General features: G+C 73.0%; 79 protein-coding genes and 1 pseudogene. 31 read left to right on the forward strand and 49 right to left on the reverse strand.

What is annotated here, in order from left to right:
- Nucleotides 1–398: 398 nt before the first annotated feature.
- From ACGFZF_RS05500 to ACGFZF_RS05520, 5 genes are all read left to right on the forward strand, one after another.
- Nucleotides 399–1,700 (forward strand): PucR family transcriptional regulator, encoded by a 1,302-nt coding sequence (locus tag ACGFZF_RS05500; RefSeq protein ID WP_393551210.1) that lies wholly within the window; start codon nt 399–401, stop codon nt 1,698–1,700.
- 319 nt (nt 1,701–2,019) lie between these two features.
- Entirely contained in the window at nt 2,020–2,346 is a 327-nt protein-coding gene (locus ACGFZF_RS05505) for a hypothetical protein (RefSeq protein WP_393551211.1), read from the forward strand.
- A complete protein-coding gene (locus ACGFZF_RS05510) occupies nt 2,346–4,040 on the forward strand; it encodes a cation acetate symporter (protein WP_393551212.1) in 1,695 nt (564 codons plus the stop codon). Before ACGFZF_RS05505 ends, ACGFZF_RS05510 begins: the two co-directional genes overlap by 1 nt.
- 77 nt (nt 4,041–4,117) lie before the next feature.
- Nucleotides 4,118–4,291: a hypothetical protein gene (locus ACGFZF_RS05515; protein WP_393551213.1), complete on the forward strand. Its 174-nt coding sequence runs from the start codon at nt 4,118–4,120 to the stop codon at nt 4,289–4,291.
- A gap of 150 nt (nt 4,292–4,441) precedes the next feature.
- Entirely contained in the window at nt 4,442–4,867 is a 426-nt protein-coding gene (locus tag ACGFZF_RS05520) for an SsgA family sporulation/cell division regulator (RefSeq protein ID WP_393551214.1), read from the forward strand.
- A 202-nt stretch (nt 4,868–5,069) separates the two neighbouring features.
- Here the strand turns inward: ACGFZF_RS05520 and ACGFZF_RS05525 are convergent, their stop codons facing one another.
- A complete protein-coding gene (locus tag ACGFZF_RS05525; protein WP_393551215.1) occupies nt 5,070–5,615 on the reverse strand; it encodes an SRPBCC family protein in 546 nt (181 codons plus the stop codon).
- Nucleotides 5,616–5,788: 173 nt separating this feature from the next.
- Here ACGFZF_RS05525 and ACGFZF_RS05530 point away from each other — a divergent pair, with 173 nt between their 5' ends.
- The 3 genes from ACGFZF_RS05530 (at nt 5,789) to ACGFZF_RS05540 (ending at nt 8,025) form a co-directional block, all read left to right on the forward strand.
- The gene (locus tag ACGFZF_RS05530) at nt 5,789–6,235 is read left to right on the forward strand and encodes a pyridoxamine 5'-phosphate oxidase family protein (RefSeq protein WP_393551216.1); all 447 of its coding nucleotides are present in this window, start codon (nt 5,789–5,791) and stop codon (nt 6,233–6,235) included.
- A gap of 144 nt (nt 6,236–6,379) precedes the next feature.
- Nucleotides 6,380–6,691, forward strand: coding sequence for a hypothetical protein (locus tag ACGFZF_RS05535; protein WP_393551217.1), 312 nt, complete (start codon nt 6,380–6,382; stop codon nt 6,689–6,691).
- A gap of 116 nt (nt 6,692–6,807) precedes the next feature.
- Complete coding sequence (locus ACGFZF_RS05540) at nt 6,808–8,025, forward strand: phosphatidylserine/phosphatidylglycerophosphate/cardiolipin synthase family protein (RefSeq protein ID WP_393551218.1); 1,218 nt, start codon at nt 6,808–6,810, stop codon at nt 8,023–8,025.
- A gap of 148 nt (nt 8,026–8,173) precedes the next feature.
- Here the strand turns inward: ACGFZF_RS05540 and ACGFZF_RS05545 are convergent, their stop codons facing one another.
- The 3 genes from ACGFZF_RS05545 to ACGFZF_RS05555 all read right to left on the reverse strand — a co-directional run bounded on the left by ACGFZF_RS05545 (nt 8,174) and on the right by ACGFZF_RS05555 (nt 9,890).
- The gene (locus ACGFZF_RS05545) at nt 8,174–8,680 is read right to left on the reverse strand and encodes a hypothetical protein (protein WP_393551219.1); all 507 of its coding nucleotides are present in this window, start codon (nt 8,678–8,680) and stop codon (nt 8,174–8,176) included.
- Between the two features lie 89 nt (nt 8,681–8,769).
- The gene (locus ACGFZF_RS05550) at nt 8,770–9,069 is read right to left on the reverse strand and encodes a hypothetical protein (RefSeq protein ID WP_393551220.1); all 300 of its coding nucleotides are present in this window, start codon (nt 9,067–9,069) and stop codon (nt 8,770–8,772) included.
- A gap of 170 nt (nt 9,070–9,239) precedes the next feature.
- Nucleotides 9,240–9,890, reverse strand: coding sequence for a DUF4360 domain-containing protein (locus ACGFZF_RS05555; RefSeq protein WP_356776997.1), 651 nt, complete (start codon nt 9,888–9,890; stop codon nt 9,240–9,242).
- A gap of 477 nt (nt 9,891–10,367) precedes the next feature.
- Between ACGFZF_RS05555 and ACGFZF_RS05560 the strand changes: the two genes are divergently transcribed.
- Nucleotides 10,368–10,652 carry a DUF3253 domain-containing protein gene (locus ACGFZF_RS05560; protein ID WP_393551221.1) on the forward strand — a complete coding sequence of 95 codons (285 nt, stop codon included), beginning with the start codon at nt 10,368–10,370 and terminating at the stop codon, nt 10,650–10,652.
- 108 nt (nt 10,653–10,760) lie between these two features.
- Here the strand turns inward: ACGFZF_RS05560 and ACGFZF_RS05565 are convergent, their stop codons facing one another.
- From ACGFZF_RS05565 to ACGFZF_RS05585, 5 genes are all read right to left on the reverse strand, one after another.
- Nucleotides 10,761–11,606, reverse strand: a complete 846-nt coding sequence (locus ACGFZF_RS05565) for a histidine kinase (protein ID WP_393551222.1) — start codon at nt 11,604–11,606, stop codon at nt 10,761–10,763.
- A 151-nt stretch (nt 11,607–11,757) separates the two neighbouring features.
- On the reverse strand, nt 11,758–12,366 hold the full coding sequence (locus ACGFZF_RS05570; protein ID WP_393551223.1) for a hypothetical protein: 609 nt from the start codon (nt 12,364–12,366) through the stop codon (nt 11,758–11,760).
- Between the two features lie 109 nt (nt 12,367–12,475).
- Nucleotides 12,476–13,933: a hypothetical protein gene (locus ACGFZF_RS05575; protein WP_393551224.1), complete on the reverse strand. Its 1,458-nt coding sequence runs from the start codon at nt 13,931–13,933 to the stop codon at nt 12,476–12,478.
- A gap of 11 nt (nt 13,934–13,944) precedes the next feature.
- Complete coding sequence (locus ACGFZF_RS05580; protein ID WP_393551225.1) at nt 13,945–14,415, reverse strand: hypothetical protein; 471 nt, start codon at nt 14,413–14,415, stop codon at nt 13,945–13,947.
- A gap of 196 nt (nt 14,416–14,611) precedes the next feature.
- Complete coding sequence (locus tag ACGFZF_RS05585) at nt 14,612–15,328, reverse strand: TetR/AcrR family transcriptional regulator (RefSeq protein ID WP_393551226.1); 717 nt, start codon at nt 15,326–15,328, stop codon at nt 14,612–14,614.
- A gap of 116 nt (nt 15,329–15,444) precedes the next feature.
- Between ACGFZF_RS05585 and ACGFZF_RS05590 the strand changes: the two genes are divergently transcribed.
- Nucleotides 15,445–16,644: an FAD-dependent monooxygenase gene (locus ACGFZF_RS05590; protein WP_393551227.1), complete on the forward strand. Its 1,200-nt coding sequence runs from the start codon at nt 15,445–15,447 to the stop codon at nt 16,642–16,644.
- 83 nt (nt 16,645–16,727) lie between these two features.
- Here the strand turns inward: ACGFZF_RS05590 and ACGFZF_RS05595 are convergent, their stop codons facing one another.
- Nucleotides 16,728–17,471 (reverse strand): class I SAM-dependent methyltransferase, encoded by a 744-nt coding sequence (locus ACGFZF_RS05595; RefSeq protein ID WP_393551228.1) that lies wholly within the window; start codon nt 17,469–17,471, stop codon nt 16,728–16,730.
- A 469-nt stretch (nt 17,472–17,940) separates the two neighbouring features.
- Between ACGFZF_RS05595 and ACGFZF_RS05600 the strand changes: the two genes are divergently transcribed.
- Nucleotides 17,941–18,165 (forward strand): hypothetical protein, encoded by a 225-nt coding sequence (locus ACGFZF_RS05600; protein ID WP_393551229.1) that lies wholly within the window; start codon nt 17,941–17,943, stop codon nt 18,163–18,165.
- Nucleotides 18,166–18,333: 168 nt separating this feature from the next.
- Here the strand turns inward: ACGFZF_RS05600 and ACGFZF_RS05605 are convergent, their stop codons facing one another.
- Nucleotides 18,334–19,119: a TioE family transcriptional regulator gene (locus ACGFZF_RS05605; RefSeq protein ID WP_393551230.1), complete on the reverse strand. Its 786-nt coding sequence runs from the start codon at nt 19,117–19,119 to the stop codon at nt 18,334–18,336.
- 58 nt (nt 19,120–19,177) lie between these two features.
- Between ACGFZF_RS05605 and ACGFZF_RS05610 the strand changes: the two genes are divergently transcribed.
- Nucleotides 19,178–20,380, forward strand: a complete 1,203-nt coding sequence (locus ACGFZF_RS05610) for an erythromycin esterase family protein (protein WP_393551231.1) — start codon at nt 19,178–19,180, stop codon at nt 20,378–20,380.
- 94 nt (nt 20,381–20,474) lie between these two features.
- Here ACGFZF_RS05610 and puuE read toward each other — a convergent pair whose 3' ends face one another.
- From puuE to ACGFZF_RS05625, 3 genes are all read right to left on the reverse strand, one after another.
- Nucleotides 20,475–21,383, reverse strand: a complete 909-nt coding sequence (gene puuE / locus ACGFZF_RS05615; RefSeq protein ID WP_393551232.1) for an allantoinase PuuE — start codon at nt 21,381–21,383, stop codon at nt 20,475–20,477.
- Between the two features lie 136 nt (nt 21,384–21,519).
- Nucleotides 21,520–22,077: a DinB family protein gene (locus ACGFZF_RS05620; RefSeq protein ID WP_393551233.1), complete on the reverse strand. Its 558-nt coding sequence runs from the start codon at nt 22,075–22,077 to the stop codon at nt 21,520–21,522.
- Between the two features lie 139 nt (nt 22,078–22,216).
- Nucleotides 22,217–23,113 carry an NAD-dependent protein deacetylase gene (locus tag ACGFZF_RS05625; RefSeq protein ID WP_393551234.1) on the reverse strand — a complete coding sequence of 299 codons (897 nt, stop codon included), beginning with the start codon at nt 23,111–23,113 and terminating at the stop codon, nt 22,217–22,219.
- Nucleotides 23,114–23,361: 248 nt separating this feature from the next.
- Here ACGFZF_RS05625 and ACGFZF_RS05630 point away from each other — a divergent pair, with 248 nt between their 5' ends.
- Both ACGFZF_RS05630 and ACGFZF_RS05635 read left to right on the forward strand, forming a co-directional pair.
- Nucleotides 23,362–23,721, forward strand: a complete 360-nt coding sequence (locus tag ACGFZF_RS05630; RefSeq protein WP_393551235.1) for a hypothetical protein — start codon at nt 23,362–23,364, stop codon at nt 23,719–23,721.
- A gap of 98 nt (nt 23,722–23,819) precedes the next feature.
- Complete coding sequence (locus tag ACGFZF_RS05635; protein ID WP_393551236.1) at nt 23,820–24,254, forward strand: ester cyclase; 435 nt, start codon at nt 23,820–23,822, stop codon at nt 24,252–24,254.
- A gap of 217 nt (nt 24,255–24,471) precedes the next feature.
- Here the strand turns inward: ACGFZF_RS05635 and ACGFZF_RS05640 are convergent, their stop codons facing one another.
- Nucleotides 24,472–25,029 carry a hypothetical protein gene (locus ACGFZF_RS05640; protein WP_393551237.1) on the reverse strand — a complete coding sequence of 186 codons (558 nt, stop codon included), beginning with the start codon at nt 25,027–25,029 and terminating at the stop codon, nt 24,472–24,474.
- 285 nt (nt 25,030–25,314) lie between these two features.
- Between ACGFZF_RS05640 and ACGFZF_RS05645 the strand changes: the two genes are divergently transcribed.
- The 3 genes from ACGFZF_RS05645 (at nt 25,315) to ACGFZF_RS05655 (ending at nt 26,759) form a co-directional block, all read left to right on the forward strand.
- Nucleotides 25,315–25,560 (forward strand): helix-turn-helix transcriptional regulator, encoded by a 246-nt coding sequence (locus tag ACGFZF_RS05645; RefSeq protein ID WP_147981539.1) that lies wholly within the window; start codon nt 25,315–25,317, stop codon nt 25,558–25,560.
- On the forward strand, nt 25,560–26,084 hold the full coding sequence (locus ACGFZF_RS05650; RefSeq protein ID WP_393551238.1) for a hypothetical protein: 525 nt from the start codon (nt 25,560–25,562) through the stop codon (nt 26,082–26,084). The genes ACGFZF_RS05645 and ACGFZF_RS05650 overlap by 1 nt, the downstream gene beginning before the upstream one ends.
- A 126-nt stretch (nt 26,085–26,210) precedes the next feature.
- Nucleotides 26,211–26,759 carry a hypothetical protein gene (locus ACGFZF_RS05655; RefSeq protein ID WP_393551239.1) on the forward strand — a complete coding sequence of 183 codons (549 nt, stop codon included), beginning with the start codon at nt 26,211–26,213 and terminating at the stop codon, nt 26,757–26,759.
- A 10-nt stretch (nt 26,760–26,769) separates the two neighbouring features.
- Here the strand turns inward: ACGFZF_RS05655 and ACGFZF_RS05660 are convergent, their stop codons facing one another.
- From ACGFZF_RS05660 to ACGFZF_RS05670, 3 genes are read right to left on the reverse strand one after another with little or no spacing between them, the layout of a single operon-like run.
- Complete coding sequence (locus tag ACGFZF_RS05660; RefSeq protein WP_393551240.1) at nt 26,770–27,798, reverse strand: NAD(P)/FAD-dependent oxidoreductase; 1,029 nt, start codon at nt 27,796–27,798, stop codon at nt 26,770–26,772.
- Nucleotides 27,795–28,331 carry an isoprenylcysteine carboxyl methyltransferase family protein gene (locus ACGFZF_RS05665; protein ID WP_393551241.1) on the reverse strand — a complete coding sequence of 179 codons (537 nt, stop codon included), beginning with the start codon at nt 28,329–28,331 and terminating at the stop codon, nt 27,795–27,797. The genes ACGFZF_RS05660 and ACGFZF_RS05665 overlap by 4 nt, the downstream gene beginning before the upstream one ends.
- A gap of 7 nt (nt 28,332–28,338) precedes the next feature.
- A complete protein-coding gene (locus ACGFZF_RS05670) occupies nt 28,339–29,472 on the reverse strand; it encodes a type III polyketide synthase (RefSeq protein ID WP_393551242.1) in 1,134 nt (377 codons plus the stop codon).
- A gap of 281 nt (nt 29,473–29,753) precedes the next feature.
- Between ACGFZF_RS05670 and ACGFZF_RS05675 the strand changes: the two genes are divergently transcribed.
- Nucleotides 29,754–30,668 carry a UbiA family prenyltransferase gene (locus ACGFZF_RS05675; RefSeq protein ID WP_393551243.1) on the forward strand — a complete coding sequence of 305 codons (915 nt, stop codon included), beginning with the start codon at nt 29,754–29,756 and terminating at the stop codon, nt 30,666–30,668.
- An 88-nt stretch (nt 30,669–30,756) separates the two neighbouring features.
- Here ACGFZF_RS05675 and ACGFZF_RS05680 read toward each other — a convergent pair whose 3' ends face one another.
- From ACGFZF_RS05680 to ACGFZF_RS05700, 5 genes are all read right to left on the reverse strand, one after another.
- Nucleotides 30,757–31,383, reverse strand: a complete 627-nt coding sequence (locus tag ACGFZF_RS05680; protein ID WP_393551244.1) for a hypothetical protein — start codon at nt 31,381–31,383, stop codon at nt 30,757–30,759.
- Between the two features lie 87 nt (nt 31,384–31,470).
- Nucleotides 31,471–33,084, reverse strand: coding sequence for a TROVE domain-containing protein (locus ACGFZF_RS05685; RefSeq protein ID WP_393551245.1), 1,614 nt, complete (start codon nt 33,082–33,084; stop codon nt 31,471–31,473).
- Nucleotides 33,085–33,462: 378 nt separating this feature from the next.
- Complete coding sequence (locus tag ACGFZF_RS05690; protein ID WP_393551246.1) at nt 33,463–33,777, reverse strand: hypothetical protein; 315 nt, start codon at nt 33,775–33,777, stop codon at nt 33,463–33,465.
- Between the two features lie 194 nt (nt 33,778–33,971).
- Entirely contained in the window at nt 33,972–34,310 is a 339-nt protein-coding gene (locus ACGFZF_RS05695) for a hypothetical protein (protein WP_393551247.1), read from the reverse strand.
- Between the two features lie 201 nt (nt 34,311–34,511).
- Nucleotides 34,512–36,878 (reverse strand): SpoIIE family protein phosphatase, encoded by a 2,367-nt coding sequence (locus ACGFZF_RS05700; protein ID WP_393551248.1) that lies wholly within the window; start codon nt 36,876–36,878, stop codon nt 34,512–34,514.
- 269 nt (nt 36,879–37,147) lie between these two features.
- On the opposite strand from ACGFZF_RS05700, the gene ACGFZF_RS05705 reads away from it, so the two are divergent.
- On the forward strand, nt 37,148–37,717 hold the full coding sequence (locus ACGFZF_RS05705) for a hypothetical protein (RefSeq protein ID WP_393551249.1): 570 nt from the start codon (nt 37,148–37,150) through the stop codon (nt 37,715–37,717).
- An 87-nt stretch (nt 37,718–37,804) separates the two neighbouring features.
- On the opposite strand, the gene ACGFZF_RS05710 is transcribed toward ACGFZF_RS05705, so the two are convergent.
- The 6 genes from ACGFZF_RS05710 to ACGFZF_RS05735 all read right to left on the reverse strand — a co-directional run bounded on the left by ACGFZF_RS05710 (nt 37,805) and on the right by ACGFZF_RS05735 (nt 43,071).
- On the reverse strand, nt 37,805–39,193 hold the full coding sequence (locus ACGFZF_RS05710; protein ID WP_393551250.1) for an ATP-binding protein: 1,389 nt from the start codon (nt 39,191–39,193) through the stop codon (nt 37,805–37,807).
- A 198-nt stretch (nt 39,194–39,391) separates the two neighbouring features.
- A complete protein-coding gene (locus tag ACGFZF_RS05715) occupies nt 39,392–40,000 on the reverse strand; it encodes a hypothetical protein (RefSeq protein ID WP_393551251.1) in 609 nt (202 codons plus the stop codon).
- 76 nt (nt 40,001–40,076) lie between these two features.
- Complete coding sequence (locus ACGFZF_RS05720) at nt 40,077–40,859, reverse strand: cytochrome c biogenesis CcdA family protein (RefSeq protein WP_393551252.1); 783 nt, start codon at nt 40,857–40,859, stop codon at nt 40,077–40,079.
- The gene (locus tag ACGFZF_RS05725) at nt 40,856–41,467 is read right to left on the reverse strand and encodes a TlpA family protein disulfide reductase (protein WP_393551253.1); all 612 of its coding nucleotides are present in this window, start codon (nt 41,465–41,467) and stop codon (nt 40,856–40,858) included. Before ACGFZF_RS05725 ends, ACGFZF_RS05720 begins: the two co-directional genes overlap by 4 nt.
- Complete coding sequence (locus ACGFZF_RS05730) at nt 41,467–42,240, reverse strand: thioredoxin family protein (protein ID WP_393551254.1); 774 nt, start codon at nt 42,238–42,240, stop codon at nt 41,467–41,469. Before ACGFZF_RS05730 ends, ACGFZF_RS05725 begins: the two co-directional genes overlap by 1 nt.
- Before the next feature lie 279 nt (nt 42,241–42,519).
- Nucleotides 42,520–43,071, reverse strand: coding sequence for a hypothetical protein (locus ACGFZF_RS05735; RefSeq protein ID WP_393551255.1), 552 nt, complete (start codon nt 43,069–43,071; stop codon nt 42,520–42,522).
- A 398-nt stretch (nt 43,072–43,469) separates the two neighbouring features.
- On the opposite strand from ACGFZF_RS05735, the gene ACGFZF_RS05740 reads away from it, so the two are divergent.
- Nucleotides 43,470–44,258, forward strand: a complete 789-nt coding sequence (locus ACGFZF_RS05740) for a CAP domain-containing protein (RefSeq protein WP_393551256.1) — start codon at nt 43,470–43,472, stop codon at nt 44,256–44,258.
- A 79-nt stretch (nt 44,259–44,337) separates the two neighbouring features.
- Here ACGFZF_RS05740 and ACGFZF_RS05745 read toward each other — a convergent pair whose 3' ends face one another.
- Nucleotides 44,338–45,045, reverse strand: a complete 708-nt coding sequence (locus ACGFZF_RS05745) for a response regulator transcription factor (RefSeq protein WP_393551257.1) — start codon at nt 45,043–45,045, stop codon at nt 44,338–44,340.
- 214 nt (nt 45,046–45,259) lie between these two features.
- A complete protein-coding gene (locus ACGFZF_RS05750; protein WP_393551258.1) occupies nt 45,260–45,640 on the reverse strand; it encodes a hypothetical protein in 381 nt (126 codons plus the stop codon).
- Nucleotides 45,641–46,360: 720 nt separating this feature from the next.
- Here ACGFZF_RS05750 and ACGFZF_RS05755 point away from each other — a divergent pair.
- The 3 genes from ACGFZF_RS05755 (at nt 46,361) to ACGFZF_RS05765 (ending at nt 48,270) form a co-directional block, all read left to right on the forward strand.
- Nucleotides 46,361–46,627 carry a hypothetical protein gene (locus ACGFZF_RS05755; protein ID WP_393551259.1) on the forward strand — a complete coding sequence of 89 codons (267 nt, stop codon included), beginning with the start codon at nt 46,361–46,363 and terminating at the stop codon, nt 46,625–46,627.
- Nucleotides 46,628–46,719: 92 nt separating this feature from the next.
- On the forward strand, nt 46,720–47,196 hold the full coding sequence (locus ACGFZF_RS05760; RefSeq protein ID WP_393551260.1) for a hypothetical protein: 477 nt from the start codon (nt 46,720–46,722) through the stop codon (nt 47,194–47,196).
- A gap of 201 nt (nt 47,197–47,397) precedes the next feature.
- Entirely contained in the window at nt 47,398–48,270 is an 873-nt protein-coding gene (locus ACGFZF_RS05765; RefSeq protein ID WP_393551261.1) for a serine protease, read from the forward strand.
- A gap of 126 nt (nt 48,271–48,396) precedes the next feature.
- Here ACGFZF_RS05765 and ACGFZF_RS05770 read toward each other — a convergent pair whose 3' ends face one another.
- The gene (locus ACGFZF_RS05770; RefSeq protein WP_393551262.1) at nt 48,397–49,134 is read right to left on the reverse strand and encodes a class I SAM-dependent DNA methyltransferase; all 738 of its coding nucleotides are present in this window, start codon (nt 49,132–49,134) and stop codon (nt 48,397–48,399) included.
- A 152-nt stretch (nt 49,135–49,286) separates the two neighbouring features.
- On the opposite strand from ACGFZF_RS05770, the gene ACGFZF_RS05775 reads away from it, so the two are divergent.
- Nucleotides 49,287–49,949, forward strand: coding sequence for a hypothetical protein (locus ACGFZF_RS05775; protein WP_393551263.1), 663 nt, complete (start codon nt 49,287–49,289; stop codon nt 49,947–49,949).
- On the opposite strand, the gene ACGFZF_RS05780 is transcribed toward ACGFZF_RS05775, so the two are convergent.
- The 3 genes and pseudogenes from ACGFZF_RS05780 to ACGFZF_RS05790 form a co-directional block, all read right to left on the reverse strand.
- Nucleotides 49,937–50,095, reverse strand: a complete 159-nt coding sequence (locus tag ACGFZF_RS05780; protein WP_393551264.1) for a hypothetical protein — start codon at nt 50,093–50,095, stop codon at nt 49,937–49,939. The genes ACGFZF_RS05775 and ACGFZF_RS05780 overlap by 13 nt on opposite strands.
- Nucleotides 50,096–50,257: 162 nt before the next feature.
- A complete protein-coding gene (locus ACGFZF_RS05785) occupies nt 50,258–50,605 on the reverse strand; it encodes a MerR family transcriptional regulator (RefSeq protein WP_393551265.1) in 348 nt (115 codons plus the stop codon).
- A gap of 25 nt (nt 50,606–50,630) precedes the next feature.
- Nucleotides 50,631–50,858 (reverse strand): annotated as a pseudogene (locus tag ACGFZF_RS05790) (aldo/keto reductase); the annotation flags it as partial.
- 266 nt (nt 50,859–51,124) lie between these two features.
- On the opposite strand from ACGFZF_RS05790, the gene ACGFZF_RS05795 reads away from it, so the two are divergent.
- The gene (locus ACGFZF_RS05795) at nt 51,125–51,658 is read left to right on the forward strand and encodes a hypothetical protein (protein WP_393551266.1); all 534 of its coding nucleotides are present in this window, start codon (nt 51,125–51,127) and stop codon (nt 51,656–51,658) included.
- A 130-nt stretch (nt 51,659–51,788) separates the two neighbouring features.
- On the opposite strand, the gene ACGFZF_RS05800 is transcribed toward ACGFZF_RS05795, so the two are convergent.
- From ACGFZF_RS05800 to ACGFZF_RS05820, 5 genes are all read right to left on the reverse strand, one after another.
- Nucleotides 51,789–55,304, reverse strand: coding sequence for a hypothetical protein (locus ACGFZF_RS05800; RefSeq protein WP_393551267.1), 3,516 nt, complete (start codon nt 55,302–55,304; stop codon nt 51,789–51,791).
- A 122-nt stretch (nt 55,305–55,426) separates the two neighbouring features.
- A complete protein-coding gene (locus ACGFZF_RS05805; RefSeq protein ID WP_393551268.1) occupies nt 55,427–56,626 on the reverse strand; it encodes an FAD-dependent monooxygenase in 1,200 nt (399 codons plus the stop codon).
- Between the two features lie 104 nt (nt 56,627–56,730).
- Nucleotides 56,731–57,636: a glycosyltransferase family 2 protein gene (locus ACGFZF_RS05810; RefSeq protein ID WP_393551269.1), complete on the reverse strand. Its 906-nt coding sequence runs from the start codon at nt 57,634–57,636 to the stop codon at nt 56,731–56,733.
- Nucleotides 57,637–57,678: 42 nt separating this feature from the next.
- Entirely contained in the window at nt 57,679–58,416 is a 738-nt protein-coding gene (locus ACGFZF_RS05815; protein WP_393551270.1) for a hypothetical protein, read from the reverse strand.
- Entirely contained in the window at nt 58,413–59,039 is a 627-nt protein-coding gene (locus ACGFZF_RS05820; protein ID WP_393551271.1) for a 2OG-Fe(II) oxygenase, read from the reverse strand. The genes ACGFZF_RS05815 and ACGFZF_RS05820 overlap by 4 nt, the downstream gene beginning before the upstream one ends.
- Nucleotides 59,040–59,318: 279 nt before the next feature.
- Here ACGFZF_RS05820 and ACGFZF_RS05825 point away from each other — a divergent pair, with 279 nt between their 5' ends.
- Together ACGFZF_RS05825 and ACGFZF_RS05830 are read left to right on the forward strand one after the other, a co-directional pair.
- Nucleotides 59,319–61,808 carry an ABC transporter substrate-binding protein gene (locus ACGFZF_RS05825; RefSeq protein WP_393551272.1) on the forward strand — a complete coding sequence of 830 codons (2,490 nt, stop codon included), beginning with the start codon at nt 59,319–59,321 and terminating at the stop codon, nt 61,806–61,808.
- A 354-nt stretch (nt 61,809–62,162) separates the two neighbouring features.
- A complete protein-coding gene (locus tag ACGFZF_RS05830) occupies nt 62,163–63,254 on the forward strand; it encodes a PP2C family protein-serine/threonine phosphatase (protein ID WP_393551273.1) in 1,092 nt (363 codons plus the stop codon).
- A gap of 63 nt (nt 63,255–63,317) precedes the next feature.
- Here ACGFZF_RS05830 and ACGFZF_RS05835 read toward each other — a convergent pair whose 3' ends face one another.
- Both ACGFZF_RS05835 and ACGFZF_RS05840 read right to left on the reverse strand, forming a co-directional pair.
- Nucleotides 63,318–64,865 (reverse strand): PQQ-binding-like beta-propeller repeat protein, encoded by a 1,548-nt coding sequence (locus ACGFZF_RS05835; RefSeq protein ID WP_393551274.1) that lies wholly within the window; start codon nt 64,863–64,865, stop codon nt 63,318–63,320.
- Between the two features lie 2 nt (nt 64,866–64,867).
- On the reverse strand, nt 64,868–65,416 hold the full coding sequence (locus tag ACGFZF_RS05840; RefSeq protein WP_393551275.1) for a hypothetical protein: 549 nt from the start codon (nt 65,414–65,416) through the stop codon (nt 64,868–64,870).
- Between the two features lie 215 nt (nt 65,417–65,631).
- Between ACGFZF_RS05840 and ACGFZF_RS05845 the strand changes: the two genes are divergently transcribed.
- A complete protein-coding gene (locus tag ACGFZF_RS05845; protein WP_393551276.1) occupies nt 65,632–68,682 on the forward strand; it encodes a BTAD domain-containing putative transcriptional regulator in 3,051 nt (1,016 codons plus the stop codon).
- 166 nt (nt 68,683–68,848) lie between these two features.
- On the opposite strand, the gene ACGFZF_RS05850 is transcribed toward ACGFZF_RS05845, so the two are convergent.
- The 4 genes from ACGFZF_RS05850 to ACGFZF_RS05865 all read right to left on the reverse strand — a co-directional run bounded on the left by ACGFZF_RS05850 (nt 68,849) and on the right by ACGFZF_RS05865 (nt 73,509).
- On the reverse strand, nt 68,849–69,034 hold the full coding sequence (locus tag ACGFZF_RS05850; protein ID WP_393551277.1) for a hypothetical protein: 186 nt from the start codon (nt 69,032–69,034) through the stop codon (nt 68,849–68,851).
- 196 nt (nt 69,035–69,230) lie between these two features.
- The gene (locus ACGFZF_RS05855) at nt 69,231–71,660 is read right to left on the reverse strand and encodes a SpoIIE family protein phosphatase (RefSeq protein WP_393551278.1); all 2,430 of its coding nucleotides are present in this window, start codon (nt 71,658–71,660) and stop codon (nt 69,231–69,233) included.
- A 203-nt stretch (nt 71,661–71,863) separates the two neighbouring features.
- A complete protein-coding gene (locus ACGFZF_RS05860) occupies nt 71,864–72,904 on the reverse strand; it encodes a DMT family transporter (RefSeq protein ID WP_393551279.1) in 1,041 nt (346 codons plus the stop codon).
- A complete protein-coding gene (locus ACGFZF_RS05865) occupies nt 72,901–73,509 on the reverse strand; it encodes a TetR/AcrR family transcriptional regulator (protein ID WP_393551280.1) in 609 nt (202 codons plus the stop codon). Before ACGFZF_RS05865 ends, ACGFZF_RS05860 begins: the two co-directional genes overlap by 4 nt.
- Nucleotides 73,510–74,108: 599 nt before the next feature.
- On the opposite strand from ACGFZF_RS05865, the gene rph reads away from it, so the two are divergent.
- Nucleotides 74,109–76,706 carry a rifamycin-inactivating phosphotransferase gene (gene rph / locus ACGFZF_RS05870; RefSeq protein WP_393551790.1) on the forward strand — a complete coding sequence of 866 codons (2,598 nt, stop codon included), beginning with the start codon at nt 74,109–74,111 and terminating at the stop codon, nt 76,704–76,706.
- A gap of 42 nt (nt 76,707–76,748) precedes the next feature.
- On the opposite strand, the gene ACGFZF_RS05875 is transcribed toward rph, so the two are convergent.
- The 3 genes from ACGFZF_RS05875 to ACGFZF_RS05885 form a co-directional block, all read right to left on the reverse strand.
- Complete coding sequence (locus ACGFZF_RS05875) at nt 76,749–80,222, reverse strand: NB-ARC domain-containing protein (RefSeq protein ID WP_393551281.1); 3,474 nt, start codon at nt 80,220–80,222, stop codon at nt 76,749–76,751.
- A 258-nt stretch (nt 80,223–80,480) separates the two neighbouring features.
- The gene (locus tag ACGFZF_RS05880; protein ID WP_393551282.1) at nt 80,481–81,362 is read right to left on the reverse strand and encodes an SDR family oxidoreductase; all 882 of its coding nucleotides are present in this window, start codon (nt 81,360–81,362) and stop codon (nt 80,481–80,483) included.
- Nucleotides 81,363–81,631: 269 nt separating this feature from the next.
- A complete protein-coding gene (locus ACGFZF_RS05885) occupies nt 81,632–82,159 on the reverse strand; it encodes an ATP-binding protein (protein WP_393551283.1) in 528 nt (175 codons plus the stop codon).
- 115 nt (nt 82,160–82,274) lie between these two features.
- Here ACGFZF_RS05885 and ACGFZF_RS05890 point away from each other — a divergent pair, with 115 nt between their 5' ends.
- Both ACGFZF_RS05890 and ACGFZF_RS05895 read left to right on the forward strand, forming a co-directional pair.
- Nucleotides 82,275–84,977 (forward strand): LuxR C-terminal-related transcriptional regulator, encoded by a 2,703-nt coding sequence (locus tag ACGFZF_RS05890; protein WP_393551284.1) that lies wholly within the window; start codon nt 82,275–82,277, stop codon nt 84,975–84,977.
- Nucleotides 84,978–85,615: 638 nt separating this feature from the next.
- Nucleotides 85,616–86,088, forward strand: a 473-nt coding sequence (locus tag ACGFZF_RS05895) for a hypothetical protein (RefSeq protein ID WP_393551285.1), incomplete at its 3' end; no start/stop codon positions are given.

Consider the following 86,088-nt stretch of genomic DNA (forward strand, 5'->3'; position numbering starts at 1 on the left):
GCGAGGAGGGCCGACGGCGTCCGGGTCGGGACACCGTCCGCGCGCGTCTCGGCCACCCGCACAGACGAAAGCACCCGCCCTCGCGGCCGCGCGGACCGGCACGCGCGACGGAGCGCGTTTCGGTCCGCCGCGTCACCCGGTCGGACCACGTTTTCCGCCCTTCCCCCGGCGACCGGCGGCACCACGGATCCGGCCCCCGCCCGGGCTCCGGGCCGGGACATCACGATTCGGCCGAGCCCTCGCCTCGGCCTGACCGACCGCTTAGCATGGCGACCCCGGGAGCGGTGCGGGCGCACGTCCGTGCCCGTGATCGCCCCGCTGGAAGCACGCGCCACGACCGGCGCCGCCATGACGGCACCGTGCGCGGCGCACCTGCCCGCCGTCCACCTGGAGCGTCCATGCACAACGGTTCCGCCGCCGGCAGCATCCGCCCCCGGGGCTTCCCCGCGGACTTCGGCGCCCCGTCGGCCGACAGCGCCGCGGACCCCTCGGCCCTGCTCCTCTTCGACCGCGCGTGCAGGAGCCTGCTCGCCTACGGCACCGACTTCACCGACGGCGTCGTGGCGAGGATCCGCACCGAAGTCCCCTACTACGCCGACCCGGTACTGGCCCCCTCCGACGTGCGCTCCACGGTCCGCACCGGCATCCGCCACGGGCTGGAGACCGGTCTCGACCCGAGCAGGATCGTGGACGTCGAGCGCTACACCCGGGAGCTCGGCATACGCCGCGCGGAACAGGGCCGCCCCCTCGACGAGGTGCTGCACGCCTTCCGCGTCGCCGGATCCGGCGTCTGGAACGGGCTCGTCGGCGTCGTCGAACGGGACGGCCTCGGCGAAGCGCGCGGACTCGTGCACGTCGCCGAGATGGTGTGGAAGAGCAACGACCGGGACGCCGTCATGGTCGCCGACGCCTACCGGCAGGCGGTCGAAGGCGTCGCGGGCCGGCACGCCGAACGCGTCCGCCTGATCCTCGCCGCCTTGCTGGAGGCCCGAGGGGAACCCGCGTTCACCCGGAGCGCCGCCGACGTGCTCGACCTGCCGCTCGACGGACGTTTCGCGGTGGCGGTCGTCGAGGCTTCACCGCCGTACGGTCGCCTGCCCGGCGGCGCCCCGGAGATCGCCGGGGTCCGCGTCCTGCACCAGGCATGGGGACACCGCGCCGTGCTCGTCGCCCACCTCGCGGACGGTCCCCTGGACACGTTCGTGACCGGCCTCGCGGCCGGTCCGGGCCTGCGCATCGGGATCAGCCCCGTCGTCCCCGGGCTGGAAAGCCTGGCCAGGGCGCGTGACATGGCCGGGCTCGCCCTGCGCACCTGCCGGAGCGACGGGGAGATCGCCCGGCTCGACGGCCGGTTGCCCGAGGGACTCCTGGTCTCGCGACCGGACCTGTCCGCCGCGCTCACCCAGCGCGTCCTCCGGCCGCTGTACGACCTCGACCCCGTCGACCGGGAGATGCTGCTCGACACCGTGGACGTCTGGATCGAGAGCGGCGGCTCCACCGCCCAGGCCGCGCGCCGCATGTTCTGCCATCGCAACACCGTCCTGAACCGGCTGCGCCGCTTCGAGCAGATCACGGGCCTCGCCCTGGCCCGGCCACGCGATCTCGTACACCTCACCCTCGCGTTGGACGCCCACCGGCTGCTCGGACCGGCGGCGGCACTGGGCACTGCCGAACCCGAGCCGGACGGCCAGCGGATCTGACCCGAATCGGACGGTCAGCGGATCCGACCCGGGCCGGACGGTCAGCGGATCCGACCCGAGCCGCGTGCCGGCCGATCCACCGACAGGACCCGCGCCGGCCGGACCCGCACCGCCCGCCGGCCGACGTGATCCGCGTGCCGTTCCCCGCTCCCGCGGCGGCCGGCCCGTCCCACTGGGCGCCGGCACAACCGCACCCACCCGGGACTGGGAGCGGGCAGCGGGGCCGGGCCGGCGTATGGAGGTCCGCGGACGCGACTGCTGTGGTGGGCGTCGTTCAGGGGCGACGCAGCCGCGCCCCCGCCCGCCAGGAGAGACCGCGATGCCCCACCCGCTCACATCCCCACCTCCCCAGCCCTCCCCGCACCGCCGCCCCGGCCTCGCCTTCGCGGTGATCAACGGATCGACCTTCGCCGTTCACGTCCTGCTCGTCTGCACCACCGACGTCATGGCCGCTCCCCACCGTGGCGGGGCCGGATTCGGCGTGACCGCGCTCCTTTTCCAGACGGTGCTGCTGGTCGTCACGGCGGCGCGCTTCGACCGGCGTACGGACGTACCGGCCGCCCAGAGGGACACCCCGGCGGAGTCCCGCCCCGCGACTCCCGACCCGGGCGGACACTTCACGGCCCGTACGAGGGGAGGGTGGTGATGGCACCGGACGTCCTGCTCGCCGCACCGGGCCCGCTCGACCTCGGCAACCGGACACTGATCTTCGGGTGCTTCGTGACCTTCATCGTGCCCGTCCTGTTCCTCTGCGTCCTCAGCGGCCCTCCGAGGGACCGCGTCAACGACTTCTACACGGCGGGCCGCACCCTGCGTCCCCTGCGCGGCGCCCTCGTCCTCTCCGGCGTCTACCTCTCCTCCGCCACCGTCCTCGGCACCACGGGCAGCGTCGCGGTCTACGGCTACGACGGCCTCTTCATCGCCCTGTGCACCGTCCTCTCGCTCGGGGTGCTCCTGCTGCTCGCCCGCCCCCTGCGCCGGCATGCGGGCTACACCCTGGGCGACACGTTCGCCCTGCACGCTCCCGGGCGGGCGACGCGGATCGCCGTCGCCGTGGTCACCCTGAGTACGTGCGTCCCCTACCTCGTCGTGCAGCTCTCCGGGGCCGGTGTGACCACCGCCGCGCTGCTCGGACTGTCCGGCCCCGGGGTCGAGAAGACCGCCGTCGTGATGATCGGCACCCTCGTCGTCTGCACCACGGCGTTCGGCGGGATGCGCGGCACCGTCACCATCCAGGTGATCAAGACGGTGGTCCTGCTCTGCATGGCCCTGGCCGTCACCGTCGTCCTGCTCCACCGCTTCCACTGGAGCACCGACGCGCTCATCGACGCCGCCCGCCAGGGAAGCGGCCGGCCCGCCGCCTACCTGAGCCCGGGACTGCGCTTCGCCGGCAGCGCCGAACCGACCCTCGACTTCGTCGGCCTCGTCCTCACCATCGTGCTCGGGGTGGCCTGCCTGCCCCATGTCGCCACCCAGCTCGGCACGGCGCCCGACGAGGCCGACGCCCGCCGCACGGTGCGTCACACCCTCACGATCGTCGGCGCGTTCTGCTGCGCCACGGTGCTCATGGGGTTCGCGGCCGCGGCCCTGATCGGCACGCCGGCGATCCTGACCGCCGATCCCGGAGCCAACGGCGCGCTGGTGATGGCCGCCGGCGAACTCGCCGGCGGCGCGTCCACCGACGCCGGCGGTGCCCTGCTCATCGTCCTGGTCGCCTCCGGGGTCTTCCTCACCACGCTGGCGGTCGTCGCGAGCGTCACCCTGGCCGCGGCGGGCACCATCGCGCACGACCTCTACACGCACGCCTTGCGGCAAGGGCGGACGACCGAGGGCCGCGAAGTGGCCGCCGCGCGCGTGGGGTCCGCCGTCGTCGGACTGCTGAGCATCACGCTGGCGGTCTGGTTCCAGGGATGGAACATCCAGTTCCTCACCGCCCTCTCCCTGGCGGTGGCGGCGTCCACCCTGCTCCCGGCGCTCGTGTACGCGTTCCGCTGGAGGCGCTACAACCGGCGCGGACTGCTCTGGACCCTGTACGGCGGACTGGGCTGCGCCGTCGGGCTCTTCGCGTCCGGCCCCGTCACGTCCGGCAACCCCCTCGCGCTGTTCCCCGACCGGCACTTCGACTGGTTCCCGCTCCAGACGGTCGTCCTGGTGTCGATACCCGCCGCCTTCGTCCTGGGCTGGATCGGCAGCATCGCCGGCGCCGGCACCGGCGGCCGTGGCACGGAGCGCACGGAGCGCACGGAGCTTGCGGAGCGTACGGAACGGACCGAGGAGATGTCGGCCGGGTGGATGGCGCAGGCGCCGGAACGAGAGGCTCCGGGCCACGGCCGGACGTGAAACGGGTCGACTCGCGGCAGGCGTTTCCCCTCCGGACCAGCGGGAAGGCGAAGGGCAGCTTCTGCGAAAGGGTGGACATGAGCACGCGAGAGAAGGCGAAGGCCCAACTGGAGCAGGTCGTCGGGAAGGTCATGCGCAAGACGGCGCACCTGACGGGCAGGAGGACCACCGGCGCCAAGGGCGCGGCCCTGCAGGCCCGCGGCAAGGCCCGGCAACTGAAGGAGAAGGGCAAGGACCGCATCGGATTCTGATGCGGCGCCGGGTCGCGCACCACGTGGTCGACCGCCCTCACGAAATCCCGACGCGGCCCTCACCGTCACTTCACGATCGCGTGGAGTGACGGAGGCCGCCCGGGTGAGAAGCGCAGGGACGCACGCCCCCGCCCGAAGCCGGAGAACACCGTGCCCCAGCCCGCCTCCGCCGGCCTTCCGCCCGCGCAGACGCTCACCCGGACGACGACGACCGAACTCCTCACCGTTCTGCGGCCGGTGAGGATCGACACCACGCTCAGCTACTGCTCCCGAGCCCCGTTCACCGTGGGCATCGCCTTCCACATCCTGGGCGGGGACGTCACAGTCTGGCGTGTCGACCGCGACATGATCACCGCGGGTGCCCACACCCCCACCGGAAGGGGCGACCTCCACCTCCGGCCCACCGGCGGCGGCAAGGTCCTGCTGCGTCTGGGCCCGCCCGGTGACACCGCGACCGTTCTGGCGGACCGCGACCACCTGGTGGAGATGGTGCGCCAGACCTACGTGCTGGTCCCGCCGGGCAGCGAGAGCGCGCACATCGACTGGCAGCCGTTTCTCGACCACCTCGACGGCTGACGGCGTTCCGCCGCCGGCCGGCACCGTCCCCCGGAACGTCCCCCCGGGACACTCGACGCAGGCGGGTCGACGGAAGGACACCCCGGCCACGTACCCGTCCCGCGGCGCCATGCCGAACGCCCCCGCGTGCGCGAAGCACCCGGGGGCGTCCACTCCGGGCTCTCGAGAGAGCCCGGAGAACCGCTACGAGAAATCGGGAAGGTCAGCCATGTCGCATGTCGTCGGGGTCGATCGGGAGCGATCCCGGCGTCGCCTGCGGTCCGCCCATCTGCGGCCGGCCCGCGTCGGTCCCGCCCGGGGAGATCCGGCCGCGCCACCCGCCGCTCTCGCGGCCGCGCTCCTCGATGAAGCCCTTGAACCGCTTCAGATCGCCCTTGACCCGCCGGTCGAGCACCCCGAGCGCGTCACCGGTCTTCTCCGCCATCCCCTCGGGCTGGAAGTCCATGGCCAGACTCACCCGCGTGTGCGCGGGGTCGAGCTGCTGGAAGGTGACGACACCCTTCTGCCGCACATCACCGTCGACCGTGCGCCACGAGATGCGCTCGTCCGGCAGCTGGTCGACGATCTCGGTGTCGAACTCCCGCCTGACCCCGGCGATCTTCGTCCTCCAGTGGCAGTGCTCGTCGTCGAGTTGCCGGACGTCCTCGACGCCTTCCATGAAACTCGGGAAGTCCTCGAACTGCGTCCACTGGTTGTAGACGTGGCGCAGGGGGACGTCGACGTCGATGGTTTCCTTCACCATGCTCATGAGTTCTCCTCCTTCGCGGCTCCGCCGCTCATTCGGTCTCACTGCGCCGCGTACCCGGACCGGAGTGACTCATTCACACATCATGCTCGCGGTCGCCGGGCACGCCGGCCGGCCTGCCCGCTCGGGAGGTGCCCCCGCGCCGCGTCGTCAAGACACCCCCTAGCATCTCCCTCGTGACGGAGTTCCTCGACAATCCCCTGGACCGCGACGCGGTGGTGGCGTTCGTCCGTGAGCACGGGGACGGCGTGCTCTCCACGCTCGGGCCCCGGGGTGCTCCGCAGTCGGCGTACCTCACACTGGCGATCACCGACGGCGGCGAACTCGTGCTGGACGCCCGGGAGGTCTCACGCAAGGTGGCCAACGTGCGCCGGGACGGCCGCGTGGCGGTGGTCGTCGGTGGCCGGGAGGGGGTGACGCTCCAGCTGGAGGGGCTGGCCGACATCCCGTCCGGTGAAGAGCGGGAGCGGTGCGCCGGTGCCTACGAGGCCGCCTTCCCCCAGTTCGCGTCCTCCCTCCATGACCCCGAGATCGTCGTCGTGCGCGTGAGGATCGCGTGGGCGCGGCTCGGTGACTTCCGTACTCCTGCCGCGGTCATGCGGGAGACGTCCGGGCCGTGGTGAGGGGTCCGGCCCGCACGCATCCGTGAGCCCTCCTCGGGTGTACAGGCCGCCGCCCGGGTCGGGCCCGGGCACCTGGCGCTCTCGTCCGAGCCGCACGCCGACCCGGCAGGATTGGCCGCCACGCGGAGCGGGCAACCGCACTCGGTGACAAGGAACTCCCCGACGGCCGTCACCCCCGACGGCCACTACGCCGTCGTCGACGTCCGGCGTCGGCGTGCCACCGCCCCCTCGGTGCCCGACGACGCCCAGGACCGGCCGCGGGGCCACCTCATCGCGGCTCGCAGGGCGGTCGCCCACGCCCGGCGCGCTCACGACCCGGAAGCCGAGGGCGCGGCGCGGAAGCGCGTACGGCAGGCGAAAGCCGCCCTCGGCGAGCGCGGCACGCCGTGGTGGAAGAAGGGCCCAGCCGAGCGGGTGGCGGGCCGGCGCGACGGTCCGGCCGCGCCGGACGACTGACGCCACCCGGCCGGCGCCCCGCCGACCCAGACCACACCGTCCGAGCTCGCCGGAGCGGCCCGCGCCGCGGCCCGACTCGGACGGACACCCCATCCTCAGCCGCTGAAAGGCACCGCATGAGCATCCTGGAGAACGCGGAACCCACCGATGACATCGGTCAGGAGCCCCGTGACGATGTGCAGGCTCGCAAGCAGCGCCTTCGCCGGCGGCTGGAGCGCCTGATCGGCATAGCGGCCACCGAAGGCAACGAACTCCTGCCGCTGCGCAACGGCGATGCGATCTTCCCCGCGATGCTCGGTGCGATACGCGGCGCCGAGCACACCATCGACATGATGACCTTCGTGTACTGGCGCGGCCAGATCGCCCGCGACTTCGCCGACGCGCTCGCCGACCGGGCCCGGGACGGAGTACGGGTGCGCCTGCTGCTCGACGGCTTCGGCGCCAAGGAGATCGAACCGAGCCTGCTCGACGCCATGGGCAGCGCCGGGGTCCAGGTCGCCTGGTTCCGCAGACCGATGTGGCTGTCGCCGCTCAAGCAGAACCACCGCTGCCACCGCAAGGCCCTGATCGTCGACGAGAACACGGCCTTCACCGGAGGCGTGGGCATCGCGGAGGAATGGTGCGGTGACGCCCGCGGCCCCGGCGAGTGGCGAGACACCCACGTGCAGGTCCGCGGCCCGGCCGTGGACGGGATCGCCGCCGCCTTCGCGCAGAACTGGGCCGAGTGTCACGACGAACTCTTCGACGACCGCGACCGGTTCACCGAACACGCCCAGGTCGGGACCTCGACCGTGCAGGTCGTGCGCGGCTCGGCCAGTTTCGGCTGGCAGGACATGCAGACCCTGATCCGCGTGATGCTGACCTCGGCCGAACGGCGCTTCCGCCTGGCCACGGCCTACTTCGCCCCGGACACCTACTTCATCGACCTGCTGTGCGCCACCGCCCGTCGCGGCGTCACGGTGGAGATCCTGCTGCCCGGCCCCCACACCGACCAGCGCGCGTGCCAGCTCGCCGGGCAGCACCATTACTCCCGCCTCCTGGAGGCGGGCGTGTCCATCCGGCAGTACCAGCCCACGATGATGCACGCCAAGATCATCACCGTGGACGGCGTGGCGTCACTGATCGGTTCCACCAACTTCAACCGCCGCTCCATGGACCACGACGAGGAGGTGATGCTCGCCGTCCTGGACGAGGACTTCACCGCCACCCTCGATCAGGACTACGACGCGGACCTCGAACGCAGCGTGACGATCGACCTGCATCGCTGGAGGCGGCGGGCGGCCGCGCAGCGGCTGCGGGAGGCGGTGGTCGTTCCCGTCAGACGCTTCCTCTAGACCGCGCACACGGATGCGGCCCGGCGCCCCAGGGGGGAGGGGAACGCCGGACCTGCACAGCGACTGCCCCGGTTCTGCCGGTCCACACCCCGATCGGACCGAAAGGATGCGGTCGAGGGGCGGACTCGTCCCGTCGTGTGCGTGGGCATCACCCGGCGGACCAGGATTCGCCCTCGTGCGGCCCCGGCTCATGGGCGCAGGTCACGGCAGAGGCGGTGGTCGTGCGGATGCGCATGCGGCGCAGGAGGTCACGCGTGGTGCGTGCGTGCGATGTGCTGCGCCAGGTGATCCCCGGGTGGCGGGAGCGCAGGTGCGAGAGCGCCCGGGTGCCCAGGCCGGTGCTGTGGAAGCGCTCCTCGATGTCGACGGCGGTGATGACGCCCTCGGCGCAGTCGGCACAGATCCGGTAGTGGACCTGGCCGACGACCTGCCGGATGTGGACGAGCAGCAGGCGTTCCTCGCCGGGCCCGGACGCTCCCGGGAGGTGTGTGGACAGGAAGTCGATCGCCCGGTAGGCCAGGATCCGGCGCCGGAGCCGTCCACGGAGCCGGCCCGGACGTGAGTGCCTGGGGCCGCTGTGGCCAGGTGCCGATGTGCCGCCCGTGGAGGCGGGCCCGAACAGGGTGCTCGTGGGACGTGCGTGTTGTCCGCGCATGAGACCCGTGTGCCCCGACCACGGATCCGTACCCGTACCCGTCCGCGTTCCGCGCCGGTCTCGTGCCGCCGTGCGCCGCCGTGGGCGGTTCAGCGGCTGATCTCCATGGCGGCCAGCCCCTTCGCCAGGTCCTCGCCGTTCATCACCGGGGTGTACGAGATCTTCGCGCCCAGCTCCAGGAAGAAGGGCTCCGCGGTCTTCGGCATGTCGGCGGACTCGGCCAGGTCGAAGAAGATGTACGCCGTTCGGTTGCCGTTCTCGGTGGTGAAGTACGCGGCCTCGGGGCGTATCGCCTCCATCGCCTTCTCCACCGTCTTCTGGAGCGTGCCCCGCTTGATGGCCTCGTTGGACATCTGCGTGTCCATGTGGACCTTCAACAACATACGCATGATGGCGGCCTTTCTCGGCCCGGGCAGGCGCTGCCAGAGGCGCGCGGTTCACACCCGGAGGCCCGTACCTCCAGCGTCTCTCCATCCCGTCGCGGGGACCAGTCGGCGACCCGGGCGGGGGAGGAGGAGCCCCGGCCGGGAAGGGGGAACCCGGCCGGGGCTGCGCGGCGTCAGCGTCCGGGGCACTCCTTCCATGCGAGGTGGTAGACGGTGCTGATGTCGCCGTCGGTGGAGTCCATGGTCATGTAGCTGGTGGTGGCCGGGTTCGACGTGCCGGCGTTCACCCGGAGTTCGGTGTTGATGTTGAAGTTCCGCTGCACGCCGCACGGCGCCCACACGAGCTGCGCCCAGTCGGTGTCGTCGGTGGCCTGCCAGTTGTCCTCGTACGGGCCCCGGAAGGTGTGCGTCCGGGACGCGGTGTTCGGCGAGCCCTGGAAGTAGTACGACGCCTTCTCGGTGCTGCTCGCACCGGGGCGGAGCGACGCGTAGCCGCGGTAGTCGGCGCTGGCGATCGCGTAGGTGAAGCCCTGGGGCACGTGCACCAGGAGGTTGAGCTGGCAGTTCCTGCGGGCCGCCGTCGGGGAGGAGTTGCCGCCCACCTGGGCCAGGTACTCGCTGTACGTGACGGTGAAGGCCGTGTTGTCCTCGGACACGGCGATGGCCGCGGTGCCGAGGGGGCAGCCGGACCCGTTCACGGTGGCGATGTCGATGACGATCCTGTCCGGAGGCGGGTCGACGATCGACGACGGGCCTGCTTGCGCGGGCAGGGCCGAGGCGAACAGAGCGGCGATCGCTCCGCTGACCAGCAGGGGGACTCTCATGGTTCTCCCATCCAGTGCTTCGGTGCCGGGCGAGCGCGGGCGCACGGGTGCGCCCGGTCGCGGGGCGGGGGGTGCGGCGCGCCAACGGGGCGGCCGTCACGGACCTGGTGCGATGGATCGAGGACATCGAGGGTGCGAAGGGGTAGTGCAGCCGACAACGGTTGAAGCATCATGCACATGTCAGGCACTGTCCCCGGGCGCCCCACCGGTGCGGGCGGGGGTGGTCGAATGCTAGAAGCCCTGACGCGGCAGGACAGGTGGTCGCCCGGCCAACTATGGCCTGGTGAAAGGGCTTTCCCTTGGCTCGGAACAGCGGGTGACGCCCCTGGCGCCTCACACGTACCGGGCGCCCCATGTGCCCCTCGACGGATCAGCCGGCGCGGCGCCGTGAGCCCGGAGACATCGACGGGACGCTCCTGGGGAGCACGGGTGGTCGCCCGTCCCCGTGCCCCGCATCGGCGGGGGGACACTGGTGGAGTGACGGACGGCGAACGGCAGACCGAACGGCAGACCGAGCGGCGCTTGGAGCGGGCCATCCTGGAGCTGCTGGACCGTCGTGCCCCGAGCGCGACGATCTGTCCCTCCGACGCCGCGCGGGCGGTGTACACGGGAGACGGGGACGGCTGGCGCGATCTGATGGAACCGGCCCGCCGAGCGGCCCGGCGGCTGGTCGAGGCCGGCGAGGTGGAGATCACCCAGAACGGCCGCCCGGTCGAGCCGGCGAAGGCCCGCGGCCCGATCCGTATCCGCCTGACCGGCTGACACCCCACCAGCGGGCTCCCGGTGCGGCCGGCCTCCGCGGCCCGCCGTCCCCTCCACGGCCCCGCCGACCCGCGCCCGCACCTGCCCGCGCCCGGTGGCCGGGCGTGGTCAGGCCTGCGGCGGGGCGGGCTCGCGGACGAGTTCCGCGCCGTCCGGGAGCAGCGAGGTCAGCTCCTGCCAGATCCGCTTCGGGGCGACGCGCCGCAGCCGGAACGGGCTGCCCGCGCCGGCCCCGCCCTCCGTCACCGGCTCGGCGGGCAGCTCCCGCAGCCACGAGCCGAGCGGACCGCAGTCCCAGGCGGCGACCGTGCGGGCCGCCACACCCCGTACACCGCCCTCCAGGCCCTGCCAGGCGGCGGTCATACGCCAGTTGGAGCGCAGCTCCACGATCAGCTCCGCGAGCCGGGCGGAGACGGCGTCCGTCGCCCCCGCCGCGCCGAGTGCCGCGGAGACCGCGGTCCGCTCCTCCGCGCCGGGTGTGCCCGCGGCCTTCTCCAGGGCCGCGAGCCCCGCCTCCAGAGCGCCCACGGTCGTCTCCACGACCTCCTCCTCGTCGGGCTCCGCGAGTCCCGACCGCTGTAGACCGACGAGGTCGGCGAGCGTCCACACGGCCGTCCTCGGCTCCACGAGCCGGTACTCCGCCTCCTCCTGGCCGGGCCAGGTCTCGTGGCGGACGACGTGGTCGTCGCCGATCAACAGGCCGTGGTGGAGGATGCCCTGCCGGCCTCCCGCCTCCAGGGAGACGATCACCGACGGCTGGACGACGGTCCGCATGAGGGGCAGCAGGAGCGCGGACAGCTCCCCGGCGTCGTTCGTGAGACCGCAGTCCCGCAGCCGCGCCGCGGCGGGCGCCAGGGACTCCGGGACCGGCCGGCCGGTCGCGAGCTGGGCGAGGACGAGGACGTCGTCGTCGGACAGCCGGAAACGGGATCGGGTCACGTCGAAGGAAGGCATCAGTCGCTCACTCGGTAGGGCGGTCAAGGCGGTCAGCGCGGTCAGGGCGGGAAGCGGGGGCGGCGGGGTGGAACCGGTGGACGGAGAAAGGGGCGGGGTGTGCGGGGCGGGCGGTACGGAACTCGGATCGCGGCGGAGGGCCGGTACCGGGTCAGTACTGCGATTCGGCCCAGAAGTGGGTGACGCGCGAGAGGCCCGCCTTCACCGCACCGACCCGCGTCAGCGTCGAGCGGTCGACGCCGGCGAAGATCAGCCCGAGCGCCAGGTCTCCGCCCTCGGCGCGTCCCGCGACCCGGACGGAGAGCCGGCGGCGGCTCCCGCGCCCCGACTCGCGGACGGTGACGGTGACGCCGGGGTCCTCCGCGTCGGGTCGGCGGGTCAGCACGTAGCCGCGCTTGTCGAGGGCCGCGAGCCGGTAGTGGTCGCCGGCGTACCGCATGGTCAGGGCGCGCTGTTCGAGGGTGGCGCCGAAACGGTTCCGGTTCACGTACACGACGCGGTCGCCGACCCGGAGTGTGGACCGGTTCAGGGTCGGCAGCCTGATCCCCTCCACGTGCATCCCGCGCGCCTCGAAGGACGCGGTCGGGAGCAGGCCGCCGCGCACCTCCGAGACGATCGACTCGGGCGCGGTGCGGGGGAGCGGGCAGGTCAGCGTGATCTCGCCGAACTCCGGCGAGACCCCCTTCCAGCCCGCGCGGTGGTCGTGACGGTTCCCTTCCTTCCACGCGTGAAGGTCGAACGGTGTCACATCGGTGTGCATGCGGGCTTCCCAGGATGTCTGCTTGGTCGGACGGGTCGGACGGAGGGTTCGGTCGGACGGGTCGGGCGGTTCGGTCGGAGGGGTCGGCCGGCGCGCTCGGTCGAACGGCTCAGTCGAACGGGTTGAGCGCACCGCCCAGTCTCCTCGCGCCGTCCGCGATCCCGGAGCCGACGTCGGAGGCGGTGTCGCCGATCCAGTCCCCGGCCTCCTCCAGACCTTTGCCGATGGCTTCGTGGTTGTCCCAGATCAGTGCTCCGGCGTAGACGACACCCGTACCGACGGCGAGCCCGAGGGTGACCGGGTTCGGGGCCACCGTCAGCGCCGTCATCGACGCGCTGAAGGCTGTCCCGCTGAGGTCCGAGGCGAACTTCGCCGGATCGGCCTTGATCATGTCCGTGTCGTACGTGGCGAGGTTGGCCACTCCGTACGCGGTGGCGGCCACGCCGCCGACGACGCCGGCACCGCGCAGCCAGCCGGCCGCCTTCGCCGCGTTGGCGAGGCCGCCGTTCTGCGCCACCTTCACGAGGTCGGCCTCGGCCGCGGTCGGCATGAAGAAGGCGCCGTTGCGCAGGAAACCGCCGAACATGGCGGCCTCGTCGGAGCCGGTCAGGGCGGTGGCGAGGCCCGGCGGCACCTTGCTGAGCATGCTGCCCGGAGCCGCCCCGGCCAGGCGCATGTTGAACTGCCGGGACAGGAAGGTGCCGGGCGCGGTCGGGTGGACGAACGGCGGCCGGAGCGCCTTGGACAGCTTGTACGAGTACAGGCCGGCCGCGGTCAGGGCGCTCGCGAACGCGCCGGCCGTGATCGTGCCCTTGGTGAACTTGGCGACCAGATCGGCCAGTTGCTCGTTTCCGGTGAGTCTCGCGAGGCCGTCGCGCTGCAGCCGCCGGACGTAGTCGTCGAGCGTCTCGTCATCACGCATCCTGAGCCAGGCGAGGTTCGTCCGGTCGTCCTCGGCCTTGTCGTCGGCCGTGGCGACCCGGCCCGCGTCGCCGTTGAATCCGGTGCCGAGCGTCCCGTCGCCCTTGTTGCCGTACCCGTCCCGGACCACGGCCTCCAGGTCCTTCTTCAGGTCCTGGTCCGCGACGTCGAAGGCCTTGACGGAGGCCTCCAGGTGTTCCGCCCACGACGCCTCGGCGTCCCGGACGCTCTGGGCGCCGTCCGGATCATGGTGCAGGGCGCTGCGTTCCTGCGGCGTGAGGCGGCCGTGGTCGTACGCGACCCTGCCCTGTTCGGAGACCTTCATGCCGGCCGCGACGGCGTCGGCGCGTGCGTTCTCCAACTGCTTCCTGAGCTGCGAGAACTGCTCGTGTGCGTTGCGCAGAAGGGTCGAGGTGGCCTTGGCCTGCGTCTGCGCCGCCTGGTATTCGTAGCGCGTGGCGGCGAAGAGGGCGTGGGCGGCGGTCGCGCTCTCGCCCAGCCAGGCCGGGGCCGTCGGCAGCGACTGGACGCTGTCGCGGTAGCGCTCCTCGACCTTGTGCAGTTCACCCGCCATCTCGTCCCACTTGTCGGCGGCGTCGGCGAGCTTGTCCAGGTCGGTGGCCATGATCTCGGCGTACGTCGGCACGGTCCGCCCCCTCAGTACCGTTCGATGCGCGAGGCCGGCCCGACGCCCGCGATACGGGTACGGGTGTCCAGCTCCTGGCGGCCGAAGGCGACCGCTGTGCCGCGCAGGGCGTCCCTCTCGGTGGCGAGCCGGGCGAGGAGCGTCTTGACCTGCTTGTCCCAGGTGGCCTCGACGGTCTTCAGGCCGCCCGCGGTCGCCCAGCCGTCGAAAGCGGCGACGGCCTCGGCGGTGGCGGCGTCGGCGCACCGGGCGGCCTTGCCGGTGCGGGGCTCCAGCTCGGTCTCGATCGTGTGGGCCGCGGCCTTCTTCTTCGCCGGTGCGGTGGCGAGATCGGGTGCTCCGCCCGCCGGTCCGGTGGCGTCGCGCGGATCGGTCCCGGCCGGCCGCATGCCGTCGTGGGTTCGCGCCGGTGCGCCGGACCGGATGCCGTCCCAGTCCTCGTCAAAACCCATACCGCTGTGCCCCCATGACAGAATGATCATCGATTTGCAGGTGCATCGTATGGTTCCGGGGTGGTGGCCGGGACGCAAGGTCACGCGGTGATCCTCCGCAGGAGCCACCCATTCCGGCAGCGGGGGCGGTTGACCGCGTCCGGGGGCGGTCGGCCAGGTCGCAGCCGCCACCACCGCGCGTTCCGTATCCGCCGCGCCCGACGCCCCCGCCGCGCCCGCCCCGTGGTCAGGGGGTGCGTCGGTCGACGAGGACGGCCAGGCCGTCCAGGATGCGCTGCAGTCCGAACTCCCACGCCTGGTCCTGTCCGCCGGTCTGCGCCGCCGAGGCGAAGGCCTCGGTGAGGGCGGGGAACCGCTCGCCGTGGACCCGCATCAACTCAGCCAGCACGGTGCCGAGTTGAGCCTCCGGGTTGCTCGACGGGCCGGCCGCGCGGGCTTGCTGGGTGATGCCGCGCACATGACCGACGAGCAGCACGGCCGCGTCCATCCGCTCCGCCCCGCTCAGTCCCGTGCCGTCCAGCGCGGAGATGGCGCGCTCCATCCAGGAGAGTTCCCCGGGGCCGGGGATCCGCACTCCGACGGTGGCGTCGAGCGACCACGGGTGCCGGTGGAAGGCGGCGAACAGGCGCCGCGCCCAGTCTTCGAGCTGCTCCCGCCAGTCGCCCTGCGGCGTCGCCTCCACCGGAAAGGCACCGATCGCGCCTTCCACCATCAGCGCGACCAGTTCGGCCTTTCCCGGCACGTACCGGTACAGGGCCATCTTGGTGACGCCGAGTCGCTCCGCGACCCGCTGCATGGAGACGTCGGCCAGGCCCTCCGCGTCGGCGATCTCGATCCCGGCCCGCGCGATCCGGTCCAGATCGAGCGCCGGCCTGGGGCCCCGCTTCGGCTGCGGGCGCGGCCCCCACAGCAGTCGCACCACATCGGCGTGCTGGTCGCCCACGCTTCTCCTCCGCTCGCCTTGTCGAAGCCATCGAACTGTGTCTATCGTACACAGTATTAATTCGTGTCCGAGGGACACAGTTTCTGAGGGACACAGTTTCCGAGCGGGGGAGACCCATGAACAAGACCGTCCTCATCTCCGGCGCGAGCATCGCCGGTCCGGCGCTGGCCTACTGGCTGGGACGCCACGGCTTCACCCCGACCGTGGTCGAGCTCTCGCCCACGCTGCGGGAGGGCGGTCAGGCCGTCGACTTCCGCGGCGAGACCCACCTGGCCGTCCTGGAACGCATGGGGCTCCTCCCCGAACTGCGCCGCGTGCAGACCGGCGGCAGCCCGATGCGCTTCGTCGACGAGAACGACCGGACGCTGCTGCACCTGCCGGCCGAGTTCGCCGGCGGCGAGATCGAGGTCGTCCGCGGGGACCTGGTCCGATTGCTCCACGAGCGCAGCGCCCCCACCACCGAGTACGTCTTCGGCGACTCGATCACCGGTCTCACCGAGACCGCGTCCGGCGTGCGCGTCGACTTCCGGCATGGCGCCTCACGCGACTTCGACCTGGTGATCGGAGCCGACGGGCTGCACTCCAACGTCCGCCGCCTCGCCTTCGGCCCGGAGGCCGACTACGTCAGCCATCTCGGCTATTACGCGGCCACCTGGCAGCTGTCCCACGACGAGTCCCCCGCGCCGGTCAAGGGATCGGTCGGCTACAACGTGCCGGGGCGGCTCGCCTCCGTGGGCGCCCACCACCGGGATCCGTCACGGGCGGGTGCGTTCTTCGTCTTCGCCGCGCCCGAGCTGTCGTACGACCGGCACGACCTCGACCGGCAGAAGCGGCTGATCACCGACGCCTTCTCCGGCCTCGGCTGGGAGGTGCCCCGCCTGCTCGACTCCCTCCACCGGGCCCCCGACCTCTACTTCGACTCCATCAGCAGGGCGGACGTCGACACCTGGTCGAAGGGCCGAGTGGGCCTCATCGGCGACGCCGCCTGCGGGGCGACCATCGGTGGCATGGGCACCGGAACCGCCGTGGTCGCCGCGTATGTGCTGGCCGGTGAGCTCGCCCGATCCGGCGGGGACCACCGGGCGGCCTTCACCCGGTACGAGGACAGACTGCGGAAGTACGCCCAGGGCTGCCAGGCGGGCGGTGACCGGACCGGGAAGTTCCTCGCTCCCCGGACCGCCACCGGCATACGCCTCCGCAACACCCTGCTCTCCCGGCCGCTGTTGCTGAACGGCATGCTCCGCATGGGCGAGAAGGTCAGCAGCACGGTGACTCTGCCCGACTACTCCACCGACTCCCGCCACGTCAGCCGTTGACCGGTGCCGTCTCCGGTGTGAGGGACGGCCGTGGTGCCGGCCCCGGGTGGGCTCGGCACCACGGCCGGCGGGTGCGCGGGTGATCAGGCGCGACAGCGCAGCATCTCCAGCGGCGGGTGCGCGAGGAGGTCCGCCCAGAAGTCGTCCCCGAACTCGCGGATGCCTGCTTCGGACACCTGTAGGGGAACCCACTCCACCTCGCCGAACCCGGCCGCGCGCAGACACTCTGCGTAGACCTCGCGGCGCGGGGCCGTGGAGACGATGCTGATCGGATCCGGGGCGAGGAGCGCGGTCACCCGCACCCGCGGCCCCGTCTCGAGTTCCTCACCGGTGGGCTCGCAACGGAACCCGTACGTGTCCAGGGACAGGCAGTCGAACCCGTAGTCGGGCTTCTGGGCGAGCACGAAGAACTCCCCGCCGGGCACGAGGCTTCGGTGGACGTTGCGGCACATCCGCTCCATCTCCGCGATGTCCCGCGCGTAGTTGAGGCACTGCACCCCCAACGCGACGTCGAAGCGCCGGCCGTCGGTCCGCAACTCGGCGACGTCGCCGACCTCGTAACGCACTCCGAGCGGGTCACGCTGCTCGATCTCACGTGCGGCGGCGATCATCTCTACGGAGATGTCCACCCCGAAGACGTCCGTGGCCCCGCGCCGCCTGAACTCCCTGCTGTAGAAACCGGTCCCGCACGCCAGGTCGAGAACCGTCTTGCCCGTCACGTCCCCGACCAGGCCCAGGAAGCTCGGCACCTCCCCGTAGCGTGTCAGTGGCAGGGACTTGAACCCCTCGAACGCCTCACCGATCCGGTCGTACTGCTGCACGCTCACGCGCCGTCCCCTTCCGTGCTTCCTCACCTGTACGCGGGCACGCCGGTGCCTCCCGGATCCACGGGCCGGCCGCCGCGTCGTGCTCGAAAGTCTGCTGCGCCCGGTCCGGCCGTTCGTACTGGCAGATGACACGAAGAAACCGCCCCCTCGCGTTCGTATCACCCAACGCTCGAGCAGCTCAGGGCAGTTGACCAGCACTCTGGGAACGGACGCGCTCCGTGCCGCCGACGGGCTGTGCCGACCGGGGTGCGCCGCCGGCCGGTGGGGGCCCGCGGTGTCCCGTCACCTCGCCGTTCTCCGCCGCGCCGGTCTGCTCACGGCCCGGCGCCGAGCGGCCGCGCGTCTCGAACGCGGGCGGTGAAGGAGCAGGTCATCACCGTGAGCAGCCGTTGGCGCGGTCGGCGGCACCGCATCAGGAACTGTGGCTTCCGCCACTGCGCGCAGGGGGACCGCCTGTTCAACTGACCGCATGCTGATCAACCTGATACTTCGCGTCCTGCCGTACTGGATCCGCGAGCCCCTGGTCATCGCCGCGAGCCTCTCCTTCGGCGTGATGTGCCTCTACTGGTACTTCACGGTCGGGGAGTGGCAACGAGCCGCCTTCGGCGTGGTGTTCCTCGCGATCGCGGTCCTGCGGTCCTTCGTCCTGCGCCGCGAGTGGAGATCCCGCCCGAGAGCCGGCCAGGTCGTGTGACGGAGGGGCGGGCCGGTACAGGCTCGCCCCCCCCGTGCGGTGACGATCCTGCCTCGTCGACCCGCCTTCGGCATCGACGCACCTGCCGGCCCGCACGGTCCGCACGGCCCGATCGGGCGCGTGGGCGCCGGGCGATCCTTCCCGCCCCGGTCTCCCGTGGCCGCCGCCTCACCCGCGTGCGTCGAGGTAGGCCGCGAGCTCCGCGGCCCCGGTCAGCATCGCGCGCCCGCGGGCGGAGAGCCGGCCGTGCCAGTCGCGCAGCGCTTCCTCCAGGGGTGCCAGCCCACCGGCTGCCCGCACCTGGGTGATCAACGGGGCGATCTGCTCCAGGAGATAGCCGCCCCGCCTGAGTTGGTGCGCCAGCCGGGCGTCACGTACGTCGGCGTCGTCGTAGACGCGATAGCCGGTCCGGGGATCCCGGTGCGGCCGCACCAGCCCGGCGCCCTCCCATTTGCGCAGAGTCGCCGGCCGGATGCCGAGCCTCTGCGCCAGCGGCCCGATGAACGTGCCGCCGGGTCCGGACTCCGCTTCCGCCCTCGGCTCCGCGGCCTCCCCGGACCGCGCAGCCGTACCCCCCGCCGACACCGGAGCGGAGCCCCGGTCGGGCCCCAGGCCGCGCAGGGCGCTCTCCACGGCCTGGAGGGTTCGCCGGTCGTCGAGGAGCTGGGCATGGCTCTCGTCGATGAGGCGGAACGCCTCGTCGACCCCGCCCTCGTTCACCGCCCGCATGATCGACGTCGCCGTCCGGTGACCGTGGCCCGGCACCAGGGCGAGGAACGCACGGAGGGCCCCGGCGTGCAGCGGGGTGTACGTGCGGTAGCCGTGGGGAGTGCGCGCGGCGGCCGGAAGGATGCCGGCCTCCTCGTAGTTCCTGACCGCCTGCGTGGACAGTCCGCCCTCACGCGCCAGATCGATCGGCCTCAGCCGTGCACCACTTTGAAGGTTCTTCCCCATGAGACCGACGATATCGCGCAGAAGTCTCAACCGTCGGTTCAGCGATACCGTTGAAGGCATGGCGACCGACATCAAGGACACCGCCCACGCCGTCGAGGCTGCCGCCGTCATGCGGCTGCTGCCGACCCGGCCCCGACTGCTCGCTCTGGGCGAGCCCACCCACGGCGAGGACACGCTGCTCGAACTCCGCAACGAACTCTTCCGCGACCTCGTCGAGCAGCACGGCTACCGGGCCGTCGCCATCGAGAGCGACTGCCTGCGGGGCCTCCTCGTGGACGACCACGTCACCTCCGGTGCCGGCAGCCTCGACGAGGTCATGGAACACGGCTTCAGCCACGGTTGGGGCACCTCGGCGGCCAACCGCGACCTCGTGCGCTGGATGCGCGCCCACAACGACGGACTGCCCCCCTCCGAGCGGCTCCGCTTCGCAGGCATCGACGGCCCGCTGGAGATCAGCGGCGCCGCGAGCCCTCGTCAGGCACTCACCGCGCTCCACGGCTACCTCGCCGCCCGGGTCGACGCGTCCCTGCTCCCCTGCACGGCCGAGACGCTCGACCGCCTCCTCGGCGCCGACGAACGATGGACCGAACCCGCGGCGATGATGGACCCGACCCGGTCGATCGGGCGGTCGGACGAGGCCGGTGAGCTGCGGCTGCACGCCGACGACATGACGGCACTGCTCGCCGCTCAGAGCCCGCAGCTGCTCGCGGCGACCTCGCCGGAGGACTGGGACCGAGTCCGCCTGTACGCCCGCACCGCCGTCGGCCTGCTGCGCTACCACTCCTGGACGGCCGACACCTCACCCGCCCGCCTGACACGACTGGTGGGGCTGCGGGACCAGATGATGGCCGACAACCTCCTCGCCGTCGCGGCCCGCGGCCCCGCGCTCGTCCACGCCCACAACGCCCACCTCCAGAGGGAGAAGAGCTCGATGAGGATGGGCGGAGAACTCCTGGAGTGGTGGAGCGCCGGTGCGCTGGCGAGCGCGCGGCTGGGGGAGGAGTACGCCTTCGTGGCGACCGCCCTGGGCACGATCCGGCACCAGGGGGTGGACACGCCGCCGCCGGACACCGTCGAAGGACTGCTGTACGGGCTCCCCGAGGACCGCTGCCTCGTCGACCCCCGGCGACTTTCCGCCACTCTCGGCGCCTCCCTGCCCGCACCGCGCGTCTCCCCGTGGTTCGGCTACGCCCCGCTCGACCCGGCCCACCTGCCGACCATGGACGGCCTCGTGTTCGTCGGGGACGTCCCGCGAAGCTGATGCGGCGCCTGCGCCGGCACCCGGCCTCGCCGTGGGCGGTGCGCCGTCGGCCCGGCGGGCGCACGACGCCGGATCCGCGCGCGGCGCCCCGCACTCAGCGCGACGGCGGATGCGTGCCGAGCCAGTGGCGGGCGATCTGTTCGCGGGTGGCGACCCAGGCTCCGCCACGCCGCGCGACGTGCCGCAGGAAGCCGTCGAGCGCGCGGATGCGGCCGGGCTTGCCGATGATCCGGCAGTGCAGGCCGACACTCATCATGCGCGGGCGCTCGGCGCCCTCGTCGTAAAGAGTGTCGAACGTGTCGACCAGGTACGCGAGCATGTCCTCGGCGGTCGTGAAACCGTGCACGATGAGGAACTTGAAGTCGTTCGCGTCGAGGCTGTACGGCACCACGAGGTGCGGCCGGCCGGCGGCCTCGACGTAGAACGGCAGGTCGTCCGAGTAGTCGTCGGAGTCGTAGAGGAAGCCCCCTTCCTCGGCGACGAGGCCCCGGGTGCGCGGGCTCGTACGGCCGGTGTACCAGCCGACCGGACGGCGGCCGACGAGCCGCTCGATCGTCGAGATCGAGCGCGCGATGTCCGCACGCTCGACGTCCTCGGGCACGTGCCGGTAGTCGATCCAGCGCCAGCCGTGGCTCGCCACCTCCCAGCCGGCGGCGGCCATCGCCCTCGCCACCCCGGGATTGCGCTCGAGCGCCCGGCCCACGGCGTACACCGTGAGCGGGACGCCGTGCGCCGCGAGCGTGCGATGGATGCGCCAGAACCCGGCCCGGGAGCCGTACGCGAACATCGACTCGACGTTCAGGTCGCGCCCGCCGACCACGGGTGGCGCGCCGATGATCTCGTGCAGATAACCCTCGGAGGCGGGATCGCCCTCGACGACGCTCCGCTCTCCGCCCTCCTCGTAGTTGAGGACGAGGCTGACGGCGACGCGGGCGCCACCGGGCCACGCGGCGTGCGGCGGCTCGGCGCCGTACCCGACGAGGTCGCGCTCATGCTCGGACACGGGCCGCACCCTACCGTCGCACCACGTCAGGGCGGCGGGACCACGCCACACGCCCTAGGAGTCGTGCCACGCCCCCCCGCCCCATGTCGTGCCGGCGGTCGCCCAACCGGTGCCGGCCGGCGAGGCGGGACCGGTGCTACTGGCCGACCCTTCCGTCGACGCATTCGCGCAGCAGGTCCGCGTGTCCGCTGTGACGGGCGTACTCGTCGATCCTGTGGACCATCAGCTCCCGGATCGAGACGGCGTCCTTCCCCACCCGCTCGCCCAGGTCGGCGTATCCGGCCAGCGCCGCGTCGGTCGCCGCCTGCTCGCGCTCCAGATCGGCATACGCGGCGTCGACCATGGCCTGGTCGGCGACGGCTTCGTGGAAGTCCGCGTCCTTAACGCCGTACAGCTTCGGCAGCGGTTCCCCCTGGCCGAGCCAGTTGCGCCAGTCGCGTTCCACCTCGGCGAGATGCCGGATCAGGCCGAGCAGCGACATCGTCGAGGGCGGAACGGAGCGGCGGGCGAGTTGTTCCGCGTCCAGGCCGTCGCACTTCATGCGAAGGGTGATGCGGTAGTTCGTGAGGAAGTCCAGCAGGGTCGCGAGCTCGCCCTCGGGGCTGCTCTCGTTGTCGCGGGGGTCGTCGTTCGGGTCGGCCCACATGTCGGTGTAGACGGTCGCCTGGCTCCATCGCGCGGGTTGATCACTCATGGAGTGCATGGTGATCCGCGCCGGCCCCGGTGCGCCACCGCGTTTTCCGTCGGCGGCCGCCGTACGGATCCGTCGCACCCGGAAGCCGGGCGCCGCCGCCGCTCCACGCTGCCGTCACCCCGGCCAGGGCGTCAGGGCGTCAGGGCGCCTGGCCGTCGGCGGGGAGGCCGAGCCGGGCGGCCACGGTGGTGAGCGCTGCTCCCAGGGGGAGTGCGACGCGGGTGAGGGCATGCCGGTCCCCGCGGGTCGGGTCGCGGTTGACGATCAGTACGGGCTTCCCGGCCTGGGCCGCCTCGCGGACGAACCGCAGCCCGGACATCACCGTCAGCGAGGAGCCCAGGACCAGGAGGGAGGCCGCCTCGCGGACCAGTCGGCGGCAGTGCTCGACCCGCGCGGGCGGGACGGCCTCGCCGAAGAACACCACGTCCGGTTTGAGAACGCCGCCGCAGACCAGGCAGGGCACGACGCGGAAGCCGCCGACCTGCTCGTCGGAGAGGTCGGCGTCGCCGTCCGGGTTGATTCCGGCCGCCACCGGCTCGAATCCCCGGTTGGCCTCCTCCAGCCGCTCCGCGAGTTCACGGCGCGGGCTGACGGCGCCGCAGGAAAGGCAGACGACCCGCCCCAGGCTGCCGTGCAGCTCCACGACGTCCTCGCTGCCCGCGGCCTGGTGCAGGCCGTCGACGTTCTGGGTGATGACACCCGACAGCAGACCGTGCCGCCCGAACGCGGCCACCGCCCGATGCCCGGCGTTCGGGCGGGCACGGCCGAAGGTGCGCCAGCCGAGATGGCTGCGCGCCCAGTAACGGCGCCTGGCCTGGGGGCCACCGGTGAAGTCCTGGTAGGTCATCGGGGTGTGCCGGCTCAGGCTGCCGCCCTCACCGCGGTAGTCGGGGATGCCCGACTCGGTGGAGAGCCCCGCTCCGCTCAGCACCAGCACCCCGCCGGCCGCCAGCGCATCGGCGACCGGACCCGGATCCGTGATGCCCGGCGGCAGGTCCTCGGTGGGGGTCCAGCTGAGAGTGGGACGCATCCTCATGCCGCCAGGGTACGAAACACCGGACCCGACCGCCGCCCCCCCCGCGGCGGCGTCTCGCCCACCTGCTCGCGGTCGCCGATGCGGCGGAGCGGGGCGACGCGGGAACGGGAAGAGCGAGTGTCACCGCAGGTGGCAGCCATGACAAGACACCCCCTAGCCTGTGGCTCGTGCAGCAGCCCCGTAGACGCGACCGGCGCCCCTCCCCGCGCGTGAGGGCGGCCTCGGCGCGCCCCCGGGTCGCGCCGCCCGTGCCGGTCGCCGGGGCCGATGTGCTGATCGTCGGCTACTTCTCCGCGAAGGAGAAGGACTTCGTCGCCCGCATGGACGCGGCGGCCGGGGAACTGGCGGCGCGGGGCGCACGGGTCGTCGGGCGGTTCGTGCAGCGGCGGGGGGTCTCGGCCGGCGGGGTGGGGAAGATGGCGCTGCCCTATTCCTCACGGACCGTGCTGGGGAGGGGAAAGGTACGGGAGGTGACCGCCGCCCGTGAAGCGGCCGCCGCTGACCTGGTCGTCTTCGTCCGCCCTTTGACCGGGTTCCAGCAAAGCGCGTTGTCGGAGATCTTCGGGTGTCCCGCCGTGAGCCTCTCCGAGATCCTCGTGGCCGATTGATCCTGGTCGCGACGCGCACACGCGTCGCGTCACATTCCCGGAGGCTGCGGCGTCTCATCACCGAGACTTCGTCCAGCAGCATCCAGAGGAGGCACCGCATGTCGGCAGCGGCGACAGCACACAACACGGAGGCGCTCAACCGGTTCCACTCCGCCGTGAACAGCGGCGATCCGAGCGTCGTGTCGAAGGCCATCGACGAGTTCGTCGCACCGGACGTGCGCTTCCACGCGCCGGTACCGATGGGCGCGACAGGCGCGGAGGCTCTGAAGCGGGTCTGGGACGTGCTCCTGAGCGCGTTTCCCGACATCCGTGTCACCCTCGAGGAGACGGTCGCGGAGGGAGACAAGGTCGTCGCCAGGAACACGGTGACGGGGACCCATCAGGGCGTCTACCAGGGCCTGGCGCCCACCGGAAGGTCCGTCAGCTACAACGAGATCTTCATCTTCCGCTTCGCCGAGGGGCGGATCGTCGAGATCCGCGGCGTCGTCGACGTCCTCACGCAGCTGCGCCAGCTCGGCGCCCTCCCCTCCTGACGAGCACCGGAAGGCCATGGACCGCCGCCGGAGGCGTTCACCACGACGGTGGGCGCCGGACGGCGGTCCGGCAGCGGATGTGAGCACGGCCCGGCGGCTGCGTCTCGGGTGCGGATTCCGGCGTCGGACTGCCCGAACAGCTCGGCTGAACCCCGGGCCCGGACGAGCGAAAGCCGCACCGGACGACCGGCCCCCGCGCCTCGGGAGCCCTCGTGGCTCAAGGGCTTGCGGGCCGGGGCGGCCTGGGAATGCTGTTTCCCTCCGGACTGCGGTCGGCGCCGTGTCCGGGTACGTGGAGATCGGCACGAGCGGAGTCCTGGAACCGCGCGCGGGCCACCCGGAACCGGTCGTAGGAAGCCTCCCAGCTCTCGGCAGTGGCAGGTACGAGGCCTTGCGCGCAGTCGGACAGCTCCCATGCCTGGATGCGCAGCCGGCGAGCCGCCTGTGCCGTCGGCGCGTCCCCCACGAGGTGCACGCGTTCGTATGCGAGGGCCACGTCACGGTCTGCCTCGGCGATGTGCCGGGCACCCTCGGCAGGCTCCACCGGCTGAGGCCCCCGCATCAGCCCTGTGGTTGCGGCGAGAGAACATGCGGCGGTCGCCAACCGGCCCACCGCCTGCCCGTACGTCTCGTAGGCGGAGAGACGAAGTTCCGTCCACCTGGCCTCCTGGTCGTTCCTGCGTCGTGCGCTCTCCGCCCGTGTCGAGGTCAGGAAGGAGATGAGCCCGCCCACACAGACGCCGGCCAGGGCTGCTGCCGAATCGGTCCACGCCATTCCGCTCTCCTCGCAGTCCGGTGGGTTCGAAGCATTCCCCCGTTCGGCCGTGGTTGCGCCTGCGCCCACTCGGCTACTTCGCTGTGCGCGTGGATGCGGGCGGCAGACGACGGATGTCCGAGCCGGGAGCGGGCATGGCGGCCAGGCGCCGGCGATCCGCTGAAACCGCGCTGCCGGTCGCCGAGTCGCCCGCGCGGCGCGGCCGGCGAGAGCGACCCCGGACCGCGACACCCCTTCTCACGCTGCCTGTTGTGCTCCTACACTCGAATGTAGTACTTCTTATACATGAGCGAGCAGGTTCACAACAGGTTGGCTGTGGTCCGCGCTGAGCGGAAGGTGTCGCGGCAGGCATTGGCCGAGGCGGTGGGTGTCCACTACCAGACCATCGGCTATATCGAGCGGGGCCAGTACAACCCCAGCCTGGACCTGGCGTTGAAGGTGGCCAGGTTCTTCGCGCTGCCGGTGGAGGCGTTGTTCTCCCTGGAGCCGTTCCAGCCGCTCACGGACGAGGTCTACGGGAGGAAGCAGTGATGACCACGACGCGCTACGACCGGCGGATGTACGCCGTGATGAACGACCGCCGGGCGGCCGCCTTCTATGCGACGAAGGGGCGCCGTCGGCTTCTGGTGGGGGCTCACATCGTGCTCACCGGCGTCGGGGTGGGCGCATGGATCGGCACGGTGTCCGCCTCGGGGCTCGGGCCGGCCGGGCTCCTCGCCGCGGTGCTGCTGCCCTGGGTCCTGCTGACCGGGATGCTCAACGGGTCCACCCGCGGGCTCCTCGAACTGCGCGGCCGCATGCTCGACGAGCGCCAGCTCGTCGAGCGCGACCGGGTGCGCGCCCTGGCCCATCGGATCACCCTGTGGCTGCTGGTGGCCGCCGCATGTGCGGCGGGCGGCTACGGCGTCCTGTCGGACGCGGAGCCGCGGGCGTCGGTGCTCCCGGTGCTGGTCGGGGTGCTCGCCCTGCACTGGATGATGCCGCTGTGGGTGGCGGGGCTGCGTGTCCAGGACGATCTGGCCGACGACTCAGACGACTCCGACGCCGAGGTGTAGGGCGGGCGGCTTCTGCGGGAGCAGGTGGGGGACTTCGGTGGCCCGTGGGGAACGGGCCGCCGAAGTCCGGCCCCGGCGCTGCGCGATCATGTGGCGGCGCCGACGCCTGGAGTCTAGGGTTTCGGCATGTTCAAGTCAGGGGTGGGGATTCTTGCGTTGTTCGGTTTCGGCTGGTGGCTTCTCGGTGCCAGCGCGTTCACGGGGGCGGTCTGGCTCGTCGCGGTCCTGGCCGGGGTCGCGGCCACGGTCGGCCTGCTGCTGACGGCCCGGCGCCTCTTCGACGGGTCGCGCCCGGACCCGCTCGCCGACAGCGGGCGGCGTCGTCGTTTCAATCAAGTCAACGGTCTCCAGTGGTTGTTGATCGCCGGCGTGGCCGTGGGCTGCTCCGCGGCGGGCGTGCCGGCTCTCATCCCGCCGCTGGTCGCGGTCGTCGTCGGGCTGCACTTCGTGCCCCTCGCGGCGACGTTCGAACAGCCTCGTCTGAAGGTCCCGGCGGGGCTGCTGGTCGCGGCGGGAGCCGCCGGGGCGGTCGTCCATCTCGCCGACGGCTCGGACACGTCCGTGCGGCTGGTGGTCGGCATGGGCGCCGCGCTGTCGCTCTGGGGCACGGCGACGGCGATGGTCCTGGGGATGCGGGCGAGCGGCGGGTCGCGTGCGGAAGCGGTCGGGAGCTGACGGACGCCGGTCAGGCGAGCAGATTCACGGCGCGCTGGAACAGGCCGGGGAAGCGGGCCGCCGCCGGGGTGATCAACGGGGCCAATCGAGGCCGGTTCCGGGCCCAGAGCAAGGACGTCGTCAGGAGACGGTAGGCGCGGGACAGGCGGCACCACGCGCGTTCGTACGCCTCAGGACGGTCTTCCCGCAGGCACCGCACCAGCGCGTCCGCCGAGGACAGGGCGAGGGTGAGTCCCTCGCCCGTCAGCGCGTCGACGTATCCGGCCGCGTCGCCGACGAAGAGCACCCGGCCGGCGACCCGGGAGCGGGCCTGCTGACGCAGCGGACCGGCGCCTCTGACCGGGGTCCCGTGGGCCGTGCCCATGTGGGAGAGCAGAACCGGGAAGTTCGCCAACTGGGCTTCGTAGGGGCCCTGGTGGGACGTGAGGAGGGCGACGCCGATCTGGCGTGGCCCGAGCGGCGTCACGTACGCCTCGCACTCGGCCGACCAGTGCACCTCCACCAGGTCGCTCCACGGCTCGACGGCGTAGTGCCGGCGCAGCCCGTATCGCGGTGGGTGCCGCCGGGCGTCCGGCCGCACCGTCAGGCCGAGCGCGCGGCGGGTGGGGGAGTGCAGCCCGTCCGCCGCCACCAGGTAGCGGGCGGTCATGCCGTCCGCGGAGACGTGCGTGTCGTGCTGGCTCACCTGCCGGACGCGATGGGGGACGACCGGAACACCGAGTTCGGCAGCGCGGGCGGTGAGCGCCTCGTGGAGCAGAGTGCGGCGGGCGCCGAGGCCGTGCCCGGTGCGGAAGACGGCTTCGGCGCGTCGGCTCCCGGTGGCGTCGACGTAGCGGATGCCCCGAAGGGCCTGACCGGCCACCTGCACGTCGAGCTCCCGGAGAGCGCGGACCGCCGCGGGCATGAGTCCCTCCCCGCAGGCCTTGTCGACGGGCGCCGGACGGGGCTCGGCGACCACGACGTCGAGACCGCACCGCACCGCGTGGATCGCGGTGGCCAGCCCCGCCGGACCGCCTCCGACGACGAGGAGGTCGATCACGGCGCGGCGCCGGGGACGGAGAGGGAACGTGACGGCGCCAGCGCCGAGTTCTCGCAGCGGATGCGTGTCGCCAGCAAGGCCGCGTTCAGGAGCGAGAACCCCAGGGCGGTGATCCACGCGGTGTGCACCAGGGGGAGGGCCACGCCCTCGACGACGACGGCCACGTAGTTGGGATGCCGGAGATACCGGTACGGGCCGGAGGTGACGAGCGGAAGGTCGGGGACGATCAGCACACGGGTGTGCCAGCGGGGGCCCAGGGTGCCGATGCACCACCAGCGCAGCCCTTGGGCGGCGAGGGCGAGAGCGAGGGCGGGCCAGCCGAGCAGCGGCAGGAAGGGCCGGTCGGCCACCCACGGCTCGACGAGGCAGCCGGCCAGCAGCGCGGTGTGCAGGGCGACCATGGTGGGGTAGTGCCCGGCCCCGTACTCGCGGGCACCGCGGGCTCGGCTCCAGGCGCCGTTGCGGCGGGCGACGGCGAGTTCCGCGAAGCGCTCGGCGATGACCAGGAGGATCAGTACGGCGTACGGCGTCATGCCACCCTCACCAGGTCAGGAGGACGAGTTCGGACGAGACACCGGGCCCGAGGGCGAGCATCAGCCCGGTCGTCCCGGGCGGCGGTTGTGCGAGCTGCGTGTCACGGAGGATCTGCAGCACCGAGGCGGAGGACAGGTTCCCGGTCGCGGCGAGGGCGCGGCGGCTCGTGGCGAGGGCCGCGTCCGGCAGGCCGAGTTCCTCGGCGAGCGCGTCCAGGATCCTGGGGCCGCCGGGGTGGACGATCCACGCCGCGACGTCCGAGGGCTTGAGGTCGTGCTCGGCGAGGAAGGACTCCACCTCCTCGCTCACATGAAGCCTGACGAGATCGGGGAGTTCCGGGCCCAGTACCAGGCTGAAGCCCCATTCGCCGACGTCCCAGCCGAGCAGGTGCTCGGTCCCGGGGTACAGGCGACTGCGCGTGGCCACGACCGTGGCTCCGGCGGCTCCGGCACCTTCGGCAACTCCGGTTGCTCCGCGGGTCGCCGGCGCGGCGGGAACGTCCGGAGCTGCGGCCGTGCCCGTCGGCGCACGGTGGCGGCCGCTGCCGGCGGCCACCAGCGCGGCGGCCCCGTCCCCGAAGAGACTGCCGGCCACCAGGTTCGCGATCGACATGTCCGCCCGCTGCAAGGTGAGCGAGCACAGCTCGGTGGACAGAAGCAGAGCGGTGCTGTGCGGCCGGCCGCCGAGGTGGTCGTGGACACGAGCAAGCCCGGCGGCGCCCCCCGAGCAGCCGAGCCCGAACAAGGGCATGCGCCTGACGTCGGGCCGCAGGCCGATCCGGGAGGCGAGACGGGCATCCAGGGAGGGCGTCGCGATCCCCGTGACGGTCGTCGAGACGACCAGGTCGACCTCTTCCGGGCGCACGCCCGCCTCGTCGAGCGCCTGCCGGGCCGCGTCGGCCCCCAGATCGGCGGCCAGTTCGACGAAGAGCCGATTGGTCTCGCCGAAGGTGCCGAGGTCGCGGTAGCGGTCCAGGGGCAGGGCGAGATGACGCGTCTCCACGCGGGCCGCCGCATGCAGCCGGCGCAGGAGGCCGCTGTCGGTCCCCGGCGGCAGGCTGGAGACCAGGTCGTCGGTGATCTCCTGCTGCAGGTAGCGGTGCGGAGGGAAGGCCGTGCTCACCGCGAGGACGCGCGTCATCGCTCCAACATAGGGACACGGCGCCGCCCACAGCCTGAACCCGGTCTTCGCGGGCGCGCCGTCCCCTCAGGGCGGTCCCGCGTTCCCCGGGTGCCGCGCGCGACGCCGGCGCCCGCGACACCCCCCGTCTTCTGGGCGGGCGGTGCCGTGCCCCCCACGCTTCGTTGCCGGATCGCCCGGGTACGCCTGGTACGAGGACGACCCGCCGCCTTGCGACACACCGCATCCGACGCCGCGCGCCGACCCACCGCGGATGACGGGCCGGCCCTTAACGTGGTGCGATGCCCGCCACCACCGATGAAGGACCCCACCACCGCACCGGGCATCCACCGGCGCCGACGCGCGTCGAAACGCGCCTCCTCGTAGCTCTTCTGAAGGCCAGTCATCCGGTGCCCGCGGCCGCGGTGACGGGCCTCACCGCGCTGCTGGCCTCCGCCGTCGGGCTGGGTGCCGCCGCCGGCCTCAAGGCGGTAGCCGCCGTGGCCGCGGGCCAGCTCTCGGTCGGCTGGTGCAACGACCGGGCCGACCTGCGCCGCGACCGGGCCGCCGGACGCCGGGACAAGCCGCTGGCGGTGGGGGCGCTGCGACCGGGCGTGGTGGGCACGGCGGCGTTCGTGGCCCTGCTCGCCTGCGTTCCGCTGTCGCTGGCCTGCGGGCTCCCGGCCGGCTCGGTGCATCTCGGCTGCGTCGCCGCCGCCTGGGCCTACAACCTGTGGCTCAAGCGCACGGTCCTGTCCTGGCTGCCGTACACCGTCGCCTTCGGCCTTCTCCCCGCCTTCGTGACGCTGGCCCTCCCGGGCCGGCCGTGGCCGCCCTGGTGGCTGACGGCGGCGGCGGCCCTGCTGGCCACCAGCGCCCACTTCGCCAACGTGCTGCCGGACATCGAGGACGACCTCGCGGGAGGTGTGCGCGGACTGCCGCAGCGACTCGGGCGGCGCGCCTCGGCGGCGTGGGCCGCCGTGACGGCGTTCGCCTCCTGCGTGGTGCTGGCGGTCGGGCCGACCGGATCCGTGCCCCTGAGCGGGGGAGTCCTGATCGGGACGACGCTGGTGCTCTGCCTGATCTCGGTGGCCGGCCCGCCCGCACTCTCCGGCGGACGCCTGCCGTTCGCCGCCATCATGGTCATGGCCGGAGCCGACGCCGTGCTCCTGCTGCTGGCCGGCGGCACGCACCCGGTCGGACCGGCCGGGCCGTGACCGAAGGAGGCGGACGAGGGGCCGGTGTCCGGTCCGTGCAGCCGCCGGTACGGGTCGGGCGCTGCGGGCCCACGGGTCGTCAGCGTCTTCAGCCGCCACTCAGCGGCGATCCCCAGGCGGGATCGTGCAGCGACCTGTCCGTCAGGCCGGTCAGCAGGTGCTCCGCCGTGGCGGAGGCGGTGTCCCGCGGCGCACCGGCCGACACGAGGGCGGCACAGAGCCGCGGCTTCGCGGACTCCGGCACCTCCGCATCGCCGAGCAGGGGGAGGAGCAACAGGAGCCGGGCGGGAGGGTCCTCGACGCCTTGGGTGACGGGGGACGGCGGGGTGTCCGCGATGCGAACCAGCTCGTCCCACGTCAGCCCGGTCCCCGGGTAGCCCCCATCCCGGCTCGCGACCTGCCCGGCGTCGCTCGGGCCCGGACCGGTGAGGAGGTGGTCGATGCCGTACTCGCCCGGCAGGTTGCGGCAGATCACCACAACTCCCGGACCGTGTTCGGTCGGTACCCGGAACACCGGCCAACGCTCCGGGTCGACGAGCACCTCGGACAGGGCATCGGTATCGGCAGCGTCATCGCCGAACCACTCCGGATCCGGGCGCGCGTCACCCGGTTCGTCGCCGTACACCTGCAGGAAGTAGCTCGACCAGAAGCCGGGCCGGGTCATCAGTGACTCGCCGGCGACGAGCGGCCCGTCCTCGTATTCCTCGATCAGCACCCCCGGATCCTGTCAGCCGCCCCTGACACGCTTCGATCCGGGAGCGGTGCGAGACTCCGCGGACAGGACCTCCCCGGACGACACCCCCTAGCTCCCGCCCGGCTCCACGGTCCACGGCCACGCGGCCTCCCGCTGGGCCTCGATGAGGCCGACCATGCGGAACGCGGCGTCCGAGAGGCCGCCGAAGGTGTGCCGGTGCCTGCCGGTCGGCGCGCTGGCCGGCCGGTACCCGGCCAGGTTCCACGTGTAGAGCGGGATGCGGGCCGGGACCGGTTCCTTCGGCCTGATGGGGTCGTAGGAGGCCGTCTGTTCGTCGGTGACGATCAGGACCCGGTCGTGCTCCCGGTAGTGCTTCCGCAGCGCCTTGCTGGTGTAGGTGCCGCCGAGACTGTGGAACCGTTTCAGCACCTCGAGTACGGGCTCCCCCGGCTCGAACGGCACCGTCGCGCTGCCCCAGCCGAACTCCACCAGGTCCGCCGCTTCGGCGCGCAGGGCGAGTGCCGTGCCGAACACGGCCGCCGCGTCCGCGCGGGTCAGTCGGGACCGTTCGGAGACGGTGTCCCAGAACATGGAGTCGGACCGGTCCACCAGGATCAGCGTCCGGCCGGGCAGCGCCGGTACGTTGGCCAGGGAGTGCCCCAACGCCTGTTCCAGCGCGGCTGTCCAGCGCTCCGACGGCGCGTGCCGGTGGGCGGCCAGGTACCGGAAGGGGAACTGCCGGGACCTGGCCACCTCGGAGGCGTCCGCGAGCCGTGCGGCGACCCCGGCCGCGACGTCGTCCGAGACTCCCGCCTCGTCGAAGTTCCGCAGGTTCCGCAGGAGCGCCATCGGCGCCATCGTCGGGATGACCGCCTCCCATGCGGCGGCGTCCATCGGTCCGTGCAGCCAGCCCGCCAGGGCTTCCCACGTCATGCCCGCCGCGGCCAGGCGTTCCGGGCCGTCCGGTCCGGTCACCAGCGCCCGCCGCTCGTCCGGGGCCGACTCCATCAGGGCGCGATGGGCGGTCAGCAGACGGTCGGAGACCGGCGGCACCGCGCGTTCCGGACGATGGCGGCGATCAAGTGCGTACCGGAAGAGCGGGCCCTGCCAGGGCTTGGCCGGGTCGGGGGAGGCGTGCACGAGGTTGAGCACGTCCCCGAAGCGGAAGGCCCGGGACGCGGTGTCGTACTTGAGCAGGGACCGGGACGTGTACAGCCGGCGTACGGCGTCGGCGACGCCCCGCTTCACCGGCTGCGGCACGTTCCGCCCGTACGCCGAGATCCAGTGGGCGAGCAGCTCGCCGGGCTCGTCGGCGCGCTGGAGCACCGAGTCGATCACGGTCCGGTTGGACGGGCCGAGGGACACCCCGGCGCGCAGCCGGGCCCGCACGTACGCCGCGGCGCCGACCAGGGACGCCGAGCGCATGTCGGCCTCGCTCCGAAGCCAGCGCAGCAGGCCGGCCGTCCATTCGGGTTCCCGGACGGCGAGTTCGCCGACGAGTCGGGCGTAGCGGTCGTCCCGCTCCTGGCCGCTCTCGTAGAAGGTCTGCTGGGAGACGAAGTTGCCGACCGCGAGGAGGAAGAGCTCCTCACGGGGTTCCCGGAAGACGGCCGGACCACCCGGGTAGGTGAGCGGAGCGGCACCGGCGGGCCCGCGAGGGAGGCGCCGTGCGGGTGGGGTCAGCGAACGGGCGGCCGCCGCGACATGCGGCGCCACGAGCATCTCGGACCATTCCTTGGAGACGCGTGGGGTGTGACGAGGCAGTGAATCCCCCCGGATCCGGACGATCGGACGGCCCCGGCCCACGAGCCCGCCGGGGCGAAGACGGCCGCGCCTGCCGAGATCAGAGGTGGCGGCGGCGTCACTTGGATGTCAGAGAGAAGTAGCCGCAGCCGGGCGCATCGGAGGCGCGGTCGCGACGCCAACGTACAAGGGGCACCGGACCGCGCACCAGCGATTATTCGGCGGGCCCGCTCTCAGGGCCGTCCGTCGTCCCCGGCGGGCGCACGACACCGGCTTCCGGCCCCGTCCGGGCCGGAGGCGGGGGAGACCTCGGGTACCCGGACGCGGAGGGGCCGAGGGCTCGGGCCGCGCGGAGAGCTACCGGTCCTGGCGGGATCCGGTTTCCAGTCGTACGGGCGCCGGCCGCGCGGCTCGGCGGTCCCAGTCGGCCCCGGGACCTGTGGCGGTGAGCGGGATGCCCAGGCTCTGACACATCCGCCGGGCCCGGGCGAGAGCGCTGAACGTGGCGGGTGACGGGACCGGGGAAGGGAGTTCGACGAGTACCTGATCGGGCCGGTGGGTGGCGACGAGGGCTTCGATCTCCAGGGCGGCCGCCGCCCGGGTGGTGATGTCGAGTTCCCGCAGGAGCGTCACCTGCAGGACACCGTCTGCGAGCGTGTGGTCGATGACCATGTATGCCTCCCGGACCGGCTCCCGGTACGCGGAGTGCGTACCTGACAGGCCAGGGGTCGAGTGTGACGAGAGGGGCCGACGGGAGCCAGCCGACGCGCTCATCGAGACCGAACTCCGGAGACCCGCGCCGACCGGTCCTGCCCGCCGGTCGGCCCGCCCCCGGCAGCCGGAGGTACGGCCGCTGCCGGAACCACCTACGAGGTCGCCTCGGCCGAGGCCTGCCCGGGCAGGCGGGGGTCTCCGCCGGCCTCTCGGACCGGGCCCGGCTCGGTGGTGGGCTCCGGTCCGGCGGCCGCCTCGACCAGGGCGAGAGGGACGTCCAGGCCTTCGCACCTCCTCTTCGCCCGCGCGATCGCGCTCAGCGTGGCCAGGGACGGCGGGGTGCTGGTCAGCTCGATGACGACGCGGGCGGGCCGGTAGGCGGCGATCAGCGCCTCGATCTGCAGCGCCGCCGCCGCACGGTTGGTGATGTCGAGGTTCCGGTGCAGCGTGATTCGCAGCGCACCGTCATGGGCATCGTGGCTGAGCAGCATCGGCGTCCCCTCCCGGGCCGAACGTACTGGCTGTCCGCCTGTGCCCGTATCGAAGGGGCGTGAAACGGCAGGTCAAGCCGTTCCGAGCCGCACTGCCGATTCCCCGGGCGGGATTCCTTCCAGCCCCTTCACGGGCGTCATCGCGCGTCACGGCGGCCTCCCTGGCCGCAGGCGATTTCACGTCCGCCCCCGGCCGCCCGGTCACGACGGCAGCGGCTGCTCCGCCCAGATGGTCTTGCCCTCGAGCCCGTGGCGGCTTCCCCACCGAGCGGCGATCTGGGCGACGAGGAACAGGCCACGGCCCCCTTCGTCGGTGATACGGGCGCGCCGCAGCCGCGGCTGCGTGTTGCTGGGATCGCTGACCTCGCAGATCAGCGAGGTGTCGCGGATCAGACGCAACCCCACGGGGCCCTTCGTGTAGCGGATGGCGTTGGTGACGAGCTCGCTGACGATCAGTTCGGTGGTGAAGCCCATGTCGTCGAGTCCCCAGGCCGACAGCTGTTCCGTGACGGCGGCGCGGGCGCCGGCGACGGCCGCCGGATCGGTGGGGAACTCCCACTGGGCGACCGCGTCGGCGGGCAGGGGCGCGGTGCGGGCCAGCAGCAGAGCGGTGTCGTCGCGCGCCGCATGGGGACGGTCCGAGGCGACGAGAGCACTCCCCAGGATGTGCAGCGGGCGCGTGGGGTCGTGCGGTGGTGACAGCCGGGCGACGACGTCGCTCACCTCGCCCCCGCAGCGCTCGATGAGACCGTCGGTGAACAGCGCGAGGAGGCTGCCCGGCGGTACGTCGACCGTGGTCGTCTCGAACGGCATTCCCCCGACGCCGAGCGGTGGTCCGGGGAGGAGCGGCACGGCGTCCGCCGTGCCGTCCGGGAGCACGAGGACGGGCGGAGGATGTCCCGCGGCGGCCACCGTGCACTGGCCGGCGACCGGGTCGTGCAGCACCACCAGGCACGTGGCGCCGACCGCGTCGCGCTGCCCGGGCTCCGCCTCGGCCGCCAACCGGACCACGAGGTCGTCGAGATGCGTGAGCAGCTCGTCCGGAGGGAGTTCGAGGTCGGCCAGCGTGTGGACGGCCGTGCGCAGCCTTCCCATGGTCGCGCTGGCGTGGAGCCCGTGGCCGGCGACGTCCCCGACGACGAGGGCCGTGCGCAGCGAGGGCAGGGCGATGGCGTCGTACCAGTCACCGCCGATCTCGGCGCCCCCGGAGGCCGGCAGGTAGTGGCCGGCCGTCTCCAGCACCGTGGTGCGGGTGACGGCCTGAGGGAGCAGGTGCTCCTGCAGTGCCACCGCGGCACGGTGCTCGCGGGTGTAGCGACGTGCGTTGTCCACCGCCAGCGCGGCGTGCGAGGCGACCTCGGACAGCAGGTCGATGTCCCGCTGGTCGAACGGCCCGGGACGCTCGGTGCGCCAGACCCCGGCGACGCCCAGCACCAGGCCCCGGGCGAAGAGCGGCGCGACGGCCAGCGAGTGCCCCTTCTCCGGGGCCGCGGCGCGCACGAAGTCGGGATCGGCCAGACCGCGCTCCAGGGTCGCCCGGTCGACGGTGATGGCGCGCCCCTGCTGGAGCAGGCGCACCAGGGGGCGGTCGGGTAGCGCCGGGATGCTCGCCCCGGGCTGCAGGAGCTCCGGCGCCCAGGGCACGTCCCCGGGAGACACGGCGGCGCGGCGCAGGTGCAGGTCGCCGCCACCGAAGGTCTTGGACGGTTCGTCGCCGTTCAGGACGTCCTCCGCCAGGTCCACCCAGGCGAGGTCGCCGAAGGCGGGCACCAGCACGTCGGCGATGTCCTGAGCCGTCTTGACGATGTCCAGGGACCGTCCGACCGTGCTGGACATCCGATGGCGCAGCTCCAGCCGGTGTGCGGCCTGGAACTGCTCCGTGGCGTCGGTGAGGAGGACGACGACCCCGTCGGGGCGGCCGCCTTCGTCCTCCAGCCGCACGGCGGAGACGGAGAAGTCCCACTCCGCCGAAGGGGTGGCGAGGGAGCGTACGCGCTGCTTGCGGTTGACCACCGGATCGCCGGTCTCCAGCACTTCGCGCAGCGACGCCTCCGCCTTCGCGGCGTCCTCGGCGTGCATGACGTCCGCGAGCCGGGTGCCCGTCCGGTACGGCACCTCGCCGAACAGGCCGGGTGTGCGGTTCGTCAGCACGACGGCCAGGTCCGTGTCCCGCAGGACGACACCGATGGCGTCCTGGGCCAGCAGCGCGCGCAGCAGCGTGGTGCCGTGCCGTACGTCCGCGGCCCGGTCGGCGGGCACGGCCAGGGCGACGAAGCGATCGGGTGACGCCGTGGGCAGCACGCGGTACTCCACGTCGACATCGCCCGTTCCGCCGCTGAGCCGCACCGTGCCGTCGAGGGGAAGGCCGCCGGCTTCCGGGAGGCCGCGAGGAAGCCCGGCCGGGTCGGCCACCAGGCGCAGGACCGAGCGCCCCCGTACCTCCCCGGCCGCACGGGCCAGGAGGCGTGAGGCGGCGTCGGACCAGGACACCACGACTCCCCGGGCGTCGATCAGCGCGGTGGCGACGTCGCCGAGAGGACCGTCGTCCCGAGGGGAGGTCGAGCGCATGGAAGGATCACCGCCCGGTCGAGGCTGCAACGCTCTCATTATGGTGCTTCGTGCCTGTGCAGGCCTTTTCGCGTACTTCTCCCTTTCACCGTGCGGCGGACGCGTCTCGCCGCGCGGCGGACGTGGCGGGGCCGGACGGGCGCCGCCGGACGGTCGTGGGGCCGGGCCGAGCCGTGTGTCGGCGGGGCGCGCGTACGGGCGGCCGTGCACCGGACGTGTACGCCCCGCCATCATGGCGGGGACGACAGCGGCATCCTGGGAGGGAAAAGGTGGGCGCAGCGGCCCTGGCACTGGTGGCTGCCGTTCTCGGTGGCCTCGTCTCGCTGGTCTCCGTGTGGTTCACGCAGCGCTCCGCACGGCGCCTGCGGGAACTGGAACTGGAGCACACGGAGCGCCACAGGCGAGAGGACCGGGATCGCGATCGGCAGGACCGGCTGCTGGCGGAACGGCAGGCCGGATACATCCGGTTCAGCGCGGCCGTACGGACCGTGCGGGATGTGCTTGCAGCGTGCACGTATGACCTCCGGCGCTCCGGGACCCTGGAGGACGCGCGCCGCGCCGACCTTGCCGAACGGTGGGAGGCGTTCGTGGTCCAGCACGCCGAGGCTCACATTCTCGTCTCCCACGACGTCCTCGAAGCCGTGGGCCGGGTCAACGCCGCCGTGCGCCGGATCTACGGCCTGGTGCAGCGCCTGGACACCGGACCACGCGGGCCGGAGATCACGATGGAGGAACTGCAGCGACGGCTGGACGAGTTGTGGGAGCCGCTGGAGTTCCTGCGTGAGGCCATGCGCACCGACCTGGGGCTCGCCGACTCCGCCGACGGCGATCCTGTGTGACGCCCGCGCCCTGCCTCGGCGGAACTGCCGCCCGGCGGTTCCACCGAGTCCCCGCACCGGCTTCCCTCGTTCCGGGTCCGGCGCCCCTCAGGCGCCCCGGCCGGCGGTGCGGTTCCGGCGGCGGGAGCGGGTGCCGCCCTGCGCGGGATCCGTGGAGAGCCGGAACGTGACGGCGACGTGGGCGCCGCCCAGGGGGCCGCGGGTGATGCGGACGGAGCCGCGGGCGGCGAGGGCCGCGCGGCGGGCGATGTCGAGGCCGAGTCCGGAGGAGCCCGTGCTGCCGCCGCGGGCCAGGGCGCCGTCCGGGTCCGCGATGCCGGGACCGGCGTCGTGGACGACGAGTTCCACGGTGTGCGCGGTGCGGTGCACGGAGATCTCCAGGGCCGTGCCCCACGGGGAGTAGCGGAAGACATTGCCCACGAGTGCGTCCACGACCGCCGTGATGTCCGATTCCGGCAGGCAGACGGGAGTCGTCTCGTCGGTGATGTGCAGGTGGCAGGGGCGCTCCTGCTGGTCGGCGAGCACGGCCCAGAACGCCGCCCGCCGGCGGACGACGTCGGCGACCTCGCAGCGTTCCGTACCCGGGCGGGGCCCGTCGGGGGAGTCCTCCCCGCGCAGTACCCGGCCCAGCGGCCCGACGGCCAGCGGCGTGCGGGCCTCCGCGATGATCGCGCTGAGTTCCTTCTCCAGTTCGGCGACGGCCGCGTGGATGCGACCGGTGTCGGCGCTCGGCGTGATCCGCTCGACCGCCAGATGCAGCGCGGTCAGCGGGGTCCGCAGCCGATGGGACAGGTCGGCGACCAGTTCGCGTTCCACCGCGAGCAGGTCCGTCATCCGGTCGGCCATGGTGTTGAAGGCCGTACCGGCTTCCTTGAGTTCGGGGGGACCCTTGGGCTGGACGCGGGTGTCGAGGTTGCCCGAGCCGAGCCTGCGGGATGCCTCGGCCAGCCGCTTGGCGGCGGTCACGACGGCCGAGCCCAGTCGGTCGGCGACGAGTACGGACCCGGCGAGCAGCACCAGGGCCAGGCCGGCCATGACGCTCCACGACAGGGCGACGCCGCGGGTCAGCTCGTCGTCGGGCACGAAGTTCTCCACCACCGCCACCCGGTCCTGGGGCAGGATCACCGGCTGCAGGTAGATCCAGCCGCCGGGGACGTCCCGCGAGATGGACTCGCGTTCGTCCTCGGCCCGGCCGAGCAGGTCCGGCGGGGCGTGCCCCGCGCCGCCGACCGTGCTGTGGTCCGGCAGATGGATGACCATGTGCTCGGCGGCCCGCAGCCCGGCCCCGGCCTCGCGCAGTTCGGCCGCGTCGGTGGTGAGCGCCAGGATCGGGGCCATCGCCGCGGCGCTCTGCTCGGCCGCGGTGATGCTCTGCTCGCGGGCGAGCGACATCACCAGCAGCCCCAGCGGTATCAAGAACGACAGGGCGACCATCGACGTGACCGCCAGGGCCACTCCGGCCAGGGAGCGCCTCACCGCGCGGGACCGCCCGCTTCGCGCGGTGTTCGGGGACGTCGGGTCACGGGTACAGCGCTCCAACGGGTGAGCCGCGCCGTCTGCGGTGCGGGCGGTCTGGGGGTGGGGTGCCCTGGCGGGCTCCGACGGGCGTCCGGCACGGGTTCCAGCCGCGGGGCGGCCGCCGCGCGCTGCCCCGGAGGAGGCGGCCGCGAACCGTCAGCCGGCGTCGAACGAAAGGCCGTCCTCGCTGGTGAGCAGGGGTACGGCCCGGTCGGCCACGGGGATCGTACACCCCTCGGTCGAACTGCAGCTCGCATAGCCGACCAGCACGTTCGCCCTGCCCGGCGCGGTCGCGCGGATCGGCAGCGTGACCGTGACGGGGCCGTCCGGATACACGGGAACGGCGCCGCGCACCCCCGGCACCTCGATGGTCCTGACGGGTGCGTCCACGGCCGGCTCGCCGGCGGCGGCGACCGTGCCGCTGGTGCGCAGCTCGGTGGGGCGCCCCACCCCGTCGATGCCGTCCGCGGGAAGGGCCGTGCTGTACAGGTGGAAGCCGGCGTCGTCGGGGGTGAAGGTGGCGACCAGGGTGCCGGCGGACGCCTTCCAGTCGGAGACGCTCAGCCGGACGGTGACACCGTTCTCGTTGAACTCGGTGACCGCGGCGGGGCGCTGTGCCTGAGCCTCCTGCCCGCATCCGGTGAGCGAGGCGGCCGAAAGGACCGCGGCCGCGGCCCAGGCCAGGCGGACCCGCGCGGTGCGGCGGGCCCGGGTGTCGGGGTGGACCCGGGTGTTCGGGTGGGCCGGAGCTTCGTATCGTGTCATGTCGTGCTTCGTCCTTCTCTCGTGCCAGGGGGTGCGTGTCGGGGTGCGCCCGTGCCGACCGGGGGCGGTCGCCCGCCTACAGACCTGCGCTCGTGCCGTCCACCCGTACCTGCAGGGCGTAGACGAGGTCGGACCACAGCCCGGTGACCAGCAGGACACCGACCAGGACCAGCAGGGCGCCGCCGCCCCGCATGACGGCCTGGTGGTGGCTCCTGACCCAGCGGAACGCGCCCAGGGCCCGCCGGAACGCCAGCGCGGTGAACAGGAACGGCGCACCGAGGCCGAGGCAGTAACAGACCATCAGCAGGGCGCCTCGCCCCGCGCTGGCCTCGTTCCAGGCCAGCGCCTGGACGGCGGCCAGGGTCGGCCCGATGCACGGGGTCCAGCCCACGCCGAACACGATGCCCAGCAGGGGCGCGCCGGCCAGACCGAGGGCGGGCCGGCGCCGGCTGCGCAGCTCCCGCTGGGTGAAGCCGGGCAGCCAGCCCGCGAAGGCCAGGCCCATGGCGATCGTGAACAGGCCGAGGACCAGGGTGATGGTGTCCTGGTGGGCGAGGAGGTTGCGCCCCACGTATCCGAAGAGGGCGCCGCCGGACACGAGGACGCTGCTGAAGCCGAGGACGAACAGGGCGGCTCCGGCGACCATCCGGCCGCGCCTGCCGCCGTCCGCCTCGGCGAGGTCGGCCACCGACAGGCTGGTGACGTAGCTGAGGTAGCCCGGCACCAGTGGCAGGACGCAGGGCGAGAGGAACGACACCAGGCCCGCGGCCGCGGCCACCGGCACGGCCAGCAGCAGCGTGCCCGACACCGTGCCGGCGTCCACACCGGCGGCGAGCGCGGTCCACCCGGGGCCGGTCACGGCGCCTCCTCGGCGACGCGGGTCACCAGCGGCTCCAGCTGCGCGCGGGTGACCGGTCCGGAGACGGCGGCCGCGATCCGGCCCTGCCGGTCGACGACGAGAGTGGAGGGGATCGCCTGGGGGTTGAGCAGCGCCGGCGGGTAGGCCAGGAGGAGCTTCCCGTCGGGATCGTGGATGCTCGGGTAGTGCAGGCCGTACGTCCTCTCGAATCCCACGGCGGGCCCGGTCGACCGGTCGCGGACGTTGACGCCCACCAGGCGCACGCCCCGGGACTCCAGGGCGCCGCGCAGTGCCTCCAGTTCGGGGGCCTCCGCACGGCAGGGGGCGCACCAGGAGCCCCAAACGTTGAGGACGACGACCTTGCCGCGGTACGAGCGCAGGGCCAGGTCCCGGCCGGCCAGGTCGCGGCCGGCGGTGTCGGGGGCCGGCGGGCGTTCGGCCGCGGGCAGGACGGTCGCGGTCGCGGCGGTACCGGCGGCACTGGCCGCCGCGGCCGGTCCGGCGCCCGGGCCGACGGTCCCGGTCGAGTCGGCCCCGCCGCAACCGGTGATCACGACGGGCAGGAGGAGCAGGGCGGCCGCCGCGCGTCCGCGGCGCCCGGCCGCCATCAGGCCCACTTCCGCAGGAACGCGCCGAGGCCGGCGGCGGTGAGGTCCGGGTTCCCGGTCGAGTGGGTCTCCGTCACGACGTTCCCGTTGCCGTCCAGGACGACCAGCACCGGCATCTTGTACGCGCCCTGGCCGGAGCAGTAGTCGCGCAGCAGGTCGAAGGCGCCGGAGTCCTGACTGCCGATGTCGACCTTGACGACGTGGTACGAGGCGTCGAGCAGGGCGCCCACGTCACGCGTGGCGAAGACCTTGTCCGCGGCCTTGCAGTTGCCGCACCAGTTGGCGCCGAAGTCGATCAGCACCTTCTTCCCGTCGGCCTTGGCCGCGGCGACCGCCGCCTTGACGGCCCCGCGCGCGTCGGCGCCGGTCGGGTAGCCGGAGGAGAAGCCCGAGGAGCCGGATCCCGAACCGCCCTTCGTGGCGGCCGGCTCGGCGGACTCGGCGGGTCTCGCCGTTCTGGCCGGGCGTGCTGCCGCCGTTCTCGCGGCGGCGCTCTTGCCGGCGGGGGAGGAGGCGGCCGGGCGGGACGTGGGGGAGGCGGAGGCGGGGGAGGGCGTGCCGGCCGAAGCGGTCGTGGGTCCGGGGTCGGTGGGGCTCTGCTCGGTGGGCGCGTCCGGGACCGATGCAACCGAGACGCTCTGCGCGTCGTCGCCCTGCGAGCCGCCGACGCCCCAGGCGGTGGCCACCGCCGCGGTCGCGACCGAGAGGGAGACGGCGGAGAGTCGGGCGAGTCCCTGTATGCCAGCGGTGCGTGGACGCCGGTGTGCGGCCATGGCGAATCAACCCCTTGTGTCGGTGAGGTCTCCGGGGCCTGGAGGCGGCCGGTGCCGGAGCGGGGCCAGGACGCCGCCCGGCGCCATGTCCACCGGGGCCGGAGTGATCGTCCTGACCGACCGTGAGCATAGGGGCGGCGAACCCGCCTGGAGCCGTCCTGATGCCGGCCATCAGAGACGCTTAAGGAACTGCTCAGGTTGCGGGCGACGGACGCCCAGGAGCCGGTGCGGGCCGGCGAGGACGCGGACGCGGTCAGCGCGGATCCGGTCCGCAGGGGCTCACAGGCGGGTCTCGCGGACGCTCGCCTTCGCGGTCGGCACGACGGTCGCGGTGATCTCCGAACGGTGGTCGTCGCTGGTGAAGACGACCACCAGCGTGTCCGGGTCGGTCTGCTGCGTGCTCGTACGGAACCCCGGGTCGGGCACGGCGGAGACGAAGCAGACGCTGGTGCGCCCGTACTGGACGGTGACCTTGCCGCCCTCGGACGGGACGGTGTGCAGTCCCGGACCTCCGGTGCACTTCGGCGACGGGCCGGGCGTCGCCGTGACGGTCGCCCGGGTGGGCGAGGGGGACGGCGTCCGCGTGGTGGGGGGTGCCTTCACGGGCGTTCCGGTCGGGGTGGCCGACGGGGTCCTCGGCGTGGGGGCCGCGGACGAGGCAGGCACACCCACGAGGCCGGACGGCGAGGGGTACACCGCCTGGACCGAGCGCGCGGCGGGCGGTGTCGGACGGGTCAGGCCGATCACGAAGTACACCGTGAGCATGACTGCGGTGACGCTGGCTGCGGTGCACGACAGCCATATGAGGAGGTAGCGCGTGAGGCGGGGCACCGCATCAGTGTGGCCGACGGCCGGCCCGCCGCTCGGGCGGCCCCCGCCTCCCCGTCAGGGCGGCCCCGTACCCGGTGCGTCGGGAGCACCGGAGCCGGCCGGTACCCCGCCCGCCGTGGGTGCCAAGGGAGCCGGCCCTGTCGCGCCGGGCGAGCCACGTGCGGACGCCGGGATCCGAGTGCGGGGTGCTCCGCGGCGGACACGGAGCGGCACCGAACCTGAACAGTTGCTTAGGCGCTCCTGAGCGCATCCCTCAGACGGCGTTCCGGCCGCCCCGGCCCGCCTACGATCCGGGCACGGCAAGCGGCACACCTCACTCCGCCGCCCCTCGCCGCCATCCCCTTCGTCGGCCCCGGCCTGCCCGCGCCCGACCCGCACACCCCCTGGAGGATCCCGAGATGAGCCCCCGTGCCGCCCATGGACGCCGTGGGCACCGCGCCCCCCGCCCCCCGCGTGCCAGAGCAGCCGTGGTGGGCATCGGCGCCCTGGCCGTGGCGGCCGCCTGCATCGCCGGGACCGAACTGACCGGCTCCCCGGCCGACAAGGCGGGGTCGACCGCCCTCGACGTGTCCACGTCCGGCACGGCGACCGCCCCCTCTTCCGCCTCCGCGCCCACCACGGTCCCACCCACCCCCACGACCGCCGCCCCCACCACCCCCTCGGCGACGCCGTCGCCGTCGGCGACACCCGAGGCGTCGAAGAGCGCCGCCTCCGGCACCGCCGGAAAGGCGGCGACCGCACCGGGCAGGTCCCCGGCCAGGAAGGCGCAGGCCACCACGTCCGACAGCGGCTCCCGGTCGGAGGGCGGCAGCCAGGCCCAGGAGGTCGTACGCCTGGTGAACGTCGAGCGCGCCGCGGCAGGCTGCAAGGCCCTGACGGTGGACGCGGACCTGACCGACGCCGCCCAGGAGTACAGCGACGCCATGGCCGCCACCGGGAACTTCTCCCACACCGGCACGGACGGCACCCAGCCGCAGGACCGCATCGAAGCGGCCGGGTACACCTGGTCACGGTCCGGCGAGAACATAGCCAAGGGACAGGCCGACGCCGCGGCCGTCGTCGACGCCTGGATGAAGAGCCCGGGTCACCGCGCGAACATCCTCAACTGCGGCTTCACCGAGATCGGCGTCGGCGTCAGCACCGACGGCGGACCCTGGTGGACCCAGGACTTCGGCACCCCGGCCTGATCACCTCACGCCGGGCATCCGCGCCGGGGCGCCAGGCCCCGCCGGTCGTCCGTGCCATGGCGCCAGGCCCCGCCGGTCCTCAGTGCGGCGCCACCAGCTTGATGCCGACACCGCGCACGGTGCGCAGGTAGCGCGGAGCGGAGGCCCGCTCGCCGAGTTTGCGGCGCAGCGCGGACACGTGCACGTCGATGGTCTGGTCCTCGATGTACGCCTCGCGCCACACCTCGGTGAGCAGGCGCCGCCGGGATATCACCGTCCCGGCGTGCCGAGCCAGGAAGGCGAGCAGGTCGAACTCCCGCCGGGTGAGGACCAGTTCGTGCCCTGCCAGGTAAGCGGAGCGGGCCAGCGGGTCCACGGCGAGCTCGCCCACCGTCACCGGACTCATCGGGTCGGCGGGCTGGGGCTGCCCGGCGGCCGGGCCGGGTGCCGCGCTGCGCCGCAGGACCGCCGCCAGCCGGGCCATGAGCTGGGCCCCGGAGAACGGCTTGACCAGATAGTCGTCGGCCCCGGCGTTCAGCAGCTTCACGATCTCGTTCTCGTCGTCCCGGGCGGTGGCCACCACCACGGGCACGTTCGAGATGCCCCGGATCATGCGCAGCGCGTCGGCACCGTCCAGGTCGGGCAGGCCGAGATCGAGTACCACCGCGTCCAGCGCACCCTGGGCGACCTCGCGCAGCGCGCCGAATCCGTCGCCCGTGCTGCGCACCGTGTGGCCGTGCTCCGAGAGGATCTCCATGAGCGAGGCACGGATGCTGGGGTCGTCTTCGACCACGAGTACGCAGGGCATGGCGGTCACCCTACAGCGGCCTGTCCGCCATCCGGACAGGCCGTACGACGCGGTGGAGAGGCGCGCGGGAGCCGACGCGCACTGTCCCCCGTGGCCCCGCGCGAGGCCGAGTCCGAGCGGCGCGTCCAGGCCCGTCATGTCCTCTGCCCGGCAGGGGGTGCAGCGCACGCCGCCGAGCCGCAACGTGTGCCATTGGGGACTTCGAAGACACCTCCTAGCAGGCGGGAAGGGCGTCCTCGCCCGTGTCGACGTACACGGCCGGAATCCAGGCACCGGTCGGCGCCACCCGGTACCAGAGGGTGTCGCGCGCGGGGAGAGGGCCGGCGTAGGAAGTGCCGACAGCGACCTCGCGGCCCGTGACCTGACACGAGACGTACAGCCGCGTGCCCAACTCGTACGCGCCGGTGTTCTCATTCCGACCGCCCTCCCTGGACGAGGCGTAGGCGAGGACGGTCGTCGACTGGCCGGGATTCCCGTCGTCGGACCACTTGATCACCGCCGGATACGGTCCCTGTGTCTCGACCCGCTGTTCTCCGCCCGGGCCGTTGGACCATGTGACCAACCCGCCCCCCAGCAGACCGATCGCGATGGTCACGGAGACGCTCAGGACACAGCCCCGCTTCTTGCCCTGCGGGGGTGCATCGGGCCCGCCGATGTCAGGCGGTGGGGCCGCCCCGTCGGCAGGCGGGAACCGGGGGCCCGGATCGCCTCCGCAGCGACGGAATCCCGCAGCCCACAATCCGACGAAGGCTTCGCTCCGAGGTTCGCCCCGATGTTCGGCACAGCCTCGTACGAACACCTCCACCTGGCCCCACTTCGGCCGGCTGCTCAGTGCCGTGTTGGTGAGCTGGTTCAGCGTGCCGATCGAGCACGATCGGAGGCCCGGTAGGCCTCGGGCCTCCAACTTCTCACTTCGTAAAGCCAGTTCTCTGAAACTGGGGCCGTCATCCCGCTGCAACGCCCGCAGCGCCCCTCGGTACGAGCTCCAGTCGCCCGCTTCGGCCAACAGATCACGCCATGCACTCAACGACCGTCGCTCCCTCACGCGTCTTTCAAGGAGCCCAGCATCTCCCCGGGCCGAACCCGGTGTTCAGAGATGTACGAAACCTGCCGGGACCGAGCCAGGCGCAGAGCGCTCACCAGCATGTTCGCGGCGGGCGGTGTTCTGAACACGCACCCGCCGCTACAAGATCTTCTTGGATGTCCGAGGGGCTGGTGCGAACGGGGGGCATCCCGTCTCCTTGTCATGGGCCGCCGCGGTGCCCGGCCGTCCCGTGACCGGGGCGGGTGCCACAGGGAAGGAAGGACCAAAGTCATGGCCGATCAACCCACTCCGTCCGGAGCGACGACGCACCCCCAGGGCCCGGACATCCGCTGTCCAGCCGCCCACGCCTCGACGACCCTCAAGGTCATGTCGCTCATGATCGCCGCTCTGTGCGGACTGGTCGGCCTGCTCGCCGCCTTCGTCCTCACCCGTCACCTGGGCGCGGACCCCCTGCTCTCGGTCGGCTCGTCGGCGGCTACCTTCCTCGGCGTCACCGGCGCGGTCACCTACACCGAGGAACGGCTCGGGCTCCTGTAGGGAGCGTCGTGCCGCGAGGAAGGCGGCCCCCGGAGCCGCGGCGGCGGCAATCCGGTGGCGGGGCGGATGGCGGGTGGCCGAGACTGTCCGCCATGACGACCGGCCCCCATCACGACGAGGAGCCCCCCGAGCACCGGCGCTTCGCCCGCCACCTGGAGGCGCTGGAGGCCGTAGCCCCGGCGGACGAGGCGGACCTGCTGGCCGCCGTCCTGCGTGATCCGGACCCGGCGATGGCGGACAGCGCGGTGGGGCGCCATCTGGACCGCCGCGCCGCCGAGTTGCTGACCGACCCTGGATTCCCGGCCTGGGCGCGGACGATGGGCGAGACGGTCGGGGACCGCGCGTTCCTCGCCCGGCGCCTGCGCGAGTGGACCCTGCTCAGGACCGTCGTCGTCGGTGGGCCGTGGGCCGCCGAGGAGCTCACGGGCGCATCCGACTGGTTTCAGCGCAAGGCCGCAGTCACGCCGATCACGGGCTCGCCCGAGGCCGTCGAGCTGCTCGCCGCACACGGACGAACCCGCCGCGTCCGCAACGCGGCGATGCGGCAACTCCCGCGGCGGGGGCGCTGAGGGGCCGATGCGCGCGGGGCGCTTCGGGAAGGCCGCGGGGGAGGTTCCGGGCAGCCGGACGGCCAAGGTGCCCTGACGCGAAGTCAGCGGAGGGGTGGGGTGCCTCAAGAGGCCCTCTTGTGGGGTGCGTCCGATGTTTCGAGAATGCTCATGACAACCGAAGGATCTTCGGTCGCATCGTCATCGGAGGGGAACCCCCACATGAACAAGCCTCTCACCGGCGCCTTGCTCGCCCTGCTCCTGACCGGGGCGGCGGCAGCACCGGCCGTGGCCTCCGCGCCGCGGGACACGGTCGCGCAGGCCCCGGCCCCCGCGCCTCGTGCCCAGGCCGCGACGGCCGTCGCCGTCGACTTCGCGGGGACGGTCGCGCTCAGCAACTGTTCCGGCTCCCTCGTACGCACTCCCAGCTCGCTGCCCGGCGACCCCGCGCTGGTCCTTTCCAACGGGCACTGCCTGGAGACCGGCTTCCCCGCGGCCGGCGAGGTCGTCAAGGACCAGCGGTCCAGCCGCTCGTTCTCGCTTCTCAACTCGGCCGGCTCCAAGGTCGCGACCCTGCGCGCCGGCAAGATCGCCTACGCCACGATGACCGACACGGACATCTCGATCTACCAGCTGACCAAGACCTACGCGCAGATCCAGAGCCAGTACGGCATCAGCGCGCTGACCCTCAACGACGTCCGTCCGGCGCAGGGTTCGGCGATCAAGGTGGTCTCCGGGTACTGGAAGCGCATCTACAGCTGCAACGTCGACGGATTCGCGTACCGCCTCAAGGAGGGCGAGTGGACGTGGAAGGACTCCGTCCGCTACACCTCGTCCTGCAACACCATCGGCGGCACCTCCGGCTCGCCGGTGATCGACACGACCACCGGAAAGGTCGTCGCCGTCAACAACACGGGCAACGAGAGCGGTGAGAGCTGCACCGTGAACAACCCGTGCGAGGTCGACCAGAGCGGCACCGTGACGGTCCGCCAGGGCATCAACTACGCCCAGCAGACGTACACGATCGTCCCCTGCGTCGGCGCGGGGAACGTGATCGACCTGAACCGGCCCGGTTGCGTCCTGCCGAAGCCGTGACGCCCCTGCCGCCCGGCTCGACCGAGCCGGGCGGCAGGCGTCGCCGACCCCGGACACGGCCACCACCGTTCCGGGGTCGGCGACTGCGCCCTTCATCCCGGAGCGGCGCTCCGGGCGGCCCTGGCCTCAGGTCGGCTTGCGCCACACCGACACATGCTTGGCGGAGTCCTCGGTGAAGGGCGCCCCGTCCCAGTCGGCGACGCGGCGTTCCAGTTCGAGCCCGGCGATCCGTGCCATCAGATCGAGCTCCGCCGGCCAGGCGTACCGGTGCCGGGAGGCGCTGCGGCGGTACCGGCCGTCGTCCTCGCGCGTGACGTGGTGCGAGACGAGGATCTGCTCGACCAGGTCGAAGGTGTCGAAGCCGAGATGCCGCTCGGACACGTCGAACGGCACCGCGACCTGGCCGGGCGGCAGGAACCGCAACGGCGGCACGCTCAGCTCGATGACGAAGCGGCCGCCGGGCGCCAGATGACGTGCGGCGTTGCGGAAGCACTCGACCTGCTCCTCCTGCGTGAGCAGGTTCGAGACGGTGTTGTAGACGAGATACACCAGGGCGAACTCGCCGGGGACGACGGTCGTGGCCATGTCCCCGATCGTCACCGGGAGCGTGTCCTCGTCGAGCTTGCGCCGGAGGACGGCCGCCATGTGCTCGGACAGCTCGATGCCCGCCACCGGCACGCCGCGTTCCCGGAGCGGGACGCCCACGCGCCCGGTTCCGATCGCGAACTCCAGCGCCCGCCCGGCCCCGGCGAGATCGGCGAGGAAGGCGAGTGTCGGTTCGAGGACCGCGGCGGAGGACATCTCGGTCTCCCCGGCGTCGTAGCGTTCGGCGGTCGCCTGGTTCCACAGTTCACTGCTCGTCACGAGCCGTCACTGTGCCAAGCGCGGCGGGGCGCTGTCGAAGCATTTACCGTCCCGCGATGCCGACGGCGCCGGCGTTCTCGGCCCGCGATCCGGCGGCCGGAAGCGCCGGGGCTTCGGTCCGCCGCTCCGACACCGCGTGATGGGATGGCCCGATGAACGCTCGTGACGTCGCTCGCCGGCTGCCGGACATCGCCACCCTGCGCAACCGCTGCCGTTCGATGGCGATGCTGGACGCGATACTCCAGCCGGGCGCACCGTACCTGCGCCACCACCGGTTCGACGCCCACTGGACCGGGACGCAAGAGCTGGCCTCGATGGACAACGGCGGGGGAGACGCCTACTCCGTCGTCTTCTCGGCGGCCGGAGCGTACATCCGCGGCTTCGACCACACGTCCCCGATGAGTCCGTACGCGGGTGACGGGACGCCGTGGCCAGGCGTGGTCGACACGGTCCCGGAGGTGTTCCGGTCCTGCGTCGAGGATCCGGCCTTCCGGCAGGAAGGCATCCCGCACATCACCGTCTCCCTGTGGCGTGAGACCACTGACGAGCAGTGGCACACGGGAGAGGTCGACTTCGACGGCGGCCGCTCGGTTCCGGACGGATCCGACTGGCTCTTTCGCCGCCTCGTCGAGGGGACGCCCGAGAAGTACCGGGCATGGGCCCAGAGGTACTACGGAACCCCGGTGGACCTGGACGCGGTCATCGACGTGTACGGTCTGCGGCCTCTCACACCGGACATGGTCGCTGCCCTGAACCCCGCTGTGACACCGGCGCAGCTCGGCGACGCCATGACGTCGATCGGCTACCCGACCTGAGCGCGGATCTCGGCGGGGGGCAGCGCGGCTCCGCAGCGACGCAGGAGCATCGCCAGGCCGTACTGGTTGATGAACCCGCAGATCTCCTCGGCGTCGGCCTGGTTGCGGCGGTGCGCGTCATGGATCTCGTAGACCACGGCGCACACGAGCGCGCGTTCCCGTTCCGTGCGGGGTTTCGGGAACGGTGCGTCCCGGAACGGCGCCTCCACGTCGGCCGGACGGACAAGGGGGCGACGGCCCGTTCCGGTGACAGGTTGCGTACGGGCGAGTCGGCGGAGGCGCGTGGCCCGGGCGGAACCCATCGGCGCTCAGCTGTAGTACGCGATCTTCTCGTCCAGGACTCCGATGGCCCGGGACAGCGCCGCCACCCGCTGCTCCAGCACCGCACGGCGGTCGCGGAGGAAGGTGACCCGGTCCTCGGCGGAGTGTTCCGTGCGCAGGATGGCGACGAAGGCGCGCAGGTCCGCGATGCCGAGTCCGGCCTCGCGGAAGCACGTCACCATGCCGATCCAGAAGACGTCCTCCTCGGTGTACTCCCTGCGTCCGCCCGCGGAGCGTCCGATCGGGCCGATGAGGCCCTCGCGCTCGTAGTAGCGCAGCGTGTCGATGGAGACGCCGGTGCGGTCGGCCGCGGTTGCCGGGGTCAGGGTGGTCATCGGTGTCCTTCCGTGGTCGCCGCCACCGTGCTCCGGCGAAGCGCGCCAGGTGCTCGTCGATCGAGCGGTACGCGCCGTGCGCCGAGGGATTCCTCGATCTGTTCCACCCGGCTCACACCGGGTCGATCCGCTGCCGGATCAGCCGCGCGAGAACGCCCTGGTTCCTCGTGGCCGGGAGCTCTTCGGCGACCTCGCCGAGGACGGCGAGCACCTGAGTGGTGCCGGGATGATCATAGGTCTGCGGAAGCGGCCTGAGCCAGACGCCACCGCCGTCGACGAAGGCGTCGGAAGCCGTCGACGAAGGCGTCGAGGATCGCGAAAACACGTGCCGGCATCGACACGGGTACCGAAGTCCATCGTCCCGAGGGCGAACTGAGGATCCGTGATGTCCATGACGCCCATGCTCCGACCTGGTGCGCGCTCCGGGTCAACAGCCTTCGTGGCGGGGACGCTTCCCTCTCGGGGGCCCGTTCCCTCTCGATCTTCCGCTGAGGCGAGGCTGTCCCGCATACTCCCGCCATGAACATGCTCGGTCTGCGGCTGCTCCTCGCGGTCCTGCTCGTCGGAACCACGCTGACTGGCTGCTCCGCACTCTCCCCGTTCGACACGTGCGAGGACACGGAGTCGCCCCTCAGGAAGCTGGACGCGGTGGAGGTGCTGGATCTGCGTCCCGCGGAGGCCAGACCGGTAGACGGCGGATCCCGGGCCTACTGCACCGACGACAGCGGCGACGCCGGGCTGAGGGCCGAACGGCTGTACGTGTTCCACGGGACCCGCGACGAGGTGCTGGAGTACTACGGCCGTGCCGCGCCGGCGGCGGGGTGGCGCCCCGTACAGGACCTCGACACGGGGCCGGACGGCCGGAGGGCCGTCTTCTGCTTCGACGCGGACGCGCGTCCGAGCGTCACGCTCGCCTTCGACACCCCGGAAAGCCTTCGGGAGTTCTACGGACTGGATCCGGGACCGGAAGCCGCCGACCCCGGCTCCCACGTCTGGTTCTCGTTGTTCGCCGAGTCGTCCACCGACGGTTCGAGGTTGGGCTGCCTGGACTAGAGGGAGTCCGGGCGGCCGGGGAGCCCGCGGCGTGGCCGCTTCCGCCACACCCCCGAGCCCGCCCCACCACCGCCCCACCACGGAGCCGAGCCGAGCCCAGCCGAGCCGAGCCGAGTCGAGCGGCGCGCTGTCAGGCCGCGCCCACGTCGGTGGCGCACGCCGCCTCCCGGACCTCCTGCTCGCCGTGGCGGCGCAGGGCGACGACCGCGGCGCGGCAGGTGTCGGGCCAGCCGTGGCGGATGCCGAGGGCCGTGGCGAGGGCGACGGCGAGGAGGCCTTCCACGAGGGCTCCGTCGTCGCCCAGTGCGCGGACCGCGGCGAGGGCGGGGGTGAGGTCGGCGAGCGGGTCGCCGTACCGGTGCGACTCCTCCAGGTCCTCGGCCACCCGGGCCGCGAGAACGGGACGTCCCGCGATCGCGGCGGCCAGTTCGCGGAGCGACAGCAGCAGTTCGGGCTCGGCTGCCTCCAGGTCGACGGTCCGTACGAGCAGCGCGGTGCGGGTCGAGCTGACGGCCGGTTCGGACATCAGCTGCCGGGCCAGGACGGCGCACATCGCGCGGTCCCGGATCGAGGAGCCGAGGAGGGAGTGCAGGCGGCGCCGTGCCGGCAGGTCCCCGCCGCCCCCGCCGCCCTCCGGTTCGCCGGCCGCCACGAGCGTCAGGAGCCGGTCCACGACGTCGTGCGTCAGGCTCCCGGGCTCCACACCACCGATCGGGTGGGGCAGCCGGGACTGGGCCAGCTCCGTCAGCCCGTAGCCGGCCCGCCGCTCATTCAGAGGCGAGGCGAGGTCGGTGTAGACGTCCACGAGCGCCGTACCGGCCGCGGGCGTGTAGCGCGCCCAGTCACGGAGATGGAACAGGGCCTGTTCCGCCACGTGTTGCTCGGCGACGAAGGGCATCCGGGCGATGAGCCCGCCGTACCGCGACCGGTGCGCCGGAGCCAGTGCCGACGGGGTCACGTCCAGGAGCGCGCGCCGGGCGGCATCCGGCCCGTCGGTGGTCGTCGCCTCCAGCAGGGCCCACATCTCGTCGGCCGGCAGCAGAGCCGGAGCCAGCCCGACGATGGTGGCGTGCACGTCCGGATGGATGCCCGGCGCGCTGCCCACGGCGGACAGGAGGGCGGTGGCGGCCCCCGGCGCCAGGTGATCGGCGGCGAGCCGGGCGGCCGCCTTGCGGACGGTGACCTTGACTCCGCTCTCGCTGGTCAGAATCTCCCGGAGCAGGGCCGCCACCTGGGTGGGACGGGCGTGGGCGGCGGCGCGGCCGGCCGAGGACCACACGGCCGCGGCCCGGTCGTCGCCGGCGTGGTCGAGCAGGGCGCCGAGGGCCGAGCCCGGGTCGTCCGTGCGGGCGGCCGCGTCCAGCGCGGCTGCCCTCAGAGCCGACTCGGCATGGCCGGTGCAGGACTCCGCCGTGTCCCCGTCCCCGTTCGGTCCGGAGGTGGCGTACCGCCGGAGCAGGGCCCGCCCGTACGTCGGCACCGGGGCCACCGCCCGCAGCAGCGCGGCACGTTCGTCCAGGCCACGGCCGGGATCGGCCACGACGTCCGCCGCCAGCCGGACCGCCGCCCGCTGCTGCCGGGGCAGCCACCGGTCGGCGAACCGGAAGGGGGGCAGCGGCCGGGGAGCGCCGGCCACCGGGAAACGTCCCCCCGGGAGGGGGTTCTCGGGCAGCGCGCGGTCCAGCAGGTCCGTGCGCTCGGCCGCCAGCACCGCGAGCACCGGAGGCAGGAAGGCCGTGGAGGGCTCCCACGCCAGCAGCTCGGCCACCCGGTCGCCGCGGGTCGCGCGGTCGGCCAGCCAGGCCGCGGCGATCTCGCCGAAGGGCCCGTCCGGGCAGGTGCGCAGGGCCTGTTCGAGGCGGCCCTGAAGTTCCGGGATCCGGTAGGCGCGGCGTCCGCAGGACCGGACCAGTGCGAGCAGCGGCGCCACGTCCCCACGGGCGGCGGCCCGGTCGAGCCACGGTCCGAGGGCGTCGAGCACGGCGTCCGTCGCCCTGCCGCGCGGCAGGTGGTCCAGTCGGCCGAGGTCCACCGTGCCGGTGTGCGCGGTCAGCGCCTCCACGAGGCGTACGGCGGTGCGCAGGGCGGCGGCGGCGGCCGGGTCCGTGCGGGTGGCCGCGTCCGTACCGGTGGGGCTGTTCGCGGTGGCCGCGGCGTCTCCGACCGCGGCGAGCAGGGTCACGGCGAGGGTCCGGACGGTGTCACGGGTCCCGGACGAGCAGTCCCGGGCCCGCAGGGCATCGAGGCACAACCGCTCCAGCGCGTCGGCCCCGGTGGCGCCTCCGGCGGACCCGCCCTCGGCCGCCAGGGCTGCCACGATCAGCGGTGCCGGCAGGTCGGCGAAGGCGGACAGGGCATCCCCGCGCACGGGGTCGCGCTCGTTGGTCAGGCGCCCGGCGGCCAGTGCGAGGACCTCCGCGACCTGCCGCGGATCACGGGTGTGGCCGGCGTTGGCCGCCAGCCGGTCCCAGAGTGTCCCGCGATCGTCGGAGTCACCGGTACCGAGGGCGGCCAGGAGTTCGGGGCGGGCCTCGGCGGGCGGCAGCAGGGCGAGCGCGCCCCAGAGGTTCCAGCCGGTCTCCTTCTCGGCGCGCAGTGCCTCGACCGCGGCCCGGGCCCGGCTGTGCCGGTCCTCGGCCGGCAGCAGGGCGAGCACCCCGTCGTGCGCGCGGATGTTCCTGCGCGCACTCCCCGCGGCGACGACGGTGTCAAGGAAGGCGGCCCGGCGTGACGGCGGGACGGACCGCAGCAGGACTCCGAAGGCTCCCCGGTGGAACCACCGGGCCCCGAGCCTGGGCAGGGACGGCGGATCCGCCGCCACCAGCTGCCGCATGACGGCCCGTCCGGGTGTCCGCTCCCATCGCGCGGCCGCCCGGCCGGGGGCGGCGAGCCAGCAGGCCACGCGCTCGGCATCCGCCGCCACGAGGTCGCCCAGCCGCTCGTGCACCGGGCCGGGCAGGTTGTCAGGGCCGAACCGCTCCAGCAGGTCCAGCACGCGCCCCGGGGCGGCGGGCAGGGCGGCGGCGATCCCGGTGGCGTGCCGTTTCCACCAGGGGGCACGCAGCTGCTCGGGAAGGTCGGCGAGTTCCCGTTCCGCATGGTCGAGGACGGCGACGGGATGGCGGACGGCCAGCGTGCTCCAGTCCTCGTACGCGAGCGATCCGGCGAGTTCGGGCAGCAGCCGTGCGGTGAACTCCGTGGAGCAGCCGGGCAGCAGGCGGGCCGCGTCCCGGTCGCCGTACTCGGTGCGCACCCGAAGCGCCAGCCGCTCGGCGAGTCCCGGCCGCCGCCCGTCGCGGAGCAGCCGTGCGAGGTCGCCGCGGACCACGGCGGGCGCGTCGTCGTAGGCGGCTTCGATACGCGCGTCGGGGACGGGCAGCCGCCGGGCGCAGCGGAGCGCGTACCGGCGGACCACCGGGTCCGGGTCGCCGAGCCGGGCCGCGAGGTACTCCCACGCGCCGCCGGTCAGGGCCGCCAGCGCGGCGAGCCGGCGCTCGTAGGAGCCGCGCGCGTCCAACGCGGCCAGTACGGGCCCCAGTCGGCCTCGGGCGGCGAGGCGGTGAGCGTGGACGGCGGTGCACCGGAGCCGGGCGGCGTGCGGCAGGGGTTCGAGCGCGGCGAGCAGCTCGTCTGCAGTGGAGATCATCGCGAGCATTGTGCCCGAGGGCGTGGCCGCGCCCCATCGATTATCGGACCGGTACCGGGAGGACGGCGGAGGAGTACCGGAGAGCGGGCCGCCGTTCCCGGCGCCGAGACCGCGGTCCGACGCTACGCGGGGAGGCGGAACCCGTTGAACAGGTCGTCCATCCCGCGCAGGGCCAGGCGGTCGGGAGTGGCACGGATCGCGAGGTCGCGCACCGCCGCGGCGAGCGGGTTCCGGAGGGCGCCCAGGCGGCCGACCCTGCGGGCACGGACGCGCACCGCGTCGGTGCGGTCGCGGCGGGCGGCGGTGTACGCGGCGAGAGCGGCCGGGACGGAGCCCGCGCCCTCCCCGGTGTCGTCCTCGTCACCGAGGTCTCCCGCGGGCAGGAGGCGGGCGAGGATCACCGCGTCCTCGATGGCCTGGCAGCCGCCCTGGCCGAGGTTGGGTGCCATGGCGTGGGCGGCGTCGCCCAGCCAGGCGACCCTGCCGTGGTGCAGGCGGGGGAGCGGGGCCGCCAGATCGTACAGGTCGTTCCGGAGGACGTCGGCGGGATCGAGACGGTCGACGTGGTCCAGCAGCGCTGGAATCGGGTCGTGCCACGAACCGAATCGCCGGCGGAGTTCGGCACGGTGGTCGGAGGACCGGCCGCCGGCCGGAACGGTCGCGGTGGCGTACAGATAGAACCGGCCGTCGGAGAGCGGGGTGATCCCGAACCGCTCGCCCCGCCCCCAGGTCTCGCTCATCGACGGTATCCGGAGGTCCGGGGCGTCCACGAGAGCCCGCCAGGCGGTCTCGCCGACGTAGTGCAGGCCGGGGTGGGCGGGGAAGTACGCACGGCGCAGCGGACTGTGGATGCCGTCGGCGGCCACGACCAGATCGACGGGACCGCACGGACCGTCCTCCGCACGGACGGTCGGGCGGCCCTCGGCGTCCTCCACGGCGGTCACCTCCGCGCCGTAGCGGATGGCCTTCGGCGGCAGCGCCGCGGCCAGCGCGGCGGTGAGGGCCGGGCGCGGGACGGCGATCGGGGGCCGGCCGTACCGGGCCGCCATGGCGGCGGTACCGCTCCGGGTGAGCCACCGGCCGTCGGCTCGGCGTACCCCCATGGTCTCGGGGACGTGACTCCCGGCGGCGTAGGCGGCGTCGACGCCGATGGCGTCGAGCGCGCGCAGGGCGTTGGGGGCCAGGCCGATGCCGGCGCCGGTGGTGGGGGGCTCGGGGGCGCGTTCACGGACCGCGACGTGCCAGCCGCGGCGGTGCAGCGCGACGGCGGCCGTGAGGCCCCCGATTCCGGCCCCGACCACCACTGCGCGACGCTCCGGCATGGACCACCCCTCCGTTCGGCCCGAGCATCCTTGCACAGGAGGGCCGGGGGTCGGATCGCCCGGAGCGGCGCGACGGACGACGGTAGGGCGGCCGGTCGAACTCCTCAGTCCCGTCGGCCCCAGTCGCCGAACGTGTCGAAGAATTCCTCGACCGTCCGTGCACCGGTCTCCGCGAGCCTGGCCCGCTGCTCCTCCCAGTCGCCGGCGAACGCCTCGACCAGGACCTCGGCGGCCCTCGGCGTTCCGATGATCCTGCGAAGGCACGCCTCGCGGCGGGAGCCCGCGAAGTGGACGAGCGCGACCCGGGCCACGTTGTAGGCGCGGCTCGCGGAGCCGAGACGATACGGCGGATTCGGCCGGAAGCGGTGCTGCAGTCTCGCCGAGGGGACGGCCAGCACGTCGATCCCCGCACGCCATGCACGGAGGCTGAAGTCGACGTCCTCCAGGCCGAGTTCCCTGAACTCTCCGAAGCCGCCCAGGCGGTCGAAGGTGGCCCGGCTCAACGCGATGCATCCCCCCGGCGCGATGGGCAGCGGGTACGGAACGTCCTCCGGGCCGGGCGGCAGCCAGCGGTACCGCAGCGCGGCGTCGACCAGTCGGACGCCGCAGCCGTACTCGGTGCCGCCGACATCGCGGATGGCGGGCGCCAGGACGGCACGGGGCTCGGTGACCAGGGCGGCACGCAACCGAGCGAGACAGTCGGGTTCCAGCCGGCAGTGCGCGTCCAGGAAGACCAGATGCGCCCCCTTCGCGAGCCGGGCACCGGCGGTCCGCGCCGCCGCGACACCGCTGCGCTCGACGCGGTGGACGACGACCCCACGCGCGCGCCACGCGTCGCTCCGCAGGGCGGCGCAACTGCCGTCCGTGCCTCCGTCGTCCACGACGACGGTTTCCGCGGGAACGACGGATCCGGCGTGGACGGACCTCACCGTCTCGAGCAGCTCCACGCCCTCGTCGAGACTCGCCACGACCAGTGACAGCGGCGGCGGCTCGGCCGTCGGCTCAGGCACGGGTGGACCGGTCCTCCGGTCGCCCCCTCCGCGACGCCCTCATCAGGCGGGGCCGGGGGTGCCCGGCGGCACCCCGCCGGGCGGCAGGGTGGCCGCCAGATCGATCAGCCCGGGAAGGAGCGCCGCGTACCGGAGGGAGTCCCGCAGATAGGCGGTCAAACCGGTGGTGAGGGCGAAGTGGTAGGCACTCAGACGATCGAGTTCCCGGTCGTCCAGGGCGAGCGCCAGGAGGTCCCCGATCCTGACCTGACCGAGGTTCAGGGTGTCGAGGACCTTCCGGGGCGTGGCGGCATGCTCCCGGTACTCGGCGTGGTCGGTGGTCGACTGGAGGTCCGACTCGGCGAAGCCCGCCTGCTCCAGGGCCCGTTCGAGACCGCGATCGCCGGCACGGACGAGATATCCGGCCGAGGACACGTCGGCGTCCCGCAGGTGCTCCAGGAGGTGCTTGGTCACCGCGCCGACCAGGCCGAGGTTGGTGGCATGCGCGCGGTCCGTCAGGACCGGAGTGAGGTGGGCCCGCCGCTCCGTGCCGATCAACGCCATGCCCACGGCCTCGACCGTCTGCGAGCCGATCCCCTTCGGCGGCCACGGCCTGTCCGTCGTCGCCAGCACGAGAACGAGGCCGCTCCGGGACAGCAGCGGTTCCAGGGTCTCGAAGTACAGGTGCGGGAAGCGGTTGCGGCGGCAGAACGTGGCCAGCGCGGTCTTCGTCTCGACGGGAAGGTCACCGGCCGCCACCTGGATGCGGATCGACTCGTTGACCACGGCATGGTCGTTCATCGCCGGCCTCCCAGGGCATGCGCACTCGAACTGGACATCCATCCCGCGACCGCGTACCGGGTGCCTTCGCGGACGGTCGCCACCTCGTGCATCAGGGACGACCGGAACAGCACCAGCATGCCGGGCTCCGGGATGATGACGACCCGGCGATCGCGCAGGGTCGGGTCGGTCTCGTAGAGGGTGAGCGCGCCCCCGTCGAACGTCGGCAGATCCGTCGTGGCCTCGCGTCCGTTGAGGTAGAGCAGGAGCGACCAGCGGTGTGCGGCCAGCCGGGGCGGATCGTCCTTGTGGTTGGCGACGTCCCGGTGCGCGCGGAAGTAGCTCCCTTGCTCGTACGACATGAAGTAGGGGCCGTACAGGTGGTCCGCGTCGGATTCGAACTCGACCCGGTGCGTGTCGAAATGGGAGGCCAGGCGGTCGCCGAGCGCTCGCGTGACGGCGTCGGGGCAATGGTGGTCGAAACACCGGCGGAGCGACGGATCGAGGACCGACTGCCCGGCGCGCACGACCTGCGCCTGCTCCCGCGGCGCCTCCTCCATGGCCCGGATGATGTCGCGGCATTCGGCGACCGACAGGAAGTCGGACGCCGACGCGACGTTCCGTGTTCTGAACCGCAGGTCCATGGTGAGGCCCCCTCGGCCGCATACGTAGGGGCGTGCAAGAGACCTCTCCACCAAAGCCGCGGGCATCCCGCCGCGCACGCCGGGGGAGACCGGGCGGGTGAGCCGGAGGCCCGGCGTGGACCGGGGAGGTGGCGAATCCGGCCCGTACGCGCATCCTCCGGCAGCGGAAGCCGTCGGGGCGGCCCGCGCCGCACGCTCTCGGGGAGGGGGTCCGGACGGGCCGTGGAGCAGGTCGGCGTTCCGTCACCCGACCGGCCCACCGGGACCTAGAGTGTGCGCGTGACCGAGCACAACTCAGAACTCATCGCGGGCCGGTACCAGCTGGTCGAACGCATCGGCCAGGGCGGGATGGGCCGGGTCTGGCGGGGTGTCGACCAGCAGCTCTTCGGACGCGAGGTCGCCATCAAGGAGATCGTCTTCCCGCTGGGGCTGGACGACGGCGACCGTGCCACCCTGCTCAGGCGCTTCACGGGGGAGGCCCGTGCGGCGGTCACCCTCAGCCATCCCGGGATCATCACCATCCACGACGTCGTGGAACACCGGGGCGCCCCCGTGATCGTCATGGAGTACATCCGGGGGCAGTCCCTCGCCGCGGCCATCCGGGGGCAGGGCCGCCTGCCCGTGCGACGGGTGGCCGAGATCGGCGCCGCGATGCTCGACGCACTGGCCGAGGCGCACGCCGCGCGGATCGTCCACCGCGACATCAAGCCGGACAACGTGCTCGTGACCAAGGACCGCGTCGTCCTCACCGACTTCGGCATCGCGCACCTCGCGGACGCCACCACCAAGCTCAGCCACAGCGGGATCGTCATCGGCACCCCGCAGTACATGCCGCCGGAACAGCTGGAAGGCAAGCGGCCGACCCCTGCCAACGACCTGTGGGCGCTCGGCGCCACCCTCTACCACGCCGTCGAAGGGCAGCCCCCCTTCGACGCCGAGGGGCTCCACGCCCTCGCCGTGGCCATCCTCACCCGCCCTCACCGGCCCCCGACCCACGCAGGTGCCCTGGCGCCCGTGCTCGACGCGCTCCTGGCCAAGGACCCGGCGGACCGACCCGGAGCCGGCGAGGCCGCCGAGCTGCTGGCGTCGGCGCTGAGCTCCACGCCGTCCCCGTCCCCGTCGCGCTCTCGGGTGGACGCAGCTGCCGAGCCCGCACCCGAGTCCGTGCCCGAGCCCGCACCCGAGTCCGTGCCCGAGCCCGCACCCGAGTCCGAGTCCGTGCCCGCACCCGTGCCCGAGCCCGCACCCGGGTCCGTACCCGCACCTCGGCCCACCCCGGCGTCCCTGCCGGACGCCGTGACCGGCGACGCCCGCCCCGAGACGGACGGGGAGGCAGCACCGCCCTCCCCGCCGACGCCTACCGTCGCGGACTCCGTGCCCACCGTCGACGCCCCCCGCCGGCCCGTACCGGACCGGCCGCGCACGCCGCCCGTGCCGCCGGCCGAGGACACGGTCCGGCTCGGCGGGAACGCCCAGGACGGCCGCGACGAGGAGCCGGCCACGCGGCGGCGCACCCTCACCCGCCGCTCCAGCATCCTCGCGGCCGCCCTGGCCACGCTCGCCGTCGGCTCCGTCCTCACCTGGACCCTCAACCACGACGACCAGCCCGGCGGAGGCGACGACGCGGGAGGCAGCGGTTCGGGCGCCACCCCGGTCACCGTCGTGATCGGTGTGGACGCACCGCTCAGCGGCGGCCTGGCCTCCTTCGGCGCCGGCATCAAGAACTCGGCGGACCTGGCGGCCAAGACCGCCAACCGCACCGGGCACGTACCCGGCGTGAAGTTCACGATCGAGGCCCTGGACGACGAGGCCACTCCGGCCAAGGGCCGTCTGAACGCCGCGCGGTTCGCCGCCGACAAGCAGGTGCTGGGCATCGTCGGACCGCTCAACTCCGGTGTCGCCCAGGAGATGCAGGAGCCGCTCGCCCAGGCCGGTCTGGTCAACGTGTCGCCCGCCAACACCAACCCCCTGCTGACCCTGGGCCCCGACTGGGCTCAGGGCACCAAGGCCCGACCCCACCCGACCTACTTCCGCACCGTCGCGACGGACGTCGACCAGGGGCCGGTCGCCGCCCGCTACCTCCATGGCGAGGCCGGGAAGCGCAAGCTCTACGTCGTCGACGACAACAGCAGTTACGGCACCACTCTCACCTCCGGGTTCACGGCCGAACTCACCAGGCTCGGCGGGACCGTCGTGGGCGCCGGCCACGTCACGCCGCAGCAGGGCGACTTCACGGAGATCACGTCGAAGATCCGGGCGTCCGGTGCGGACGCCGTGTACTTCGGCGGCGACTACCTCACCGCCGGGCCGCTCTCCCAGCGGCTCAAGCAAGCGGGCGCGCGGATCCCCCTGATGGGCGGCGACGGCATCTTCGACGAACAGTTCCTCACGGTCAACACGCAGGCAGAGGGCGACCTCGCCACCAACATCGGTGTACCCGCCGAGAGCCTGACGGGAGGGGGCGCCTTCCTCACGTCGTACCGCGACGCGGGATACCCCGAGACGGCCGGCCCGTACGGCCCCTACGCCTACGACGCGACCTGGGCGGTCATCGAGGCGGTGAAGTCCGTCGTGAAGGCCAACGGCGGCACCCTCCCCGAGAACGCCCGGGCGAAGATGCCCCAGGCGGTGGCCGGACTGGGATTCGACGGCGTCACGGGCCGCGTGGCCTTCGACGCCTACGGCGACACGCTCAACCGGGGACTGACGGTCTACGCGGTGAAGGACGGCAGGTGGACCACCGTGACGACCGCCTCCGGCGCGCCCTGACCCGCCCGGACGGACCCGCCCCGGCCGCCCGGACGGATCGGGCGGTGCGTCCGGCACGGGCGGCGGCAGGCGCGCCACCGCGTACGGTCGGTAGCGCTGTGTGACCTCCGCGGGTCGCGGAAGGCATCGTGGGACACCGGTCGACCGGGTGAAACGCGCGTTCGAATGAAGAGGGTGGTCGTGGCGGGCCGGAACCGGCCCCCTGCCCGGGCCGGCCAGGACCGATCGGCGGCAGCCCGGGGGTGCGCGGCGCGCCCCGTGGGGGCGCTCATCGACCGGGGGAGCGGGAGGGGCGGGCGGCCGGCTCCGTTCGCCAGAGCGCTATGCCCGCATTGCGCGGATATTGTGGGAAGCGTGATCGAGTCTGGACGGCTGCGGCTCCGTCGGCGCTACGGCCGGGGGATGCTCGTGCGGCTGTCGCCGGTCATCCTGACCGTCGTGATCGCCAGCCTGGCCTACGCCACGCCGCCGGAGATGGCCTTCAGCCGCCTCCTGCCCGCGGCGCCGGCCCTGGCTGCCGCCATGTGGCCGGTCCTCCCGACCATCCTGCTCGGCACGGTCTGCCTCCTGCTGATGATCGGCCTCAGCCTCGTCTTCCCCGACCTGGGAACATGGTGGACGGTCGCGGGAATCATCGCGGTCACCGTGGCGGCCGCGTACGGAAGCCATGTCCGGCTCCAGCGGGAGCGCACCCTCTTTCAAGTGCGGCTCGTCGCCGACGCGGCCCAGCAGGTGGTGCTGAGCCCCATGCCACGCCGCTTCGGCAACGTCGAGATCGAGTCGCTGTACCTCGCGGCCGCTGCGGAGGCCCGCATCGGAGGGGACTTCTACGAGGTGGTCGAAACGCCGTCCGGCGTCCGGCTGCTCATCGGTGACGTGCGGGGCAAAGGCCTGCCCGCCGTGGGGGCGGCCGCGGCGATCGTCAACGCCTTCCGGGAGGCGGCCTACGGCGAGGCCGACCTGGTCGAGGTCGCGCGCAGGCTGGACGCCAGCAGTACGCGCTACAACGCGGCCTTTCCCCCCGAAGGCCCGATGGAGCGGTTCGCCACCGCCCTCCTCGTCGAGATCTCCCATGAGGGCAGACGCATCGACATCCTCAACTGCGGCCACCCCCCGCCGCTGCTCCTGAACCGCACGAGACTCCGCGTCCTCGAGACCGCGACACCCTCGCCACTGCTCAGCCTCGCGGAGCTGATCGGCGATCACTACGCCGTCGACACCTACGACGTCGACCCCGGGGACCTGCTGCTCCTCTACACCGACGGGATCGCCGAGGCCCGTGCGCATGACGGCGAGTTCTTCCCGCTGACAGCCTGGATGGGCCGGCAGCCCCCGACCCCACCCCGCGAACTGCTCACGGCCCTTCACCGCGAACTCCTCCACTACACCAGAGGGCGCCTCGACGACGACATCGCCGCCCTCGCCGTACGCCTTCGTGAGCCCTGAGGCACGGTCGCCGGTGAGCGGCCCGCACCGCTCACCCCGTGCGGGGCCGTTCCCGGAGCCCGGTCATGGCGTCCCAGGGGCGAAGGACAACATCCTTGCTTCCGGGTTCGCGTCGTCGCCGCTCACGCCCGACGGTGTGATGACGATCCGGCCGTTCACGTAGGCGACGACGCCGGCGTCCATGCGGGCCTCCGTGGCGCGGGCCGATGCGGGATGCCGCAGCACCTGCTTCTTCGTGTCGACGCCGCCCTTCCCGAACCGGATGATCCCGCCCGGCCGGTTCGACGAAGTCGCCTCGTAGACGAGGGCCGCGGACCCACCGCCCTCCGCACGCAGGGGATGGAGGGTGCTGTCCTCGGACTTCACGCCCCAGACGAGCTTCCCGGTGCCGAGGCCGTACGCGCCGACCCTGTCGTTGCCGCCCAGGAAGACGGTGTCGTCGCCGACGACGGCGTCCTTGCAGTTCTGGATGTTCTCGCCCGAGTCTCCGGTGTCGGCGCAGTACTTGAAGCCCTTCGGTCTGGCGTCGACGGTGGTGCGGAGCTTTCCGCCGGGGCCCAGGGCGACCACCCGCCAGTTCTCGGTGCGCTCCTCGGCGTGGAACGTGGTGACGACCACCGGCAGGACGGAGAGCACCTTGCCCACCACCCAGCCCTGCTGGGTCCGGAAGCGCCATCGGACCTTGCCGGTGCGCGGGTCGATCTCGCGGAGCTGGCTGTAGTTCTTGCTGCGGTCGACGCCGATCGCGCAGTCGGACTTCACCAGGAGCCTGGGGCCGCCCGCCACGTCGTCGGGGTAGCACGCGCCCGGGTTCTCCAGGGGGATGTCGTAGAGCTTGGCCCCGTCGCCGACCCGGTAGGCGGCGGCTCGCATGCTCTGGACGATCGCGAGCACGTCGCCGCTGATGGCGGAGTTCACGATGATGGTGTCGTCCATGGAGCCGGTCTCGGTGAGCTCCTTGTGCCAGCCCGCCTTCCCGGTCCGAAGGTCGATCATCTGCAGCTGGTTGCACCGGTTCCCGTGCACGGCCTGACTGCTCTTGTACACCAGGACGACCTTGCCGTCAGGGGTCGGGTTGACCGGCGTCTCGCAGACCGGGGCGGGCAGCGGCACGCTCCACACCTCGGCACCGTCCGTGAGGCGGCGTGCGGTCACCTTCCGGTGCACGGCCTGGACGACGGTGTCGCCGACGACCCACAGATCGTGGAGCTTGATGCTGCGTCGTGGCAGGTCGGTGGGGTCGTCGACGATCCACGCCGTCGCGTCCCCCGGCTCGCGGCCCGCGTTGATCTCCTGCGACGTCGGGATCCGACCGGGCCGGGGAGTGCGGACCGCGGGCGTGCGGGAGGCGGAAGGCGTACCGGAGGAATGGAGCGGCTGTTCCGCCACCGGTCGGGACGGTCCGCCCGACCGGCCGCCGGTGACGGCGTACAGCCCTCCGCATGCGGCGAGGACCAGCAGGACGACGACCGCGGCGATCACCGGCCTCCCGCCGAGGCGGCCGCGGCGGTCCGGCGGCACCGGGGTGTGACCGTGCGGGGCGTACGGGTTGTCCGCGATCGGTCGCTGTGGTGGGCGGGGGTTGTACCAGGGCTGCTGCGGGTGCGACATGGTCAGGTCGCCACGCGTTCGCCGGACGGCTCGGCGACCACGATCCGGATGTGCGGTGGGGCGTACCTGCGCGCCTTGTGGACCATCTTCGCCAGATCGAACCGGGCACGCGGAACGGCGACGTGGACGGGTGCGGGCATGGCCGGGTGCTGCGACGGGACGGCCATGCCCGGCGGCAGGGACGCGCCGGAGTGCAGCCGCGCGCCGATGAGTGCGTGCGGGCCGTCCGGCGGGGTGGCCACGACGAACTCGGTGACATCGGTCCACGGCAGCAGGGCCTCGCCGAACCGGACGCCGGCCGCGTCGAACTGGAACGCCGTGCGTCGCTTCTCGAACCAGGAAATGATGAAGGGGGCGGCCGCGACGATGATGACGCCGCCCTTCATGTCGAGGGCCCAGCCGAGCAGGACGGCGAGCGCCACGACGCCCACGATGGATCCCCACAGGGCCGCCTGGTCCTGCAGGGAGAACGGGTGGGCGACCCGGTAGCGTTCCCACCGCCCACCGCGGCGGGTGGGCCCTGTGCCGGGTGCGCGGTTGACGTGCGACATGGTGAAACGTCTCCTCTCAGGGGCCGGCCAGAGGCTGGCTGCCGGCCCGCGTGGCGATGATCACACCGGTGTGCCGCTCGCTCTCCGTTCGGTTCGGCGGCGGCCCCCGACGCGACCGGGCAGACTCTTCCGCGAGGCGCTGCAAGGCCGATGAAATCCGCATGAACCAGGGATTTGAGAGAGTGAGCAGGCACAGGGGACACGGGGGCTTGGCTGTGGGCGTACACGCACGGGGATCCGGCGGAAGCGGGGCGGCGACGAACGGGGACCTGCGGATCGACCTGCTCGGGCCGGTCAGGGCCCGGCGCGGCGACACGGCGCTCGCGCTCGGCCCGATACGACGGCAGGCGGTGCTCGCCGCCCTGATCCTGCGTGCGCCGAGCTTCGTCACCCATCACCAAATCCTCGCCGACGTATGGGGAGCGGACCCGCCGGCTACGGGCCGTCAGGTCCTGCCGAGCTACGTCTACGCGCTGCGCAAGACGCTCGACGCGGCGGCAGCCGGGCCCGACCGGTCGGTGATCCACAGCGGACGCGGCGGCTACCGGTTCGTGCCCGCCGAAGCGCGGACCGACCTCGCGGAGCTCGCCGAAGAGGCATCCCTGGCCCGGCAGGCGAAGGTCACCGGAGACCTCGACACCGCACTGGAGCTCGGCGGTCGGGCCCTGGAGCTGTTCCGCGGCGAACCCCTGCCCGGCCTGCCGGGTCCGCTGGCCGACAGCGAGCGGCAGCGCCTCGCCCGCCGGCGACGCACGCTGCACCAGGACCGGGCGGAATGCCTGCTGGCGCTCGGCCGCTACCCGGACGCGCTGGACGAACTCCTGGCCGCGCCCCTGGCCCAGCCGCACGACGAACCGCTCGCCGCACTGCGGATGCGGGCGCTCTACGGCAGCGGCCGGCAGGCCGAGGCGCTTGCCGTCCACCAGGAGACGCGGCGGAGACTCCTCGACGACCTGGGCGTCGAGCCCGGCGAGGAACTGCGTGGAGTCCACCAGGCCGTCCTGCGCCGCGACGACCGGCTGCTGCTCGGCCGGGCGGCGGGACCGCACGCGGCTGCCGTCCTCGCGCCCCGGAGCAACCCGCCCGCGCAAGCGGTGCCGGACCTCGCGCAAGCGGTGCCGGAACATCGGCTCGGCGACGGGTCCGATCAGGCCGTCGTTCCCCGTGCCCGTCACAGCGACCTCCCCGGTGACACCGCCTGTCTGGTCGGCCGCGCGAGCGAACTCGCCCTGCTCACCGCGCCCATGTCCCCGACGGCCGTGTCCGTGGTCGCGGTCGACGGCACGGCGGGGGTCGGCAAGACCGCCCTGGTGGTGCGCGCCGCCTGGTCGCTCGCCGACGCCTATCCCGACGGGTGCCTGTTCGTCGACCTCCACGCGCACGGCGCCCCCCATGAGAGGGGCGGCCCGCGACGCGCACTGCGCCGGCTGCTCCGCACGGTCCGCGCCGGCGGCGACGCGCTCCCCGACGCCCCGCACGACGCGGAGGACTTGGACGACCTGGTCACGGCCTGGCGCGCCGCCACGAGCTCACTCCGGCTGCTGGTCGTCGTCGACGACGCCCGCAGCGCCGAGCAGGTGCGTCCCCTGCTGCCCGCGGGACCGGGGAGCCGGGTCCTGGTGACAGGCCGGCAGCGGCTGCCCGGCCTCGACGCCGATCTGCGGCTGACCGTGGAGCCCCTGGGCACGGGCGATGCGGTCGGCCTGCTCCGCGAGCTCCTCGGAGAGCCCCGCGCGGACCACGAGCCCGAGGCGGCTCTCGAGCTCGCCCGGCGGTGCGGCGGCCTGCCCCTGGCGCTCCGGATCGCGAGCGCCCGGCTCCAGAACCGACCGTCCTGGAGCCTGGCCTTCCTGGCCGGCCGGATGTCGGACGACGCGCGCAGCCTCGGCGAGCTGCGCGCCGAGGACCGGAGCGTGGAAGCCGCCTTCCGGATGTCGTACGACCAGCTCACGCCCGAACAGCAGCGCACGTTCCGTGCCTTGGGACTGGTGCCGACCGCCGGATTCGACGCGCTCACCCTCGCGGCGATGCTGGGCGACTCCCGGGAGAACGCCGAAGATCTCCTGGAGGGCCTGGTCGACGCGAGCCTGCTGCAGCAGCCGCACCCCGGCCGCTACCGGCTGCACGATCTCGTACGGGCCCACGCGCGGCGCCTCGCCGGCGAGGCGCCCGAGCAGGCGGACGCCGACCGCGCAGCCGTGCTCCGGCTCTACACGGCCGCGGGCCGCATGGCCGGTGACTGGGGCCCCGAGGGCTTCTCGACCGGCCCCGACGTCACGACGTCCCTCTTCGGCAGCTGGCGGGAAGCCTCGGCATGGCTGCACGCAGCGGGCGGAGAACTGGTCGACGTGGTGGCCTACGCGGCGGCCGCCGACCGGTTCGACGAGGCCTGCTGGATCGCCGAAGCCCTGATCGAATACCTGGTCCGGCAGGGTCAGTACCACGAGTGCCGCGCCGCGCTGGACCTTGCGCTGCCCTGCGCGGACCTGGCCACCGACCGGCGGATGCCCGTGTCGCTGCGCAACTGGTCGGGCATGGTCGACCTCTACCTCGGGCGGCTCCGCCGGGCACGTACCTGGTTCACCGAAGCGCTGCGTCACGGCGGCGATCGGTGCGACCCGCGGGAGAGGGCCCGGTCGATCGCCGGGACGGGCGTCACCGCATGGATGCTGGGAGACATCGAGGCGGCGGTCACCCACCTGGACGAGGCGGTGAGCCTGACGGCCCGGCTGGACGACAGCTGGCTGGCCGGGATCTCGCTCTGCAGCCTCGGCGCGATCCGCTCCCAACAGGGCCGGCACGAGAAGGCGTTCGAGCACAACGCGGCCGCCCTCGCCATCGCCGAGAAGAACGGCCGGCCCAGAACGATCAGCAACGTCCTGTGCTTCGCCGCCGACACCCACGTCGCCCTCGGCCAGTACACGGAGGCCAAGGACCTACTGCGGCGGGCGGCCGAACTGGCCCGCGAGGCCGAGGACCTGCCCCTGCGCGCCGCGAGCCTGTCCCGCCTCGCGACCGTGGAACAGCTCGAAGGCAGGCTGCACGCCGCGGTCGAGACCCACCACCGGGCCCTGGCCGCGCTCACCCCGCACGCGAGCGCCGGCCTGGAGATGGAGGTCCGCATCCGTCTCGGCAGCACCTACGCGGCGGCGGGCCGCCGCACCGAGGCGCGGCATGAGTTCCAGGCCGCCCTCGCGCTGCCCGGAGCCGGCGACCACCCACGGCAGTTCGGCCTGGCACGCGACGGACTCAGCGACATGGGCTGACCGGCGGGGGAGCGCGTCCGCCGGCCGCGATGGCGTGAGTTCCGCTTCGGCGACTCCCGCACCACGCCGCCCGCACCGCGAACCCGCCCGCACCGCGAACCCGGCGGCTCCACGCGCCCCCGGGTTCCGCGGCGGTCAGTGCCCGACAGCCCTTAGCCGGGCGTCGTCACCTTCTGGGCTTCCGGTCGGTCCGGCGGCCGGCCTTCCGGTCGGCCTCTTCCAGTGCTCCGCAGAACGGGCACATCACGTGCTCATGGTCGGCGGGGTCGGGTGCGTCCGCCCAGTCGTCGCCCAGAAGCTCGGCACGGACTCCGGAGACGTACTCGTCGTGTTCGTGTGCATGCTTCGTCATGTGCCGCAAACGGGACGAGTCGCGCCCAGGGGACGGGTCGTGACGGCGCGTTGCCGAAGAGCGACATCCGCACACAATCGATCCGGCAACGTCACAGCACTGACATAGAGCGTGTCGATGCGAGCCGGATCGGACCATCCAGGACCCCCACCGGTCGGTGGGGGAGCAACGGCCACCCCACGCAAGGCCGACCGGGTCACGGCTGCGGGGGTTCCTGCCGCCGTGAGACGGGCTGCTCCGTCCAGATGGTCTTCCCCGAGTCGCTGTAGCGGCTGCCCCAACGTGACGTGACCTGAGCCACCAGGAACAGACCCCGCCCGCCCTCGTCGGTACTGACGGCCCTGCGCAGCCGCGGGTGGCTGTTGCTCGTGTCGGTGACCTCGCACACCAGCACCTGGTCACGGATCAGGCGCAGACCGACGGAACCGCCGGCGTAGCGCATCGCGTTGGTGACCAGTTCGCTGACCACGAGTTCGGTCGTGAAGACCAGATCGTCGAGACCCCATCGGACCAGCTGCGCGCTGACGAGTCGTCGCGCCCGCGCGACCGCCTCCAGATCGTTGGGGAACTCCCACTCGGCCACGTCGGCGGAGGCGATCGCCCGAGTCCGGGCCAGGAGCACGGTGGTGTCGTCGGCGTGCCGACGACCGTGGGCGGCCGAGGCGGCGAGATCCGCACCCGCGTCCTCCAACGGCCGCCCCGGCCGGCACGCGTCGCGCAGGCGGGCGATCAGATCGGCGTCGACGGCACTGCCGGAGCCCGCGCCGGCGGCGTCACCGGTGAGGAGCCCGTCACTGTACAGAGCGATCACGCTGCCGGGAGCCAGTTCGACCTCGACCATCTCGAACGGCATTCCGCCGACCCCGAGGAACGGGCCCGGCGTGACGTCGACCAGGGTCACACTCCCGTCGGGAGCGACCACGGCCGGTGGAGGATGGCCCGCGCTGGCGAACCGGCACAGCCGCGTCACCGGGTCGTAGACCGCGTAGAGACAGGTGGCGCCGACGGCGTCGGGGTGCTCCGCCTCGGCGGCCATGCGCTGGACCAGGTCGTCCAGCCGGGTCAGCAACTCGTCGGGCCCGAGGTCGAGATCGGCGAGCGTGTGGATCGCGGTCCTCAGCCGTGCCATGGTCGCCGTCGCGGGCAACCCGTGGCCGATGACGTCACCGACCACCAGCGCCGTCCGCAACGACGACAGCGGGAGTGCGTCGAACCAGTCCCCGCCGACACCCGTGTCCCCTGCGGCCGCCTGGAAGAAGCCGGCCGTGTCCACGGCGGCGGTGCTGCCCGAGACCGGTGGCCGGAGACTGCTGCGCAGCGCCGCCACCGTACGGCGCTGATGGGTGTAGCGGCGGGCGTTGTCGATGGCGAGGGCCGCGAGGTTCATGATCTCCTTCATCAGCTTCGCGTCCTGCCCGTCGAAGGGGTACGGCCGCCGCGCGCGAAACACCTGGGCGTACCCCAGGACGTGCCCGCGCGCCACCAGCGCGGCCCCCATGGACGCGTGCGCGCCCGTGGGAGTCATACGGCGCACGCCAGGGCCGTTGCCGAGGAACTCCAGGTAGTCGCCGGGCCCGTTGCCGACCAGCACGTCCCCTCGCTCCAGGTTGCGGAAGCCGGGCCCGTCGGGGACATCCGGCAGCAACTCGCCCACCGCCACCTGGTCGTCGGGCCAGGGGCCGTGCAGGTTCTTCACGGCCGCGCGCCGGAAGTCGCCGCGCAGGCCCTCCACACGGCGAGGCGGCTCCGCGCCGGAACCGAGCCCTTCGAAGAACTCCACGGCCGCGAGGTCACCGAGGGCGGGCACGAGGAAGTCCACCAGGTCCTCGGCGATGCGTTCGACCACCAGGCTCCGGCTGATTCCGCGAGAGGCCCGGTAGACGAGGTCCAGCCGGTCCGCCGACCGGAAGCGCTCGGTGACGTCGATGAGCGAGGAGAACGCCCCGTCGATCCGCCCCCACAGGTCGCGCACGGGGGCGGCGGTCAGCGCGTAGACGCGGTCCCGGGCGTCCGGCCTGGCCCCACGGAGGAGACCGGACTCGTCCACCACGGACACTCCGGTCGCCATGACCTCACGCAGTACGTCGCTCGCGGATCCCTCCCCACCCAGCCGCGGCATCTCGCGGAGCAGATCCCCGCCCGCGCTCAGCCGCCCCGCACGGGCGACCTCCGGGCTGCTGCGCCGCACCCGCAGGTCGCTGTCGTGAAGGGTGATCTGGAACTCCTCCTGCCGCAGTGCCGCCAACCCGATGGCCAGGCTGTCGCGCCAGTCCGCCAGGGTGTCCATCGGGAGGCCGAGTACGAGGACGCCGTCACCCCCGGGGTGCGAGGCGAGAGGCATGAGCCGCACCCAGACGTCCACGGTGCCGCCGTCCCGACGGCGCAGGCCGAGCACCCTGCCGCCCGGGGCGCCCCCGCAGGGCTCGGGTCTCCCGAGGGGGCGGCGCACGGCGACCAGATCCCGTGCCCGACGGCCCAGAGGCGCTGGATCCGGGCCCTGGTGACCGAGCAGGCGCGCCGCTCCGGGGGTCCACGAGACCAGGATGCCGTTGCGGTCCACCACGGCGGCGACGGTCCCGTCCAACGGCGTCGGCGGGCTGGGGTCGGCCTGGCGGGGACCGTTCATGAGACCTCCGGAGCACCTCGGGATGATCGCCCTATTGTGGTCGCATCGGCCCGCCCGACTCGGTAAAGAGACACGCCGAGTCGCCGCTCGGGGTACACGACCAGCGCGGCCCCGGCGGCCACCTTGCGGGCGATCAGGATCGGAGAGCGAGAGAGCCTGCTCCGCATCGTCGCCGGGCGACGTCGCCCTCGCCCGGACGGGCTTCAGCGGTCTCCTGCGGTCGCGCGGTCCCTGTCCTCGACCGCCGCGCGATGAGGCCGGTGCGCGCCCTCCTCGCCGGGCGCAGGGGCGGGCCGCTCGGCGACCGCTCGGCGCTCGGCCTTGCCGCGGGAGGGAGTGGTGAGCACGGCGAGACAGCCGACGACCAGGGCGATGCCTGCCCAGCCCGGCAGGGGGAGGTGCTCGCCGACGACGAGGACGGCGAGCACGGCCGCGACGGCGGGTTCCAGCAGGGACAGCGTGGTGGCGGTACTCGGCGGGACCTGGGCGAGGCCCCAGCCGAACAGGACGTAGCCGAGGAACATGGGGACGAGGGCCATGTAGGCACCGACGGCCGCGTTGGGCCACGACTCCAGCAGGGGGGCGCCGGTGGCCAGGAGTACGGGGAGGAGCAGCACTCCGCCGATCCCGAAGACGCTGCCCATGGCCGCGGCGGAGCTCACGCCGCGGTGGATGAGGCGATGCGCCGCCCAGGAGTAGAGGGCGTAGGTGAGCCCGGCGACCAGGCCGAGGCCCACGCCGAGCACGGTCGTGCCGGCGGAGCGGGCTCCGGGACCGGAGGGCGCTCCGGCGGATTCGGCCACGCAGAGCAGGACGGTTCCGGACAGTCCCAGAACTGCCCCCGTGATCCAGCGACGGGTGAGACGGCGGCCGTCGACGACCCGTTCGATCAACGCGGAGGCGAGCGGGGCGGAGCCGATCGAGACCACCGTTCCGGCGGCTACCCCCGCCAGGTGCATGCTGCTGTAGAACGCCAACGGGTACGCGGCCACGGCCAGGGCGCCGAGCAGCACCGCACCACGCCGCGCACGCAGGCGGCGGGCCTCGCGCCGGATCCGGGGCGCGGCGATCAGGGCCTGGAGCAGCCCGCCCAGGCCCATGGCGACGGCCCCGATCGCCAGCGGTCCCACGGCCGGGGCGAACGTCGCGGCGGTGCCGGTCGTGCCCCACAGCAGCGAGGCGGCCAGGACGCACACCGACCCCATGCCCACGGACGCGGTCCTGCGTCCATCAGGCCCGTTCACAGCCGCTCCAGCAGGTCGGCCGCCATCGCGCGGGCATGCTCGACCCGCGTTGCCGAGCCCTCGAGGCCCGCACGTGCCATCGCTCCCTCCAGCAGGAACGCCAACTGCTCGGCCGCGACGCGAGCTTCCTCGGGCCGGTCGGGCACCAGCCGCCCGACGTGCTCGGCGAGCAGGGCCTCGACCTCTTCCTTGTGACGGCGCACCACGTCCCGGCCCTCGTCCCCGGCGGGCAGTTCGGCCGCCGCGTTGAGCAGTCCGCAGCCACGGAATCCGCGCTCGTAGGCGGAGCGGGCATGGTCGGCGTAGGCGTCGAAGACCGCCAGTACTCCGTCGCGGCCGTCCCGGGCGCCCTCGAGCCGGTCCCGGTACAGGCCCAGCCATTCCTCGTGCCGAGCGTCGAGGTAGGCCAGCACCAGTTCGTTCTTGGAGGAGAAGTTGTTGTACAGGCTCATCTTCGCGACGCCCGCCTCGGCGGTGATCGCGTCGATGCCGGTGGCCGACACGCCGTCCGCGTAGAAGCGCCGGGCGGCCGCGGCGAGCAGCTTCTGTCGCGCGGCTCCTCGCCGTCTCGCGGGCTGCGGTGTCGCGGGGGCGGTCTCGGGCATGCCACTCCTCCTTGATTAGGTAGACCAGTCTACCTAATCTTCAGGCAGCGCACGTCCAGGGACGCTGAGCGTGCGAAGGGGGCCGGTGAGGCGAGCGCGACGGACGGATCGCCGCGTCGTGGGCCGGGGGGTCGGACGCCGAGGTCGACCGTGTCGAGGGGGAGTCGTTCACACAGGGCACGGAGCGCCCGCCGGTCCACGGACGCGGAAAATGCAAAAGGCAAGGAGAGTTGTCTCCTTGCCGCTCTCAACTTATAGCGCACCGGGGGGCTTGCCACAAGGCCCCGGTCAGGGCGCACAATCGTCGGCCTACGCCCACAACCTGCGGAAACGGGGTCACGACGTGTGTGTCTCGTTGTCGACGTCCGCGGGATGTGGTGACGTCGAACGGTGGCGGGACCGGAGGGCGGCCACGGGTGCTCGATAAGGGGGTGCGTGCGCGGCGTGCCGTCCGATCGGGGCGCGGCGGCCGGCCCGCCAGAGGCAAGGCGACGAGGGATGGGGACGTGCGCGACAACAGGTTCGACGGAGGGGAAGGTGCCGGTGACCCGATCGGCCACGGCAGTGACACGGAGCACGGCAGCCTCGGAGGTACCGCAGTGATCGAGCAGTACGTGCTGGACCTTCAGGAAGCCGACGCGGCGCAGGTCGCGATCGTCGGCGGCAAAGGCGCGCACCTGGGCGAACTGTCCCGGATCGAAGGCGTCCACGTGCCGGGCGGCTTCTGCGTGACGACGGACGCCTTCCGGCGGGTCATGGCGGAAGCGCCGTCGATCGACGATCTGCTCGACCGGTTGTCGCGCGTGGACGCGGACGACCGGGAGGCGTTGCGCACGCTCAGCGCGCGGATTCGCCGGACCATCGAAGGGACCGCCGTCCCGGGCGACCTCGCGACGGCGATCACCCGCGCGCTCGCCCGGTGCGGTGAGGAAGCCGCCTACGCCGTCCGGTCCAGCGCGACGGCGGAGGACCTGCCGACCGCCTCGTTCGCCGGCCAGCAGGACACCTACCTGAACGTCGTGGGGGCGACGGCGATCCTCCAGCACGTCAGCCGGTGCTGGGCCTCGTTGTTCACCGAGCGAGCCGTGACCTACCGCCGGCGGAACGGCATCGACCACCGCACGGTCCACATGGCCGTGGTCGTGCAGCGGATGGCCTTCTCGCACGCGGCCGGCATCCTGTTCACCGCCGACCCCGTCACCGGCGACCGGAAGGTCGCCACCGTGGACGCCGGCTTCGGTCTCGGCGAGGCCCTGGTCTCCGGCCTGGTGAACCCGGACGTCTTCAGGGTACGGAACGGCGAAGTCGTCGCCAGGACGATCGGCGCCAAACAGCGTGCCGTTCACGCCCTGCCGGCGGGCGGTACGGAGGAAGTGGCGATCGCCCCGCAGCTCCAGGAGCAGCCGGCCCTGACGGACGAACAGGTCGTACGGCTCGTGCGGCTGGGGCGACGGATCGAAGCGCACTTCGGCCGCCCGCAGGACATCGAATGGTGCCTGGTCGACGACGACTTCCGGATCGTGCAGAGCCGGCCGATCACGACGCTGTTCCCGATCCCCGAGACCGGCGATCAGGAGAATCACGTCTACGTCTCCGTCGGCCACGGGCAGATGATGACCGACCCCATGAAGCCCCTGGGGTTCTCCATGTGGCAGCTGACGGCCATGGTGCCGATGCACGAGGCCGGCGGGAGGCTGTTCGTCGACGTCACCCGGCGCCTGGCCTCGCCCGCGAGCCGCGCGGCCCTCCTGGACGCCGTGGGGAAGGGGGACCCGCTGGTCAGGGACGCGCTGGAGACCGTCCTCGAACGCGACGATTTCATCCCGTCGCTCCCGGACGCGGTTCCCGGCGGACCTCCGGCCGCCGGTGCGCCCGCCCCGATCGAGACCGATCCGGCCGTCGTCACCGAGCTGATCGAGCGCAGCGAGGTGTCCGTCGCAGCCCTGGAGCGCGACATCAGGACGAAGAGCGGACCGGCGCTGTTCGACTACCTGCTGGAGGCGTTCGAGGAACACAAGCGGGTGCTCGGCGATCCGCTGAGCCTTCAGGCGATCATGGCGGGGATGGAGTCCACATGGTGGCTCAACGACAAGCTGGGGGAGTGGCTGGGCGAGAAGAACGCGGCTGACACGCTCACGCTGTCGGCCCCCGACAACATCACCTCGGAGATGGGACTGGCGCTGCTCGACGTCGCGGACGTGATCCGCCCGCACCCGGAGGTGGTGGCCTTCCTGCAGGGCGTCGTGGACGACGGGTTCCTGGACGAGCTGCCGAAGCTCCCGGGCGGCACCGAAGCACGCGACGCCATCGAGACCTACCTCGACCGGTACGGCGTGCGCTGCGTCGGCGAGATCGACATCACGAGGCCGCGCTGGCGCGAGCGCCCTTCCACGCTCGTGCCCGTGATCCTCGACAACGTCAGGAACTTCGACCCGGGCGCCGCCGAACGGCGCTTCGAGCAAGGGCGGGAGAAGGCGCAGAAGAAGGAACAGGACGTGCTGGCACGCCTCCGCGCCCTGCCGGACGGGGAGCGGAAGGCCGACGAGACCAAGCGGATGATCGATCGGGTCCGCACCTTCATCGGATACCGGGAGTACCCGAAGTACGGCATCATCAGCCGCTACTTCGTCTACAAGCAGGCCTTGCTGGAGGAGGCCGAGCGCCTCGAACGGGCCGGTGTGCTCGTCGAGAAGGAGGACGTCTTCTACCTCACGTTCCAGGAGTTCCACGACGTCGCGCGCTCGAACCGGGTGGACGGCCGGCTCGTCCAGCAGCGCAAGGAGGCGTTCCGGTCGTACCACGCGCTCACGCCGCCCCGGGTGCTCACGTCGGACGGTGAGGCCGTCACCGGCTCGTACCGGCGCGACGACGTACCGGCCGGCGCCCTGACGGGCCTGGCGGTGTCCGCCGGGACCATCGAGGGAAGGGCCCGCGTCATCCTCGACATGGCGGACGCCGATCTCGAAGCGGGCGACATCCTGGTCACGCCCTTCACGGACCCCAGTTGGTCGCCGCTCTTCGTCGGTATCGCGGGCCTGGTGACGGAGGTGGGCGGCCTGATGACCCATGGCGCGGTGATCGCCCGGGAGTACGGCCTGCCGGCCGTCGTGGGCGTGGAGCAGGCCACCCGGCTGATCCGCGACGGGCAGCGCATCCGCGTGCACGGCACCGACGGGTACGTCGAGATCCTGTCCTGACCGAAGGCCTCCAGGATGCCGGGCCGGCGGGGCACGACGGCTTCACACGGTGGGTGACCCGGCTTGGAAGTCGTAGCAGAACAGGCCTTCCCCGCCGCCCGCGAAGAGGGCGTAACCATCGCGGCTCCAGGCGCAGGACATCAGACGGGAGTCCGTGCGCATCATGGTCAGTGGCTCGTCGCTGCCGGCTTCCCAGACGAGCAGCGCACCGTCGATGCTCGTCGTGGCGATGCGTGCGCCGTCGGAGCTCATCGCCACCGAGGTCACCGCGCCGCCGTGTCCCCTCAAGGTCCTCGTCACCGTACTCGTGGCCATGTCCCAGATCCGCACGGTGCCGTCGTCGCCTGCGGTGATGATCTGCCGGCCGTTCGCACCGACGATCAGTACTTCCACCGAACCCACGTGCCCGGTCTGCAGCTGCTCGTGGGACCCCGTGTCGGGGTCCCACAGCCGAACCGTGGCGTCCTCGCCCGCGGTGACGAACCAGCTGCCGTCCGGGCTGAACGCCACGGCGTTGACCGCGCCACGGTGGCCCCAGAAGCGGTGGACGGAGTCCCCCGTGGCCGGATCCCAGAGGCGCACCACGCCGTCGTCACCCCCACTCACCAGCAGGGTTCCATCGGGATGGTAGGCGACCGACTTCACCGCACTCGTGTGCCCCGTCAGGGTTCGAACGGCGCTCCCGGCGTAGGTCAGCCAGAGTCTGATGGTGTCGTCGTCCCCGGCCGTCGCGAGGTAGACCTCGTCGGGGCTGAAGACCACGGCGTTGACCGCGCCCGTGTGACCGGTCCAGGTGTCGACGCACGTACCCGTCGACGCGTCCCAACTGCGTACGATGCCGTCCTCGCCGGTCGTGGCGAGGATGCCCCGTGCGCCGGCCGCCACCGTGGTGATGGCGCCGGCACGCCCGGTCAGAGTCTCGATCGGGGTGCCGGTGGCCGGGTCCCACATACGGATGGACCTGTCGTTGCCGGCGGTCGCGAGCCACGTGCCGTCCGGGCTGAAGGCGACCGCGTTCACGGCACCGGTGTGGCCCGTGAGCGTCCTCAACGACTCACCGGTCGCCGGATCCCAGATCCGGACCGTCTTGTCGTCGCTTCCGGAGGCGATCCGCGAGCCGTCCGGGCTGACGGTGAGTGCCCTGATCCAATCCGTGTGGCCGGTGAGTGTGCGGAGGAGCGTGCCCGTGGCCGGATCCCAGACGCGGACGGTCCTGTCGCCACTCGCGGTGGCGAGCCACGTTCCGTCGGAGCCCGAGGCGACTGCGTTGACGGCTGCCGTGTGTCCTTCAAGTGTGCGCAGCAGGCTGCCGGTGGCCGGATCCCAGATGCGGAGGGTCCGGTCGTTGCCGGCGCCGGCGAGCCATGTGCCGTCGGGGCTGATGGCCACGTCGGTCACCCAGCCCGTGTGTCCTTCAAGTGTCCGGAGGAGCCTGCCGGTGGCGGGGTCCCAGATCCGGACCGTCTTGTCGTTGGAGGCGCTGGCGAGCCAGCTGCCGTCGTGGCTCACGGCCGCTGCGTTGACGGCTGCCGTGTGTCCGTCGAGTGTGCGGAGAGCGGTTCCGGCGGCCGGGTTCCAGAGACGGATGGTGCCCTCGTCGCCCGTTGTCGCGAGCCACGTGCCGTCGGGGCTGATGGCCACGCCGGTCACCCATCCTGTGTGGCCGCGAAGACTCCGCAGGGTCGTGCCGGTGGCGGGGTCCCAGATACGGACGCTCTTGTCGTTGCCGGCCGTGGCGATCCAGGCGCCGTCCGGGCCGGCGCCGACGGAGTTCACGTATTCCGTATGACCCGTCAGGGTGCGGATCAACGCCGGGTCCGGCAGGTCGGGAGGGGACCATCGGTTGACCAGAGCGGGGGCGACCGCGAGCAGCGCGGCAGGGTCCCAGTGCGGCGCATCCGTGATCCTGCTGCACAGGATCGCGTCGAGGGCATGGCTCGGACTGGTGGGGGAGAGGAGGTGGGCCGCGCGCGCCAGCTGCCTCGACAAGGACAGCGCGGTGCGGGTGCCGATGCGCTCCAGATCACGGCAGATCGCGGTCGGGCCCCGCTGATGCAGCCGAGCACGCACCCACAGCAGACTGCCTGCCGCGGCCTCCGCCTGCACGGTGTGCCCCGCATCCACCAGGTGCTCGATGAGATGGTCCTGAACGTAGCCCTCGGACGACTCCCACCACGCCGCGCCGGCGGCCGGATCAGGAGGGAGGGTGGCGGCGATCGCGCTCAGCAGCGCGGCGTTCACCGCCGGAACGTCCGACGCCAGTTCGGCGCGCAGATAGTCGCGCACGACGTCGTGCAGAGCGACGGCTCCGCCGGGGACGCCGGCATCGATCGTCAGCAGCGACAGATCCGCCATCTGCTTGCACAGCAGCCTCGATCTCGCCTCGTCCAGTCCCCCGGTGACCCTCCACAGGAGCGCGATCACGGGGAGCGGGATCGCTTCGTCCTCCGCGAACACGCCGAGCTCGGCGAAGCGCCGGTCGCCCTCGGACGGAAGGAGAGTGGTCGCCGCCCGGATACTCGCCCGCACCGCGGTGTTGCGGCGGTCCGGATCATCGAGGTCCAGGAAGCCCTGCGGGTCCTCGCCGGCAGGACCCGCGTCGCGGAGTCTTTCCAGCACCGCTTCACCGGCGGCCGTGGTGTCGGCCCCCGTGGACACCTGGGCGGCGATGACCTGGTTGATCAGACGCAGCAACAGCGCCCACCGACCGGTCGCTCGTACCAGATCATCGACCAGCTCCTGGGGCAGCGAGGGACGCAGACCGTGCGTGAGGACCGCCCGGGCTTGCTCAGGCGACATGCGGTCCACCTTGATGTGCGTGGCGCTGGGCGGCAGCATGCTGGGTCGGCGTGTGGTGACCAGGCGCACGCAGCGGTCACTCGCCCCGCGCAGAAAGGGGTCCAGCTGCTCCGGTTCCCAGACGTCGTCGATCACCAGCAGCGTGGGCGGGCGCCGGCTCAGCAGTCGGCCGAGGTGATCCCCGGCCTTGTCCGGATCGGTGCCGACCTCGAGAGTGTCGCCGGTGATGAAACGGGTCGCCTCCGCGACCTTCGCCGCGACGGCCGCTCTGCCGCGGACGTCCCGGCCGACCTTGACGACGTAGATCCGCTCCCGGAAATGCTGCCTCACCTTGGGGTGGGCACACACCATCAGAGCCAGGGTCGTCTTGCCGAATCCACCGGCTCCTTGCAGGCCGGTGGTGATCCCCACAGCACCCTGCCCGTCGCGCCGGCAGACGGCGGCGACGACCTGGTCGACCTCGTTCCGGTTCACCACCCAGTCCGGGACACCCTGCGCGGCGGGAGGCGGGGGATCGCTCTCGCCGGCGTCGCGTGCTCCGTTGCCCTGGCGCAGAGTGATGGCCAGCGCGGAGATCCCTGCCAGGCCGCCGAAGACGCTGGCCACCGGATCCGCTTGGCCCCACCCGTCGGAGACGGCCGTGAGCAGGAGCCACATGGCCCCGGCCGCACAGACGGCGATCGCGACACCCGCGGTCCAACGCCCCCAACGCCCCATGGGGGGATCATTCCGTCGCGCCCCTACCCCCGCCACCGGTTTCGCTCAATCCGGGACGGGGCCGATGGCTCGACTGCCGGACGCGCGGGACGACGGCACGCACGTCACGAGCCGGTGGTGCCGGCGAGCAGAGGGAGCTCGCGGCGGATCGGGTCACGGCTTTCCGGGGCGCGGCCCATGTCGGCCGTCGACCGGGCTGTGACGCAGGCGTCGCGGGCGAGCGGGCGGCGGAGATGCCGTCGTGCCGCTCCGGCACCGTCAGGGCGGTACGCGCCCACCGCGCCAGTCGGCGGCGCCCCCTGCGCCCAGGACCCCCGCCGACTGTTCGACGGCGGCCGGGTCGACGCGCGCCAGGGCACGGCGGGCCACACGGGCGACGACGAACGGGAAGAGGGGGCGCAGGGGTTCCATGAGCCGGAGCCAGGGAGGGCAGTAGACGCTGGTCGCGCGCCGCTCGACCCCCAGGCGCAGCCAGCGGGCGACCTGCGCCGCGTCGTGCACCCGTCCGGCGAAGCGGGGCTGCGAGGCGCGGAGCGCCACCAGCACCGGATTCTCGTCGATGTCCTGGGTCATCGCCGTACCGGTCCAGTGCAGGTACGCGATGCCGACGCCGATCCTCCGCGGCGCGACCTCCGCGCGGAGCGACTGGGCGAACGACTCCGCACCCGCCTTCGAGGCGCAGTAGGCACTCATCATCGGCGCCGCCCCGAAGGCCGCGGTGCTGGCGATCTGGAGGAAGTACCCATGGGTCCGGGCGAGCTGGGGCAGGAAGACGCGCGCCGTGGTGGCGCTGCCGAGGAGGTTGACGTTCACGACGCGTTCCCACAGGTCCGGATCGGCGGTGGCGAACGGACCCGTCGCGGCGATACCCGCGTTCGCGACGACGACCGAGGCCGGGCCCATGTCGTCCGTCACCTGCTCGGCCACCCGCGCCATGCCCGCCTTGTCGGTCACGTCCACCGCGTAGCAGTGCGCCTCTCCGGGCAGCGTGCGGGCCACCGCGTGCAAGGTCTCGCACTCCCTGCCCAGCAGGGCCACACGCATGCCCTCCCCGGCCAGCTCCCGTGCCAGCGCGGCCCCCACGCCCCGCGCCGCCCCCGTCACGACGGCGACCCGGCCGCGCAGTACCCGCTCGTGCATGGCGTCTCCCTTCGGCAGCCGAAGCCTTCAGTCCACCACGGACCTCCGGACCACGCCGCTCGCGACACCTTGGGGCGGACCGGCGGGCGCCGCGGCAGCGAGCCGGGTCCGCGGGCGCCCGGCCGGCGTCGGTGCCGCTGCGCGCCGAGGGCCCATTCGGCCGTCGCGAAGCGGTGCTCCGTCGGCTTCGGCCATTCGTGGCTGTGGCCGGAGCACTCGGTCTCCGGGCCGACGGAGAACCTCGTATCCCGTACCCGCTCGTGCCCGCGTCACAAGGCGATCACGGCCCGCACCAGCGTGCCCCGGGCGTCGCACAGCACGGACCTGTCCACGGCGTAGGCGTCGACGAGGTCCAGCCCCCGGCCGAATTCCACATCCATGTCGACCGCCTCACAGCGCGGAGCGCTGCGCTCCCGCCACCGCCCGTGGTCGCGCACCCCGACGGTCACCGAGTGGTCGTCGGCCTCCAGCGCCACCACCAGATCGGGGCTGCCGCTGTGCAGGACGGCATTGGTCGCCAGTTCGCTGACGATCACACCCAGCGCCTCCTCCGCCGCCGAGGACAGGCGGCGGGCGCGCGCCACCCCCGTCATCAGCCGACGCAGGCACGGCACGGCTCGCGGACACGCAGGGAGTACGGCCACGGCCAGGACGCATCCGGAACCGGACGTCACCCGCTCGAAGGGCTCCGTTCCCAGCGGCTCCTGCCCCGGGCGCGCCCCACCGCGGCTCGAACACGTCACGTCTCTCACGCGGGACTCCTGCCTGGCAGCCGACTCCGTCGGCGGCGGGCCCACCGTCCGGCGGACGACGAGGCCTGACAGACTCCACGGTGCCCGCCGACCGGAGCGCGGGGCAATCAGGGCAGACTGAGTACGTATACGCAATCAACGATGAGGCGCGTGAGGACTCGTGACAGCCAACCCGGACCTCCCCGGAACAGCGGGCGACGCCGAGGTCACGCTGCGCAGGCGCCTCGAAGCGGCTCTCGCGCAGGACGCCCCCGCACGGCCCCTGCTCCTGCTCGTCGAGGGCGCCGCCGGGACCGGCAAGAGCCGCCTCGTGCACCGGCTGACGGCGGACCTGCCGGCGACCGTGCACCGGACGACCCACACGACCCGTAGCACTCCGGACGCGCCGCTGCCCCGCACCGGGCCCGTCCTGCTCGTCGCCGAGGACGTCCACCGCGCCCGCGCCGCCGACGTCGCGAGCCTGAGCCGGCTGCTCGCCGACCCGCCCCCGCACCTCGCCTGCGTCCTGAGCTACCGCCCCGAGGAGCTTGCCGCGCCCGGGCTGGTCCTGGGCCCCGGCACCGAGTTTCCCGCCACGTTCACCGTCGTGCGGCACGTCCTCGCGCCGCTCGACCTGACCGCCGTGCGCGTGACGGCCGAGGCCGTGCTCGGAGCCGACCGCTGCACGGCCGACCTGGTCGACCGCCTGCACCGCGTCTCCGGCGGCGTCGCCCAGACTCTGACCGACCTGCTCGACGAACTGGCCGCGTGGTCGCCGAGCGCCGCGGGCGAACCGCTTCCCGTCGCCCTCGACCGCCTGGGCACGCCTCCACGGCTGGAGGCGCTGGTGCTGCGTCGCACCGCCGCCGTGCCGGAGGAACACCGGCCGATCGTGAGCGCCGCAGCCGTTCTCGACGAGCCCGCGACGTCCCGCGACCTCGCCGCCGTGGCCGGTCTCACGGGCCGTGCGGCCCACGACGCCCTGGCCGCGGCCCTCCGGGCCGCCGTCCTGCAGGAGCACGGCGACGGCCGGTACGGCTTCACCTCACCGCTCGCCGCCGCTGCCGTCCGCACCGCGGCGACGGGGCCCGATCGCGAGGTACTGCACCGGCGGAGCGGACGCCTGCTCGCAGCGCGCCAGCCCGTCGACTGGGAACGCGTGGCCGCCCATCGCCTCGCCTGCGGCGACGAGCGGGGGTGGCTGCACGCCGTCGAGCGGGCCGCCGAGCGGTTCGAGGAAGCCGGAGAGCAGCAGCGGGCGGTGAGTCTGCTGGAGTCGTCGCTGGCCACGGGCCCCGTCCCGGGCCAGGCCCGGTCCCGGCTCGCCACGCTGCTCGCCCGCTGTGCCGTGGTGGGCCTGCGCTCGGACGAGACACTCCAGGTCCTCCGGCACATCGTGGCCGACTCCGGGCTTCCCGCCGGAGTGCGGGGCGAGATCCGCCTGGACCTCGGGCTCCTCCAGTGCAACCAGATGGGGCAGGTCACCGAAGGGCGGGCCGAGCTCACCCGCGCGGTGGGCGAGCTGGAAGGCAGGCCCGTGCCGCAGGCCCGGGCGATGTCCGCCCTGGCGATGCCCTACGGACCCGGCCCCTCCCTCACCGAGCACGTCGTCTGGATCGAGCGTGCCGTGGCGGTCGCGGAGGAGTCGGGAGACCCGGTCGTGCAGACCGCGGTCGCGGCGAACCGGGTGAGCGTCCTGCTCAACACGGGCGATCCGACAGCATGGGAGCTCGTCGAGCGTCTGCCTCGTGACAGCAGGCTCGTCGGCTGCCGCCAGCAGACGGCCCGCGGGCTGTGCAACGCCGCGGACGCGGCGGTCTGGCTCGGCCACTACGAGAAATCGCGGGCGCTGCTGGCCGAAGGCGTCGCTCTGGCCGCTCGTAGCGGTGCGGCCTACGCCGAACGGACCGGCCGCGGCTGCACCCTCGTCCTCGACTGGGCGACCGGGGCGTGGGCCGGCCTCGCCGACCGGGCCAGGGCCTTCGCCGACGAGGCCGGCGACATGCCCTACCTGGCCTCCGATGCCCGTATGGTCCTCGGACTGCTGGCCCTCTCCCGAGGAGAGTGGGCCGACACGGTCACCCACCTGACCGGTCCGGAAGCCGCGGACCTCGACACCGGCCCCGTGCCGGTCTCGGCCACCGTGTCCGGTGCCCTGATCAGACTGGCCCTCGCCCACGACGACCTCGCCGGCGCCGCCGCCGAGGCCACCGCCGCCTGGAAGCGGCTGCGGAGCAAGGGGATCTGGTCCTGGGCCGCGGAACTCGCACCCTGGGCCGTGGAGGCGACCCTGCGAGCAGGGGAGGAAGCCACCGCCGCCGCGATGACCGACGAGTTCGCCGCAGGCCTGGAAGGCCGGGACGCGCCGTCCGCGGAGGCCGCCCTCGCCTGGACCAGGGGCATCCTGGCCGAGCGGACGGGAAAGACGGCCGAGGCCGTGGACTTCTACGAGACCGGCGCCGCCGCCTACCGCGGACTGCCCCGGCCCTACCACCAGGCCCTCACCGCAGCGGCCGCCGCCCGCTGCCGCCTCACCCTCGAGGACGACAGCGGCACCGTCGTCACCGAGCTCACCCGTTGCGCCACCGTCTTCGACACGCTCGGCGCCACCTGGGACGCCGCCCGCATCCGCGCCGACCTGCGCCATCACCAGCCCGCCGCGGAACGCCGGCCGCCCGGTCGCCCCCGATACGGAGACCTTCTCTCGCCCCGCGAGGCGGAAGTCGCGGAACTGGCGGCCGCCGGCATGTCCAACCGCGAGATCGCCACCACGCTGCACCTCTCCCCGCGCACCGTCGAGCAGCACGTCGCCCGTGCCCTGCAGAAGACCGGTGTGCACTCCCGCCAGCAGCTCGCGGACGCCCTGGAAGCGGCGTCGAGTTGAATAGGTATCCGTAAACCCCCGCCTCCGGATGCTCCGATAGCAGATTTCACGCCACGATCGGTCCGGGCAGCGCCGCATTCCACCCCCATGCGGCGCTGCAACGGGGCTCGCCCCGGTGTTTCGGCAACACAGCGGGCGCGCGCCCATCCCCCACGGGCGCGCGCCTGGCCGTTGCCCGGGGGAATCGGTCAGCCACCACCGAGCCCCGGCACAGGCCACCCCGATGACCTTCCTCAGTCTCCCCGGAGCGCTGCCGGGCCCGGGCGCCGTGGCCGAAAACCCTCGCCTCGCAACGGCAGCATCAGCCGGACACTTCCTTCAGGCCCACCACGGCGAGCGACACACGTCGACGGCCGACCGGCCGCCCTCGCCGTCTTCTCGGCCGTGAGCGGTACTCGCCTCTTCACCCCCCAGGCCGGCGCCGCGGTGCCGGACGGTCCGGAGTGGGCCGTGACAACTACCGGAGCGTGTCAGCGGGTTGACGCGGCCGGACCTCGCCACGACGAGGGTCCCGGCTCGCGTATTTCGAGGCCACGGCGATAATTGAAGGAGAGCCCGGTGCCTGCCTCGCCGGCATTCGGAGGCTCTCCGAGGGGGCAGGTCGAACGAGTGGCTGCACAGCGCCGCCCCTGACTTCCATGGCGATCTGCCGTTCTGGCGAGCGATGCCGCCATGCCGGAACGCCGCCGGGCGAGGATGCCATCCGAAGGGCTCCACCGGCACGTCGCCTCTGGTGGTCGGCAGGCGCGGACGCGGTGCGGAAGGGCTACGTGATGTCGGATCGAATTCTGTACTACAGCGCGTCCAAGGGCCGTGGGGTCATCGGTACGGTCGACAGCGGCAATGTTCTGAAGGATGTGACCGTCATTCCGGACGGGTCGTTCGCGAAGGACTGGACGCAGATCACTGCGCTGAGTGGTGACCGGATTCTGTACTACAGCGCGTCGAAGGGTCGCGGTCTGATCGGCACCATCGACAGCGGCAATGTTCTGAAGGATGTGACCGTCATCCCCGACGGGTCGTTCGCGAAGGACTGGACGCAGATCACTGCGCTGAGTGGTGACCGGATTCTGTACTACAGCGCGTCGAAGGGTCGCGGTCTGATCGGCAC

This window comes from Streptomyces sp. NPDC048338, from assembly GCF_043201055.1.
In the GTDB taxonomy this organism is placed as follows: domain Bacteria; phylum Actinomycetota; class Actinomycetes; order Streptomycetales; family Streptomycetaceae; genus Streptomyces.

Coding starts and splice junctions, on each gene's coding strand:
- ACGFZF_RS05500 (WP_393551210.1), top strand. CDS start 399: ATGCACAACGGTTCCGCCGCCGGCAGCATCCGCCCCCGGGGCTTCCCC.
- ACGFZF_RS05505 (WP_393551211.1), top strand. CDS start 2,020: ATGCCCCACCCGCTCACATCCCCACCTCCCCAGCCCTCCCCGCACCGC.
- ACGFZF_RS05510 (WP_393551212.1), top strand. CDS start 2,346: ATGGCACCGGACGTCCTGCTCGCCGCACCGGGCCCGCTCGACCTCGGC.
- ACGFZF_RS05515 (WP_393551213.1), top strand. CDS start 4,118: ATGAGCACGCGAGAGAAGGCGAAGGCCCAACTGGAGCAGGTCGTCGGG.
- ACGFZF_RS05525 (WP_393551215.1), bottom strand. CDS start 5,615: ATGAGCATGGTGAAGGAAACCATCGACGTCGACGTCCCCCTGCGCCAC.
- ACGFZF_RS05540 (WP_393551218.1), top strand. CDS start 6,808: ATGAGCATCCTGGAGAACGCGGAACCCACCGATGACATCGGTCAGGAG.
- ACGFZF_RS05545 (WP_393551219.1), bottom strand. CDS start 8,680: ATGCGCGGACAACACGCACGTCCCACGAGCACCCTGTTCGGGCCCGCC.
- ACGFZF_RS05550 (WP_393551220.1), bottom strand. CDS start 9,069: ATGCGTATGTTGTTGAAGGTCCACATGGACACGCAGATGTCCAACGAG.
- ACGFZF_RS05555 (WP_356776997.1), bottom strand. CDS start 9,890: ATGAGAGTCCCCCTGCTGGTCAGCGGAGCGATCGCCGCTCTGTTCGCC.
- ACGFZF_RS05565 (WP_393551222.1), bottom strand. CDS start 11,606: ATGCCTTCCTTCGACGTGACCCGATCCCGTTTCCGGCTGTCCGACGAC.
- ACGFZF_RS05570 (WP_393551223.1), bottom strand. CDS start 12,366: ATGCACACCGATGTGACACCGTTCGACCTTCACGCGTGGAAGGAAGGG.
- ACGFZF_RS05580 (WP_393551225.1), bottom strand. CDS start 14,415: ATGATCATTCTGTCATGGGGGCACAGCGGTATGGGTTTTGACGAGGAC.
- ACGFZF_RS05590 (WP_393551227.1), top strand. CDS start 15,445: ATGAACAAGACCGTCCTCATCTCCGGCGCGAGCATCGCCGGTCCGGCG.
- ACGFZF_RS05600 (WP_393551229.1), top strand. CDS start 17,941: ATGCTGATCAACCTGATACTTCGCGTCCTGCCGTACTGGATCCGCGAG.
- ACGFZF_RS05605 (WP_393551230.1), bottom strand. CDS start 19,119: ATGGGGAAGAACCTTCAAAGTGGTGCACGGCTGAGGCCGATCGATCTG.
- ACGFZF_RS05610 (WP_393551231.1), top strand. CDS start 19,178: ATGGCGACCGACATCAAGGACACCGCCCACGCCGTCGAGGCTGCCGCC.
- ACGFZF_RS05620 (WP_393551233.1), bottom strand. CDS start 22,077: ATGAGTGATCAACCCGCGCGATGGAGCCAGGCGACCGTCTACACCGAC.
- ACGFZF_RS05625 (WP_393551234.1), bottom strand. CDS start 23,113: ATGAGGATGCGTCCCACTCTCAGCTGGACCCCCACCGAGGACCTGCCG.
- ACGFZF_RS05635 (WP_393551236.1), top strand. CDS start 23,820: ATGTCGGCAGCGGCGACAGCACACAACACGGAGGCGCTCAACCGGTTC.
- ACGFZF_RS05640 (WP_393551237.1), bottom strand. CDS start 25,029: ATGGCGTGGACCGATTCGGCAGCAGCCCTGGCCGGCGTCTGTGTGGGC.
- ACGFZF_RS05645 (WP_147981539.1), top strand. CDS start 25,315: ATGAGCGAGCAGGTTCACAACAGGTTGGCTGTGGTCCGCGCTGAGCGG.
- ACGFZF_RS05650 (WP_393551238.1), top strand. CDS start 25,560: ATGACCACGACGCGCTACGACCGGCGGATGTACGCCGTGATGAACGAC.
- ACGFZF_RS05655 (WP_393551239.1), top strand. CDS start 26,211: ATGTTCAAGTCAGGGGTGGGGATTCTTGCGTTGTTCGGTTTCGGCTGG.
- ACGFZF_RS05665 (WP_393551241.1), bottom strand. CDS start 28,331: ATGACGCCGTACGCCGTACTGATCCTCCTGGTCATCGCCGAGCGCTTC.
- ACGFZF_RS05670 (WP_393551242.1), bottom strand. CDS start 29,472: ATGACGCGCGTCCTCGCGGTGAGCACGGCCTTCCCTCCGCACCGCTAC.
- ACGFZF_RS05675 (WP_393551243.1), top strand. CDS start 29,754: ATGCCCGCCACCACCGATGAAGGACCCCACCACCGCACCGGGCATCCA.
- ACGFZF_RS05685 (WP_393551245.1), bottom strand. CDS start 33,084: ATGCTCGTGGCGCCGCATGTCGCGGCGGCCGCCCGTTCGCTGACCCCA.
- ACGFZF_RS05690 (WP_393551246.1), bottom strand. CDS start 33,777: ATGGTCATCGACCACACGCTCGCAGACGGTGTCCTGCAGGTGACGCTC.
- ACGFZF_RS05695 (WP_393551247.1), bottom strand. CDS start 34,310: ATGCTGCTCAGCCACGATGCCCATGACGGTGCGCTGCGAATCACGCTG.
- ACGFZF_RS05700 (WP_393551248.1), bottom strand. CDS start 36,878: ATGCGCTCGACCTCCCCTCGGGACGACGGTCCTCTCGGCGACGTCGCC.
- ACGFZF_RS05715 (WP_393551251.1), bottom strand. CDS start 40,000: ATGACACGATACGAAGCTCCGGCCCACCCGAACACCCGGGTCCACCCC.
- ACGFZF_RS05725 (WP_393551253.1), bottom strand. CDS start 41,467: ATGGCGGCCGGGCGCCGCGGACGCGCGGCGGCCGCCCTGCTCCTCCTG.
- ACGFZF_RS05730 (WP_393551254.1), bottom strand. CDS start 42,240: ATGGCCGCACACCGGCGTCCACGCACCGCTGGCATACAGGGACTCGCC.
- ACGFZF_RS05740 (WP_393551256.1), top strand. CDS start 43,470: ATGAGCCCCCGTGCCGCCCATGGACGCCGTGGGCACCGCGCCCCCCGC.
- ACGFZF_RS05745 (WP_393551257.1), bottom strand. CDS start 45,045: ATGCCCTGCGTACTCGTGGTCGAAGACGACCCCAGCATCCGTGCCTCG.
- ACGFZF_RS05755 (WP_393551259.1), top strand. CDS start 46,361: ATGGCCGATCAACCCACTCCGTCCGGAGCGACGACGCACCCCCAGGGC.
- ACGFZF_RS05760 (WP_393551260.1), top strand. CDS start 46,720: ATGACGACCGGCCCCCATCACGACGAGGAGCCCCCCGAGCACCGGCGC.
- ACGFZF_RS05765 (WP_393551261.1), top strand. CDS start 47,398: ATGAACAAGCCTCTCACCGGCGCCTTGCTCGCCCTGCTCCTGACCGGG.
- ACGFZF_RS05775 (WP_393551263.1), top strand. CDS start 49,287: ATGAACGCTCGTGACGTCGCTCGCCGGCTGCCGGACATCGCCACCCTG.
- ACGFZF_RS05785 (WP_393551265.1), bottom strand. CDS start 50,605: ATGACCACCCTGACCCCGGCAACCGCGGCCGACCGCACCGGCGTCTCC.
- ACGFZF_RS05795 (WP_393551266.1), top strand. CDS start 51,125: ATGAACATGCTCGGTCTGCGGCTGCTCCTCGCGGTCCTGCTCGTCGGA.
- ACGFZF_RS05800 (WP_393551267.1), bottom strand. CDS start 55,304: ATGATCTCCACTGCAGACGAGCTGCTCGCCGCGCTCGAACCCCTGCCG.
- ACGFZF_RS05805 (WP_393551268.1), bottom strand. CDS start 56,626: ATGCCGGAGCGTCGCGCAGTGGTGGTCGGGGCCGGAATCGGGGGCCTC.
- ACGFZF_RS05815 (WP_393551270.1), bottom strand. CDS start 58,416: ATGAACGACCATGCCGTGGTCAACGAGTCGATCCGCATCCAGGTGGCG.
- ACGFZF_RS05820 (WP_393551271.1), bottom strand. CDS start 59,039: ATGGACCTGCGGTTCAGAACACGGAACGTCGCGTCGGCGTCCGACTTC.
- ACGFZF_RS05835 (WP_393551274.1), bottom strand. CDS start 64,865: ATGTCGCACCCGCAGCAGCCCTGGTACAACCCCCGCCCACCACAGCGA.
- ACGFZF_RS05840 (WP_393551275.1), bottom strand. CDS start 65,416: ATGTCGCACGTCAACCGCGCACCCGGCACAGGGCCCACCCGCCGCGGT.
- ACGFZF_RS05850 (WP_393551277.1), bottom strand. CDS start 69,034: ATGACGAAGCATGCACACGAACACGACGAGTACGTCTCCGGAGTCCGT.
- ACGFZF_RS05855 (WP_393551278.1), bottom strand. CDS start 71,660: ATGAACGGTCCCCGCCAGGCCGACCCCAGCCCGCCGACGCCGTTGGAC.
- ACGFZF_RS05865 (WP_393551280.1), bottom strand. CDS start 73,509: ATGCCCGAGACCGCCCCCGCGACACCGCAGCCCGCGAGACGGCGAGGA.
- ACGFZF_RS05875 (WP_393551281.1), bottom strand. CDS start 80,222: ATGGGGCGTTGGGGGCGTTGGACCGCGGGTGTCGCGATCGCCGTCTGT.
- ACGFZF_RS05880 (WP_393551282.1), bottom strand. CDS start 81,362: ATGCACGAGCGGGTACTGCGCGGCCGGGTCGCCGTCGTGACGGGGGCG.